At 57.4% G+C, this 111,946-nt stretch carries 121 protein-coding genes, 4 tRNA genes, 2 rRNA genes and 2 pseudogenes (1 of these 129 only partly in view); 49 read left to right on the top strand and 80 right to left on the bottom strand.

Annotation, left to right across the window (positions count from 1 at the left end; all coding sequences use genetic code 11):
- The 3 genes from I9H07_RS03135 to I9H07_RS03125 all read left to right on the top strand — a co-directional run bounded on the left by I9H07_RS03135 (window position 1) and on the right by I9H07_RS03125 (window position 2,991).
- On the top strand, window positions 1–456 hold the full coding sequence (locus I9H07_RS03135; protein ID WP_236425119.1) for a MaoC family dehydratase: 456 nt from the start codon (window positions 1–3) through the stop codon (window positions 454–456).
- Window positions 457–595: 139 nt separating this feature from the next.
- Window positions 596–2,323, top strand: coding sequence for a C13 family peptidase (locus tag I9H07_RS03130; protein ID WP_024673463.1), 1,728 nt, complete (start codon window positions 596–598; stop codon window positions 2,321–2,323).
- Window positions 2,324–2,349: 26 nt separating this feature from the next.
- Window positions 2,350–2,991 (top strand): NAD(P)H-binding protein, encoded by a 642-nt coding sequence (locus tag I9H07_RS03125; RefSeq protein ID WP_024673462.1) that lies wholly within the window; start codon window positions 2,350–2,352, stop codon window positions 2,989–2,991.
- 237 nt (window positions 2,992–3,228) lie between these two features.
- Here the strand turns inward: I9H07_RS03125 and I9H07_RS03120 are convergent, their stop codons facing one another.
- The 4 genes and pseudogenes from I9H07_RS03120 to I9H07_RS24920 form a co-directional block, all read right to left on the bottom strand.
- Entirely contained in the window at window positions 3,229–3,513 is a 285-nt protein-coding gene (locus I9H07_RS03120) for a YceK/YidQ family lipoprotein (RefSeq protein ID WP_236459630.1), read from the bottom strand.
- Window positions 3,506–4,135, bottom strand: a complete 630-nt coding sequence (gene ubiX / locus I9H07_RS03115) for a flavin prenyltransferase UbiX (protein ID WP_024646195.1) — start codon at window positions 4,133–4,135, stop codon at window positions 3,506–3,508. The genes I9H07_RS03120 and ubiX overlap by 8 nt, the downstream gene beginning before the upstream one ends.
- Window positions 4,132–5,481: a UDP-N-acetylmuramate:L-alanyl-gamma-D-glutamyl-meso-diaminopimelate ligase gene (gene mpl, locus I9H07_RS03110; RefSeq protein ID WP_024673550.1), complete on the bottom strand. Its 1,350-nt coding sequence runs from the start codon at window positions 5,479–5,481 to the stop codon at window positions 4,132–4,134. The genes ubiX and mpl overlap by 4 nt, the downstream gene beginning before the upstream one ends.
- A gap of 28 nt (window positions 5,482–5,509) precedes the next feature.
- A pseudogene (locus I9H07_RS24920) lies at window positions 5,510–5,708 on the bottom strand (hypothetical protein).
- Between I9H07_RS24920 and exaC the strand changes: the two are divergent.
- From exaC to I9H07_RS03060, 10 genes are all read left to right on the top strand, one after another.
- Window positions 5,707–7,227, top strand: a complete 1,521-nt coding sequence (gene exaC / locus I9H07_RS03105; RefSeq protein ID WP_236425640.1) for an acetaldehyde dehydrogenase ExaC — start codon at window positions 5,707–5,709, stop codon at window positions 7,225–7,227. The pseudogene I9H07_RS24920 and the gene exaC sit on opposite strands and share 2 nt — an antisense overlap.
- 445 nt (window positions 7,228–7,672) lie before the next feature.
- Complete coding sequence (locus tag I9H07_RS03100) at window positions 7,673–9,067, top strand: ethanolamine ammonia-lyase subunit EutB (RefSeq protein WP_024675294.1); 1,395 nt, start codon at window positions 7,673–7,675, stop codon at window positions 9,065–9,067.
- A gap of 20 nt (window positions 9,068–9,087) precedes the next feature.
- Window positions 9,088–9,927, top strand: coding sequence for an ethanolamine ammonia-lyase subunit EutC (gene eutC, locus I9H07_RS03095; RefSeq protein ID WP_419178534.1), 840 nt, complete (start codon window positions 9,088–9,090; stop codon window positions 9,925–9,927).
- An 80-nt stretch (window positions 9,928–10,007) separates the two neighbouring features.
- A complete protein-coding gene (locus I9H07_RS03090; protein WP_236425641.1) occupies window positions 10,008–10,466 on the top strand; it encodes a GNAT family N-acetyltransferase in 459 nt (152 codons plus the stop codon).
- Window positions 10,467–10,649: 183 nt separating this feature from the next.
- Window positions 10,650–11,297 carry a DedA family protein gene (locus I9H07_RS03085; protein ID WP_024675297.1) on the top strand — a complete coding sequence of 216 codons (648 nt, stop codon included), beginning with the start codon at window positions 10,650–10,652 and terminating at the stop codon, window positions 11,295–11,297.
- A gap of 3 nt (window positions 11,298–11,300) precedes the next feature.
- Window positions 11,301–12,110 carry a zinc-dependent peptidase gene (locus I9H07_RS03080; protein WP_236425642.1) on the top strand — a complete coding sequence of 270 codons (810 nt, stop codon included), beginning with the start codon at window positions 11,301–11,303 and terminating at the stop codon, window positions 12,108–12,110.
- Between the two features lie 110 nt (window positions 12,111–12,220).
- Complete coding sequence (ppa, locus tag I9H07_RS03075) at window positions 12,221–12,748, top strand: inorganic diphosphatase (protein WP_003379107.1); 528 nt, start codon at window positions 12,221–12,223, stop codon at window positions 12,746–12,748.
- Between the two features lie 362 nt (window positions 12,749–13,110).
- Entirely contained in the window at window positions 13,111–13,842 is a 732-nt protein-coding gene (locus tag I9H07_RS03070) for a LexA family transcriptional regulator (RefSeq protein ID WP_024646187.1), read from the top strand.
- 327 nt (window positions 13,843–14,169) lie between these two features.
- Window positions 14,170–14,841 carry an integrase arm-type DNA-binding domain-containing protein gene (locus I9H07_RS03065; protein WP_235591737.1) on the top strand — a complete coding sequence of 224 codons (672 nt, stop codon included), beginning with the start codon at window positions 14,170–14,172 and terminating at the stop codon, window positions 14,839–14,841.
- Window positions 14,726–15,007, top strand: coding sequence for a M48 metallopeptidase family protein (locus I9H07_RS03060; RefSeq protein ID WP_327194205.1), 282 nt, complete (start codon window positions 14,726–14,728; stop codon window positions 15,005–15,007). Before I9H07_RS03065 ends, I9H07_RS03060 begins: the two co-directional genes overlap by 116 nt.
- Before the next feature lie 95 nt (window positions 15,008–15,102).
- On the opposite strand, the gene I9H07_RS03055 is transcribed toward I9H07_RS03060, so the two are convergent.
- On the bottom strand, window positions 15,103–16,215 hold the full coding sequence (locus tag I9H07_RS03055; RefSeq protein ID WP_058824044.1) for an endonuclease NucS domain-containing protein: 1,113 nt from the start codon (window positions 16,213–16,215) through the stop codon (window positions 15,103–15,105).
- Window positions 16,216–16,496: 281 nt separating this feature from the next.
- Entirely contained in the window at window positions 16,497–16,868 is a 372-nt protein-coding gene (locus tag I9H07_RS03050; RefSeq protein ID WP_058824041.1) for a hypothetical protein, read from the bottom strand.
- Window positions 16,869–16,989: 121 nt separating this feature from the next.
- On the opposite strand from I9H07_RS03050, the gene I9H07_RS03045 reads away from it, so the two are divergent.
- Both I9H07_RS03045 and I9H07_RS03040 read left to right on the top strand, forming a co-directional pair.
- Window positions 16,990–17,235 (top strand): helix-turn-helix domain-containing protein, encoded by a 246-nt coding sequence (locus I9H07_RS03045; protein WP_024675300.1) that lies wholly within the window; start codon window positions 16,990–16,992, stop codon window positions 17,233–17,235.
- Between the two features lie 16 nt (window positions 17,236–17,251).
- Entirely contained in the window at window positions 17,252–17,524 is a 273-nt protein-coding gene (locus I9H07_RS03040; protein WP_024675301.1) for a helix-turn-helix domain-containing protein, read from the top strand.
- Window positions 17,525–17,580: 56 nt separating this feature from the next.
- Here I9H07_RS03040 and I9H07_RS03035 read toward each other — a convergent pair whose 3' ends face one another.
- Window positions 17,581–18,285 (bottom strand): ABC transporter ATP-binding protein, encoded by a 705-nt coding sequence (locus I9H07_RS03035; protein WP_024675302.1) that lies wholly within the window; start codon window positions 18,283–18,285, stop codon window positions 17,581–17,583.
- On the bottom strand, window positions 18,282–19,058 hold the full coding sequence (locus I9H07_RS03030) for an ABC transporter permease (RefSeq protein WP_024675303.1): 777 nt from the start codon (window positions 19,056–19,058) through the stop codon (window positions 18,282–18,284). The genes I9H07_RS03035 and I9H07_RS03030 overlap by 4 nt, the downstream gene beginning before the upstream one ends.
- A 178-nt stretch (window positions 19,059–19,236) precedes the next feature.
- On the opposite strand from I9H07_RS03030, the gene yghU reads away from it, so the two are divergent.
- The 6 genes from yghU (at window position 19,237) to dxs (ending at window position 25,813) form a co-directional block, all read left to right on the top strand.
- Window positions 19,237–20,079, top strand: coding sequence for a glutathione-dependent disulfide-bond oxidoreductase (yghU, locus tag I9H07_RS03025; RefSeq protein ID WP_024675304.1), 843 nt, complete (start codon window positions 19,237–19,239; stop codon window positions 20,077–20,079).
- Window positions 20,080–20,275: 196 nt separating this feature from the next.
- Window positions 20,276–21,295 carry a PDDEXK nuclease domain-containing protein gene (locus tag I9H07_RS03020; RefSeq protein ID WP_236424503.1) on the top strand — a complete coding sequence of 340 codons (1,020 nt, stop codon included), beginning with the start codon at window positions 20,276–20,278 and terminating at the stop codon, window positions 21,293–21,295.
- A 64-nt stretch (window positions 21,296–21,359) separates the two neighbouring features.
- Window positions 21,360–22,526: a cystathionine beta-lyase gene (metC, locus tag I9H07_RS03015; RefSeq protein ID WP_058824039.1), complete on the top strand. Its 1,167-nt coding sequence runs from the start codon at window positions 21,360–21,362 to the stop codon at window positions 22,524–22,526.
- A 102-nt stretch (window positions 22,527–22,628) separates the two neighbouring features.
- The gene (locus I9H07_RS03010; protein WP_003379121.1) at window positions 22,629–22,874 is read left to right on the top strand and encodes an exodeoxyribonuclease VII small subunit; all 246 of its coding nucleotides are present in this window, start codon (window positions 22,629–22,631) and stop codon (window positions 22,872–22,874) included.
- Complete coding sequence (locus tag I9H07_RS03005; RefSeq protein ID WP_058391968.1) at window positions 22,871–23,758, top strand: polyprenyl synthetase family protein; 888 nt, start codon at window positions 22,871–22,873, stop codon at window positions 23,756–23,758. Before I9H07_RS03010 ends, I9H07_RS03005 begins: the two co-directional genes overlap by 4 nt.
- Window positions 23,759–23,917: 159 nt before the next feature.
- Window positions 23,918–25,813 carry a 1-deoxy-D-xylulose-5-phosphate synthase gene (gene dxs / locus I9H07_RS03000; protein ID WP_236424505.1) on the top strand — a complete coding sequence of 632 codons (1,896 nt, stop codon included), beginning with the start codon at window positions 23,918–23,920 and terminating at the stop codon, window positions 25,811–25,813.
- Window positions 25,814–25,935: 122 nt separating this feature from the next.
- Here dxs and I9H07_RS02995 read toward each other — a convergent pair whose 3' ends face one another.
- The 9 genes from I9H07_RS02995 to nrdR form a co-directional block, all read right to left on the bottom strand.
- Window positions 25,936–26,349 carry a hypothetical protein gene (locus tag I9H07_RS02995; RefSeq protein WP_024675309.1) on the bottom strand — a complete coding sequence of 138 codons (414 nt, stop codon included), beginning with the start codon at window positions 26,347–26,349 and terminating at the stop codon, window positions 25,936–25,938.
- Entirely contained in the window at window positions 26,346–26,963 is a 618-nt protein-coding gene (ribA, locus tag I9H07_RS02990; protein ID WP_024675310.1) for a GTP cyclohydrolase II, read from the bottom strand. The genes I9H07_RS02995 and ribA overlap by 4 nt, the downstream gene beginning before the upstream one ends.
- Before the next feature lie 122 nt (window positions 26,964–27,085).
- Window positions 27,086–28,063: a thiamine-phosphate kinase gene (gene thiL / locus I9H07_RS02985; protein WP_058391970.1), complete on the bottom strand. Its 978-nt coding sequence runs from the start codon at window positions 28,061–28,063 to the stop codon at window positions 27,086–27,088.
- Window positions 28,064–28,079: 16 nt separating this feature from the next.
- Window positions 28,080–28,577 carry a transcription antitermination factor NusB gene (nusB, locus tag I9H07_RS02980; protein WP_024646174.1) on the bottom strand — a complete coding sequence of 166 codons (498 nt, stop codon included), beginning with the start codon at window positions 28,575–28,577 and terminating at the stop codon, window positions 28,080–28,082.
- On the bottom strand, window positions 28,574–29,050 hold the full coding sequence (gene ribH, locus I9H07_RS02975; RefSeq protein WP_024646173.1) for a 6,7-dimethyl-8-ribityllumazine synthase: 477 nt from the start codon (window positions 29,048–29,050) through the stop codon (window positions 28,574–28,576). The genes nusB and ribH overlap by 4 nt, the downstream gene beginning before the upstream one ends.
- Before the next feature lie 129 nt (window positions 29,051–29,179).
- Window positions 29,180–30,271, bottom strand: a complete 1,092-nt coding sequence (ribBA, locus tag I9H07_RS02970; RefSeq protein WP_024675312.1) for a bifunctional 3,4-dihydroxy-2-butanone-4-phosphate synthase/GTP cyclohydrolase II — start codon at window positions 30,269–30,271, stop codon at window positions 29,180–29,182.
- 16 nt (window positions 30,272–30,287) lie between these two features.
- Entirely contained in the window at window positions 30,288–30,950 is a 663-nt protein-coding gene (locus I9H07_RS02965) for a riboflavin synthase (protein ID WP_007250874.1), read from the bottom strand.
- A 46-nt stretch (window positions 30,951–30,996) separates the two neighbouring features.
- Entirely contained in the window at window positions 30,997–32,142 is a 1,146-nt protein-coding gene (ribD, locus tag I9H07_RS02960) for a bifunctional diaminohydroxyphosphoribosylaminopyrimidine deaminase/5-amino-6-(5-phosphoribosylamino)uracil reductase RibD (RefSeq protein ID WP_080394514.1), read from the bottom strand.
- Window positions 32,139–32,603, bottom strand: coding sequence for a transcriptional regulator NrdR (gene nrdR / locus I9H07_RS02955; protein WP_005887199.1), 465 nt, complete (start codon window positions 32,601–32,603; stop codon window positions 32,139–32,141). Before nrdR ends, ribD begins: the two co-directional genes overlap by 4 nt.
- Window positions 32,604–32,779: 176 nt before the next feature.
- Here nrdR and I9H07_RS02950 point away from each other — a divergent pair, with 176 nt between their 5' ends.
- Together I9H07_RS02950 and trxA are read left to right on the top strand one after the other, a co-directional pair.
- Window positions 32,780–33,229: a hypothetical protein gene (locus I9H07_RS02950; protein ID WP_236424508.1), complete on the top strand. Its 450-nt coding sequence runs from the start codon at window positions 32,780–32,782 to the stop codon at window positions 33,227–33,229.
- 273 nt (window positions 33,230–33,502) lie between these two features.
- A complete protein-coding gene (gene trxA, locus I9H07_RS02945) occupies window positions 33,503–34,375 on the top strand; it encodes a thioredoxin (RefSeq protein ID WP_024673288.1) in 873 nt (290 codons plus the stop codon).
- A 48-nt stretch (window positions 34,376–34,423) separates the two neighbouring features.
- Here the strand turns inward: trxA and I9H07_RS02940 are convergent, their stop codons facing one another.
- Together I9H07_RS02940 and I9H07_RS02935 are read right to left on the bottom strand one after the other, a co-directional pair.
- On the bottom strand, window positions 34,424–34,777 hold the full coding sequence (locus tag I9H07_RS02940) for a hypothetical protein (RefSeq protein ID WP_058391972.1): 354 nt from the start codon (window positions 34,775–34,777) through the stop codon (window positions 34,424–34,426).
- A 61-nt stretch (window positions 34,778–34,838) separates the two neighbouring features.
- On the bottom strand, window positions 34,839–35,261 hold the full coding sequence (locus I9H07_RS02935) for a nuclear transport factor 2 family protein (protein ID WP_024673286.1): 423 nt from the start codon (window positions 35,259–35,261) through the stop codon (window positions 34,839–34,841).
- A 301-nt stretch (window positions 35,262–35,562) separates the two neighbouring features.
- Between I9H07_RS02935 and I9H07_RS02930 the strand changes: the two genes are divergently transcribed.
- From I9H07_RS02930 to I9H07_RS02910, 5 genes are all read left to right on the top strand, one after another.
- Window positions 35,563–36,150, top strand: a complete 588-nt coding sequence (locus I9H07_RS02930; RefSeq protein WP_058391974.1) for a DUF2796 domain-containing protein — start codon at window positions 35,563–35,565, stop codon at window positions 36,148–36,150.
- Window positions 36,151–36,218: 68 nt separating this feature from the next.
- Window positions 36,219–36,929 carry an ABC transporter ATP-binding protein gene (locus tag I9H07_RS02925; protein ID WP_024673284.1) on the top strand — a complete coding sequence of 237 codons (711 nt, stop codon included), beginning with the start codon at window positions 36,219–36,221 and terminating at the stop codon, window positions 36,927–36,929.
- Between the two features lies 1 nt (window position 36,930).
- Complete coding sequence (locus I9H07_RS02920) at window positions 36,931–38,196, top strand: ABC transporter permease (protein ID WP_236424510.1); 1,266 nt, start codon at window positions 36,931–36,933, stop codon at window positions 38,194–38,196.
- Window positions 38,197–38,204: 8 nt separating this feature from the next.
- Window positions 38,205–38,729: a DUF3299 domain-containing protein gene (locus I9H07_RS02915; protein ID WP_024673282.1), complete on the top strand. Its 525-nt coding sequence runs from the start codon at window positions 38,205–38,207 to the stop codon at window positions 38,727–38,729.
- A 103-nt stretch (window positions 38,730–38,832) separates the two neighbouring features.
- Complete coding sequence (locus I9H07_RS02910; protein WP_024673281.1) at window positions 38,833–39,519, top strand: OmpW/AlkL family protein; 687 nt, start codon at window positions 38,833–38,835, stop codon at window positions 39,517–39,519.
- Window positions 39,520–39,685: 166 nt separating this feature from the next.
- Here I9H07_RS02910 and I9H07_RS02905 read toward each other — a convergent pair whose 3' ends face one another.
- The 3 genes from I9H07_RS02905 to I9H07_RS02895 form a co-directional block, all read right to left on the bottom strand.
- On the bottom strand, window positions 39,686–40,615 hold the full coding sequence (locus I9H07_RS02905; RefSeq protein ID WP_236424512.1) for an NAD-dependent epimerase/dehydratase family protein: 930 nt from the start codon (window positions 40,613–40,615) through the stop codon (window positions 39,686–39,688).
- Window positions 40,608–41,492 (bottom strand): sugar nucleotide-binding protein, encoded by an 885-nt coding sequence (locus tag I9H07_RS02900; RefSeq protein ID WP_032606100.1) that lies wholly within the window; start codon window positions 41,490–41,492, stop codon window positions 40,608–40,610. Before I9H07_RS02900 ends, I9H07_RS02905 begins: the two co-directional genes overlap by 8 nt.
- Before the next feature lie 163 nt (window positions 41,493–41,655).
- Window positions 41,656–43,962 (bottom strand): mechanosensitive ion channel family protein, encoded by a 2,307-nt coding sequence (locus tag I9H07_RS02895; RefSeq protein WP_024672301.1) that lies wholly within the window; start codon window positions 43,960–43,962, stop codon window positions 41,656–41,658.
- Window positions 43,963–44,239: 277 nt separating this feature from the next.
- Here I9H07_RS02895 and I9H07_RS02890 point away from each other — a divergent pair, with 277 nt between their 5' ends.
- The 8 genes and pseudogenes from I9H07_RS02890 to I9H07_RS02855 all read left to right on the top strand — a co-directional run bounded on the left by I9H07_RS02890 (window position 44,240) and on the right by I9H07_RS02855 (window position 54,399).
- Window positions 44,240–45,058 (top strand): alpha/beta fold hydrolase, encoded by an 819-nt coding sequence (locus I9H07_RS02890; RefSeq protein ID WP_236424514.1) that lies wholly within the window; start codon window positions 44,240–44,242, stop codon window positions 45,056–45,058.
- Between the two features lie 166 nt (window positions 45,059–45,224).
- Window positions 45,225–46,050: pseudogene (locus I9H07_RS02885) on the top strand (energy transducer TonB).
- 10 nt (window positions 46,051–46,060) lie between these two features.
- A complete protein-coding gene (locus I9H07_RS02880; protein WP_024672298.1) occupies window positions 46,061–46,753 on the top strand; it encodes a MotA/TolQ/ExbB proton channel family protein in 693 nt (230 codons plus the stop codon).
- 1 nt (window position 46,754) lies between these two features.
- Window positions 46,755–47,159 (top strand): ExbD/TolR family protein, encoded by a 405-nt coding sequence (locus I9H07_RS02875; RefSeq protein ID WP_236424519.1) that lies wholly within the window; start codon window positions 46,755–46,757, stop codon window positions 47,157–47,159.
- A gap of 70 nt (window positions 47,160–47,229) precedes the next feature.
- Window positions 47,230–49,536 (top strand): TonB-dependent receptor, encoded by a 2,307-nt coding sequence (locus I9H07_RS02870; RefSeq protein WP_236424520.1) that lies wholly within the window; start codon window positions 47,230–47,232, stop codon window positions 49,534–49,536.
- Between the two features lie 201 nt (window positions 49,537–49,737).
- Window positions 49,738–49,977 carry a hypothetical protein gene (locus tag I9H07_RS02865; RefSeq protein ID WP_003317071.1) on the top strand — a complete coding sequence of 80 codons (240 nt, stop codon included), beginning with the start codon at window positions 49,738–49,740 and terminating at the stop codon, window positions 49,975–49,977.
- A gap of 650 nt (window positions 49,978–50,627) precedes the next feature.
- Complete coding sequence (locus I9H07_RS02860; RefSeq protein WP_058392929.1) at window positions 50,628–51,449, top strand: phosphate/phosphite/phosphonate ABC transporter substrate-binding protein; 822 nt, start codon at window positions 50,628–50,630, stop codon at window positions 51,447–51,449.
- Between the two features lie 31 nt (window positions 51,450–51,480).
- A complete protein-coding gene (locus I9H07_RS02855) occupies window positions 51,481–54,399 on the top strand; it encodes a putative bifunctional diguanylate cyclase/phosphodiesterase (RefSeq protein WP_236424522.1) in 2,919 nt (972 codons plus the stop codon).
- A gap of 483 nt (window positions 54,400–54,882) precedes the next feature.
- Here I9H07_RS02855 and I9H07_RS02850 read toward each other — a convergent pair whose 3' ends face one another.
- Window positions 54,883–55,653: an SDR family NAD(P)-dependent oxidoreductase gene (locus I9H07_RS02850; protein ID WP_236424524.1), complete on the bottom strand. Its 771-nt coding sequence runs from the start codon at window positions 55,651–55,653 to the stop codon at window positions 54,883–54,885.
- A 262-nt stretch (window positions 55,654–55,915) separates the two neighbouring features.
- Entirely contained in the window at window positions 55,916–56,365 is a 450-nt protein-coding gene (locus I9H07_RS02845) for a GNAT family N-acetyltransferase (RefSeq protein ID WP_236424526.1), read from the bottom strand.
- Window positions 56,366–56,686: 321 nt separating this feature from the next.
- On the opposite strand from I9H07_RS02845, the gene I9H07_RS02840 reads away from it, so the two are divergent.
- The 3 genes from I9H07_RS02840 (at window position 56,687) to I9H07_RS02830 (ending at window position 59,232) form a co-directional block, all read left to right on the top strand.
- Window positions 56,687–57,544 carry an SDR family oxidoreductase gene (locus I9H07_RS02840; protein ID WP_236424528.1) on the top strand — a complete coding sequence of 286 codons (858 nt, stop codon included), beginning with the start codon at window positions 56,687–56,689 and terminating at the stop codon, window positions 57,542–57,544.
- 690 nt (window positions 57,545–58,234) lie between these two features.
- Entirely contained in the window at window positions 58,235–58,546 is a 312-nt protein-coding gene (locus tag I9H07_RS02835; protein WP_024672289.1) for a cupin domain-containing protein, read from the top strand.
- A gap of 29 nt (window positions 58,547–58,575) precedes the next feature.
- Window positions 58,576–59,232: a LysR substrate-binding domain-containing protein gene (locus I9H07_RS02830; RefSeq protein ID WP_329606353.1), complete on the top strand. Its 657-nt coding sequence runs from the start codon at window positions 58,576–58,578 to the stop codon at window positions 59,230–59,232.
- A gap of 39 nt (window positions 59,233–59,271) precedes the next feature.
- On the opposite strand, the gene I9H07_RS02825 is transcribed toward I9H07_RS02830, so the two are convergent.
- Window positions 59,272–59,409, bottom strand: coding sequence for a hypothetical protein (locus I9H07_RS02825; protein WP_236424532.1), 138 nt, complete (start codon window positions 59,407–59,409; stop codon window positions 59,272–59,274).
- A gap of 141 nt (window positions 59,410–59,550) precedes the next feature.
- Here I9H07_RS02825 and I9H07_RS02820 point away from each other — a divergent pair, with 141 nt between their 5' ends.
- On the top strand, window positions 59,551–59,979 hold the full coding sequence (locus I9H07_RS02820; protein ID WP_058392933.1) for a DUF3592 domain-containing protein: 429 nt from the start codon (window positions 59,551–59,553) through the stop codon (window positions 59,977–59,979).
- Between the two features lie 19 nt (window positions 59,980–59,998).
- Window positions 59,999–60,577, top strand: coding sequence for a hypothetical protein (locus I9H07_RS02815; protein WP_032606098.1), 579 nt, complete (start codon window positions 59,999–60,001; stop codon window positions 60,575–60,577).
- A 198-nt stretch (window positions 60,578–60,775) separates the two neighbouring features.
- On the opposite strand, the gene I9H07_RS02810 is transcribed toward I9H07_RS02815, so the two are convergent.
- The 3 genes from I9H07_RS02810 to I9H07_RS02800 all read right to left on the bottom strand — a co-directional run bounded on the left by I9H07_RS02810 (window position 60,776) and on the right by I9H07_RS02800 (window position 64,244).
- Entirely contained in the window at window positions 60,776–62,017 is a 1,242-nt protein-coding gene (locus tag I9H07_RS02810; protein WP_236424533.1) for a DUF1835 domain-containing protein, read from the bottom strand.
- A 305-nt stretch (window positions 62,018–62,322) separates the two neighbouring features.
- Entirely contained in the window at window positions 62,323–62,964 is a 642-nt protein-coding gene (locus tag I9H07_RS02805; protein ID WP_235181163.1) for a 3-demethoxyubiquinol 3-hydroxylase, read from the bottom strand.
- Window positions 62,965–63,119: 155 nt separating this feature from the next.
- Window positions 63,120–64,244, bottom strand: a complete 1,125-nt coding sequence (locus I9H07_RS02800; RefSeq protein ID WP_058392153.1) for an ROK family transcriptional regulator — start codon at window positions 64,242–64,244, stop codon at window positions 63,120–63,122.
- Window positions 64,245–64,409: 165 nt separating this feature from the next.
- On the opposite strand from I9H07_RS02800, the gene I9H07_RS02795 reads away from it, so the two are divergent.
- The 7 genes from I9H07_RS02795 (at window position 64,410) to I9H07_RS02765 (ending at window position 70,539) form a co-directional block, all read left to right on the top strand.
- Window positions 64,410–65,726: an extracellular solute-binding protein gene (locus I9H07_RS02795; protein ID WP_236424535.1), complete on the top strand. Its 1,317-nt coding sequence runs from the start codon at window positions 64,410–64,412 to the stop codon at window positions 65,724–65,726.
- Window positions 65,723–66,616, top strand: coding sequence for a carbohydrate ABC transporter permease (locus I9H07_RS02790; protein ID WP_024672281.1), 894 nt, complete (start codon window positions 65,723–65,725; stop codon window positions 66,614–66,616). The genes I9H07_RS02795 and I9H07_RS02790 overlap by 4 nt, the downstream gene beginning before the upstream one ends.
- On the top strand, window positions 66,613–67,506 hold the full coding sequence (locus tag I9H07_RS02785) for an ABC transporter permease subunit (RefSeq protein WP_058392156.1): 894 nt from the start codon (window positions 66,613–66,615) through the stop codon (window positions 67,504–67,506). Before I9H07_RS02790 ends, I9H07_RS02785 begins: the two co-directional genes overlap by 4 nt.
- Window positions 67,503–68,609: an ABC transporter ATP-binding protein gene (locus I9H07_RS02780; protein WP_058392157.1), complete on the top strand. Its 1,107-nt coding sequence runs from the start codon at window positions 67,503–67,505 to the stop codon at window positions 68,607–68,609. The genes I9H07_RS02785 and I9H07_RS02780 overlap by 4 nt, the downstream gene beginning before the upstream one ends.
- 6 nt (window positions 68,610–68,615) lie before the next feature.
- Window positions 68,616–69,377 carry a glycerophosphoryl diester phosphodiesterase gene (locus I9H07_RS02775; protein ID WP_024672278.1) on the top strand — a complete coding sequence of 254 codons (762 nt, stop codon included), beginning with the start codon at window positions 68,616–68,618 and terminating at the stop codon, window positions 69,375–69,377.
- A complete protein-coding gene (locus I9H07_RS02770; protein ID WP_024646126.1) occupies window positions 69,374–70,117 on the top strand; it encodes an inositol monophosphatase family protein in 744 nt (247 codons plus the stop codon). The genes I9H07_RS02775 and I9H07_RS02770 overlap by 4 nt, the downstream gene beginning before the upstream one ends.
- Before the next feature lie 122 nt (window positions 70,118–70,239).
- Window positions 70,240–70,539: a hypothetical protein gene (locus tag I9H07_RS02765; RefSeq protein ID WP_236425057.1), complete on the top strand. Its 300-nt coding sequence runs from the start codon at window positions 70,240–70,242 to the stop codon at window positions 70,537–70,539.
- A 140-nt stretch (window positions 70,540–70,679) separates the two neighbouring features.
- Here I9H07_RS02765 and I9H07_RS02760 read toward each other — a convergent pair whose 3' ends face one another.
- Together I9H07_RS02760 and I9H07_RS02755 are read right to left on the bottom strand one after the other, a co-directional pair.
- Window positions 70,680–71,249 carry a single-stranded DNA-binding protein gene (locus I9H07_RS02760; RefSeq protein ID WP_024646123.1) on the bottom strand — a complete coding sequence of 190 codons (570 nt, stop codon included), beginning with the start codon at window positions 71,247–71,249 and terminating at the stop codon, window positions 70,680–70,682.
- 9 nt (window positions 71,250–71,258) lie between these two features.
- Window positions 71,259–72,653 carry an MFS transporter gene (locus tag I9H07_RS02755; RefSeq protein WP_236425059.1) on the bottom strand — a complete coding sequence of 465 codons (1,395 nt, stop codon included), beginning with the start codon at window positions 72,651–72,653 and terminating at the stop codon, window positions 71,259–71,261.
- A gap of 129 nt (window positions 72,654–72,782) precedes the next feature.
- On the opposite strand from I9H07_RS02755, the gene uvrA reads away from it, so the two are divergent.
- Complete coding sequence (uvrA, locus tag I9H07_RS02750) at window positions 72,783–75,617, top strand: excinuclease ABC subunit UvrA (protein WP_236425061.1); 2,835 nt, start codon at window positions 72,783–72,785, stop codon at window positions 75,615–75,617.
- A gap of 93 nt (window positions 75,618–75,710) precedes the next feature.
- Here uvrA and bfr read toward each other — a convergent pair whose 3' ends face one another.
- The 50 genes from bfr to I9H07_RS02500 all read right to left on the bottom strand — a co-directional run.
- Window positions 75,711–76,175, bottom strand: coding sequence for a bacterioferritin (gene bfr / locus I9H07_RS02745; RefSeq protein WP_002555461.1), 465 nt, complete (start codon window positions 76,173–76,175; stop codon window positions 75,711–75,713).
- Window positions 76,176–76,436: 261 nt separating this feature from the next.
- Window positions 76,437–76,823, bottom strand: a complete 387-nt coding sequence (gene rplQ / locus I9H07_RS02740; protein ID WP_024646120.1) for a 50S ribosomal protein L17 — start codon at window positions 76,821–76,823, stop codon at window positions 76,437–76,439.
- A gap of 41 nt (window positions 76,824–76,864) precedes the next feature.
- A complete protein-coding gene (locus I9H07_RS02735; protein ID WP_003176403.1) occupies window positions 76,865–77,866 on the bottom strand; it encodes a DNA-directed RNA polymerase subunit alpha in 1,002 nt (333 codons plus the stop codon).
- Between the two features lie 22 nt (window positions 77,867–77,888).
- Window positions 77,889–78,509 (bottom strand): 30S ribosomal protein S4, encoded by a 621-nt coding sequence (rpsD, locus tag I9H07_RS02730; protein ID WP_002555465.1) that lies wholly within the window; start codon window positions 78,507–78,509, stop codon window positions 77,889–77,891.
- A gap of 18 nt (window positions 78,510–78,527) precedes the next feature.
- A complete protein-coding gene (gene rpsK / locus I9H07_RS02725; RefSeq protein ID WP_002555466.1) occupies window positions 78,528–78,917 on the bottom strand; it encodes a 30S ribosomal protein S11 in 390 nt (129 codons plus the stop codon).
- Between the two features lie 30 nt (window positions 78,918–78,947).
- A complete protein-coding gene (gene rpsM / locus I9H07_RS02720) occupies window positions 78,948–79,304 on the bottom strand; it encodes a 30S ribosomal protein S13 (RefSeq protein ID WP_002555467.1) in 357 nt (118 codons plus the stop codon).
- Between the two features lie 130 nt (window positions 79,305–79,434).
- The gene (gene rpmJ / locus I9H07_RS02715; protein ID WP_002555468.1) at window positions 79,435–79,551 is read right to left on the bottom strand and encodes a 50S ribosomal protein L36; all 117 of its coding nucleotides are present in this window, start codon (window positions 79,549–79,551) and stop codon (window positions 79,435–79,437) included.
- A 28-nt stretch (window positions 79,552–79,579) separates the two neighbouring features.
- A complete protein-coding gene (secY, locus tag I9H07_RS02710) occupies window positions 79,580–80,914 on the bottom strand; it encodes a preprotein translocase subunit SecY (protein ID WP_002555469.1) in 1,335 nt (444 codons plus the stop codon).
- Window positions 80,915–81,349 carry a 50S ribosomal protein L15 gene (gene rplO, locus I9H07_RS02705; RefSeq protein WP_002555470.1) on the bottom strand — a complete coding sequence of 145 codons (435 nt, stop codon included), beginning with the start codon at window positions 81,347–81,349 and terminating at the stop codon, window positions 80,915–80,917.
- Window positions 81,350–81,352: 3 nt separating this feature from the next.
- Window positions 81,353–81,529: a 50S ribosomal protein L30 gene (gene rpmD, locus I9H07_RS02700; RefSeq protein ID WP_002555471.1), complete on the bottom strand. Its 177-nt coding sequence runs from the start codon at window positions 81,527–81,529 to the stop codon at window positions 81,353–81,355.
- Window positions 81,530–81,531: 2 nt separating this feature from the next.
- Window positions 81,532–82,032: a 30S ribosomal protein S5 gene (gene rpsE / locus I9H07_RS02695; protein WP_003317099.1), complete on the bottom strand. Its 501-nt coding sequence runs from the start codon at window positions 82,030–82,032 to the stop codon at window positions 81,532–81,534.
- Between the two features lie 3 nt (window positions 82,033–82,035).
- Window positions 82,036–82,386: a 50S ribosomal protein L18 gene (rplR, locus tag I9H07_RS02690; protein ID WP_002555473.1), complete on the bottom strand. Its 351-nt coding sequence runs from the start codon at window positions 82,384–82,386 to the stop codon at window positions 82,036–82,038.
- Between the two features lie 10 nt (window positions 82,387–82,396).
- The gene (gene rplF / locus I9H07_RS02685) at window positions 82,397–82,930 is read right to left on the bottom strand and encodes a 50S ribosomal protein L6 (protein ID WP_003369019.1); all 534 of its coding nucleotides are present in this window, start codon (window positions 82,928–82,930) and stop codon (window positions 82,397–82,399) included.
- A gap of 12 nt (window positions 82,931–82,942) precedes the next feature.
- Window positions 82,943–83,335: a 30S ribosomal protein S8 gene (rpsH, locus tag I9H07_RS02680; RefSeq protein WP_002555475.1), complete on the bottom strand. Its 393-nt coding sequence runs from the start codon at window positions 83,333–83,335 to the stop codon at window positions 82,943–82,945.
- 214 nt (window positions 83,336–83,549) lie between these two features.
- Window positions 83,550–83,855, bottom strand: coding sequence for a 30S ribosomal protein S14 (gene rpsN, locus I9H07_RS02675; RefSeq protein WP_003400428.1), 306 nt, complete (start codon window positions 83,853–83,855; stop codon window positions 83,550–83,552).
- A 13-nt stretch (window positions 83,856–83,868) separates the two neighbouring features.
- On the bottom strand, window positions 83,869–84,408 hold the full coding sequence (gene rplE / locus I9H07_RS02670; RefSeq protein ID WP_002555477.1) for a 50S ribosomal protein L5: 540 nt from the start codon (window positions 84,406–84,408) through the stop codon (window positions 83,869–83,871).
- A 20-nt stretch (window positions 84,409–84,428) separates the two neighbouring features.
- Window positions 84,429–84,743 (bottom strand): 50S ribosomal protein L24, encoded by a 315-nt coding sequence (rplX, locus tag I9H07_RS02665; protein ID WP_002555478.1) that lies wholly within the window; start codon window positions 84,741–84,743, stop codon window positions 84,429–84,431.
- Window positions 84,744–84,754: 11 nt separating this feature from the next.
- The gene (gene rplN / locus I9H07_RS02660) at window positions 84,755–85,123 is read right to left on the bottom strand and encodes a 50S ribosomal protein L14 (RefSeq protein WP_002555479.1); all 369 of its coding nucleotides are present in this window, start codon (window positions 85,121–85,123) and stop codon (window positions 84,755–84,757) included.
- Between the two features lie 23 nt (window positions 85,124–85,146).
- Window positions 85,147–85,413 carry a 30S ribosomal protein S17 gene (gene rpsQ / locus I9H07_RS02655; protein ID WP_002555480.1) on the bottom strand — a complete coding sequence of 89 codons (267 nt, stop codon included), beginning with the start codon at window positions 85,411–85,413 and terminating at the stop codon, window positions 85,147–85,149.
- Window positions 85,414–85,415: 2 nt separating this feature from the next.
- Window positions 85,416–85,607: a 50S ribosomal protein L29 gene (rpmC, locus tag I9H07_RS02650; protein WP_002555481.1), complete on the bottom strand. Its 192-nt coding sequence runs from the start codon at window positions 85,605–85,607 to the stop codon at window positions 85,416–85,418.
- On the bottom strand, window positions 85,607–86,020 hold the full coding sequence (gene rplP / locus I9H07_RS02645) for a 50S ribosomal protein L16 (RefSeq protein WP_002555482.1): 414 nt from the start codon (window positions 86,018–86,020) through the stop codon (window positions 85,607–85,609). The genes rpmC and rplP overlap by 1 nt, the downstream gene beginning before the upstream one ends.
- A 12-nt stretch (window positions 86,021–86,032) precedes the next feature.
- Entirely contained in the window at window positions 86,033–86,719 is a 687-nt protein-coding gene (gene rpsC, locus I9H07_RS02640) for a 30S ribosomal protein S3 (RefSeq protein WP_003176422.1), read from the bottom strand.
- 13 nt (window positions 86,720–86,732) lie between these two features.
- Window positions 86,733–87,065, bottom strand: coding sequence for a 50S ribosomal protein L22 (gene rplV, locus I9H07_RS02635; protein WP_002555485.1), 333 nt, complete (start codon window positions 87,063–87,065; stop codon window positions 86,733–86,735).
- 13 nt (window positions 87,066–87,078) lie between these two features.
- Window positions 87,079–87,354 carry a 30S ribosomal protein S19 gene (rpsS, locus tag I9H07_RS02630; protein WP_002555486.1) on the bottom strand — a complete coding sequence of 92 codons (276 nt, stop codon included), beginning with the start codon at window positions 87,352–87,354 and terminating at the stop codon, window positions 87,079–87,081.
- Between the two features lie 16 nt (window positions 87,355–87,370).
- Window positions 87,371–88,195: a 50S ribosomal protein L2 gene (gene rplB / locus I9H07_RS02625; protein WP_024646118.1), complete on the bottom strand. Its 825-nt coding sequence runs from the start codon at window positions 88,193–88,195 to the stop codon at window positions 87,371–87,373.
- A 14-nt stretch (window positions 88,196–88,209) separates the two neighbouring features.
- Complete coding sequence (rplW, locus tag I9H07_RS02620) at window positions 88,210–88,509, bottom strand: 50S ribosomal protein L23 (RefSeq protein WP_002555488.1); 300 nt, start codon at window positions 88,507–88,509, stop codon at window positions 88,210–88,212.
- A complete protein-coding gene (rplD, locus tag I9H07_RS02615) occupies window positions 88,506–89,108 on the bottom strand; it encodes a 50S ribosomal protein L4 (protein WP_002555489.1) in 603 nt (200 codons plus the stop codon). Before rplD ends, rplW begins: the two co-directional genes overlap by 4 nt.
- Window positions 89,109–89,120: 12 nt before the next feature.
- A complete protein-coding gene (gene rplC / locus I9H07_RS02610; protein WP_002555490.1) occupies window positions 89,121–89,756 on the bottom strand; it encodes a 50S ribosomal protein L3 in 636 nt (211 codons plus the stop codon).
- An 81-nt stretch (window positions 89,757–89,837) separates the two neighbouring features.
- Complete coding sequence (rpsJ, locus tag I9H07_RS02605) at window positions 89,838–90,149, bottom strand: 30S ribosomal protein S10 (RefSeq protein WP_003186070.1); 312 nt, start codon at window positions 90,147–90,149, stop codon at window positions 89,838–89,840.
- Window positions 90,150–90,290: 141 nt separating this feature from the next.
- Complete coding sequence (gene tuf / locus I9H07_RS02600) at window positions 90,291–91,484, bottom strand: elongation factor Tu (RefSeq protein WP_024672272.1); 1,194 nt, start codon at window positions 91,482–91,484, stop codon at window positions 90,291–90,293.
- A 31-nt stretch (window positions 91,485–91,515) separates the two neighbouring features.
- A complete protein-coding gene (gene fusA / locus I9H07_RS02595; protein WP_024672271.1) occupies window positions 91,516–93,621 on the bottom strand; it encodes an elongation factor G in 2,106 nt (701 codons plus the stop codon).
- Between the two features lie 30 nt (window positions 93,622–93,651).
- Window positions 93,652–94,122 (bottom strand): 30S ribosomal protein S7, encoded by a 471-nt coding sequence (gene rpsG / locus I9H07_RS02590; RefSeq protein WP_003400433.1) that lies wholly within the window; start codon window positions 94,120–94,122, stop codon window positions 93,652–93,654.
- Between the two features lie 122 nt (window positions 94,123–94,244).
- A complete protein-coding gene (rpsL, locus tag I9H07_RS02585) occupies window positions 94,245–94,616 on the bottom strand; it encodes a 30S ribosomal protein S12 (protein ID WP_002555494.1) in 372 nt (123 codons plus the stop codon).
- A 197-nt stretch (window positions 94,617–94,813) separates the two neighbouring features.
- A complete protein-coding gene (gene rpoC / locus I9H07_RS02580) occupies window positions 94,814–99,013 on the bottom strand; it encodes a DNA-directed RNA polymerase subunit beta' (RefSeq protein ID WP_004397078.1) in 4,200 nt (1,399 codons plus the stop codon).
- A gap of 64 nt (window positions 99,014–99,077) precedes the next feature.
- The gene (rpoB, locus tag I9H07_RS02575; protein WP_024672270.1) at window positions 99,078–103,151 is read right to left on the bottom strand and encodes a DNA-directed RNA polymerase subunit beta; all 4,074 of its coding nucleotides are present in this window, start codon (window positions 103,149–103,151) and stop codon (window positions 99,078–99,080) included.
- Window positions 103,152–103,372: 221 nt separating this feature from the next.
- On the bottom strand, window positions 103,373–103,738 hold the full coding sequence (rplL, locus tag I9H07_RS02570; RefSeq protein ID WP_024646113.1) for a 50S ribosomal protein L7/L12: 366 nt from the start codon (window positions 103,736–103,738) through the stop codon (window positions 103,373–103,375).
- Between the two features lie 79 nt (window positions 103,739–103,817).
- Window positions 103,818–104,318 (bottom strand): 50S ribosomal protein L10, encoded by a 501-nt coding sequence (gene rplJ / locus I9H07_RS02565; protein ID WP_002555498.1) that lies wholly within the window; start codon window positions 104,316–104,318, stop codon window positions 103,818–103,820.
- 196 nt (window positions 104,319–104,514) lie between these two features.
- Entirely contained in the window at window positions 104,515–105,210 is a 696-nt protein-coding gene (rplA, locus tag I9H07_RS02560) for a 50S ribosomal protein L1 (RefSeq protein ID WP_007253317.1), read from the bottom strand.
- Entirely contained in the window at window positions 105,210–105,641 is a 432-nt protein-coding gene (rplK, locus tag I9H07_RS02555) for a 50S ribosomal protein L11 (RefSeq protein WP_002555500.1), read from the bottom strand. The genes rplA and rplK overlap by 1 nt, the downstream gene beginning before the upstream one ends.
- 118 nt (window positions 105,642–105,759) lie before the next feature.
- Window positions 105,760–106,293 carry a transcription termination/antitermination protein NusG gene (nusG, locus tag I9H07_RS02550; RefSeq protein WP_003317113.1) on the bottom strand — a complete coding sequence of 178 codons (534 nt, stop codon included), beginning with the start codon at window positions 106,291–106,293 and terminating at the stop codon, window positions 105,760–105,762.
- Between the two features lie 9 nt (window positions 106,294–106,302).
- A complete protein-coding gene (gene secE, locus I9H07_RS02545; protein WP_024646112.1) occupies window positions 106,303–106,671 on the bottom strand; it encodes a preprotein translocase subunit SecE in 369 nt (122 codons plus the stop codon).
- Window positions 106,672–106,717: 46 nt separating this feature from the next.
- Window positions 106,718–106,793: transfer RNA gene (locus tag I9H07_RS02540), tRNA-Trp, on the bottom strand.
- 167 nt (window positions 106,794–106,960) lie between these two features.
- A tRNA-Thr gene (locus I9H07_RS02535) sits at window positions 106,961–107,036 on the bottom strand.
- Between the two features lie 26 nt (window positions 107,037–107,062).
- Window positions 107,063–107,136, bottom strand: a tRNA-Gly gene (locus I9H07_RS02530).
- Between the two features lie 24 nt (window positions 107,137–107,160).
- Window positions 107,161–107,245, bottom strand: a tRNA-Tyr gene (locus tag I9H07_RS02525).
- A 141-nt stretch (window positions 107,246–107,386) separates the two neighbouring features.
- Window positions 107,387–107,815, bottom strand: coding sequence for a hypothetical protein (locus tag I9H07_RS02520; RefSeq protein WP_024672269.1), 429 nt, complete (start codon window positions 107,813–107,815; stop codon window positions 107,387–107,389).
- Window positions 107,816–107,822: 7 nt separating this feature from the next.
- Window positions 107,823–108,572 (bottom strand): pantothenate kinase, encoded by a 750-nt coding sequence (locus tag I9H07_RS02515; RefSeq protein WP_058392163.1) that lies wholly within the window; start codon window positions 108,570–108,572, stop codon window positions 107,823–107,825.
- Window positions 108,562–109,521, bottom strand: a complete 960-nt coding sequence (gene birA / locus I9H07_RS02510) for a bifunctional biotin--[acetyl-CoA-carboxylase] ligase/biotin operon repressor BirA (RefSeq protein ID WP_024672267.1) — start codon at window positions 109,519–109,521, stop codon at window positions 108,562–108,564. The genes I9H07_RS02515 and birA overlap by 11 nt, the downstream gene beginning before the upstream one ends.
- A 132-nt stretch (window positions 109,522–109,653) precedes the next feature.
- Window positions 109,654–109,769: ribosomal RNA gene (gene rrf, locus I9H07_RS02505) — 5S ribosomal RNA — on the bottom strand.
- A gap of 157 nt (window positions 109,770–109,926) precedes the next feature.
- Window positions 109,927–111,946: ribosomal RNA gene (locus I9H07_RS02500) — 23S ribosomal RNA — on the bottom strand (it continues 874 nt past the right edge of the window).

Here is a 111,946-nt window from a genome sequence, read left to right as displayed (position 1 = left end):
ATGCCTTTTGTTCCTGTTACAGAACTCAAGCAGCAGATCGGCAAGGAACCGGGATGTTCAGACTGGCTGACCATTGACCAGGAACGCATCAACCTGTTCGCAGAAGCTACCGGGGATTTTCAGTTCATCCACGTTGACCCCGTCAAAGCGGCGCAGAGCCCGTTTGGCGCGACCATTGCTCATGGTTTTCTCTCGCTGTCGCTGATCCCCAAACTCATGGAGGGCATCATGGTGTTGCCCGAAGGCCTCAAGATGGCCGTCAACTATGGCATGGACAGCGTGCGTTTCGTGCAGCCGGTGCGGGTCAATTCACGTGTGCGCCTGAAGGTCCAACTGACGGAGGTGACCGAGAAGAAGCCAGGCCAGTGGCTGCTCAAGGCAACGGCCACACTGGAAATCGAGGGTCAGGACAAGCCGGCTTTTGTCGCCGAACCCTTGACCTTGTGTTTCGTGTAACACGTTTAAAAGATGAAACAGTCGTAACAGACTGTTTCATCCCGTTGACTCGCTGCGGCATACTCCCACGCGGTCGTGACCGGTGACATCTGCTCAGCAGGATCGGGCTCGCCACTGAATCAATCTTCCGGGATCTCACATGCGCGCGCTTGCTCCACTGGCTTTGACACTCTTGATCGCAGGCTGCGGTGATGGCGAATCACTGCTGCCCCCAGACGGCCGTCTGCCCGACGGCGGACGTTATCGCGGCGATCTGGTCAATGGCGTGTTGCAAGGCGAAGGCCGGATCGACTATCCCAACGGCAGCTGGTACGCCGGGCATTTCGAAAACGGTCTGTGGCAAGGCCCGGGTGAATGGCACGCGGCCAATGGCGATGTGTACAAAGGCGGCTTCGAGCAAGGCCTGTTTCATGGCCAGGGGCGACTGACCAGCCACAACGGCGCAAGCTACGTGGGCCATTTCAAACTCGGACTGCGCGACGGCGAAGGCACACAGAAAGACAAGGGCGTGCTCTATCGTGGCCAGTTCAAGGCAGGCCAGTACGACGGGCCAGGTCGTCTGGAACTGGAAGACGGCAGCCAGCATCAGGGCATGTTCGCCAAAGGCAAGGCCAACGGCGAAGGCTCGCGCAGCGACGCCAGCGGTAATCAATACAGCGGCAATTTCGTCAATGGTCAGTTGCAGGGCATCGGCAGCTTCACCAGCGCGGATGGCGATCAGTATGTCGGCCATTTCCGTAACAGTCAGATTGACGGCAAAGGCCGCTACGAAAACAGCGACGGCGACGTCTGGAGTGGTGAATTCAAGGAAGGCGCACTGACCGGCAAGGGCGAGCTGATCGGCTCCGACGGCAGCCGCTATCAGGGCGACTTTGATAACTGGAGGTTCATGGGCCAGGGTCAGTTGCAACTGGCCGACGGCACCCGCTATGTGGGTCAGTTTGCCGATGACACCTACCAGGGCAACGGCGTGCTGATGTCCCCGGATGGCAGTGAGCAGCGTGGTATCTGGGCCAACGGCCAGCGCGTGCGTGACGCCAAGGGTAAATTGTTGCCTGACACGCTTGAAACAGGGCTGCTGGCGCAGGGGTCGCTGCTGGACAAGGCGCTCGCCGCTGTACCTGCCTCGACGCCCGCCACCGAGCTGTACACCCTGGTCGTGGGTGGCGACGGCAAGCAGAGCGTATTCATGCGCGAAGCGGACTACGTCAGCAACCTGCTGAAATCACGATTCGGCGCCGTCGGGCAAGTCAGCCTGGTCAACCATCGCGATCACATGGATGACCGGCCCATGGCCACCCGCGAGAGCATCGCCCGCGCGGTTCAGACACTCGCGCAACGCACCGGCCCGGAAGATCTGGTATTCATTTACCTGACCAGCCACGGCACCCAGGATCACGAACTGGTGCTCGATCAACCGCGCCTGTCGCTGGCCGATCTGCCCGCCGACGCTCTGGCTGCGACCCTCGCCCCGCTGAAAAACCGCGATAAGGTTGTGGTGATTTCGGCTTGTTATTCCGGCGGTTTCATTCCGGACCTCAAAGACGAGCGCACGCTGATCATCACCGCTTCACGCGCTGACCGGGTGTCATTCGGCTGCTCGGAAGAGGCCGACTTCACGTATTTCGGCGACGCTCTGTTTGCCAGGGCACTGGTCGCAACCGATGACCTGCAACAAGCGTTCAATGATGCAAAAAACTATGTGGCCCGACGCGAGAGCGAAGATAACTTCGAAGCCTCGGAACCACAGATATGGGCCCCGAAAGGAGTCCTGGCGCGCTGGCAGCAATTGCGCAAAAGCCAGGCCGAACGCGCTTTGAACACGGCGTTGACGCGCACGGAAGCGAAGACCTCGACTAGCCGCTAGGCTGAGTAGTATCAAGGAGAACGATTATGTACTTGACGCCGCAACACATCCTGCTTGCAGGAGCCACAGGCCTCACCGGCGAACATTTGCTTGACCGCCTGCTCAACGAGCCGACCGTCAGCCGCGTGCTGGCTCCGACCCGCAGGCCACTGGCAGAACACCCGCACCTTGAAAACCCGATCGGCGACTTGCTCACCCTGCTGCCAACACTCGATGGCCGCGTGGACATCGCGTTCTGCTGCCTGGGCACGACGATCAAGCAAGCCGGTTCGCAGGACGCGTTCAAGGCCGTCGATCTGGACATGGTCATCGCGTTCGCACACCGTGCCCGCGAACTGGGCGCTCGCCATTTGCTGGTGATCAGCGCGATTGGCGCAGACCCCAAGTCCAGCACCTTCTACAACCGCATCAAAGGCGAAATGGAACAGGCGCTACGGGCGCAAGGCTGGCCACAACTGACCATCGCCCGCCCCTCCCTGCTGGTCGGCAGCCGCAGCGAAACCCGTTGGGTCGAACAGCTTGCCGCGCCTATCGCCAAGCTGATCCCCGGCAAATACGGCGCCATCGAAGCCTGCCAGCTGGCCCGCGCCATGTGGCGTCTGGCACTGGAAGAGCAGAACGGCGAACGGATTGTCGAGTCGGATGAGCTGCGTAAGCTGGGCAAATAGGCCAGCGGCAAGCGACCGATGATCGTTCCAACGCTCCGCGCAGGAATGCATTTCGTGACGCTCCGCGTCGCATATGGGAGCCTTGACGCCTGTTTCAGACCTTATGAGATACAGGCACCATGAAGTCTAATCTTCGTTCACCTTGCTATCTCACCAGACTGAAGATTTGTGACGCAAAGCGTCACCGAATGCGTGCCTACGCGGAGTGAAGTGACACGATAGTCGTCTCTGATTCCCCTAAAGCCCGCCCGTAGCCCGAACCCCCACCCCCGCTGCCGTCAGCAACGACAGTGGCAGCAACAGCGTGTCGAGCAGCGCGCTGCCCGGCAGGTCCAGGCCCGGACAGCCTGGCGCTTCGGCACCGAAACGGTCTATCGCACAGCAACCGCCCTGCAACGCATACATATTCAGCCGCGTACCGGCATACACCACTGGCGCACCGGGTTTGGCCGCATTAAGCGTGCGAGCGGTCGCGCAGCCGGTGATGACCAGCGCCAGCGCTATCAGAATCAGCTTATTCATCGCCGCCAATGTGGTGCTCGCCCCAACGCGGCAGCATGTCCTGAGGGATGTTCAACAGATTGAGAATCCGCGCGACCACAAAATCCACCAGATCATCGATGGTCTGCGGTTGATGATAAAAGCCGGGAGACGCCGGCAGAATCACTGCGCCCATGTTCGATAGCTTGAGCATGTTCTCCAGATGGATGCTGGAAAACGGCGCCTCGCGAGGCACCAGAATCAACTGGCGACGCTCCTTCAGCGTCACGTCGGCAGCGCGTTCGATCAGGTTGTTGCAGGCCCCTGTGGCAATCGCCGACAGCGAACCGGTGGAACACGGCACCACCACCATCGCACTGGGCGAGCCCGAGCCCGAGGCCACCGGCGACATCCAGTCATCGCGGCCATAGACGCGAATCTGCCCGGCCGACGCACCGGTGTATTCGGTCAGGAACGCCTGCATCATCATCGCCTTGGGCGGCAAGCGCACGTCGGTTTCGGTGGCCATCACCAATTGCGCAGCCTTGGAAATCAGGAAGTGTACTTCGCGCTCTTCACGCACCAGACAATCCAGCAAGCGCAGACCATATTGCGCGCCTGAGGCACCGGTCATGGCGACTGTAACGCGATCCGGACCACTCATTTCAGCGCCTCAGCCAGTTTGCCGTGCAGGCCGCCGAAGCCGCCGTTGCTCATGATGACAATGTGGGTGCCGGGCTGCGCCAGGTGCTGAACATGGGCGATGATCGCCTCAAGCGAGTCGCACACCTTTGACGGCACTGAACCTCCGGCCACGGTTGCGGCAAGGTCCCAGCCCAGATTGGGCGGCGCGTACCAGACCACCTGATCGGCGTGGTTCACGCTCTCCGGCAAGCCGTCGCGGTGCGCGCCGAGCTTCATCGAATTGGAACGCGGCTCGATCACGGCAATGATCGGCGCATCTCCGACCTTCTTGCGCAGGCCTTCAAGCGTGGTGGCGATCGCCGTCGGGTGGTGAGCAAAATCATCATAAATGGTGATGCCGCGCACATCAGCGACCTTTTCCATACGCCGCTTGACGCTCTTGAAAGCACTCAAAGCCTGTACGCCCAGCAACGGCACGACGCCAACATGGCGCGCCGCAGCAAGGGTGGCCAGTGCGTTGGCGACGTTGTGCTGGCCGGTCATGTCCCATTCGACCGCACCTTGCAGCTCGCCCTCGAACAGCACTTCAAAGTGCGAACCGTCTTCGCTCAACAGCCGCGCCTGCCACTGGCCGCCCTGGCCGGTGGTCTGCACCGGCGTCCAGCAGCCCATTTCGATCACACGGGTCAGCGCAGGCTCGGTGGTCGGGTGGATCACCAGACCTTCACTCGGGATGGTGCGCACCAAATGGTGAAACTGGCGCTCGATGGCTGGCAGATCGGGAAAGATATCGGCGTGATCGAACTCAAGGTTATTGAGGATCGCAGTGCGGGGGCGGTAATGGACGAACTTCGAGCGTTTGTCGAAGAAGGCGCTGTCATATTCGTCGGCTTCCACCACGAAAAACGGGGTTTCGCCCAGACGCGCCGACACCGCGAAGTTCTGCGGAATACCGCCGATCAGAAAACCGGGGCTCATGCCCGCGTGTTCGAGCACCCAGGCCAGCATGCTGCTGGTGGTGGTCTTGCCATGCGTACCGGCCACCGCCAATACCCAGCGACCTTGCAGCACGTGATCTGCCAGCCATTGCGGGCCAGACACATACGGCAAACCATTATTCAGGACGTATTCAACTGCCGGGTTACCACGCGACAACGCGTTGCCGACCACGACCAGGTCCGGAGCGGGGATCAGCTGCACAGGGTCGTAGCCTTGGGTCAGCTCGATGCCCTGGGCTTCAAGCTGGGTGCTCATCGGTGGATAGACATTGGCGTCAGACCCGGTAACCCGGTGCCCCAACTCTTTGGCCAGCACCGCCAGCGAACCCATGAACGTGCCGCAGATACCAAGGATATGAATATGCATGACCAACCTCTCAGAACGTCCACGCAGGTTAACGTAGGGACGCTGAAATGGCACCCTGAGTTTGTCCGCCACATTGCCTGCGCCAGGCATTTCAATAGCGCGCGGATAAGCCTAAAGTCCTGATCACGGCGGGTTGCAATTAGCCTATTCTTGAGTGCTCCCTGCCAGATACCCGACTGCAGAATCGACACAGACTCCCTCACAACAAGAACCAGGAGACATACCATGCGTTACGCTCATCCCGGTACCGAAGGCGCTATCGTCAACTTCAAGGAACGCTACGGTAATTATATTGGCGGCGAGTTTGTCGCCCCGGTAAAAGGTCAGTACTTCACCAACACCTCGCCGGTCACCGGCAAGGCGATTGCCGAATTTCCCCGCTCCACGGCCGAAGACATCGACAAGGCGCTCGACGCCGCCCACGCAGCCGCTGCTGCCTGGGGCTCGACCTCGGTACAGGCGCGCTCGCTGGTCCTGCTGAAAATCGCCGACCGCATCGAAGCCAACCTTGAAGTCCTGGCCATCACCGAAACCTGGGACAACGGTAAAGCGATTCGCGAAACCCTCAACGCCGACATCCCGCTGGCCGCTGACCACTTCCGCTACTTCGCTGGCGTGTTGCGCGCCCAGGAAGGCAGCGCCGCCGAGATCGACGGCAATACCGTGGCCTATCACATCCATGAGCCGCTGGGCGTAGTCGGGCAGATCATCCCGTGGAACTTCCCGATCCTGATGGCCGCCTGGAAACTCGCACCGGCGCTGGCTGCCGGTAACTGCATCGTGCTCAAACCCGCCGAGCAGACCCCGCTGGGCATCAGCGTGCTGATCGAACTGATCGGCGACCTGTTGCCTCCTGGCGTGCTGAACATTGTGCAAGGTTACGGCCGTGAAGCAGGCGAAGCCCTGGCCAGCAGCAAACGCATTGCCAAGATCGCCTTTACCGGCTCGACCCCGGTGGGCTCGCACATCATGAAACTGGCGGCAGACAACATCATCCCGTCCACCGTGGAGCTGGGCGGCAAGTCGCCGAACATCTTCTTCGAGGACATCATGAGCGCGGAGCCTGAGTTCATCGACAAGGCCGCCGAAGGCCTGGTGCTGGCCTTCTTCAATCAGGGCGAAGTCTGCACCTGCCCGTCCCGTGCGCTGGTGCAGGAGTCGATCTACCCGCAGTTCATGGAAGCGGTGCTGCGCAAAGTCGAGAAGATCAAACGCGGCGACCCGCTGGACACCGACACCATGGTCGGCGCTCAGGCGTCCGAGCAACAATTCGACAAGATTCTTTCGTACCTGGAAATTGCCAAGGGCGAAGGCGCCGAGCTGCTGACCGGCGGCAAGGTCGAGAAGCTGGAGGGCGACCTGTCCACCGGTTACTACATCCAGCCGACGTTGCTCAAAGGCAACAACAAGATGCGCGTGTTCCAGGAAGAAATCTTCGGCCCGGTGGTCAGCGTCACGACCTTCAAGGACGAAGCCGAAGCCGTGGCCATTGCCAACGATACCGAGTTCGGCCTGGGCGCCGGCCTGTGGACCCGCGACATCAACCGCGCCTACCGCGTGGGCCGGGCGATCAAGGCCGGGCGAGTCTGGACCAACTGCTACCACCTGTACCCGGCGCATGCTGCCTTCGGTGGCTACAAGAAATCCGGCGTCGGCCGCGAAACCCACAAAATCGCGCTGGAGCATTATCAGCAGACCAAAAACCTGCTGGTGAGCTACGACACCAATCCGCTGGGGTTTTTCTAGGCTGACGAGCTCGAAAAACAGGGCTCAGACCACGGTAGATTATCGTTACCACGCTCCAGCGTGGTAACGCCGTTCCGGACGCTTTGCGTCCGATCCTGAATGCGCGGTGCAACGCAGACTTGTGACGCAGAGCGTCACCCACTGCATGCCAACGCGGAGCATTGGCACGATAGTCATTTCAACGTGTGTGTAGCACCGCCGTTCTGAACACTCTGCGCGGTGCAACGCATCGCGCACCAACTCTGTGCATCACGCCCCGGTTCAGCACTCTGGCGTGATGCATCCTCTCCATACGCATCTGCTTACCCCTGCAAACTCGCACTCCCGGCCGGGATGGAGTATTAATTGCTTATATCGCTTCCCACAGTCGTTTGAACCGGGACGTCACCGGTTCGGCCGAAAGACTACGTCCGACGCGAACAGCGCGACGTCATGGAGAACCTGAATGGCGAGCTTTTCCCATTCTGTCGGTGCGCAGACGTATCGCTTCGACAGCCTTAAAGAAGTCATGGCCAAGGCCAGCCCTGCACGCTCCGGTGATTATCTGGCCGAAGTCGCGGCGCAAAACGATGGCGAGCGTGTCGCCGCACAAATGGCGCTGGCGAATATTCCACTCAAACATTTTCTCGAAGAAGCGCTGATCCCTTACGAACAGGACGAAGTCACCCGCCTGATCATCGACACCCACGACACACTCGCCTTCGCTCCGGTCAGCCATCTGACCGTCGGCGGTTTTCGGGACTGGCTGCTCAGCGACCATGCCGACGAAACCAGCCTGCGAGCGCTGGCGCCCGGCTTGACGCCAGAGATGGCCGCCGCAGTGTCCAAGATCATGCGCGTGCAGGATCTGGTGCTGGTGGCGCAGAAGATCCGCGTCGTCACGCGATTTCGTAACACCATGGGGCTGCGTGGTCGACTGTCGACCCGCCTGCAACCCAATCACCCGACTGATGACCCGTCCGGCATCGCGGCCAGCGTTCTGGATGGCCTGCTGTACGGTAACGGCGATGCCATGATCGGCATCAACCCGGCCACCGACAGCACCTCATCGATCGTCGCCCTGCTGGAAATGCTCGACGCCATCGTCCAGCGTTACGAGATCCCGACCCAGTCCTGCGTGTTGACCCACGTCACTACCTCCATAGAAGTGATCAATCGCGGTGTGCCGGTCGATCTGGTATTTCAGTCGATCACCGGGACAGAAGCCGCCAACGCCAGCTTCGGGATCAGCCTCAAATTGCTGCAGGAAGGCTACGAAGCCGGCCTGAGCCTGAACCGTGGCACGCTGGGGAACAACCTGATGTATTTCGAGACCGGGCAAGGCAGCGCGCTGTCGGCCAACGCGCATCACGGCGTCGACCAGCAGACCTGCGAAACCCGTGCTTACGCCGTGGCCCGGCATTTCAATCCGTTTCTGGTCAACACTGTGGTCGGCTTTATCGGTCCGGAGTACCTGTACAACGGCAAGCAGATCATCCGCGCCGGCCTGGAGGATCACTTCTGCGGCAAGTTGCTGGGCGTACCGATGGGCTGTGACATCTGCTACACCAACCACGCCGAAGCCGATCAGGACGACATGGACACCCTGCTGACGCTGCTGGGCGTGGCCGGGATCAACTTCATCATGGGCATCCCCGGTTCCGACGACATCATGCTCAACTACCAGACCACCTCGTTCCACGACGCGCTGTACGCCCGGCAGAGCCTGGGCCTGCGCCCGGCACCGGAATACGAGGCCTGGCTGGAAAAAATGGGCATCTTCACTCAGGCCGATGGCCGCGTTCGCTTCGGCGACAGCCTGCCGCCCGCCTTTCGTCAGGCACTGGCGCATTTAGCATGAGTGACAAGCCCATGAATGAAATCCAGGACAGCACCCTGCCACCCAACCCGTGGCTGGAACTGCGCCGTCTGACCTCAGCGCGCATCGCGCTGGGCCGCACCGGCACCAGCCTGCCGACCTCCGCGCAGCTCGACTTTCAGGCCGCGCATGCCCAGGCGCGCGACGCCGTGCATCTTGCTTTTGATCACGCTGCGATCAGCGCACAACTGGCCGAAAAAGGCCGCGACACCTTGCTCCTGCACAGCGCTGCCGCCGACCGGCACAGCTACCTGCAACGCCCGGACCTGGGTCGGCGTCTGAATGACGAGTCGGCGCAGGCATTACGCGAGTATGCCGCCGCTCATCCGGGCGGGCTCGATCTGGCGGTGGTGGTGGCCGATGGGCTGTCGGCCCTCGCGGTGCATCGGCATGCTGTGCCTTTTCTCACTCGGCTGGAGGAACAGGCCAGTGCCGATGGCTGGACGCTGTCGCCGGTGATCATGGTTGAACAGGGCCGTGTGGCGGTGGCGGACGAAGTCGGCGAATTGCTCGGCGCCAAAATGGTGGTGATCCTGATCGGCGAACGCCCAGGCCTCAGCTCTCCGGACAGCCTCGGCCTGTACTTCACCTACGCCCCCAAAGTCGGCCTGAATGATGCGCACCGCAATTGTATTTCCAACGTGCGTCTTGAAGGACTGAGCTATGGCATGGCTGCGCATCGCCTGCTTTATCTGATGCGCGAAGCCTGTCGACGGCAGATTTCCGGGGTCAGCCTGAAAGACGAGGCTGAACTGAACACCCTGGAATCCGATAGCCCCGCTGGCAATTCAGACAAGCAAATCGGCAATTTCCTGCTCGACGGGCCGGTTGACGCGCATTAGATTGAGCTTTCTAAAGCCGCCGGGCAGGATCAAACATCCCGGCGCACTGCATTAGCCTATAAGGGAGTTGAGGCCAAACCATGCGGATCATCAAAGCGACGCTTGAACATCTGGACCTGCTCTGCCCGCTGTTCATCAAATACCGGGAGTTTTACAACGAGTCGCCCCTCCCGGACTCCTCGCGAGAATTCCTCGAAAAACGCCTACGCCGCGAAGAGTCGGTCATCTACCTGGCGCTGGCCAAGGATGACGACAACAAGCTGCTGGGGTTCTGCCAGCTTTATCCGAGTTATTCGTCGCTGTCGCTGAAACGGGTGTGGATTCTCAACGACATCTACGTTGCCGAAGACGCCCGCCGCCAACTGGTTGCCGATCACCTGATGAAGCAGGCCAAAAAAATGGCCAAGGAAACCCATGCCGTGCGGCTGCGCGTGTCCACCAGCAGCAACAACGACGTGGCGCAAAAAGTCTATGAGTCCATCGGATTCAGGGAAGATACGCAGTTCAAAAACTACGTGCTGCCCATCAGCTCGGACTGACCACTCAACACGCCCGCACGCGGCGCCCCTGCCGCGTCTGGCCGCGAGAAAACACTTCAAGCGTCACGCCAACACGCCGCCAAATTATTACGGAACCTCTTCCGGGCATTCTGCTTCTATAATGCCGCGCAGTCGTTTCTTCCGCACGCGACCCCGTACAGGGTGCTCGCCTCAGGTACTTCAATGGACTTCAACCCGCTCGACCTTATTCTGCATCTCGACGTCTACCTCGATCTGCTGGTAACCAACTACGGCCCATGGGTCTACGCGATCCTGTTTCTGGTGATTTTCTGCGAGACCGGGCTGGTGGTCATGCCCTTTCTGCCGGGCGATTCGCTGCTGTTCATTGCGGGTGCCGTGGCTGCCGGTGGCGGCATGGACCCGGTATTACTGGCCGGGCTGCTGATGCTCGCGGCGATTCTGGGTGACAGCACCAATTACGTCATCGGCCGCACGGTTGGCGAAAAGCTGTTCAGCAATTCCAGGTCGCGCATCTTCCGCCGTGACCACTTGCTGCGCACCCAGGACTTCTACGCCCGCCATGGCGGCAAGACCGTGACGCTGGCGCGCTTTCTGCCGATCATTCGTACCTTCGCGCCCTTCGTGGCAGGCGTCGGCAGAATGTCCTATCCGCGCTTTGTGGGCTTCAGCGTGCTGGGCTCGGTGCTGTGGGTCGGCAGTCTGGTCACGTTGGGCTTCTTCTTCGGCAACGTGCCGTTCATCAAGCACAACCTGACCTTGCTGGTGCTGGCGATCATCGTGCTGTCGCTGGTGCCGATGATCATTGGTGTGGTGCGCAGCCGCAGCGCGCCACCGGTCGACGCTCGCTGAGCCATGTGGTCACTCAGCAATTGGCGCAGGCGACGAACCCTCGCCAGGCATCCGGTTGCTGCCGAACTGTGGCAGAACGTACGCAAGCGCTTGCCCATCCTCGACGGGCTGAGCGCCGGGCAGGACGCCCGACTGCGTGATGCCTGTGTGCTGTTTCTGAACGATAAATACCTCAGCGCGCTGCCGGGCGTCGAGCTGGATGACGAGCAGCGCCTGTTTCTTGCGGCCCAGGCACAACTGCCGTTACTGAGCCTGGGCGACCTGAACTGGTATCAGGGCTTTCATGAAATCGTGCTGTACCCGGACGATTTCGTCAGCCCGCAACGCCATCGCGACGCCAGCGGCGTCGAACACGAGTGGGACGGCGAACACAGTGGCGAGGCCTGGCTGCAAGGGCCGGTGATTCTGGCCTGGCCCGGTGTGTTGAGCAGCGGCGACTGGGACGGCTACAACCTGGTGATCCACGAGCTGGCGCACAAACTCGACATGCTCAACGGCGACGCCAACGGCCTGCCGCCGCTGCACAGCGATATGCGGGTGACTGAATGGGCCAATGTCATGCAGAGCGCATTCGATGACCTCAATCGGCAACTGGATCAAGACCCGGAGTCCGAAACCGCTATCGACCCCTACGCCGCACAGGACCCTGCCGAGTTCTTCGCCGTCACCAGCGAGTATTTCTTTAGCGCGCCCGACCTGCTGTACGACAACTACCCGGCAGTCTACAAACAGCTCAAAGGATTCTACCGTCAGGACACCCTGGCGCGGCTGAATGCATTACGGCAACACGCCCCGGCTTACCGGGACACCTGACCGCTGCCGAGGCCATGCGTAGCAACCAAAACAGAATATGCCTATAATCCGGACCACTTTACGGCGGTTCGCGCCACAATCTGTCTGTTCAACCAGGGGGGCAATGCCCAATGAGCTACAGCAAGATTCCGGCAGGTAAAGACCTGCCGAACGACATCTACGTCGCGATCGAAATCCCGGCCAACCACGCGCCGATCAAATACGAAATCGACAAAGACACCGATTGCCTGTTCGTTGACCGTTTCATGGCCACCCCGATGTTCTACCCGGCCAACTACGGTTTCATCCCCAACACCCTGGCTGACGACGGCGACCCGCTGGATGTGCTGGTAGTGACCCCTTACCCGGTTACCCCAGGCTCGGTCATCCGCGCACGCCCGGTCGGCATCCTGCACATGACTGACGATGGCGGCGGCGATGCCAAAGTCATCGCAGTACCGCACGACAAGCTGTCCCAGCTGTACGTCGACGTGAAAGAGTACACCGACCTGCCACCGCTGCTGCTTGAGCAGATCAAGCACTTCTTCGAGAACTACAAGGATCTCGAAAAAGGCAAATGGGTGAAGATCGAAGGTTGGGGCAATGCTGACGCTGCCCGCGCCGAGATCATGAAATCGGTTGAAGCGTTCAAAGGCTGATCACCGATCCAGTGTTTCAGGGTGCTTGCAGGCAAGCCCCCTGAAACACGCTCCCTCCCCGCTATCAGCTCCCTCTCCCCCCGCTCGAAGCCGATTCTGAAATATTCCCGTAACATTTATTTACCAATCGCTTGTTTAAAAACGCACTCGACTTTTAACCATTCAATAAACAGTCCGTTAATGCCCGTATAGCCGGGGTAAACGCCTGATGCCGCGTTTAATCAAAAAATCGCTATTACGGAACTGACCTACACGACATTCATTCCGTCCGTAGTCCGGGTAGCCGTCACCCCCTTGGGATAACGTCGACCTCAACACCTCGTTCATTTAAACGCCCAGGCGACGCCCGTAGACTTCGCCCCATGAATACATCAGGCGATCGACTCCGCATCCTCCTTCGGGAGTGCCACCTCACCGCGACTGATTTTGCCGCCAACCGCAAAATCACGCCGCAACACGTCAACAACTGGTTCAAACGCGGCGTGCCCATGGCCCGCATTGACGAGGTGGCTGAATTATTAACCGTTAACGCCCGCTGGCTGCGCACCGGCGAGGGCCCCAAACACCCCAATGAACCCGCCAATGAAAACACCGGCGGCGATACCCGAATGGTTATCCAGCAAAGCAGAAACGTCCTGCGCGGAGACGTGGAAGTTCAGATCTTCACAGAGGTCGAATCGCCCCACGGCGTCGGCAAAACCGTCTTGGCCGAAGCCCCCGGACAGAAAATCCGCTTGCCTCTGCAAGTCCTGCAAACCATGGGCATCGACCCGAAAAACTGCATGTGCGTCGCCATGGTCGGCAACAGCATGGCCGACAAGATCCAGGACGGCTCCATCCTCGGCGTCGACCGTGAACTGACGCAAATCATCGACGGCGAAATCTACGCCCTCGAACACGGCGGCATCCTGCGCGTCCGCTACCTCTACCGCCTCCCCAACGGCGGCCTGCGCCTGCGCAGCCACAACGACGCCGAGTACCCGGACGAAGTATTCAGTGCAGAAGATATCGACCGAGAGAAAATCCGGGTGCTCGGCTGGATATTTTGGTGGTCGACACTGAACAGCCGGCGTAATGCGATGTTGCTGTTGTGAGGGGCTTTGTGTGCAGGGGATTTAGGCTGGGCATTGGCGAAGAGGTTTAGTATCCTGTGCGGCATCCGAAGCGCCCGGCGCCGTTGAGCGGCGGGGGCTGGAATGGGGCATTTGATCCGATTGCTCTGTTATCTATTCGCGCTTCTTTAGGGGCGCATCTGTTGAAGGCGATTGCGGTTTATCAAAAATAGATAGGAATCGCCTACGAGAAGCCGGCCACAAGCCGGCTTTTTAATGTCTTTTTGAAAGCTATTCTCATCTACCAAAATCCGCGAGAGCCTTGCTAGATCAGGGGTTTCAGCCTATTTTTTTCCTGTGACTTCCGTTTTGATCCATCGTCTTCCACAGTCAAGTGGGGGATCAGAGGGCCGAAAAGATGGGCAGCTGACCGCAAAGCATGTCGAAAATGTAAACGAGCCAAGCACCTACGAAGACGGTAATGGGCTGCGCCTTATCGTCAAAGCTACGGGGCGAAATAACTGGGTGCTGCGGTTTAAGCTACACGGCAAACAACGAGAGATGGGATTGGGTGGCTACCCGCATCTCGATCTAAAAAAGGCCCGCGCTGCCGCCTATGAAAACAAAGCCCAGATTCTCAAAGGCATTGACCCACTCGCAAAACGACAAGCTGAACAAGCCGCTCAACGGGAAGCTGAGCGCCGAGAACTGACGCAAGGGGCGGCCGAGGAGGAACGCCTGCTGCGTGCCGTGCCTACCAAGGAATATGTGGATGGTGAAGGCTTCCTTTACCTCGGCCGCAGTTGCAGGCTCAAGCTGGTCGACGAGCAGGACGCGCCCTTGAAACTGACGGGGGAACGCTTTTTGCTGCCACGCAGCCAGTTGCCAGAGGCAAGGGAGCACTTTATTCGCTGGTACAGCCTGCATGCCGGTAACTGGCTTGCCATGGGCAGAGGAGTACCAAAGACGTATGGACGTTTCCCCCAACAGGGGACGGGTGGAGGATCTTGGCTATCGCTGGGGCTCATGCTTCAAAGGTAAAATTCTGTATCTGCGCTGGAAAAGCATCCTGTTGCCCAAGCGCATCGCCGAATACGTCGTGGTCCACGAAATGATCCATCTGCACGAACCGCACCACATCCCAGAGTTCTGGCTACGGCTCGAGCGCCATGCCCGATTATGCATAGCGCACGGAATGGCCGGCTGAGCATGGGATTGAGGTAGAGGGAATTTAAAGCGGGCTGGCTGGGCCATTCACGACTACATTGCCCGCAAAACGAGTTACCGGGCCACTAATTACAACTACCCAACTGTCGCTTTTTCCGAGTCAATATCATCATAACGAGGGAAGCGATGCTTCAGCCGTTCGATCGTCCACCGCCATTTTGGTGTGGTGGGACGGCAAATTGTGTTCTGGTTTCCGAACATTCCAACCTCCCGTACCGCTTGAGTTATCGACACCGTTTGAAGCCATTCGATTGATACAAAGTGATCACAGCGTTCAGGATCGTCGACAAACTCGGCGTGATAGTTTGCGCGGGTAGCGACTTCAAGCACCGGTACCTCAACTCCGTTATGCATGACAGTGAAGTCCGCCGCAGGTGCGGACGATCCAAGAACGCGACCGACACCGACGTAGCCTTGCTGGGGAATATTTACCCAAACTCGATCCCCTGGTGAAAGCAATTGAAGGGTTCGACTGTACCAGGCACCTCCGCCGCCGGAGATGAAGCCAAACTCAACAGCATCCTCCCAAGAGCGGGAAGTGGAATCTCCGAACGAACAATAGAATTCGCCATTCCAAGGTTCATTGTGCCCCCCACCCGCCGACACCGCATTGACCTGAGTCTGGACAGGGTCGAGCAACCAAGAACGGCTCAGTAGTTGCTGACCACCTGATTGAAAAACCTGAAAACACAGAACATTGATTGGGATATCCCGCTCACTGAGGTATGCAACGATGCGCTCACTGCTGGCATCCAATTCAGTCGCAACAATTATGAGCTGATGGCTTTTGTTCAACTCCTCATCGTCCAAAGCGCGGCCGAAGCGCTCACGAAAGTCGTCGTCCAAGGTACAACCAGGTCGAAATCGCTTGTAAATAGCGCCAATCTCATCACCGCGAAGGCTTTCAACCCAAACTGCGTAGTCAAGTGCTTGGGCAACCACTTCCCGGGCGGTGCGGTCACGCTTGAGTTCAATCAGCACTAGCGCACCGTCAGGTGCTATGGCTAGCAAATCGATTCGCCCGCCCATGCCAGTGCTTTCTTGTCTCCCTATAAGCATCCATTCATCCGATAGGATGCTAGGTGCATTTACGATCATGTCTTCTAGCAACTGCTCGGTTGCGAGCTTGCTTTGCAACAATCTGGTCGGCATGATGCCGACAGTCCAAACGTCCGTCTTGATCGGCACGCCGCGTGTCCTCGCCTGGATTATGTGTAAGCTACGATGAACTGATAAAAAGCTAACCACAACCCGGTTTTTTAATGGGCGGTCGCAACGCAGTTGCTGATCCTGATCCTGATCAGGGTGCACTGACACAACCAATGCTCCCAGCTTAATCCAAAGCGCTTCATGGATCTGGCTGGCCATGCGCGGCAAGGTCTGCGTACTAAATCCAGTAAGTCCTTCTGAGACTGCTTCATTTCATTGTCCATGACTGGTCTCCTCTTTTAACTGATTCAGAAAAATCATCAGGCTGTCGATCCCACCGGCCCCAACCTCCTCCGCCGCGCTTCCAGCGCCCTGCGCAACGAAACATCTGCATACTCCATAAAAAGTCCCGCCAATCGATTCAGCGCGGCCTCCTCCTCTTCGCCGCCCACGACTGAATCAAAACCAAGCGCACGCTTGTTCTGTTCAGGCAATTCTTCCCAACTGGTCATGAGGTAGGCGTACATCGCGCTGACGACTTGGAGTTTGGTCGGGGCTTCGGTTTGCGGAATAGACGAGCCGACATTTTGTCGACGCTGCAAGGCCAAACATTGCCTGCATGGGCTTCGCTCATACGAAAGGCCCAGATAGAGATTTCTACGGCGGAGCAACTGCGACTTTCTGGTTTTCATGTGACCTCCGTGAGCCTGTGCGTACATCCTTGAGGCAAGCATCTTAAACGAGAAACCTATTTTGGGATAATCCCAAATCAGGTTTATTTAAGTAGCCGGATCTCTCAGACGGCGCACCTCCTTGAAAACCATTCATAACGATCGCTACCAGGCGCTGCTTGATCTTCTGCTGGAGGCACGCAATGCGGCCGGCATGACGCAAAAAGAGTTGGCCGCAAAGCTCGGGCGACCGCAGTCCTTTGTTTCGAAAACCGAGAACGCCGAGCGCAGGCTCGATGTGATTGAGTTCATGGATGTCTGTCGGGGGCTCGGGGCTGATGCGTATGCGTTGCTGAACAAGCTTGAAGCTATGCCCAGTCATGATTAACCCCCGTGGTGGCGCAATGGATCTGAGCAAAGCAGTCGGAGCAGCGTTAAAGGAGGCGCGCGAAGCAAAGGGCCTCACGCAGGAGGATTTTGTCGGCGTCAGTGGCCGGACATACCTGTCTGAAATCGAGCGCGGGTTGAAGAGCCCGACGCTTGAGAAACTTGATCAGCTTGCAACCAGAATCGGAATTCACCCGCTGGAACTGCTGATGTCCTGTTATGTGAAGCAAGCCTCGATGAGCCAGGAGCGCTTGCTTAATCTGCTGAACGAACGCTCGAGGGAAGCATGAATTAGAAACCGGCGCCTGGCGTAAAAATCAGCCTTCACGCTATACACCCGACGCGACTAATAACTACCATGTTCAATCATCTGACCTCGCTCAAGCGTCAGGTATCGCTGGCAAAACTCCATGCCCTCTTTGACTTCGTGAGTCACGAGAATCAAAGCCATTCCGTCCTCTTGCATACACCGAATGCGCTCGTGGCACTTGCGCTTGAACTCTTCATCACCCACGGCAAGGACCTCATCAGCCAGTAACGTCTGTGGCTCTACATGGACGGCCACGGAAAACCCAAGCCTCATGTACATGCCCGATGAATAGTTTTTTACCGGCGTATCAATGAAGTTTCCCAACCCCGAGAAATCAACGATCTCGTTAAAGCGAGAACGTATTTCCTTGTTATTCAATCCGAACAGGCTGGCATTCAGGTAAATATTTTCTTCACCCGTCAGTTCAGGATGAAAACCCACACCGATTTCGATAAGAGGTGCTACGCGACCGACCGTTGTCAAACGCCCGCTGGTAGGAATAAGAATTCGCGAAACCAGTTGCAATAACGTGCTTTTACCTGAACCATTGTGCCCCACGAGCGCCAGTGATTCCCCTTTGCACAAGGTGAACGAAACATCACTTACAGCGGTAAAATTCTCGATGCGCTCACGGTGCCGGGCCTCAAACAGACTCAGAAACTTTTGCTTCAAGCCCCCTCTGTTGTGGCGAAGAACGAACTGTTTGGTGAGATGTTCTGCCTTGATCACGACATTGCTCATAAGTACTCCACCACGCGATCCACTTTTCTGAACATGGCGAGCCCTATCAGAAGCGATGCGGCCCCCAGCAGCACGCACAGCACAAGATCACGGGTATCCGGAACGACGCCGGCATGCAGAATGCTGCTGAAGCTGTTGAAGTACAGGGCGACGGGGTTATAAGCCGCGATGCTGGCGATGCCGTCAGGCAGCGAAGAGCTGACCCATACAATTGGTGTCAACCAGAACAACAGCGGTAAAAATACGTCGATAAAGTGTCTGGCATCCCGCACGGTTATCTGAATGACACTAAGCGTCAGACCCACGCCCATGATCAGGGACATGAACGCCAGCAGCACAATCGGATAAAAAAGCATGGCACGTGTAAAAACACCGCCCAGCAGGGTAAACAGTGACATATACACTACCATGCAGCCCAACCAGAATACGCCTATCGCCAGCGCCCCGGATATTGGCAACAGTATCCGCGGAAAACGTAGTTTCCGAATGAGATTTCCATTATTGATGAGCCATTCACCACTTTGTGAAACTATTTGCGTCAAGAGCATCCAGTGAACGATGCCTGTCACCAGATGAAGCGCGAAACGATCCTGACTGCTTGGCAGGAGATAAGTAAAAACAGTGTAGTAGGTGAGTGTAACGACCAGCGGATTACCCAGCGACCACACAAAACCCAGTGTAGCGCCCATGTAGCGTATCTTTATTTCCTTGGAAACCAGATTAATGACCAGATCACGCCACTTGGTGATGCCTGTACTGCAAAATGACGACATACTTTTGTCCAGCCTTTAAGAGAAAGCTTTGTAACTTTACGCAGCTCCCACATATTCCCTCTTTTTGGTGAGAGACAGCTATAGGACAACGCCTTGATTATTGTAGGAATATTCCACAAACTCCTGATCCAGCAAAATACCTCTGCCAGCGATCATCCTTGAACAAGCGAGGCTCCCCATGACTGATACCCCTTACACCCCGCCAAAGGTCTGGCAGCATGAAGCGCCATCGGGCGGCAAGTTCGCCAGTACCAACCGACCCGTGGCCGGCCCTACGCATGAAAAGCAATTGCCCGTCGGCAAGCACCCGCTGCAGCTTTACTCGCTGGCCACGCCGAACGGTGTGAAGGTCACGATCATGCTGGAGGAACTGCTGGCGCTTGGGCACAGCGGTGCTGAGTACGATGCCTGGCTGATCCGCATCTCCGAGGGCGATCAGTTTTCCAGCGGGTTTGTCGAGATCAATCCCAATTCCAAGATCCCGGCATTGCTGGACCGCAGCCATGAGAAGCCGGTGCGGGTGTTCGAGTCCGGTTCGATCTTGCTGTACCTGGCAGAAAAGTTTTCCAGTTTTCTGCCAGCCGATCCGGCGGGGCGTACAGAGACGCTGAACTGGCTGTTCTGGCAGATGGGCGCTGCGCCGTATCTGGGCGGCGGGTTCGGGCATTTTTATGCTTACGCGCCCGAGAAGCTCGAATACCCCATCAATCGCTTTGCCATGGAGGCCAAGCGTCAACTGGATGTGCTGGACCGTCGCCTTGCCGAACACCGCTATCTGGCCGGCGACACCTACACAATCGCCGACATCGCGGTCTGGCCCTGGTACGGCGCATTGGTGCAGAACAAGGTTTATTCGGCGGCCGAGTTTCTGTCGGTACACGAATATCCGAACGTGATCCGCTGGACGGAAGAAATCGCAGCACGCCCGGCAGTAGTAAAAGGCCAGAAGGTCAATCGCACCTGGGGCGAGGAAGCGGATCAGGTCCCAGAGCGGCATGACGCGTCTGATCTGGATAAGTGAGGCGTAAGTCAAGGTCTCCGCAAACAGAAACCTGATGTCACAAACCCAGCTGAAAATCTGGATCTACCAGGAGTAATCCGCACGTAAAGTAGCCGCCCTCATTGACTGTTCAAGGACGCGCTCACGTGAATCCAGGAATTATCCACCTGACCCTTACTCTGCCTGCCGGGTTGCCACGCAATGGAGTACTTGCAGTATGAGTACTCCTGACGCACCGCCAGCTCCGGTCAACGATCGCTTTGATGAAGTGCTCGCAATGATTCAGGGCGCTCGGCAGCAAGCTGCACAAGCCGTCAACACCCGTCTGATCGAACTCTACTGGCAAGTCGGCGCTTATATCAGCCGCAAGATTGAAAACGCCGAGTGGGGTGACGCGGTGGTCAGCCAGCTTGCCGAGCATCTGGCCAAGACCCAGCCGGGGCTGCGCGGTTTTACGCGTAGTAATCTGTTTCGTATGCGTCAGTTCTATGAAATTTACCGCGCTGAAGAGAAAGTCGCGCCACTGGTGCGACAATTATCCTGGTCCCACAATCTGATCATTTTCAGCCAGAGCAAACGCCCTGAAGAGCGTGAGTTCTACTTAAAAATGGCGAGCCAGGAAAAGTGGTCAAAGCGCGAACTGGAACGCCAGTTCAAGACTGCCTTGTTCGAGCGCACTGTCACCCAGCCCGCCAAAGCCTCGGCCATACTCAGGGAAACCCGACCGGCCGCACTGGATGTGTTCCGCGACGCCTACATGGTGGAATTTCTGGAGCTGCCTGTGGGCCATGCCGAAGCGGACCTGCATCGCGGGTTGCTGCAGCGCCTGAGGGACTTTCTGATCGAGCTGGGCCGTGACTTCTGTTTTGTCGGCTCCGAGTACCCGGTACAGGTGGGTGGCCAGGATTTCGCGCTGGACCTGCTGTTTTTCCATCGTGGCCTCAACTGCCTTGTGGCCATCGAACTCAAGGTAGGACGCTTTGAGCCAGAATACCTGGGCAAGCTGAACTTCTATCTGGAAGCACTGGACCAGACTGAGCGCAAACCCCATGAAAACCCGGCCATTGGCGTGCTGCTGTGCGCCAGCAAAAACGATGAGGTGGTCGAATACGCGCTGAACCGTTCGTTATCGCCTGCGCTGATAGCCGAATACCAGACCCGATTGCCGGACCGACAATTGTTGCAAGCCAAGCTGCATGAGTTCTATGCCCTGGACATCGCGAAGGACGATCAGTAATACCTGACAACCGCACGGATGCATTACGCTTGCCAGATAACGCCGTCACTTTCCGGAGCCCTACATGCCGCACAGCAAAGACCCTCGCGCCCACACTGCCCTGTCGCAACGCGGCCGTAGCGCAAGTAGCGGGCCGGGGCTGGCGGTCAATCCGCCGGTGGTGCGCATCAGCACCGTGCTGTTCGACAGCCTGGACAGCTTGCGCGAAGCCGAGATGCGCACCAAAGGGCCGGAGCGTTCGCTGACTTACGGTGCGAATGGCAACCCGACGGCGTTTGCCTTGCAGGATCTGGTCTCCGAACTTGAAGGCGCTCACGGCACCTGCCTTTACCCGACAGGGCTTGCCGCCGTCGCGCAGATGTTTCAATCTTTTTTGCGCCCCGGCGATCATGTACTGCTCACCGAATCGGTCTATGGCCCGGTGCGACGACTGGCGAACACCCTGCTGAAGGCGTTCGACATTCAATTCGACTTCTATGCCGCCGATGGCAGTGACGTGGAATCCATGATCAAAGCCAACACACGGATGATCTACGCTGAAGTACCGGGCTCGCTGACCTTTGATATGTGCGACCTGCCCGCCCTGTCGCAACTGTGCAAAGCGAAAAATCTGCTGCTGGCTGTGGATAACTCCTGGGGCTCCGGGGTGTTGTACAAGCCTCTTGAGCTGGGTGCGGACATTTCGCTGATGGCGCTGACCAAGTACGTGGCCGGGCATTCGGATGTGATGATGGGCAGCGTCAGCACCACCGAAAACCACTGGCAAACCCTCAAGACCATGAATACCGCCGTAGGCAATACCGTCAGCCCCGATGATGCCTATCTGGTGCTGCGCGGCGCACGCAGTCTGGCCGCGCGCATGGCCATGCACGAACGGCATGCGATGCAGGTGGCACAATGGCTACAGGGCCAGCCTCAGGTCGCTCGCGTGCTTTATCCCGCGTTGCCGGATGATCCGGGCCACGCGATCTGGAAGCGCGACTTTCATGGTTGCAACGGCCTGCTCAGCTTCGAATTCAAAACGGCTGATCGGCAGGTGCTGGATCGCTTTGTCAGTGCATTGAAGTTGTTCGGGATCGGCTATTCCTGGGGCGGTTTTGAAAGCCTGGTCACCGAGATCGAACAGCACGGCCCCGACCGGGGCGCAGGCCCGATGCTGCGCTTGCAGATTGGCCTCGAAAGCCCGGAAGATCTGATCGCCGACCTGCAGAACGGGTTTGCCGCGGGTTGATCCTGCCAGCCACTGCAATGACACAGATCCATCGCCTTGATTTGCCCCAGGGCCGCCGCTCTGCTAGTGTCGCGCGGTTTAACCTCTACCGGAAATGCCCCCATGGCCCGCAAGAAAGCTGCACTGGATTTCGAACAGTCCCTCGCTGATCTGCAAGCGCTGGTAGAGCGCCTGGAGAATGGCGAATTGTCTCTGGAAGACTCTCTGACCGCCTTCGAGCAAGGTGTACGCCTGACCCGCGATTGCCAGAGTGCCCTCACCCAGGCCGAGCAGAAGGTTCAGGTACTGCTGGAACGCGACGGTGAGCTGACCGAAGAGCCGTTCGACGATGCGGAACTCCCCGAATGATCGCGAGCTATCAGGCGCAAAGCCAGGTTCGCGTAAACGCTGCGCTTGAGGGTCTGTTTCAGGCACCGAGCCCTGAGCTGACGCGCCTCTATAAAGCCATGCGCTACAGCGTGATGAACGGCGGCAAGCGCGTGCGTCCATTGCTCGCCTATGCGGCCTGCGAAGCGTTGGGTGGTGTGGCCGAAGACGCCAACGGTGCGGCCTGCGCGGTTGAGCTGATCCATGCCTATTCGCTGGTACACGACGATTTGCCAGCAATGGACGATGACGATCTGCGTCGCGGCCAGCCCACCACACACAAGGCATTCGATGAAGCCTGCGCGATCCTCGCCGGCGACGGCCTGCAAAGCCTGGCGTTCACCGCCCTGCTCGCCCCGCACCTCACTTCACGCGATGCCGAGACCCGTTTGCAGATGGTCAGCACATTGGCTACCGCCGCTGGCCCTGCGGGAATGGTGGGCGGGCAGGCGATTGATCTGGGCTCGGTAGGGCTGAAGCTGGATCAGGCCGCGCTGGAATACATGCATCGCCACAAGACCGGTGCGCTGATCGAAGCCAGCGTCAGGCTTGGCGCGCTGGCCAGCGGGCAGTCGGATCAGACCCGGCTGGATGCCTTGCAGGTTTATGCGCGCGCAATCGGTCTGGCCTTTCAGGTCCAGGACGACATTCTCGACGTCGAAAGCGATACCGCAACGCTTGGCAAACGCCAAGGCGCGGATATAGCGCGTGACAAGCCGACCTACCCCGCGCTGATCGGGCTGGAAGCGGCCAAGGGCTATGCCCTGGAATTGCGCGATCAGGCACTGGACGCTCTGGCTGACTTCGGCACCACGGCCGAGCCATTACGCGAGCTGGCGCGCTACATCGTGGAACGCCGCCACTGAAGCCCTGAACGGAACCGGAATTACGGTGAATCAACCCGGGTTCATCAGGTCTCAGTCACCAAGCGTGTGAGCAGACGGACTATCCGCCGACTCACTTCATGGGCAGCGTGCGATGCATAAGGTAAACTGCCGCCTCTTTTACTTATAACGATTCGCCTGATGCCCACGACGTTCAAAGACATCCCCCGCGAGCGCCCGGTTACTCCGCTGCTCGACCGTGCTGACACACCGGAAGGCCTGCGCCGTCTGGGTGAAGCCGAGCTGGAAACCCTGGCCGATGAACTGCGCCTGGAATTGCTGTATTCCGTTGGCCAGACCGGCGGGCATTTCGGTGCCGGCCTTGGGGTCATCGAGCTGACCATTGCCCTGCATTACGTGTTCGATACGCCAGACGATCGTCTGGTGTGGGACGTGGGTCACCAGGCATATCCGCACAAAATCCTGACCGGCCGTCGTGCGCGCATGTCCACGCTGCGTCAGAAGGACGGTGTTGCCGCTTTCCCGCGCCGTAGCGAGAGTGAATACGACACCTTTGGCGTCGGCCATTCCAGCACGTCGATCAGTGCTGCGCTGGGCATGGCGATTGCCTCGCGCCTGCAAGGCAGCGAGCGTAAATCCATCGCGGTCATCGGCGACGGCGCGCTGACTGCCGGCATGGCGTTCGAGGCGCTGAACCACGCGCCGGAAGTGGCGGCCAACATGCTGGTCATTCTCAATGACAACGACATGTCGATCTCGCGCAACGTCGGCGGGCTGTCGAACTATCTGGCCAAGATTCTTTCCAGCCGCACATATACCAGCATGCGTGAAGGCAGCAAGAAGGTGCTCTCGCGCCTGCCGGGTGCGTGGGAAATCGCGCGGCGCACCGAAGAGTACGCCAAGGGCATGCTGGTCCCCGGTACGCTTTTCGAAGAGCTGGGCTGGAATTACATTGGCCCTATCGACGGCCACGATCTGCCGACGCTCATCGCCACGTTGCGCAACATGCGTGATTTGAAAGGCCCGCAGTTTTTGCACGTTGTGACCAAGAAAGGCAAGGGCTTCGCTCCGGCAGAAGTCGACCCGATTGGCTACCACGCAATCACCAAGCTTGAACCAGTGAATGCGCCGGTCAATGTTCAGAAGAAAGTCAGTGCGCCGAAGTATTCCGGCGTGTTCGGCCAGTGGATCTGCGACATGGCTGAAGCCGACGCTCGACTGGTGGGCATTACGCCTGCCATGAAGGAAGGCTCGGATCTGGTGGCGTTCAGCGAGCGCTTCCCCGAGCGCTACTTCGACGTCGCCATCGCCGAACAGCACGCTGTGACACTGGCGGCGGGTATGGCGTGCGAAGGCAGCAAGCCGGTTGTCGCGATCTACTCGACCTTCCTGCAACGTGGTTACGACCAATTGGTGCATGACGTCGCGGTGCAGAACCTCGACGTGCTGTTCGCCATCGACCGCGCCGGCCTGGTCGGCGAAGACGGCCCGACTCACGCGGGCAGCTTCGATCTGTCTTTCCTGCGCTGCATCCCTGGCATCGTTGTGATGACACCGAGTGATGAAAACGAGCTGCGCAAGTTGCTCAGCACCGGCTACCGGCACAACGGACCTGCGGCAGTGCGCTACCCGCGTGGCACAGGCCCGAATGCGCTGATTGATGCCGACCTCGACCCGGTCGAAATCGGCAAGGGCGTCGTGCGTCGACAAGGCCAGGGTATTGCGATACTGGTGTTCGGTGTGCAACTGACCGAGGCCATGGTGGTTGCCGAGAAGCTGGATGCGACCGTTATCGACATGCGCTTCGTCAAACCGCTGGACGAGACACTGGTGCGCGAAGCAGCCGCTAATCACGAACTGCTGGTCACCCTGGAAGAGAATGCAGTGATGGGCGGTGCCGGTGCGGCGGTCAGCGAGTTTCTGGCCCGCGCCAACATCCTCAAGTCAGTGCTGCACCTGGGCTTGCCGGACGTTTATGTCGAGCATGCCAAACCCGCACAGATGCTGGCCGAATGCGGGCTGAATGCAGAAGGGATTGAAGCAGCGATCAATGAGCGATTGGTGTTGATTGGCTGATACGCCCGCACACCTCTCGGCCCTCACCGCCCAGCCGTCATCGTTACATACAAGTTCTGGAGAGCCCGGAAGACAGGGCTTTCAGGCTTCTGCCCGACGGGCGTGCCCCCGCACCCTCAGCGTCAGGCTGTCGGAAGCCGATACAGGTACAGCAGCACCACGCTGGAAAACGCCAGCAGGCAGACGGGTAGCGGGTGCAGGCCGAACAGCACAGCGACAGCGGCGATCCAGGCGGGGAGCCCGGCAGCGAGAAAGGCAAAACGACGGACTGCGGCGAGTTTGATCCAGGCCGCAGGCTCTTCAGGCGTATCGATTGAGGCCTGAGTGGCTGCCAATGCGCGCTTGTAAGCCCCGAACGGCTTCACGCTGACGAACATCGAGCCGATACCGGCGATGAACAGCGGCATTGCCAGTACTGGAATGAGCGGTTCACTGGAGCCGAAAAACAGACAGACCACCAACAATGGCGCCAGGGTCAGCCCCAGTTGGCGCCACCATGCCATTTCCAGCTTTTGACGGACCTCACTGCGCGTCACGCCGGACCGACCTCGCTTTGATGCTCATTGCCCATCATGTGTCCCAGCTTGCCGGCCTTGGTTGCCAGGTAAAGTCGATTGTGCGGGTTCTGCCCGGTGTGCAACGGCACTCGCTCGGCGACCTTGATGCCCATGTCGGTCAGCGCTTTGACCTTGCGCGGGTTGTTGGTCATCAGGCGCAGCGACTGAACGCCCAGATGCTGAAGCATCGGCAGGCAGATCGCGTAATCACGTTGATCGGCAGCAAAGCCCAGACGCTCATTGGCCTCGACGGTATCGGCACCACCGTCCTGTAGCTCATAGGCGCGGATCTTGTTCATCAGGCCAATACCGCGCCCTTCCTGACGCAGATACAGCAATACGCCGCGCCCTTCGGTGGCGATGGCGCGCAGAGCGGCTTCAAGCTGGGAGCCGCAATCGCAACGCTGGCTGAACAGCGCGTCGCCTGTCAGGCATTCGGAATGCACACGACCAAGAACCGGTGCGCCATCGGCGACGTCACCCAGACTCAGGACAACATGTTCACGGCCGGTTGCCGACTCGATAAAGCCGTGCATGGCAAATTCTGCAAAGGGTGTAGGCAGCTTGGAAGCGGCAACAAATACGACGGGCACCGGGTGCTCCTGATCAGTATGAAGGCTGGAAATTCGCAAGATCTGCATTGTAACAGCAGGTTCTTACGGACGCTCAGCGCGAATTCTCGGGCATTTAGATCATAAAGTTCGATGCATAGACTTTAGCTGTCCTTGCACGCCGCGCTGCCGAAATGCTGATAGCCGCGCGTATCGGGCGTGATGTCGTTACCGGCACTGTCGAGCAAGACCACGCCCTGCCCCGCCTCTGCCCGTCCGATCACCTGCACGGGCCAGCCAGCAGCCTGCAAACCGGGCAGCTGTGCGGATGGCAAGGTGAACGCCAGAATGTAATCGTCACCACCACTCAGCGCTGCTTGCCGGGCGGCCTGCAGACCAAGCAGCGCCAGCAGCGGCTCCGATATCGGCAACCTGTCGCATTCGATCAACAGACGCACACCCGAAGCGCGGGCGATATGCCCGCAGTCCGCGAGCAGACCGTCGGAGATATCCAGCGCCGATGTAGCCCTGCCGCGCAAGGCCTGACCCAGCGCTAACTGCGGTTGTGGCGACCAGTAGCGGGCCAGCAACGGCTGGGCAATCGAAGCCTCGGCGCTGCGCTGATTCAATACCAGTGGCAATGCTCCAGCAGCGTCGCCGAGCGCGCCGCCGACACACAGCAGATCGCCTTCGCGAGCGCCGCTGCGGGTCAGGGCAAGCCCGGTGGGCACACTGCCAAACACTGTCATCGTCAGGCTAAGCGGACCACGCGTGGTATCACCGCCGATCAGGCGCAGCGCACAGCCTTGCGCCATCTGGTTCAGACCACGCGCGAATGCCTGCAGCCAGTCGGCATCGACGTGCGGCAGGGTCAAGGCAAGGGTAAAGGCAATCGGGCGAGCGCCCATGGCCGCCAGATCACTGGCAGACACTGCCAGGGCACGCTGGCCGAGCAGAAAAGGGTCGCAGATATCGGGAAAATGCACCCCGGCAACCAGGGTGTCGGTCGAGATCGCCAACTGCTCGCCGGGCGGTAACGCCAGCAGCGCGCAGTCGTCGCCGATCCCCAGTGCAACGTCTTCGCCCGCCTGCGCGCAGGGCGCAGTGGCGAAGTAATTGCGGATCAGCTCGAACTCTCCCATGAAGGTCAGGCGCGAATCAGCGCTTGTGGGCCTTCACTTCGACTTCACGCAGGCGCGGTGCCAGCTTGTCCAGCACACCATTGACGAACTTGTGGCCGTCAGTGGAGCCGTAGACTTTCGCCAGCTCAATGCCTTCGTTGATCACCACGCGATAAGGCACGTCGATGCGCTTGAGCAGTTCGAAGGTGGACAGGCGCAGTACCGCCAGCTCGATCGGGTCGAGTTCTTCGATGGTCAGATCAAGGCAAGGTGCCAGAGCAGCGTCGATCTCGGTCTGGTTGGTCGCCACACCGTGCAGCAGCTCACGGAAGTAGGTGCCGTCGACGTTGCTGAAATCGTTGTCGACACGAAACTGCGCTTCGATTTCGTTCAGCGCGTGGCCAGCCATGTGCCGTTGGTACAGGGCCTGAGTTGCCATCTGCCGTGCTTCGCGACGTTTGGCGCTCTTGCCTTTGGCGATTTCCGGCGCTTTGGCGTCGCGTGGGTTGAACTGGTCGGTATCGTCGGAAATCACTTGGCCTCCAACTGCGACAGCAGGCTGACCATTTCGATGGCGGACAGCGCAGCTTCAGCGCCCTTGTTACCGGCTTTGGTGCCGGAACGCTCGATGGCCTGTTCGATAGAATCGACCGTCAACACACCGAAAGCGACTGGAATGCCGAACTCCATGGACACCTGGGACAAGCCTTTGACGCACTCGCCTGCCACGTATTCGAAGTGCGGGGTACCGCCACGAATCACCGCGCCCAGCGCGACGATCGCCGAAAACTCGCTGCGCTGAGCGACTTTCTGCACAACCAGGGGAATCTCGAAAGCACCCGGCGCGCGGATGATGGTGATGTCGCTTTCGCTGACGCCGTGGCGTACCAGCGCATCAACGGCACCGCTAACCAGGCTTTCCACGACGAAGCTGTTGAAACGGCCAACCACCAGAGCGTAGCGGCCCTGGGGAGCGATGAAAGTACCTTCGATGGTCTTCAAGGTCATTCGGTGAGTCTCGTATTAAAGAGCAAGCCCGCCTTCAGGCGGACTTTGAGGGATAGTAGGCCACGAATCGCAACCGTCAGACCGAAACCTGCGAAAAACCGTCTTCCGCACGCGCCAACCTGCCGGTATTTATTCGGAGGGCACGTATTCTACAACTTCCAGATCGAAACCGGATATCGCATTGAACTTCATCGGTGAACTCATCAGGCGCATTTTGCGCACACCGAGGTCACGAAGGATCTGCGAACCGGCGCCGACCGTGCTGTAAGTGGTCGGCGTCTTGATCGGTTGTTGCCCGGCGGTTTCCCGGATGTGGGCCAGCAACACATCGCCATCCAGCGGGTGACCCAGCAACAGCACCACGCCACTGCCCGCCTCGCTGACCGCGCGCATTGCGGCGCGCAGGCTCCAGCGGCCGGGCTGCTTGACCATCAGCAGGTCGCGCAGCGGGTCCATGTTATGGACGCGAACGAGGGTGGGTTCTTCTGCGCAGATCTTGCCCAGGGTCAGTGCCAGATGCACATCGCCCTCGACCGAATCGCGATAAGTCACCAGGTTGAAACTGCCCAGTTCGCTGTCCATCGGCTGCTCGGCAATCCGCTGAACGGTACGTTCGTGGATCATCCGGTAGTGAATCAGGTCGGCGATGGTGCCGATCTTGATGTCGTGTTGCTGGGCAAATGCTTCAAGTTCGGCGCGACGCGACATGGTGCCGTCGTCGTTCATGACTTCGCAGATCAGGCCCGACGGCTCGAAACCGGCCATGCGTGCCAGATCACACGCTGCTTCGGTGTGACCGGCGCGTGCCAAGGTGCCACCCGCCTGAGCCATCAACGGGAAAATGTGCCCCGGGCTGACGATATCTTCGGCTTTGGCGTCCTTGGCGGCGGCGGCCTGCACGGTGCGTGCACGGTCGGCTGCCGAGATACCGGTGGTCACGCCTTCGGCAGCTTCGATGGAAACGGTGAACTTGGTGCCGAAACCTGAACCGTTGCGCGGCGCCATCAGGGGCAGCTTGAGGGTTTCGCAGCGCTCGCGAGTCATCGGCATGCAGATCAGACCACGGGCAAAACGCGCCATGAAGTTGATGTGCTCGGGCTTCACGCACTCGGCGGCCATGATCAGGTCGCCTTCGTTCTCGCGGTCTTCGTCATCCATGAGGATGACCATCTTGCCTTGGCGAATGTCTTCAACCAGTTCTTCGATACTGTTGAGCGCCACACGGCACCCCCTTGATTCAGGATTTCAGGTAGCCGTTCTCGGCCAGAAAGCTTTCGGTGATCGTGCCGTGGCCCGGCTCTGCAGCCTTGTCGCCCAGTAACAGACGCTCCAGATAACGCGCCAGCAGATCGACTTCCAGATTGACCTTACGGCCCGGCTGGTAGTCGGCCATGATGGTTTCGCTCCAGGTATGCGGCACGATGGTCAGCTCGAACTCTGCACCGTTGACCGAGTTGACGGTCAGGCTGGTGCCGTCGACCGTGATCGAGCCTTTGTGGGCGATGTATTTGGCCAGTTCACGGGGCGCACGCACCGTGAACTGAATGGCGCGGGCGTTCTCGGCACGGGAGACGATTTCGCCTACACCGTCGACATGCCCGCTGACCAGATGGCCACCCAGACGGGTGGTCGGCGTCAGGGCCTTTTCCAGATTGACCCGGCTGCCGCTCTTCAGATCGACAAAGGCAGTAACCGTCAGGGTTTCCCGGCTGACATCCGCCCAAAAGCCGTCGCCAGGCAGCTCGACAGCGGTCAGGCACACGCCATTCACGGCAATGCTGTCACCGAGTTTGACGTCGCTCAGGTCGAGCTTGCCGGTTTCCACGTAAACGCGGACGTCGCCACCCTTGGGAGTCAGGGCGCGGATGCTGCCGATTGATTCGATAATGCCGGTAAACATGGGTCCTCCGGGAGAACAGGGGCTGCGCGCTAGGCGAAGCCGGGAATTATACGCCGGGTGCGAAGACAGGGAGAGCAATGACTCGCCAGTCATTGCCGACGGCCCGCATTTCCACGATATTCAGCTCCAGCGCTTCACTCATCTGCGCCAGCGGCAGGTCAAGCAGCGGCCGGGCCGATGAGCCGAGAAACTTGCCGGCGATGAAAATCTGAAACTCGTCGACCAGCCCGAGACGCGCAAAGGCACCCGCCAGACGCGGACCGGCCTCGACCAGCACCTCGTTGATGCCACGGCTTGCCAGCTCGCCCATCAGTTTGCGCAGGTCAACGTGACCGGCGCTGTCGGCCAGTGCCAGCATCTCGTGACCGTCTTCCTGATAACGACCCCGCGCCGACGCAGCGGCACAGGTCACAACCAGCGCACTGCCGGCCTGAAAGAACGGCGCGTCCAGCGGCACACGCAAGCGCCCGTCAATCAATACGCGCAACGGCGGACGGCTGGCGGCCAAGGCACTCATTTCTGCGCTCAGCCCCAGCTCGTCAGGGCGCACGGTCAGGCGTGCGTTGTCTGCCAGCACCGTGTCAGCACCTGTCAGGACCACACTTGACTGTGCGCGCAGACGTTGCACCGCCGAGCGGGCTTCCGGGCCGGTGATCCATTGGCTTTCACCACTGGCCATGGCCGTTCGACCATCCAGGCTCATGGCCAGCTTGACCCTTATATAAGGCCGACCGGTTTCCATGCGCTTGAGAAAACCTTTATTCAGCGCCCGCGCTTCGCTTTCCAGCACGCCGCATTGAACACCGATGCCAGCATTCATCAGGCGCAGCAGCCCGCGACCCGAGACTTCGGGATTAGGGTCCTGCATCGCGGCAACGACTCGCGCCAGCCCGGCCTCCACCAAGGCATCGGCACAGGGCGGCGTACGCCCCTGATGACTGCATGGTTCAAGCGTGACGTAAGCCGTCGCGCCTCGGGCAAGCTCACCCGCCTGACGCAGCGCATGCACCTCGGCATGCGGCTCGCCTGCACGGGCATGCCAGCCCTCACCGACGATCTGGCCATCACGCACGATGACGCAGCCGACGCGCGGATTGGGGTGTGTGGAGTAAAGGCCCTTGCGCGCCAGTTCCAGCGCACGTGCCATGTAATGAACGTCGAGGGCGGCCTGTTCAGTCAACACTGCACTCATTCCTTACCCGGCTCGCGGGCCAGACGGTCGATTTCTTCACGAAATTCGTTGAGATCCTGAAAGCGGCGGTACACCGAGGCAAAGCGGATGTAGGCCACTTCGTCGAGCTTTTGCAGCTCGGTCATGACCAGCTCACCGACCACCAGAGATTTGACTTCACGCTCACCGGTTGCCCGCAGCTTGTGCTTGATGTGCGCCAGCGCCGCTTCAAGACGCTCGACACTCACCGGACGCTTTTCGAGGGCGCGCTGCATGCCGGCACGCAGCTTTTCTTCATCGAAAGGCTGGCGGCTGCCGTCCTGCTTGATCAGGCGCGGCAAGACCAGCTCGGCGGTTTCGAACGTGGTGAAGCGCTCGCCGCAGGCCAGGCATTCGCGTCGGCGGCGTACTTGCTCGCCTTCGGCGACGAGGCGGGAGTCGATGACTTTGGTGTCATTGGCACCGCAGAAGGGACAGTGCATGGTGGCTGGCAACGAAAGAATGAGGAGCGCCATGTTAGCGCATCCTGTCGGCAAGACAAGGCTGGGGCTTTGCGGTATATAGACGCGCATTAAAGCGATGTTAAATTGCCCGCGCTCGGTAATACTGCAGCTCTGGCGTCGCGCAGCCTTTTGATTTTTGCCTTGTGGAGCTTTTGATGACGCTACGAACCCTGTTTTTGCTAGGCCTCGTTGGCTTGCTGGCCGCCTGCAGCAGCAACGACGCTCCAAAACCCGCTGCCGCCCCGCCGGTTGCACCATCGATCAAGCTGCCAGCCGGGCCAGGTCCGCTGCAACCTTTTCAGCGTGAAATCAGCGGGCAATTGCTGGGCGTTCCGGCCGGGGCCGAAGTCGAGCTGGCGATGCTGGTGATCGACGACCGCGGTCGTCCACAAAAACTGCTGACCAATACCTTGCTCAAGGGCAACGGCCAATCGCTGCCGTTCCAGCTGCGCTTCAATCCGGAAGCGTTTCCGGTAGGTGGGCGTGTAGAACTGCGCGGCCGCGCCAGCCAGTCCGGGCAGTTGATCCTGCACCTGCCGTCGATGCGTATCGGTCAGCCGACGACTCAGGCGTTAGGGCAGTTGCAGTTCGTCAAGGCACCATGATTGCTCCGTAATATCTGCAGCGGGCACGATAGTTGACGTTATCGTTCCGCACGCTCCGGCGTCGGAATGCATTTCTCGACGCTCTGCGTCGCAAAGAGGACGCGGAGCGTCCGGAACGGCATGGCGACGCGGAGCGTCGCACGATAGTTTAGTTTCCGCACGCTCCGGCAGGTGTGGCGACACGGAGCGTTGGAGCCAGACTCAGCTACGCCGCTTTCAGCATTGCCCTGTGGGCTTTATAGTTGGCGGCATTCAGAATCTTCGAGACGTGCAATGAGCCAGGACACTGCTTACATCTTCGACGCGACCACCGCGACCTTCGATCAACTGGTGATCGACAAGTCATTCGATCAGCCGGTACTGGTCGATTTCTGGGCCGAGTGGTGTGCGCCCTGCAAGGTCTTGATGCCGCTGTTGCAGCAAATCACCGAGAGTTATCAAGGCGAGCTGCTGCTGGCCAAGGTCAATTGCGACGCCGAACCGGATGTCGTTGCACGTTTCGGTATTCGCAGCCTGCCGACCGTGGTGCTGTTCAAGGACGGCCAGCCGGTGGACGGTTTTGCCGGAGCCCAGCCGGAGTCGGAGATTCGCAAGATTCTCGACCAGCACGTCGTCATGCCGCCACCGCCAGCCGCCGACCCGCTCAAGCAGGCGCAGGCGCTGTTTGCCGAAAGCCGCTTCTCCGAGGCCGAGGCAGTGCTCAAGGCACTGCTGGGTGAAGACAACACTAACGCTGCAGCGCTCATTCTGTACGCGCGCTGCCTAGCGGAACGGGGCGAGCTGGGCGAAGCCAAAGCCGTACTGGATGCCGTCACTGGCGATGCCCACAAGGCCGACCTGGCAGGCGCCAAGGCGCAGCTGATGTTTCTTGCCGAAGCCGCCACCCTGCCGGATGCCGCCGAGCTGAAAAGCCGTCTGGCGCAAAACCCGCAAGATGATGAAGCCGCGCATCAACTGGCAATTCAGCAGTTGTCGCGCCAACAGTACGAAGCAGCGCTCGACGGTCTGCTCAAGCTGTTCATCCGCAACCGCAATTACGCCGAGGGCCTGCCGCACAAAACCTTGCTGCAGGTGTTCGACCTGCTGGGCAACGATCACCCGCTGGTCACGGCCTACCGCCGTAAGCTGTTTGCTGCGCTGTACTAAGCTATCAAGCAACAGGCACTGCTTCGGTGCCTGTTGCTGATCCTCGGATCAAACCGTCTCGATCCAGCGGTACAACGGCGCATCGCCGCCACTCTCGACTTTCACGTTGGCAGAATGACGCAAGCGCACCAGCAAATGCTTGCCTGCCGCCGTGCTGCCGGTCAGCCCTTCCAGTTGCGCCAACAGGTCCGGTCCGCTCATGTGCCCGGCCTTCTGCAGTAACTCCTGAGCAACCTGCCACAGCCTTTCATCCTGATTGACCGGTTTGCCTTCGACCTCGACTGCCGACACCTCGGGGGCGACCGCTTTAAGCTGTGCCCCCAGTTGGGCCCAGTCGCTTTCGTCCAGTTCAAGGGTCAAATCCACCGGCCACTCGCCTACGGTTCCACGAATACGCAACATGATGTTTACCTGCTGACAATCAGGCGCACATGCTCCCACAGGCTGACCGGTATTCCCATGCTCACGCGTAACGCCACTGGTTGACGGTCGGTTGCTTGCCGTTCATGAAGTCGCCCAGCGCCCGCACGTCATAGACGTTTTCCCAGTGCTCGACAATCCTGCCATCCCGAAACCGCCACAGGCCGCAGAAGGGCATGATGATTCTGCGGCCCTCGCAACTGGCGCGCATCTCCCCCAATACCGAACCGAAGTGATCGTTGGCAACGATATCGTGGATGTCCATGTACAAGGTCTGGCCTATACACCTGAGCAGATTGATCTCATGGGCCAGCACCGCGTCTTTGCCAATGGCAATGGATAAGCCGCCGCCAGCACCCTGATCCGCCTTGTGCAGCACAATGTCGGCATCAGCAAACTCGATAATGCGTGTCAGATCCTTGTACACCGCACGCAGGATTTCTCTGTTCGGATGGAGCTTGTTCATCGATATCTTCCTTGATAATGCACTCGGCTCAGGTCGAATGCCGTCCCCACTGGAGGTGAACATCATTCCGGTGCATCCGGCGCAGGTGTAGCGATTTTCATGTTACAGAGTAGGACTCGATGATGCAGAGTGTGAGACCCGTTCGGCATAAGCACTGGCGCCGGTATTCCGGATGACACCGTCGAATACTGCGCTGCAAGCAAACCTCCATCCGCACGGCGAATAAAAAACACGTCCACTCACCGATGTGATTGTTATAAGATCACATAACAGTTTTTCGAACGATGCCCCGGAGTCCGCTATGCGCCGCTTGCTACTTGCCCTGCCCTTTGCCCTGCTGCCACTGGTTGCCGCCCATGCTGCTGAAGAACACGATCATGATCACGGCGACGAACACGGCAGCCTTGGCGCGCACGAGCACGGTGTCGGGCGTCTGGACGTGGTGCTGGAAGGCAAGACCCTGGAGTTCGAATTCGACAGCCCGGCCATGAACATCGTGGGCTTCGAACACGTTGCGACGTCAGACGAAGACAAGGCCAAAGTGGCCAAGGCGCGTGAATTGCTGCTCAAGCCCAACGCACTGTTCAGCATTGCCGATGCGGCCAACTGCTCGGCCACCTCAGTGAAGCTGGAAAGCCCGCTGTTTGGCGACAAGGATGATGATCACGAAGAACACGCCGAAGCGGGCGACGCAGATCATCACGAGCACAGTGAAATCCACGGTCACTACAAGTTCGTCTGTGACGCGCCGGCTATTCTGAAGAAGCTCGACCTGTCGCAAATATTCAAAACCTTTCCCGACACCAAGAAGCTTCAGGTACAACTGATTTCGCCGGGCGGCCAGTCGGGCGCAGAAGTGATTGCAGCGAATCCGACGCTGAAATTCTGATCGCACCCTGTGGCACCACGACCGGGCCTGGCCCGGTCTTTTAATTTCCAACCGAGCGTGAGTCAGCCATGACCCAAGCACTGATCGAGTTGTCGGACCTGAGCTTCAACTGGCCTGGTCATCCTCAACTGCTGGACATCCCCAGCTTCCGCCTGCAAACCGGCGAAACGCTGTTCCTCAAAGGCCCCAGCGGCAGCGGCAAAACCACACTGCTGGGTTTGCTCGGCGGCGTGCAAAAACCCGTCAGTGGCAGCATCCGTCTGTTGAATCAGGAACTGTCGGGCCTGTCGTCAGCGGCGCGTGATCGTTTTCGTGTCGATCACACCGGCTACATCTTCCAGCAGTTCAACCTGCTGCCGTTTCTGTCGGTGCGAGAAAACATCGAGCTGCCCTGTCACTTTTCCAAGGTCCGCGCAGAGCGTGCCAGGCAACGCCATGGCAGCGTGGAAAAAGCCACCACCACCCTGCTCGCCCACCTGGGCCTGAAAGATCCGGCAATGCTCGTCCGCCGCGCCGACTCGCTGTCCATCGGCCAGCAGCAACGCGTGGCCGCCGCCCGGGCATTGATCGGTCAGCCGGAACTGGTGATTGCCGACGAGCCGACGTCCGCGCTGGATGCCGACTCGCGAGAGGCGTTCATCCGCTTGTTGTTCGCCGAATGCCGCGAGGCCGGGGCCAGCCTGCTGTTCGTCAGTCATGACCAGAGCCTGGCCCCCCTGTTTGATCGCAATCTGTCGCTGAGCGACCTGAATCGCGCCGCCGTCGCTGTGGAGAGTTGAGATGTATCTGTTTCGTCTGGCCATCGCCAGCCTGGCCAATCGCCGCTTCACCGCCTTTCTCACTGCCTTCGCCATCGCCCTGTCAGTGTGCCTGCTGCTGGCCGTGGAACGGGTGCGCACTGAGGCCCGCGCCAGTTTCGCCAGCACCATCAGCGGCACCGATCTGATCGTCGGTGCGCGCTCCGGCTCGATCAATCTGTTGTTGTATTCGGTGTTCCGCATCGGCAATGCCACCAACAACATTCGCTGGGACAGCTTCGAGCATTTTGCGCAAAGCAAGCAGGTCAAATGGGCGATCCCGATTTCGCTGGGCGACTCACACCGTGGCTATCGGGTGATGGGCACCAACGAAGCGTATTTCGAGCATTACCAGTTCGGTCGCCAGCAACACCTGGAAATGGCCGAGGGGCGCGAGTTCAAGACCGATCCGTTCGAAGTGGTGCTGGGCTCTGAAGTGGCCAAGGCGCTGCATTACAAACTGGGCGACAAGCTGGTGTTGGCGCACGGCGTGGCGGCGATCAGCCTGGTCAAGCATGACGACAAACCGTTTACCGTAGTCGGTGTTCTGAAACCGACCGGCACGCCCGTGGACCGCACATTGCATATCAGCCTGGGCGGCATGGAAGCTATTCATATCGATTGGCACAACGGCGCTCCGGCACGCGGCAACGAACGCATTTCCGCCGATCAGGCGCGCAACATGGACCTGACGCCCAGTGCGATTACCGCGTTCATGCTGGGCCTGAACAGCAAGATCTCGACGTTCAGCCTGCAACGCGAAATCAATGAGTACCGTGGCGAGCCGATGCTGGCGATCCTGCCGGGCGTGGCCTTGCAGGAGCTGTGGAGTTTGATGGGCACCGCCGAAAAAGCGCTGTTCGTGATTTCCCTGTTCGTGGTGCTGACCGGACTGATCGGCATGCTCACCGCGATTCTCACCAGCCTCAACGAGCGTCGCCGGGAAATGGCGATCCTGCGCTCGGTCGGCGCACGACCCTGGCATATCGCAAGCCTGCTCATACTTGAAGCGTTCGCGCTCGCGCTGGCCGGGGTCGTCAGTGGCCTTGCGCTGCTCTATCTCGGCATTTTCGCGGCCCGTGACTATGTGCTCGAAAACTACGGCCTGTACCTCTCGTCTATGCCACCTGGCCAATATGAATGGACATTACTGGGTGGCATTCTCGGTTGCGCGCTGTTGATGGGAACCGTGCCAGCCTGGCGAGCCTACAGGCAGTCACTGGCCGATGGACTGTCGATTCGTTTATGAGGACCTTCATGATGCGGCGCATGCTACTCACTCTGCTGCTCTCGGTTACCACTCAATTGTGGGCCGCCGAGCCGCGTGAACTGACCTGGAATGACATGATTCCACCCGACGCACCTGTGGTGAAACCGGTAACGGCGCCACTGCACGACATGTCGAAGCTGTCCGATGCACTGGCCATGGAGGCGGCGCCTGCCGCCCATCAACTGGCCCCGCATGCGCCGGTGGTCAAGGCGCTGGATGGTCAGATGGTGCGTTTGCCGGGCTACATTGTGCCGCTTGAGGTCAGCGAAGAAGGCAGAGTGACGGAGTTTTTGCTGGTGCCGTATTTCGGTGCCTGCATACATGTGCCGCCGCCGCCAGCGAACCAGATCGTGCATGTCACGAGTGAGCTGGGCGTGAAGGTCGATGAGCTGTATCAGCCGTACTGGATCGAAGGACCGATGCAGGCCAAATCGTCAAGCAGCGAGCTGGCAGAAGCGGGTTATCAGATGCAGGCAGACAAGATTCTTGTCTACGAGTTGCCGGATTCATGAGGATGACGAGGTTCCCAGCGATTTCATTGAGCTGAGTCAAAGTCGCCGCTCGACAGCGCTTTAACATTACGCCCATAAATTTTGACTGATCCCTGGAGCCTCCATGAACAAGCACCTGCTACGCGCGTCCCTTGTCGCGCTCGCCCTCACCGCCCCGGTCGCGGCACACGCCTATGAAGAAGGCGACTTCATTGTTCGCGCCGGTGTCGCGCACGTCCAGCCTAACGAAGACAGCGGCGAAGTCCGTCTCGATGGCGCCAAGGTTCCCGGCACCAAAGCCACGGTCAACGGCGAAAACCAGCTCGGCCTGACCTTCGCTTACATGCTGACCCAACACGTCGGCATCGAACTGCTGGCCGCCACGCCGTTCAGCCACACCGTATCGGTCAAAGGCCTGGGCCCTGGCCTGGACGGCAAACTGGCCGACATCAAACAACTGCCGCCCACCCTGTCGCTGCAGTACTACCCGATGGAGCCTTCGTCCAGATTCCAGCCGTATGCAGGCGTGGGCATCAACTACACCACGTTCTTCGACAATGACCTGACCAGCAACCGCAAGAATCAGGGCTTCAGCAACCTCAAGCTCAAGGACTCGGTCGGCCTGGCCGCACAGTTGGGTATGGACTACATGATTACCGAAAACGTGCTGGTCAACGCCTCGGTCTGGTATGTCGACATCGACACCGAAGCCAGCGTGGACGGCCCGTCAGCCCTGGCCGTCAGCAAGACCAGAGTCGATGTGGATATCGATCCATGGGTATACATGGTGGGTGTGGGTTACAAGTTCTGACCTACAGACCTCAAGCGCCACACACAAAGGCACCCTCATCGGGTGCCTTCGTTTTTTGTGGTTTGAGCGGCGCGTCGCGGATTCCTGGCTACCACTCTCGGACGCAGAGCGTCCAGAAATGCGTCACCACGCAGAGCGTGGGGAGGATCAGTGATTGATGCGGGGCTCACTGCCCCATCAACAACTCAAGCCCGCGCACCAGTGGCGTTGGCTCGTCGAGGGTGAAGTGTTCCAGCAAGCGCTGGTTGCTGGCGCGGGAGTGTTTGATGTCGCCCGAGCGTGGGGCCTGATAGCTGACTTCCGGCTGTTTGCCGACAACCTGCGAAAGCGCAGCCAGCAGTTCGTTGAGCGACGAGGTCTTGTTCAGGCCGACATTGACCGCGCCTTCGATGGCACTGTCCCGCGACAGAGCCTGCAGCAGCAGCTTGAGCAGGTCACCGACGTAGAAGAAGTCACGCGTCTGCTCGCCGTCGCCAAACACAGTGATCGGCAGGCCGTTCTGGACGCGTTCGGCAAAGATGCTGATCACGCCGGAGTACGGCGACGACGGGTCCTGACGCGGGCCGAAGATGTTGAAGAAGCGGAAGATGACCGGTTCCAGGCCATGCTGACGTCGGTAGAAGTCCAGGTAGTACTCGCTGGCCAGCTTGTCCGATGCATAGGGAGTCAACGGCGCTTTGGGGGTGTCTTCGGTGATCGCCTCGCCTTCGCCATTGTTGCCATAGACGGCCGCACTGGAAGCGAAGACCACGCGTTTGATACCGGCTTCACGCATCGCTTCGCAGACATTCAATGTGCCGATGAAGTTGCTCTGGTGGGTACGCACCGGGTCGTCGACCGAGGCTTGCACCGATGCAACGGCGGCGAGATGCACGACGGCCTGACAACCCTGCGCGGCGCGCTTGACCAGCGCCGCATCGGCGACGTCACCGACGATCAACTCTACCCGTGGGTTATCGAGCGGAAGATTGCTGCGCTTGCCCGCCGAGAGATTGTCGAGGATACGCACGCTGTGCCCGTTGGCGAGCAATGCGTCAGCCAGGTGCGAGCCAATGAAACCAGCGCCTCCAGTGATCAAAACAGGAGCGTCAGACATGTCGATAATACCGATCCAGAAGGCTTGGCAAGCCGGCTCGCCAGGCGCGGGGCTTGATGCCGAAGGTGTGAAGAATTTTCTTGCAGGCCAGCACCGCGTGTTGCGGTTCTTCGGCTGCGTCGGGACGCGCGGCATGTGCCTGCGCAGTGGGCGATTCGATTGCCAGCTCATGCAGCAGCCGCGCTTCGGTAAGCACCGCCTGCCCCAGCGCCAGCGGCGTGGTCGCCTCGTGCCCGGCGTAGTGGTAAGTGCCCCACAGCGGCGCTTCGCAATCGAGTTGCTTGACGACCGAGATGATCACTCGCGCCGCATCGTCGACCGGCGTCGGGTTGCCACGTCGATCATCGGCAAGCAGCAGCTCGCCGGGTTCTTTGGCACGCGACAGAAAGCGGCCCAGTACACCGTCGGCGCTGTCGTCCAGCAACCAGCCGAAACGCACCAGCACATGTTGCGGGCAGGTCGCGCGCACGCTTTGTTCGATACGCCACAGCGCCTGGCCGCGCAGACCCAACGGCACTGGCTCGTCCTTTTCGCTGTAGGCCGTCGCCCGCGAGCCATCAAAGACACGATAACTGGACGGCTGGACCAGCGTGATGTTGTGGTGCTGACACAGTTCGGCCAGGCGCTCGACAGAGCGTTCCTGGTGGGTCAGACGCGCTTCGCTCACAGTCTCCGCCTGAAACCAGTCGAAGTAGTAAGCAAGGTTGATCAAGGCATCGGGACGGGTGTCATCGAGCAGTTGCGTCAGGCTTGCCACGTCCCAGCCGTCTTGCGGTGGACGTGGTGCGAGAAAGCCAATGTCTTCCTCGGCACCCAGACGAATCAGCGCCTGCCCGAGGGCATTCCCGCCGCCCAACAGCATAAGGCGCATACGCATAGAGTCAGCAGGCTCGGTATCAGAGTAATCAAACAAACAATTGAAAAACGCCTGCAAACATAACACGTTGGCTGCCAACCCCCAACAGTTGCGCAGCCTGTCGGGTTAATGACGCCGGAACAAGGCGTTACAGCGTCTTACCCCTGACAGATCACACGGCGAACTACTGAGCGGCAGGCCCCGGCGGGCTGTTGCCCTTGGGCAGACCCAGCGGCGCGGGTGCAGGCGCAGACGGCGTGGCGGCAGCCGGGTCTGAAGGCGCGGGCGGCCCTTCAGACTCGGCGCCCGCCTGCGGATTATTGAAGCCCGGCCCCATGACCATCTGTGGATAAGTCTGCGCGAAACGCACGTTCGGATTTTTATCCACAAGCCGCTTGAGGCGTTCGTTAAAGGCGCGCCCTACCGCGTATTGCCCGCCGGAAGACGTTCGGAACTGCGCGGTCAGCACCATGCCGTTGAGGTCCATGCTGTCGACGCCGAACACTTCCAGCGGCCCTTGCAGGTTGTGCTTGAGCAGGATGTCTTCGCTGATCGACTGGCCGGTTTCGCGGATCAGCGCCAGCGCGTCATCAATGTCGGAGTCGTAGGTGAAGCGCACCGAGAAAAACGCGTAAGCGAATTGCCGTGACTGGTTGGTGACCGCCTTGATCTGGCCGAACGGCACCGAATGGACGAAGCCCTTACCATCGCGCAGGCGCACGGTTCGGATAGTCAGGCTTTCAACCGTCCCGGAATGACCGGTGCTGAGCACCACCCAGTCGCCCACCGAGAACGTGTCTTCGATGATGATGAACAGGCCGGTAATAACGTCCTGTACCAACTGCTGAGAACCGAAGCCGATAGCCAGACCGACCACCCCGGCACCGGCCAGCAGCGGCGCGACGTTGATACCCAGATTGGCCATGGTGGTGATGGCGCAGATCACCACCAGAATGATTTTCACCGCATTACGCAGCAGCGGCAGAATGGTCTTGATGCGCGTGCTTGGCTGGCGTCCGCTACGATGATTGACCGGCGGTTTGAGGGCTTCCTGAATGGCCGTGTCGAGCACCACCCACAACAGCCAGGTGACCACGAAGATCAGGCCGATGCTGCTCAGCGAATCACTGATGACCCGGCCCAGCGTATTGCGTTGGGCAAACTCGAACATCGAGAAGCCCCAGATACGCCCCAATACTTCAATGAAGGTGATCGCCAGCGCGATGCGCAGCACCGCGTACACCAGGCTCAGCAGCCGCGCCTTATACACATGCCCGCCACGCCCCAGAGATTCGGTCGGTTTGAACATGTGCTGAAATACAGTGCTCAGGAATACCGTCGCGATCAGCAAAATGGTGGTGAACAACGCGCAGCGCAGTGCTTCCTGACTGTCTTCGCCGGCACCGATCAGGTTGATCGCCGAGACCAGAATCATCAGCAGGATCGGCAGGTGCCACAGGTTCGAGAATATCTTCAGTGATTGTTGCAGCGCAGGCCTGTGCAGACGACTGCCCAACGACCGGTTACGAATCAGGTGCGCCACCGGACGTCGCACTTTAATGATCAACATGCAGAACACCACCGAGGCGAACAACCCGGCAAACACCGCGACACTGGTGGTGACGTTGCTGCCCAGTTGACGGGCGATCTGCGGGCTGGTCAGCGCGTCGCTCAACGCCGCCAGAAAGCCCACCACAAACAGTGGTTTTGGCGCGTAGCGGCGAATCATGCGCACGGCAGCGCGCTTGTGGCCGGAGTTGAACATCACGATCACGCACAGCAGCACCGACGTCGACACGATGCCGCTGCTGGTGGCGTAAGCGAAACACAGCGCCAGCGCCCGGCCGACCGACGACGGCATGAAGTGACTGACGTACAGGGTCAGTGGCAGGCAGATGATCGCGGGCAAGGTGAACGGCAATACGTATTTGAGCAGTGCCTGACTGCGTTCGCGCACCTGGATGAATGGCGTTCGGCACAAGCGCACGGCCAGAAAACGACCCAGCGTGGTCAGCACCGCGAATGCGCCTATCCACACAAACGACAGCGCAAGAAAGTCGCCAACGACGCTCCAGGGAGAACGCGTCGTGCGCTTGTTGACCAGTTTTTCCAGCTCGTCGGCGGCACGGTCGGCACGCAAACGCCAGGCATCGAACAGGTTGTCGTCCAGGTTGAGCTTTTGCTGGACGTCATCGATGCTGGTACTGATGGCGCCGAGCAAACCGCCCTGCACCAGAAGCTCTGCCGCAGGATCAGCCGCAGCCGGGTCGGCCGCAGCGTCTGACTTGGCCTCCGTCTTGTCAGGCGCTTTTTCATCCGGTTTGGCGGCTGATTTGTCAGCGGCCTTGGTATCGGCTTTTTCAGCCGCCTTGTCGTCCGCTGGCACTGCAGCGCCCATCGGTAGCGCGGGTACATCGGCGGCCTGAAGATTGAAACTGCCTGCGAAGAGCAGCAGACCCGAAAGGATCAAGATTTTCAGCTGAGACGCCACGCAGTTCTCTCCTTCAATGGGCAAGTCAAACCATGGACGGGTCAAAGCACGCTTCGGCCCCATGGAACTGATTCCCATATGCCCGGCAAGTTCGGTTATGGAAGGGAAATACAATAAGCCGATGTTTCAGAAAATTTCGTCAGGCCAGTGCGCGCAGTCTGCCCGACTGAACTATGCAAAGCGCCCACTGCCGGAATAATCGGGAGCGGCCGAAGGCGTGCATGAGCCTGTCCGCCAAGGCGCTTGCCCGATCAACCCGACATCGAGAGGAATCTGCATGAGCACGTTCACCACGCAAGACGGCACCGAGATCTATTACAAAGACTGGGGCACGGGCAAGCCGGTACTGTTCAGCCATGGCTGGCCGCTGGATGCTGATATGTGGGAATACCAGATGGAGTACCTCAGCAGTAAGGGCTACCGCACTATCGCCTTTGACCGCCGTGGCTTTGGCCGCTCAAGCCAGCCCTGGACCGGCTATGAGTACGATACCTTCGCCGACGACATCGCGGCGCTGATCGAGCACCTCGACCTGCGCGACGTGACGCTGGTCGGTTTCTCCATGGGCGGCGGCGACGTGGCACGCTACATCGCCCGTCATGGCAGCGAGCGGGTGGCCAAACTGGCCTTGCTGGGCTCGGTCACGCCGTTCTTCCTCAAGACGGACGACAACCCGGAAGGCGTCGACCAGTCGGTGTTCGACGGCATCAAGGAAGGCCTGCTCAAGGACCGCGCCCAATTCATCAGCGACTTTGCCACGCCGTTCTACGGTTTGAACAAAGGCCAGACAGTTTCCGAAGGCGTACAGACCCAGACCTTGAACATCGCACTGCTCGCCTCGCTCAAAGGCACGCTGGACTGCGTCACCGCGTTCTCAGCGACGGATTTCCGTCCGGACATGGCGAAGATAGATGTGCCGACGCTGGTCATCCATGGCGATGGCGACCAGGTTGTTCCGTTCGAGGCCTCCGGCAAGCGCGCGGCGGCGATGATCAAGGGCGCCGAGCTGAAGGTTTATCCGGGAGCACCGCACGGTTTTGCCGTGACCCATGCGCAGCAACTGAACGAAGATTTGCTGACGTTTCTCAAGGGCTGATCCGTCAGCCTCCGAAAATCCCTGCGCCAGCCCATGACAGAAAAAACAGGATCGTCTGGCATCGGTCATAATTAATACACACTATGAGTATTAATATCAGCACCAGTTGAAGCGGGCTCTTCGCCAACGCGTCGAGCTCGCATTCTTTCAATGGTGAGCTGAACTCATGTCAACGCTGATCCTGCCACGCCGACTACCACCGCATGAGCGCCGCACCCAGCCTGAGCTGCCTGCCAGCCTGCGTTTTGTTGCGCCGTCCTCGCTGTTCGTACCGCCTCAAGGCAGCGTCATTCCGAACGCATGGTCCGGCAATGCGCTGGCGATTCTGGTTGCCCTCGTGCTGCATGGCGCACTGGCGTTCTGGCTGATGGCCGATCATCCGCAAGTGCCCGAACCAACGCCGCCCATGCCGATCACGGTGCAATGGGTACCACCGGCCCCTCCGCCAGCCCGCACAACCGACGCCGCCACCGCCCGAGCCTGTGCAACAGCCAGAACCGCCTGCGCCTGCGCCACCCCAAAAGTCTGCGCCCGCCGAGCCGAAGCCTGTCGAGCAGCCCAAGCCTAAGGCACACCCCAGACCGGCACCGGCCCCTGCAAAAACGCTGGCGAAACCTGCCGAACCGGCACCTTCTTCAACGCCGACAACGTCTGCACCCACACCGACGCTTGCCCCTTCAAAGCCTGCGCCGGCAGCAGCGCAAACCACCACCGCGCCGATAGGCCGCGCGGGCTACCTGAATAACCCGCCGCCGGTGTACCCGCCTGCGGCTGCACGCCGGCATCAGGAAGGCACGACCTTGCTGCGTGTCCACGTGCTGCCCAACGGCCGCGCCGATCAGGTGCAAGTGCAGCAAACCAGCGGCGTACCGGCGCTGGATGAAGCCGCGCAGGCCGCTGTTCGGCAATGGACCTTTATTCCCGCCAAACGCGGCGATACCCCGGTTGAAGGTTGGGTCAACGTGCCCATGGCTTTCAAACTCGCACCCTGAGGCTTACGTCATGAACACCGCTTACTCCGTAATCATTACCCAGACGTCGATGATGCTGCTGGTGATCTTCTCACTGGTGACCTGGGCATTGCTGCTTGGCAAAACGCTCCAGCACTGGCGACTGGCTCGCCAGAATCGACGCTACGCCACCGATTTCTGGGCCGCACGCGACTTGCAGAACGCGCTACAGATGCCCCACGGCGAAGGCAGCCTGGCGCGCCTGACCGATGCTGGCGCACAAGCGTTGGCCGCGCCCCATGACTCGCCGGACCTGGGCCACAGCTGGAATCGTCAGGACTTGCTGGAGCGCAGTCTGCGCCAGCAGATCCACAAGGAACGACGCCATCTGGAGAGCGGCATGATTCTGCTTGCCTCGATCGGCAGCACCGCGCCGTTCATTGGTCTGTTCGGCACCGTGTTCGGAATCATCCATGCGCTCACCGCAATCAGCCAGGCCAGATCGGCCAGCATCGCGGTGGTCGCCGGGCCTATCGGTGAAGCACTGGTCGCGACCGGCGTCGGTATCGCTGTCGCGGTGCCCGCCGTGCTGGCTTACAACTTTTTCGGACGGCGCATGAAGCTGGTGATCGCGGATCTGGAAGAGTTTGCCGTGGACTTTCTCAACCTCTCGCAGCGCAACGCCTTCCGGCTGCAACCCGAGCATCGCGACAAGGCAGCCCCCAACCTGAAAGGAGTGATCTGACATGTCCTTTTCCACTTCCAATGATGACGATGCAATCAGCGACATCAACATCACGCCGCTGGTGGACGTCATGCTGGTGCTGCTGGTGACGTTCATTGTCACCGCGCCGTTGCTCAACAATTCCATCCCGCTGGACCTGCCGCAAACCGTCGCCACCACCTCACTGGATCAGGCCAGCCCGGTGGTCGTGAGTGTCGACGCCAGCGGCGGCGTGTTCATCGACAGTGAAGCGGTGCCCCTGGAGGACCTGCCGCAAGCCCTGCAAAACCTGCACGCCAAGGACTCGGACGTCGCGGTCAGCCTGCGCGCCGATCAGGCGACGGGCTATGGCCGGGTCGCTCAGGTGCTGGCCGATGTGCAGAAAGCGGGCATCAGTCGCCTGTCGGTCATCACTGAAAGCCCCTGAACCAAAACCCGTCTTGCATTCCCAATTACCCGCGCAAGCGTGGCCCCCTGACGCCCCAGGAAAACCGTTCATGAACACTCGATCGATACCGCGCGCCCCCCGATTTCCGGTAACACGCCTCGCGCTGCTGATTTCATTGAATTCACTGTGTCTGATCAGCCCGTTCATTCAGGCCGACGACAGCGTGCCCGCACCTGTAACGCCAACCGCCAGCGACGACAGCGCAGCCATGACACTGGGCACCGTCTCGGTGATCGGGCAGGGCGAAACCCGGCAGGTGCAGCGCGTCACGCAAAAGGATGTGAAGGCCTATTCCGCAGGCACCAGCCCGCTGAAAGTCTTGCAACGCCTGCCGGGGGTGAACTTCCAGTCCGGTGACCCGCTGGGCCGCGAAGAAGGCAGCCAGCGCATCAGCCTGCGCGGCTTTGACATGCACCATCTGGGCTACACGCTGGACGGCGTCACGCTGGGCAACATGAGCTTCGGCAACTTCAACGGCCTGAGCATTACCCGGGCAATCATCGCGGAAAATATCGGCGCCAGCGAGGTGGCGCCCGGTATCGGTTCGCTGGGTACGGCGTCGAACAGCGACCTGGGCGGCACCATCCAGTTCACCAGTTCCAACCCGGACAAAGAGTTCGGCACACGCCTGTCGCAAACCCTGGGCAGCTACGACACTTCGCGCACCTTCATGCGCGTCGACACCGGCGAGTACAACGGTCTGTCGGCTTATGTGTCCGGAGAAAAGTACGACGCCGATGCCTGGAAAGGCCACGATAACCCGCAGAAATCCGACGCTGTGAACGCCAAGGTCAATTACAACTTCGGCGATAACCGGGTGAGTTTCTTTCACAGCACCTCGTCTCACGATGAAGCCAACCTGCCGAACCTGTCGAAGAGCATTATCCAGCGCCTTGGCTACAACTGGAGTTACTACACGCCGAACTGGACCCGCGCAGTCAACGCCGCCAATGGCATTTATACCGGCGGCGTTACCAGCGCCGGAGATGCCACTTACAACGCCAGCAGCCTGCGTGATGACGAGCTGGATATTCTCAACGGCAACTTCTCGCTGACCGATGACCTGGTCCTGGACGCTACCGTCTATCACCATCACGACTCCGGCCGGGGTAATTCCTATTACCCGTTCATCTACACCAGCGGCTCGACGACCGTGCCCAGCAACTCGATTCGCAGCACCGTGTATGGCATTGACCGGACCGGCTTCCAGAGTTCGCTGACCTACTACCTGGGGCAGCATGAAATTCAGGGTGGCTTCTGGATTCAGTCCAACAAGAACGACATTGCCCGCTACCTGTTCGACACCAGCAACGCAACGCCGCAGAACCATATCGTCAAAACTGACGGGCTGCCGCTGGCCGCCACGGTGCTGGACCAGAGTTATAACGACCTGACCCGACAGTTCTACCTGCGCGACACCTACACCCTGCTCGATGACCGCCTCAAACTCGAGTTCGGTGCGAAAAACACGGTCACCACCTCGACCGCCGAGGGTAAGGGTGGCGGTTATGCCAGCGGTTCGCTCGAGGCGCGGGACAGGTTCTTGCCGCAAGTCGGCGCGACCTACAAGCTCGACGAAGACGATGAAGTCTTCACCTCGTATTCGGAAAACATGGCGGCGTTCCCGAGTGGTGGTTACAGCCCGTTCTTCACCACGCAGACCGCCGTCAATGCGCAGAACGGCTTCAAGGACCTCAAGCCCGAGACCTCGAAAACCGTCGAACTGGGCCTGCGCCGCAGCACCGAACTGTATTCAGCTTCGGCGGCGGTCTACAGCACGAAGTTTGATAATCGCCTGGTCGCCATCACCAACTGCACCGGGATCGTGATCTGCCAGAACGGCGTGGCCAACGTCGGTTCGGTCACCAGCCGCGGCCTGGAATTGTCGTTCGGCCTGACACCGAATGAAAACTGGCGCTGGTCCAACTCCATGTCCTATAACCACAGCACCTACGACGATGACTATGTCAGCGGCGGCAACACGGTGCATGTCAAAGACAAAACCGTGGTCGACACGCCGAAGTTGATGTATTCGAGCAACCTGGACTGGAACTGGGAACACTGGAATGCCGGTTTGCAAGGCAACTACGTCAGCAAACGCTATTACACCTACACCAACGACTCCAGTGTCAGCGGCTACTGGCTGGCGAACGCCAACCTCGGTTACGACTTCGGCAAACTCGGCGCCCTCAAGGACACCACCGTCTCGCTGAACATGGTCAACCTGTTCGACAAGCGCTATATCTCCACCCTTAACACCGACGCCAGCGCGGCGGCCGACCCTTCAGGCAACTTGCAGATTCTTCAAGTGGGCACACCGCGTAGCGCGTTCGTGACGCTGGGCGTGAAGCTCTGATTGTTTGCTGACCGTGGACGGGCGAAGGATCGCTCGACCCCACGCACGCTCTTGTGGGAGCAAGCTTGCTCGCGAAGGCAATCTGCCCGTCGCTGCATCAGTTGCGTAATAAGTGTCGGTTGCCCGCCCCACGGCGACGAACAGCGCACGGTGCTGCATACTCTGCGCCTATCTAGCGTCTGACCTTTATCTGGACATCACATGACACCCAACGCAGAACTCTACAACCCTTCCACCGAATACGCCGACAAACTGATCTCCCGCATCGGCCAGACACCCTCGTGGATCGCCAAGCGTATCGGTGTGACGGACAAGCGCATTCGCTACATTCTCGATGGCGAAAGGACTGTGAAGGGCGAAACCACGCCGATTCAGATGACCTATACCGAGCAGTTCGCACTGGAGTGCCTGGTGGCTGAGGCTATAGCGCTGAGGATGTAGGGCCCGTGTGAAGGCGGGATGTGGACCGTCGCACCGTAGCTGGCTCTCGTGCAGCGGGTACGCTTCTTTTTATACTTTTCTTACCGGCTTCTCAGGCCTACATCACTAGCAGTCGCGATGAGCAGTGACAGACGTCTGACAGTCAGAAGGAGTGTCAGTCAGCACAGCCAAAATCAGTGCTTCCGGACTCACACTGGGCGCGCAAGTCATGGTCATGGGTACTGGTGCAACTACTGACGCCCCGCCTGGCATTGCAATAGGAACGCTGGTCGTCATCATTGATGCTGGCGCAAGAACTATCTTCCTTTTCTGCACTGCACTGCACCGCGCGCACGCCTGACTGACCTGGGCCTTGAACGACCTGGAACAGGCACGGCGTTGTGGCTGCATGACAACCCCTCTTGAAAGGCTACACGTGGTGCTCCCTTGAAATTCGAGGTGGACACCATCGCCTTTGGCGGCGGAGGCAGGCAGGTGTGCTGACTGGCTGGTAGGTAACTATTTATTTATGAAAACGGTGCTTAAGATTCAAGAGTCTCGGCCGATCATGTATTAGATTGCCAAGCTAAAGTTAGCTCCAATCGCCCCTGGCAAAAGTGATAATACATTGGAGTTAACAAGTGAAGTTACGCCTACACTGCAAAGCCATAATGATTGCCCTGTCTGTTGGCTTGTCAAATGTGGCGGCTTCTGAAGAGCTTAAAGTGTACAACTTTTCGCCTGTCAATCAATACAACCTTAATCTTTCAGCCAGTTTCTGGAATCCCATTATAAGGTATGTGTCCGAAAAAAGTGGAGTGAACCTTACTCTGAAACTAGGGCGAACATCCTCTGATACAACAAGTTATGTGCTCGCACAAGAAGTTGATTTCGCTTTTACCAACCATCTCTTTAGCCCCGAACGCGATAAGATGGGCTGGAAGGTGTTTGGTCGCCGCGACGCGCCTGCCCTCGAAGGACAAATCGTAGTACCTGCCGACTCGCCCATCCAGAGTCTTTCGGAACTGGAGGGCAAGGAAGTCGTTTATCCGGGACCCGAAGCGTTCATTGCTTATAAAGTCACAAGCTCGGAATTGGTAAAGAAAGGGATCAACACGTCTACTGTGTTTGCAGGAAACATGGATGGCGCGTTCAGCCAACTCCTTAGTGGCAAGGCTCAAGCGATGGGGGCCAACTCGCAGCTTGTCAGCGGCTACACTGAGAGAGAAGGAAAGTCGTTCCGCGTACTGTGGAGTTCAGCCCCGTTCAATGATTTAGCCCTCATGGCCTCCCCTCGAGTGTCTAAAAAAGAACGTGATGCGGTCGCCAACGCATTTTTGAATATGCAACATGATGCTTACGGCAGCAAGATTCTTCATGAGGCGACCGAACTGGTCCATGCACCGACACCTATTACTTTCATTCCTGCAACGGAAGCGGATTATGCTGCTTATCGTGATTTTTACAATAGTTTGCCAGCAAACCGTAAGTAAATAATTTCACAATTAGCTGGAGAGGCTGTTAATGAATTTCTTTAAAAGCCTGCTACCCAAATCACTGACGTCGCGAATATTGGCGATGTTGTCTATTCTGATACTGACTTTTCTGACGACTGGCCTGGCTCTTTTTTATAAAAACCAACTGCTTCAGCATATTGAAGAGATACAAGACACCGCTAACATGCTGATCGAGGTTGCCGCGCAGGCTGTAGAGGAAAGTGTCGTCATCGGCGATTACGATACCATCAAAAGAACCCTCGAAAAAACCTTGGCCCGCTCACCGTTTCAGTCGGCCATGTTTATTGACCTGTCGGGCGGAGCCATTCGCCTGCAGGCAGCCAGTGCGCCTTTTGGAAGAGCCCCTGCCTGGATAGAGTCCGAAGTCGCGGCACGCTTATTCGATGTCAATCGTCCGATTACTATCGGGGGGAAAGATTATGGCGTGATGCGTCTGTCTTTCAATGCCGAAAAAATTGCTAGCGAACTCTATAACCTGGTGGTTCAAGCTACACTATTCGCTGTATTTTTTTTGCTGATAAGCTTGATTTTAATGGGGTTCATGATCAAGCGTTCACTTGCCCACCTAGGCAAGCTTCACTCTTATGAGGCAGAAATCGCATCAGGCGCAGTGGCCGCAGAAGCTATGTTGGTCGCGGATGCTCCCATGGAAATACAAGAGGCTATAAAAGCGGTAAACCGTACTGCCGCGAGTATGCGCAATCACTTTGGCCTGCGCATCGAATCGTTGATGAATACCTTGGTGCAGCATAAAAATGCCCTGGATGAGGTTTCAATCGTTTGCGAAGTTTCGGCCTCAGGACGTATCACCTACGTTAACGAACGATTCGTAACAAGCTCACAGCATTCGCGAGCTGAGCTTTTAGAGTTGACGATCGATGAAGTCTGGACCGGTATGTCTTCAGCCAATGAGCCATGGCAATGGGCACCTGAAAATGAGGTGTGGAACGGTGAGGTCCGGCTTTCAGGTCGCACCGGTAAGGAAGCATGGCATCGACGCACTATCATCCCTATTCTCGATGACATGGGCGGTGTTGAAAAATATATTTGCATCGATATCGATATTACAGATCGAAAAGAGTTTGAGGTCGCGATTCTGGATAATTCCAGGAGGCAAAACCTTATCGCCTTGTTTGGCCAGCAGGCATTGACAGAAGAAAACGTCAGTGCTCTAGGTGAACTGGCAGCACTGACGGCGGCGCAAGGATTGAAATTGAGCAAAGCAGCTTTGTTAGTCGTTGATCGAGTGAGTCATGGGATCATCCTCAAAGCGGAGGTTGGCTTGACCCACTTTGAAACCCACAGTGGCTATCATAATGATTTTTTGAACGGTACCGCTTCTTCTGCCGGGTCGGTCATTACTCCTGATGCGCCTGATAATACATACACGCTGCTTCCTGCTGAAACAGTGGATGCTTACAGCATTAGAAGCGGCGTAGAGGTTGATATCTCCTGCAGGGAAGTTTTCAAGGGCGTTCTCGGGGTTTATGCCAGCACCGACTACCCCTTTACCCGTGAAGATATTACCTACCTTCAAACACTTTCCAACCTGTTGGCAGCCGCGCTTGAACGGTATGACGCAAAGAAAAAGCTAACCTATCTGGCCGAAAATGATTCCCTCACCCATCTGCCTAATCGCTGGTTTCTCAGCAATTATCTGCGCGAGATAATCAGTCGGAAAACGTCAGCGCCGGATGCTGCAAGCGTCATATTCATAGATTTGGACAGATTCAAAGCCGTGAATGACACCATGGGGCATTCAGTAGGCGATCAATTGCTTATCCAGGCGGGTCGACGCTTGAAAGACTGCATTGATGAGAACAGCGTGGTTGCACGGCTGGGCGGCGATGAGTTTTCGATCGTCGTCACACACCAGGTTTATTCCGAGAGCCTTATCAAAACGCTTGCGACCCATGTTGTTGAGGCGTTAGGAAAACCGTTCAACCTTGGCGGCCAGGATATATTTGTTTCAGCGAGTGTAGGCATCGCCAATTATCCGTTTGACGGGCGTGACACGGGCGTTATCTTAAAGAATGCAGATACCGCCATGTACCATGCGAAAAAAAGTGGCCGTAATAACTTCAAGTTTTATAATTCCACGATGAACGAAAGTTTAACTAAACGTTTGCAAACTGAAACGCTATTGCGGGGTGCGCTTGAGCGCGATGAGTTTATTCTGCATTTTCAGCCGAAAGTCAGCCTCGTCGATGGCAGGATAAGTGGTTTAGAGGCGTTATTGCGGTGGAATCACCCAGAGCAAGGCATGGTTTCTCCGGCTGATTTCATCCCTATTCTTGAGGACACTGGCCTGATCATTCCGGTCGGCGAATGGGTTATCCGGAAAGTCTGTGAAACCCTAAAAAGCTGGGAAGAGCATAATATCAGGCTGGTACCGATCGCCATCAACCTGTCGGTCAGGCAGCTTCAGGTAAAAGGCCTGGCTGAAATCGTCAAGCATATCTTTGAAGAATACGGTATCAACCCCGCTCTTTTAGAGTTTGAACTGACCGAGTCGATGCTGATGATCGATCCCGAGTCGGCGGTTGAAATACTTCGGGACATAAAGTCGTATGGGATAAGCCTCTCTGTCGATGATTTCGGAACGGGATATTCCAGTCTGGCCTACTTGAAGCGATTTCCTCTTGATGCCCTCAAAATTGACAGGGCGTTCATAAAAGACATAACCAGCAATCATGAGGACGCCGCTATCACCAGGGCGGTAATCGTATTGGCGCACGAATTGGGTCTTAAAGTCATCGCAGAAGGCGTCGAAACAGTCGACCAGTTAGAGCTGCTTGTGACGTATGGCTGCGATCAAATGCAGGGTTATCTTTTTAGTAAGCCTGTCATCAGTGATGAGTGTGCTGCTATGGTTAAAGCGTCACGTAGTCTGGAGGTAAGGTTGTTTGAAAGTGGTGTTGCGTAACGTAGTATTGATAGCGTCTGCGAGACTGCTGTACTCAACTGCCACTTTTGACCGTATGCAGCGTTTCAGTGCCAAGCAAACGAAACCAGGAACATCACCTGACGGTGGATAACGCTATGAAGTCTCGGTGCCCCAGCTGTGGCCATATCCCCATCAGGATACCGCCTACTCATAAGTGCCCAGAATGCGGAGTCTTTTCTCACGAGTGGCTGATTTATGACTGGGAAAGCTTTGCCTCCTCCAGACGTCAGCACCTTATATGCAATATTCTGATCATCATCATGGCAGTCATTAACCTGGTCGCCTTGGTGACGTTTGAGTCCAGCAATGGCTTTCTCTGGGTGCTAAATGTTCTGTCTATTCCAGCCACGATCAGTTTGTTTGTATGCCTCAGTGATCTTCGAGGAAAAGCGGAGTACGAAGGGCATACCAGTAGCGCTGTTTTGCCTTGGTTTTCAGGATTCTCGGGATTCTGAACAGCAGTCACCAGACAATGGGTTTGTCGTTCCAGCCCCAGAAGGTCCCGCTGTCAGCCGGTCCATGTGCTCCTAACACCTCAATAATGCGATCCGCCGAGAACGCCGGTTCGAATAGTTGCCCATCAGGCACGTTCGCCTGGAATGGCTGAGACAGATCTGTGTCAGTCGTGCCTGGATGTATGGCCAGGACAGTAGAGGCAGGGTTCAAGCGTTTCAACTCGATACTGGCCGTGTGCAGCAACTGGTTGAGCGCCGCTTTGCTGGCTCTGTAGCTGTACCAGCCACCCAGTCGGTTATCGCCAATAGAGCCAACCCTCGCGGAGAGCGCCGCGAACGTTGAAGGTTGTTTGCGCAATAACGGGAGCAGGTGTTTAAGCAGCAGGATCGGAGCAAAGGTGTTGGTCACAAAGCTCGCTTGCAGGCTCGCAAGCGTCAGTTGTGCCAGGCCCTTTTCTGCTTTTGCGCCATCCTGATGAAGAATGCCCAGCGTACTGATGACGAGGTTCAGATGTTCACATCCTTCAAGCGTCTCGCTCACGAGAGCTTCGAGGGATTGCTCATCACGCGCGTCGCAGTCGACTCGTTTCAGGCGTTGGCCATAGTGCTCTGCAAGCTTTGCCAGTTCCGTGGAGGTGCTGGCTTTTCGCGCGACTGCCCATACCTGCGCCACATCATCGCGAGCAAGCAAAGCCGCGCACAGTGCCAGGCCGATACCTCGGCTGGCTCCGCATACCAGCACGTGAGCGTCGCTGTTCAGTTCGGGTATCACACTCATAAGGCACCTTTGAGGAGCATGGCTGAAGTATCTTTTATGACTTCGGAACACGGCATGACGTTCAGATAAGCGGTTGCTGACAAGTGGCCTCAGCTAATAGCAGCACTATGCTGAATCGTCACTTTGACTCTCTCGGGAATGCTCGCCCTCTGAATACAAGGTGATTGTAAAGGACCTTGCCATGACTGCTTTTGCGCCGACGTCTGGACGATGGCCCCGACGCTACAACTCGGTTGCGATTAACCAAACGTAACGCAACGCTTCATGAACCCAGATTTTTTTCAAAATAGACGCGTTTGAAGCCGTGTTCGGTACGCAGCGCTACTTGAACATACCCAAGCCTGGAGTAAATCGAGAGGTTGTCGGTCATCTTCTCGTTGGTATAAAGATGCACCGCGCTCATACCTAGCTTTCGGCCCGCGTTTTCACAGAAGCTGATCAGTGATTTCCCGACTCCGCGTCCAGCGGCGCTGGGCAGGACGGCGACATTCTCCAGAAGGACATAGTCGTCCTGATTATAGAACACCACAAAACCCTGAAAGGTTGCGTCTTCATCCGTCGCCACGTAGACGATCCCTGCTGCGATCTGCGCTGCATAGTCGGCAGTCATTGGCGCGGGTTTGCGATTGATCTCGGGAATATAGCGAGCATAGGCTTTTTCAGCGCACTGCCTGATAGCAGGCTCATCTTTTGTCTCGGCTGGCCGGATCATGAGGGGCTCTTTTACGAGGGGCAAGGCATGGGTTTGATACTCTGGCAGACCCTACTCCATAGGCATACAGCAGGCAGTTAATTCGAGCGTCATCGGAGTCGATGAGTAGGGTTTGTGCCTTTCGCATTCAGCAGGTCCAGTGCGCAACTCAGAATACCGTTTCCCGATTGCCCAATGGCTGACCCTGCCTGGCCGTCAGCTTTTGAGGTTTCGCGGCATTTGGTTATGGATTAGCCTCTTTGCCAAGCGTGAGCATGTGATAGGGCATTGGCTCATTATCATGAGTTCTGAACACGCCTCATCATGGAGATATCATCATTTATGGAAAATAAACTGGTTTCCAAGACAGCGGTCGTCACCGGCGCGGCTCAAGGCATCGGGGCCGCCATTGCAAGGCTCTTTGTGCAAGAAGGTTGCTTCGTTTACGTCACTGATATTAACGACGACCTTGGTAATGCGGTTGCAAGCTCGTTGGGTAGTCGCGCCTGCTTTCTGCGTCTGGATGTGCGGCATGAAGAGGATTGGCAACGATTGGCCGCGCAGATTTCAAATCAAGGCCGGAGTTGGAATATCCTCGTGAATAACGCGGGCATTACCGGATTCGAGAATGGCGCTGAGCGGCATGACCCGGAACATGCAAGGCTGGAAGATTGGCGGTCGGTGCATCAAACTAATCTCGACGGTGTATTCCTCGGATGCAAATACGCCATTCGCTCCATGCGCCAGTCAGGAGCCGGTTCCATCGTCAATATTTCCTCTCGCTCCGGCCTGGTTGGCATTCCAGGTGCCGCAGCGTATGCGTCGTCCAAAGCTGCCGTTCGCAATCACACTAAAACGGTGGCGCTTTACTGCGCCGAACAAGGACTGAGCGTTCGATGCAACTCGATTCATCCGGCGGCCATCCTTACCCCCATGTGGGAACCCATGTTAGGTGGCGATGCCGGTCGCGAAGAGCGAATGGCTGCGCTGGTTCGAGACACTCCGCTCAGGCGATTCGGAATGCCTGAAGAAGTGGCCGCTCTGGCCTTGTTGCTCGCGTCGGATGACGCCACGTATATCACGGGCAGTGAGTTCAACATTGACGGTGGTCTGTTGGCTGGGACGGCTGCGACTCCGGCAATCCTGAACGACAGCGAAACCCAGGACATTAAGATCGCGCCTGCGAAAGACAGTTTTTGACCGATAACTGCCTGTCGCAATCGGCAGCGTTCGGCCAGGAGCGAACAGCGCTTAACCGTCTTCAACCAACGCAAAATACCAATGCGGCACTTGGCTAAATATAATTCGGTTTTCAATGTTTTCGCATGATGGTCGGCAACCTTTGGCCAGATGCTAAAAATGGAGCTGTCGTGATTCCGGGATACCGTCTTCGCTTTTACTGTCTCGTCGGCGCGCTGTTTTGTCTGGGTTGCGCCTGGATGACAGCCCAGGCATTGAGCGACGCATTCACTTACGCGCAATTCGATGCCATGACGGGGCCTCGCGGGCATAGAATCAAGGAGCACCTGGTTTTTACAGACCACCCATGGCGCTTTGGCTGGTTTTTACTCGGTAATCTTCTGAGTTGTGTAGGGTTTGGGAGCGCAGGATCAGTGATGACATGGGTAGTACTGCGGGGACGGCGGGCGTTCAAGCGTTGGCCGGAAGGCATGTGATACTCACTGAGGGACCTCCGCTCTGGAAATTCTCCTGTAACGCTCTACGACGGCCACCCTAGCCCACCGACTGCCTTCGACCCAATGTTGCCGGCGGCAAAAGAAAGAAAACGGTCAACAGCCCCGCTCAGTCCAAGTATCCTTTTCGGCCAGCAGTCGAGGGCCAAAGGTTCTGATAGGGTAGAAATTACCACCTGTTCGAGAACCGCAGTCAATGAGAGTTATTCGTAGCAAAGATTTCACCGCCACTCGCGCTTGGGGGGCTGACGACATCGCTAATATGGATGGAACCACCGTCCGCCTCCACTGGACCGACCAGCCCTATAAGTGGCATGTCAACGATGGTGAGGAAGTTTTCGCAGTCCTCGACGGCACGGTAGACATGCATTATCGCGAATCAGGCATTGAACGAGTCGTGACATTGTTGGTTGGCGACGTGTTTTACGCTGGGGCTGGATGTGAGCATGTTGCACATCCTCGAGGAGAAGCACGGATTCTGGTTATCGAACGTGAGGGCAGCGTTTGAGTTGACCAGGCTATCGCTCGTCATTACCTATCCATGCTTATGGAAGTGTCTTCCGTAAACTGAACAGCGTTTATGGTAAATCGCGCCAGCTACAGGCTTGGCTGAGAGATGAGGATTTATATGACGACGCCCGGCGAATATATTTCACCTCCGCCTGGCCGAACGTAGTGCTGGAGCTTAAGACGGGGCCTAGCCCTGCACTGAGAGAATGGGGCCAGCGCGGCGAATTACAGGCGGCCGTGGTGGCCCAGTTAAAGGGGGGAAGTCGGACCGGACATCCAAGTGTTGATGTCAACTACGCCGGTCTGGTCGGTCCGAGGAGTACCACGGTGGCGCTCGATGATCCATTGCCTTTGGCCGTCCACACCGTGCAATGCTGTTACCGCGAGGCCATGACCGAATCGCTCAAGGTGTCAGGTCGGCGCTCGCGCATCGTGCTGGAAAGTCACTCCAGTCAGGCGGTCAAAGCGTGTGTGGAGGCAGGACTGGCTGTTAGCTTGATCGACCGTAGCAAGGTAACCAAGCGCATGCAGATCCTCGAAGGAATGCCGGTTATTCCGGATCACGACATAGTGCTCGTGCGCGGCGCTGCCTCTCGTGGAGATGAGACTGTGGAGTTGCTGGCGCGCGGCCCGAATAAAGGCGTGTGGTCATGCCCCACATCTGTCGAAAGGCAGCGCAACTGATCTGCTGCAAACGGTTAAGGTACTTTCGAGCAAATTGAATCAGCTTATGATCCGTGCGTAATAGTGGGTGTGACCTGCGGTGGTCTCCAATGTCTGCTTCTGACCGGAAGCACCGCCCAGCATCAACTGCGTTTGGCCGATCTCGGGCTGTGTCGACAGACGGCCACGAGCCAGCATCTGGCTCCTGCTTCGCGAGTCGGCTTGAGCGCAAATATAGACGCCGGACAGCGCCGAGCGCAGTCCTTTCCCATCCGATTGACAGACTCCCGCAGGTTCATTGTAATGGCCGACGTTTACGGACAACGCAAGGGACCTGCCATGACCAAGACGCCATCTTCTGGCCGGGGCGATCTGCTCCGCGCGCTGATTTTCATCCCGCTGGGTCTGTGCCTGCTCTACCTCACCGTATGGCTAGCCAACGACCGGCTTGGCTTTCTGGCCCACGCGCAAAGCGCCGATGGGCATGTCAGCGCCCTGAACGCGGGCGGCAGCCATCCACAAATTGACTTCACCGACGCCACGGGCCAGGCAATCAGTTACCCCGAGAGCGGGTTTATATTCGGCTACGCAGTAGGCGACTCCGTAACGGTGTTCTACCGCGCCGAAGCCCCCTCCCGCACCGCGATCATCAAAGATCATGGCGCGCTATGGGGCGCTAACCTGCTGACAGGCCTGTTCGCCATCGTGTTCACCGCAGGAGGCGGCTACCACATGGCCGCATGGATTCGCCGCCGCCAGATGACGTAACCCCTATAAGGAAATTCACATGCAAATCCCATTACCTGTAACTGTAAGTGACTGGCGCTACAAGACGGCCAGCAGCGGCGGATTGACCGTCGTGTTCGCCGCCGCTGCGGGTGGCGCACTGACCCTGATCGACCCCAAAGGGGTCGACCAGCAGTTTCGTTATGGTTCGGTCGGCGTGGGCCTGGGCATCGGCGCGCGCCTGCCGCGGTTCGGCAAGGTCAACTTGCACGTGCGGGGCAAGAGCGTCGGGGCAGCGGGCGCAACCGAAGACTTTCCAGCATTCGGCCAGGTGCTGGTTGCAGACTCGATCGCTGCCCGTGGCCTGCTCCGCGAGGACTTCCAGGGCGCTTGTGTATTCATTGAAGGCGGCGTTGGCCTGCTAGGTGGAGCCAGCGGCTCGGCCATGCTGTTCGGTCTGGACCCCAAGCTGCTGGCCATGACCGCCGCCACACTGACGCCGATGGGCAGCCTGCTCCTGCCTCACGACAGCACCGTCCGCCTGCTGCGCTCAGCCAAAGGCGTGATTATCGCCGCAGGCCTTAACGTCGGGCTGCAAGCGGGAGCCGGAGCGACCATTTCACTGGGCGGGTTGTTCTGATCACTGGCGCTCGCGGGCGCTGAGCCGATCAAGAACAGAGACATCCGTTCATGCTCGGCCAGCGCGGCCATGACGTTTATTCCGCTTGATGCTTCGGCTCAGAATGTGCCGATTGCGGGATACCTACCAAAGCCTCCAGCGATATCTCCGGTGAAAAGACGTCTTACGCTGGCGTTATTAACCAATCTCGGTTTTGCGTCAGCGACGCCACACCCGCCCTTCGCTGTTCACCACCCAAGGTGATTGGTCAGCAACGATCTGCACCCCGCCAACCCAACGATCTGCTGGGGCGTAATCCAGCCAGTTAATCTGCTCACACAGTGCTTGCTCACCTAATACGGTGATTCGAAGAAGGTGCTTCTGCCATACGCCCCCAGGCTGCTCGTGCACCAATGGGTGTGGCGCATTGATGAGCGGTCGCAGCAACGAATGGAACATCAGATCGCCCAGATAAGGCAGGGGCTCATAGCTCATCATCAGATGGTCGAAAGCCTTGGCGGCGGACACCTCGCCATGGTCAGCGAGGATGCGCAACGTCAAACGTTGCGTCAGACTCAAGCCATCGTTAACGCCGGGAAGCTCTTGCAGCTGCCTTGCCAAGGCAGGCCCGAGTAGCGGCAGCACGGGATGCTGTTGTGCTGCAAGGCGCGCCCATTCGCTCGGGTCTGGCGCGGTGTAGGCAGCCCACGCTTCACGCCCCAGAGCCAACGCATCCTCTCCGAGCGAACGCCGTTGCGGCCAGAGCCAGGCGAGCAGATCGGGGGCGAGTTGGCCAATGCCGATAAATCGCTGCACGCCTGGCACCCGATTGGTCTCGATCAATTCAAGCCTGCGCGGCAAGGCTGGCAAACTCGCCAGTAGCCGTATCAGAAACAGTTGGTCGTAAGCGTCGCCCTCGCACCACAGCACCAGCTCGCTGTCCGCATCCAGTTTTGCCAACGCGTCGCGCTGTATGGCTTGGCGCTGTCGACTATCACGAGGAGACAGCCCAAATGCCTGCTCCACGAAAGCCGCTCTTACTGACCAGTAGTCATCGTCAGGTAATGCGGGGACCGGGCCCATGACCATCGGATCATCAAACATATGAAACGAACCCGAGAAGCCAGCGATCCGCAGGCTGTGCTCGATGTCGTTGCCGCAACGCCAGTGCTGGACAGCCGCTTCGCTCGTTGCAGCGAAACCCGGATGTCGTGCGGCGAACGCGACACTCTCGGCATGAGCGATCAGCTTGGGCCAGCTGGCAAAACCGGCTTCTCGAGCTACCAGCCACTGCGTGTCGGCAAGGCGATAGTCGGGGCCAGACAAGCCGAGTGCGTGCAACTGCGAGCGAGCATCGTCAGCTTCGTTGTTTTGCAGTGCCTTCAAAAGACGCTTGGCGCGCTTGCGCAGCGAAGGGAGATCAAGAAGACCGTGATGACGGGAAGCATTTGTGGCGGGCATGCCAACTCCTTACAGGGCTCGGTCCGCCGACAAGCCGGGAGCTGGAATGAGAAATTGAAAACGCATGCCTTGGGTAACCCCTTCGCGCGGACCGCAGGCGCAGCAGACGCCCAGGTGCTGACTTTAGCGGGAAGGATGGGGGGAAGCAAAGCCTGTAAAGAATCCGATTTTGGATTGGCTGGGAGAAACGGCTAAAAAAATGAGGGTGAGGACGCGAATAGTGACGACAGACCGCTTTTGACCAGAAGCGGTCAGTCATTTGTCTAAAGATTGCGGCAGTGAAACGGGATAATTACACCAGCTTTCTAAGTACGCATACCCATCCAGATTACCGCCTCAGTCCATGCAGTCACCATCGGTGTCAGTACCCTGAACCAGGGATCGCGCACATCAATCTGCGCTGCCGAGTGGTCATGATGGTGCTGCTCATCCTCCACAATCGACGTAATGGCCGCCACCGCGTGGAGATCGATATCGCCCAGCACATCAAGTTGATGAGCCAGGTGCTTGAGCACCACACTCTCAACTGCGACGGTAGTAGCAACAATGGCTTTGCGGCCACAGATGCCAGTAACCAGGCCCAACGCCAGACCGCCTATGCCACACAACCAATAACTACGGCAGCGGGGATACCCGCGACGTTGCAGCTCCTCCTGAAAAACCATCCGATGGCGGCGCTCGTGGGAGAGAAACTCTTTGAGTTCATTCACCATGCCGGGAACAAAAAGCCGGGCCATAAGCAACTGTCCGCTGTAGATACAGATCGCACCATGCTCGCCAGCATGGTCGACCTTCATCATGCGGTTGCCGAGGTCTTCGCTCTTAGCCGTGTAGTCTGGTGAATTCACATTGAGATTTCTTGTTCGAGGGGCTTGGTCATCGGGCAGGTCCTTGCTCTTTAGCTGGTATCGTGCTGTAACACCAAGCAGATAAGCAAGTGAGCCCACAGCACGCCCCCTCACCATCTTCGATCTGGCCGATCTTTAAGCAACTGACAGACCGCTTTGGATCGCGGCCACTCACAAGCAACCACATTCGGCCAGAAGCGCATTAACACGATCACCAGCAACTACACAAAACCCAGGCAAACAACGCATCAAAATCAAACAAAAAACCGCTCCTTCAACGGCACCAACGCCGCCCCGATAGCCGCCGCATCTCCATTGGTCTCACTCAACAACAACTGAGGCCGTGGTGGCGGCGCGTTATAGCGATGGGTCCCCCAGAAAGTAGTCGCGGCGATCAGCCGCCTTCCCAACTCGGGTGGCAGTTGCCCGCCGAACACCACAGCCTGGGGGTCGAACAGCCCTGCCAGTGCGTTGACCAGTCGGTCCAGCGTTGGCTGGATGCGTTTCAGCCAGGCGTCCACACCGGGCCAATCCGGGTCGAAGCGCGAGCGCAGGTCTTCGATTGAATCGACCTGCACGCCATTCTGATGCAGCTCTTCCAGTAGGTAGCGCAAGGCCGGGCGATTTATCGACTCCTGGTCGTTGTACAGGGTGATCTCGCCCGCGTTGCCGTGGCTGCCGAAATACGGTTTGCCGTTGATGACCACGCCTGCGCCGAAGCCGAAGTTGAACGACAGGTAGATGAAGTTGCTGGCCCATGCACCAACGCCCACCAGGCTTTCGCCGATAGCCGCCGTGGTGGCGTTGTTTTCCAGCCAGACCGGCATGCCGAAACGCGCTTCGAGGACTGGCTGCAAGTCCATCAATGACCAGTCGCGCAGCGGTTCTGGCGCGTTGATCTGGCGGTTCTGAAGGAAAAACCCGGCGATGGCGAAGCCGATCCCTATGACCCGATCCGCTTCGATGCCGTTGCGCTGAAGCATCCGCTCGATGGTTTTTTCCAGCGCATCCAGCGTGCTGTTGCGGCTCAGCGGCGGCGTGCGCAAGGTGACCTGCTCCAACACATTGCAGCCCAGGTCGGCGACGCAGACCACGGCCGAGTCGGTGTTGATCGAAACGCCAATGGCATACACCGCTTCATTGACCAGTTCGATGCGCGGGCTGGGCTGGCCACGGCCATTCTTCACGCGCTCGCCGCTGCGCAACAGCCCGCGACTGATCAGCTCTTCGATCAGCCGGTGAACCGACTGCTGCGCCAGGTCCATTTCGGCAGACACCGTGGCGCGTGTGATCGCGCCGCGCCGCCGAAGGATGTCCAGCAATTTGCGTTCATTGAGGCTCAGTAGCGAGTGCGGCTGCGTTTGGAGGTCGAGAGGCATGGAATCAACATGTCGGAAGAGGATTAAAACAGTCGGCGTGTGGAGCAGTGTATCGCCCGTCGCCGATTACACACTTCAATCATGAACATTTGATAAAAACCTGACAGGTCACAAATACTACACACAACCTGTATTAAATGACACTCAGTTCCTGTGAGTGCCCTCATGCCTGTCATCCATAAATTTCTGTCCGTGCTGGTTCTGCTGCCACTCGCCGCCCATACCCTCGCCGCGCCAGCCGAGTTCTGGTACAGCCATAGCGGCGCGGCAGGCACTGCGATCGCCGACCTGTGCAAAAGCTTCAATGCGCCGCGTGAAGAGGGTGATCGCCTGCACTGCATTCGTCAGGGATCCTACGAGCAAACGTTGCAGAAGACGGTGGCAGCTTATCGGGCGGGCATCGGCCCCGCACTGGTTGAGATTTACGACGTCGCCACTCCGGACATGTTGCTGGGTGGCGCCACACAGCCTGTCGAAACGGTAATGGCCAATCATCAGAGGGCCTATGCGAGCGACACTTTTCTGCCCGCGTTGCGCCGCTATTACGCGGACGAACATGGCGCGCTGGCGGCCCAGCCTTTTGCCGCTTCAACAGCCGTGCTCTACACCCATCGAAACGCTCTGGCCGCAGCAGGCATCCAGCAGCCGCTCGCCACCTGGGAGGCATTTGCCACGGCCTTGCGCGCGCTGAAGAAAAACGGTCACGCCTGCCCTGTCGCTACTCAGTTCGCGCCGTGGATCTGGCTGGAACAAACCAGCGCGGCGCAGGGCTCGAATGTCGCGGTAAGCATCGACGGAGCTGATCGCTACCAGTTCGACACAGGCACACACCTGCGCCTCATGAATGACCTTGCGCAATGGACTGCCGAGGGGCTGGTTCGCTATGAGGCCTCGACCCGTAGCGGTCAGCAGGCGCTGGCGTTCGCCACCGATGATTGCGCCATGCTGCTCGACTCGACCGGGGCGTGGAATGTCATGCATGGCGAGCTTGAGTCCGATATCGACGTGACCCCGCTGCCGATTTACGCCAACACAACCCGCAAGGCCAATGTGCCCGGCGGCTCCTCGCTGTGGGTGATGCGCGGGCACTCAGTGCGGGATTATCGGCTGGTTTCGGAGTTTCTGGCGTTCGTGCTGCTGCCGGAAAACCAGAGGGTGTTTAGCGCACGGACCGGTTACCTGCCCGTCACTCAGGCTGCCGCAGCTACGTTGCGATCAACTGCACAGAAGCCTTCGGCAATAACGGTCGGCCTGGAGGCTCTCAGCGATATCGACGGCCAGCCGTCTGCGCCCTTGCGCTGCGGTTTCATCACATTGATGCGCCTGATCTGGTCGCAAGAAATGGAAAACGCGCTGGCAGGCCGACAAAGCGTTGATCACGCGCTACGCCAATCAACCTTGCGAGCCAACGAATTGCTCGGGCTGTTTCAACAGATGCATCAGCCGCCCATCAGCACCCCATCAAACGAGGCGACACCATGAAGCCCCGCGCGTACTTTCCGCAGCCGCGTCTGGCACTGCTGTTTGCCCTGCCGCAGTTGCTGGCGCTCGGGCTGTTTTTCTACTGGCCTGCGGTCCAGGCACTCTGGTGGTCGTTTCATCTGGTGCCGCCCTTTGGAGGCCATGAGGTATTTGTCGGCCTGAGCAATTACTGGCGTGTTCTGAACGACCCCGGCGTCCTCGCGTCGCTGGGCTCGACGCTGGTGTTCAGCCTGTCGAGCGTGGTGCTTTCGATCCTCATCGCGCTGGTGCTTGCTCTGTGCCTTGAGCTGAAATTGCGCGGCAACGCCGTGTTTCGCAACCTGCTGATCTGGCCCTACGCCGTATCGGGCGCCACCATCGGTATTGTCTTTCATGTGCTGGCCAATCCGGTGATGGGCATTTTTGCCTGGCTCAACGTCATCGCGCCCGGCACCTGGGCGCCCTACGCCAACCCGGTGCAAAGCATGCTATTGCTGGTTGTGGCCTATGCGTGGTGCCTGGTGCCGTTCAATTTCGTGATGCTGGTTGCGAGCCTGAAGTCGGTGCCGGACGACTACCTCGCTGCCGCAGCGCTGGACGGTGCCGGTCCGTTGCGGCGCATGCTGGATATCCAGTTGCCGCTGATCGCGCCGTATCTGCTGTTCGTGTTTGTTATCGATCTGCTGGAAAGCCTGTCCAACAGCTTCGGCCTGGTCGACACCCTGACTCACGGTGGGCCGGGCGATACCACCAATGTGCTGGCCTACAAGATTTACACCGACGGTTTCATGGGGCTGGACCTGGCGGGCTCATCCACGCTTTCAGTGCTCATGCTGCTGGCAGTCGTGGTACTGAGCGTCGTCCAGTTCAAGCTCATGCTGCACTTCAAGCGTCGCGGGGTGAAAGCATGAGCGAGCACAATCGGCTGTTCAACGCAGGCGCCTACCTGCTGCTGACACTGGGGCTGATCTTCGCGCTGGGGCCCTTGTACATGGCGGTCTGCTCGGCAACCGTCAGTAATGCGCAGCTGTTCAGCCAAGGCCTGGCGGTGATACCCGGCGACCAGTTGCTGGTGAATCTGCAACAGGTGACCCGGCGTCTCGACCTGTTGCGCTTGCTGGGCAACAGCCTGCTGGTCGCGACCCTGGTGGTAATCGGCAAGCTGACGCTCTCGGCGTTGACGGCCTTTGCCGTGGTGTATTTTCGCAGCCGTTACACCTCAGTGATTTTCTTCGCCGTGCTGGGTGCGCTGCTGCTGCCGCTGGAAGTGCGCATCATCCCGACCTACTCCGTGGCCAGCGATCTGCTCGGCCCGGTGCGCAGCGTATTGCAATGGCTGGGTGTTCAGTGGCTGCCAGTGCCGACCATCAATTTGCTCGATAGCTATCCCGGCCTTGCCCTGCCGCTGATTGCCTCGGCCACCGGCACGTTTCTGTTCCGGCAGTTTTACCAGACCCTGCCCGCCGAACTGGTTGAAGCCGCGCGCATGGACGGCGCCGGGCCCTGGCGCTTTTTCGTCGACATTCTGTTGCCGCTGTCGAAGACCAATTTCGCGGCGCTCGGCACGCTGGTGTTTATCGGCGCTTGGAAAGACTACCTGTGGCCGCTGGTCGCGACTAACCGTGAGGACATGCGCACGCTGGTACTGGGCGTCGCCAGCTTCCTGCCGACCGATACAACCCAGGTCCCCGAATGGAACCTGCTGATGGCCGCCGCCGTGGTCAGCATGCTGCCCCCTATCCTCGTCATTGCGTTTATGCAGCGATGGTTCGTCAAAGGCCTGATTGGAGTCGGTAAATGACCGCGCTCACCCCCATTGCATGCGCTCCGGATATTGTCCTCAAAGGCCTGCAAAAACGTTACGGTGCCGGAAATATCCTTGACGGGCTCGACCTGACGTTCAAGGCCGGTGAACTGAGCGTCATTCTCGGCCCGTCCGGCTGTGGCAAGTCGACCTTGCTGCGCCTGGTGGCGGGTCTGGAAGACGTCAGCCAGGGGCACGTGCTCATGGGCGGCCGGGATGTCACCCGCTTGCCACCCAAGGAACGCGGCTGCGCCATGGTGTTCCAGAACTACGCGCTCTACCCGCACATGAGCGTGGCCGAGAACATTGGTTATGCGCTCAAGCTGGCGGGTATTTCCCGCAAGGATCGGGAACAGCGCATTCGGGCATGTGCCGCCTCATTGGGGCTGGAGGACCTGCTGCAACGCAAACCCGGAGAGCTTTCGGGTGGTCAGCGCCAGCGAGTTGCCATCGGCCGGGCGCTGATCCGCAAGCCGCCGGTACTGTTGTTTGATGAGCCACTGTGCAATCTGGACAGCGCGCTGCGTCACGACATGCGCTTGCTGATCCGCAACCTGCATCAGCAGACCGGCGCGACGATTCTCTACGTCACCCACGATCAGACCGAAGCCATGACGCTCGCCGACCGGGTGATGATCCTCAACAAAGGGCACGTCGAGCAGGTGGGTACGCCCGCCGATATCTACGCTCAACCGGCCAGCACCTTTGTCGCCGGCTTCATCGGCACACCACCGATGAACCTGCTGCCGGTGAACTGCCTGGACGACAACGTCCTGATGCTCGCAGATGGACAACGCCTGCCCATCAAGTTCGGGGTTGCCTCCAACCGGGTGGGCAAATGGTTGATCGGGCTGCGACCTGAAACCTTCACGCTGAACCAGGAGGGCGTTACGGCAACCGTGGAATCCACGGAAAACCTGGGCAGCCATAGCTTGCTGTATTGCCAACTGGCCGGCACCCGCTGTGTGGTCAGCCTCGCCGGACGCCAGTGCCTGACGCCCGGCACTCAGATTCGCCTGGCAATCAGCGACACACCTTCGTTATTCGATATCGAGAGTGGCCAGCGCCAACTCGCGTCCTTTTCTCAACCCGCCAAGTGACCGTCCATGCCTAAACAATCCCCCATCGTCCGCTCACCGCTGATCGCTCATCGCGGTGCCAAGGCCTATGTCCCGGAAAACACCCTGCTGGCCCTCGAAAAAGCGGCCGAATGCGGTGCCGAGTGGGTCGAGATCGACGTGAAACTGACGCGCGATGGTCAGCCCGTTGTCATTCATGACGACCTGCTGGACCGAACCAGCAACGGCCGCGGCGCGGTGGTGCTGCATGATCTGGATGCCATTCGCACACTGGACGCGGGCAGTTGGTTCGCACCTGAATTCGCCGGCCTGCAAATCCCCACGTTCGAAGAAATCGTGGCCTGCGCCCTGCGCTTGAACCTCGGGCTGCAGGTCGAACTCAAGCCGACCATCGGCGACGACATCGAGACCGCAGAAGTGGTCATGCCGATCCTCAAGCGACTGTGGCCAGCCGACAATGACAGGTTATTTGTTTCCAGTTTTTCAGTGCGCTCACTCACCGCCGCACGCCGGTTATGGGCCGATGTACCGCTGGCAATAGCCTCGATCGTTACACCTGCTGACCCAGCCGCCCTGCTTGCCGAATATGACTGCCGGATACTTCATGTACTTGACGACATGCTCGATGACCATCACCTTGTTCGCCTGAAAAGCAGCGGCGTCGAATTCGCCGTGGCTACCATCAACAGCCCGAAACGCGCGCGCTACCTGCTTGAAAACGGCGCGCAATCGATTCTCAGCGATTACCCGGACCTGTTGACCCTGCCAAACGGAGGCTGCCTACAATGAACAACCGACTCAGCGTCGCCATGCAAGCCGTAGAAAACGCCACAGGCCTGGCCATGGCGTATTTCAACGACCGTCACACCCTCGACATCACCACCAAAAGCGCGCAAGACCTCGTCTCCCGCGCTGACTTTGAAGTTGAACAACTGCTGCGTGCAGAACTGAGCAAACACTTCCCCGACGACGCCATCCTTGGCGAAGAAATGGGCGGCGAATTCATTACCGACGGCTGGGTCATCGACCCTATCGATGGCACCGGCAACTACCTGCGCGGCACCCCACTGTGGGGCATCGCCGTCGCTTACATGTCGGCAGGCGTGCCCGAAATCGGCGTCGTCGCCTACCCGGCACTGGGTTACACCCTCGCAGCCCGCACGGGCGATGGCTTGCTACGCAACGGCGTCCCCTTCGTACGCCCACAACCGCCAGAACACCTGCGCATCGCCGGCATCGGTGAAAACACCCGCTGGGACGCCGAAGAGCTGGGCAAACTGCAACTGAGCCTGCGCCAACAAGGCTGGGGCCTCGCCGGCTACCGCTGCGCCACCATCGGCCTGGCCTTCGCCGCGCTGGGTCAGACGGACGGCTACATGGAGAAATTCACCAGCCTGTGGGACATCGCTGCAGGTGCCGTGATTTGTCGCGAGGCCGGGTTGTTGTGTGAGATTGAGGGTGAGCAGAAGCAAGGTTCGATGACAGTGATGGTTGGAGGTGAGGAATTGATGGGGATTTTTGCGGGGTGATATCGGTCTGGACCTAAGCCCGCGGCTTGCCACCGTTGGCGCGGTTGAACAGCCGATGCCGGGAACGACCCGCTGCGCCTGTACGTCAGACCTGTATCGACTCACTGAAAAGGTACAGCGCAATGGACAAGACAATCACCGTGGACCAACTGGCAACCACTGACCTTGGACCGATCAACGAGATATGGCTCGGCGGGACCCACACCCAGCTATGCCTGTGGCGTGGCGAACAAGTCTTCACCCACGACATGCTCAGCGAGGGCACCCATGATCAGAATGTCCGGCGCCTGTGCTTGCAGCTGGTCAACCCCGACGATCAGGCAGCGGTGGCAAGCGTTGAGGTCATCGTGCGCGAGCGGCTGGAACAGCTTGAGAGAGAGGGAGAGTTTTATCCGGCTGAGAATGTGGACACGCATCAGTAATCAGTAATCAGTCTGGTTGTACATCTCCCACGTGATCGGCGCGGTGCATATTCTGCTTTTCCCAGAATACAAAAAGCCCCAAGCGTTTCTGCATTGGGGCCTTCAGGAGGAAACTTTACGCGTTGACTCCGGGCTATATCCTAGAACGGAATATCATCATCAAAGCTATCAAAATCAGCAGCTGGCTGCGGCGCTTGTTGTTGCGGCGCTGGGCGCGAGTCGCGTTGTTGTGGCGGCTGCTGGTTGTAGTTCTGCTGAGGGGCGGACTGCTGCGGCGCCGATTGCTGTGGGCGCGACTGCTGTGGACGAGGTGCGGACTGGTTGTAGTTGCCACCACCGCCCTGACCTTGTTGAGCGTCGCCCTGTGGACGGCCGCCCAGCAGTTGCATGGTGCCTTGCATGTCGACGACGATTTCAGTGGTGTAGCGCTTGATGCCGTCTTTTTCCCACTCGCGGGTCTGCAGCTTGCCTTCGATGTAGACCTGCGAACCCTTGCGCAGGTATTCGCCGGCGATTTCGGCAACCTTGCCGAACATCGAAACACGGTGCCATTCGGTCTTTTCGACTTTCTGGCCGGTCTGCTTGTCAGTCCATTGTTCGCTGGTTGCCAGACTCAGGTTGGTCACGGCGTTACCGTTAGGCAAGTAGCGAACTTCGGGATCCTGGCCGCATGTACCGACCAATATGACTTTGTTAACCCCACGGGCCATAACGTTCTCCTAGGCTTCGCACGCTTCTGATGCTGGATTGACCAGCTTCTCGAGAGAGGCGCGATCCAATAATTTTGTGTCGAGTTTTATGTAGATGGCCGCCTCTTCGGCAACCACCACTGCATCTGTCACGCCGGCTACGGACATCAAACGCGCTGCCAGGCCTGCTTCACGCTGCGCCTGCGGCGACAACGGCAGACGTAGGCTGGTCACGTAAGGCGGTTCTCGCATGGTCACTGCAAAGGCGAGCCAGACCGCGGCCATGGCTGCACCACCAAGGAACACCACATCGAGCCCGCCATGCTGGAACAACCAGCCGCCCAGTATCCCACCTGCGGCCGATCCAAGAAACTGGCTGGTGGAATATACCCCCATCGCCGTGCCTTTTCCGCCAGCCGGTGAAACCTTGCTGATCAGCGACGGCAAGGACGCTTCCAGCAAATTAAATGCCGTGAAGAATACCACTGTTCCGATGACCAGTGCCCGTAACGTATCGCCGAATGCCCAGAAGAATAGCTCAGCCAGCATTAAAACGGTGATGGCGCCGAGCAGAACGCGCTTCATTTGACGTTTCTTCTCGCCGTAAATGATGAACGGGATCATCGCGAAGAAGGAAATCAGCAAAGCGGTCAGGTAGACCCACCAGTGTTCTTCCTTGGGCAGACCGGCTTTTTCGACCAGCGCCAGTGGCAAGGCCACGAAGCTCGACATGAGCATCGCGTGCAACACGAAGATACCCAAATCCAGACGCAGCAGGTCTGGATGACGCAAGGTCGCGCCCAGTGCCTGTTTGGCAACGCCGGATTCTCGGTGCAGCAACGCGCCGTTGGCCTTGGGCACCACGAAGGCGACGATGAGTATCCCGAAAAGCGCCATACCCCCGGTTGCCAGGAACAGGCCTGACAATCCGAACGCGCCGGTGATCACCGGGCCGACAACCATGGCGACAGCGAACGACAGACCGATGGTCATGCCGATCGTGGCCATGGCCTTGGTGCGGTGCTGTTCGCGGGTCAGGTCGGAGAGCAAGGCCATGACCGCAGCGGAAATGGCCCCGGCGCCTTGCAGGACGCGTCCGGCGATAATCCCCCAGATCGAATCGGCGTTGGCTGCCACCACGCTGCCGATCGCAAAGATAATCAGCCCGAAATAAATGATCGGTCGCCGGCCGATCCGGTCGGACAGTATGCCGAACGGGATCTGCAGCACCGCCTGTGTCAGGCCGTACGCGCCGATTGCCAGACCGATCAGTGCAGGACTCGCGCCCGCCAGGTCCATGCCATAGGTTGCCAGAACCGGCAAAACCATGAACATGCCAAGCATGCGGAACGCGAACACCAGGGCCAGTCCGCCTGCTGCGCGGGTCTCGCCGCTACTCATACGTTCGCTGTGGGTGTCGTGCATGGAATAACCTCGTGTGAACCGGCGGCGATTCTACCAGTCCCATCGTTGTACAGCACATACGCGACGCTTTGCCGCGTGATGGCTCGGAGCCGTATACTCCGTCGTTTATGCCCGCCAAGCGAGGCCGCAGTGGACAAGATCCTGATACGTGGGGCACGAACCCACAACCTGAAAAATATTGACCTGACACTTCCCCGCGACAAACTGATCGTTATCACCGGGCTCTCCGGCTCAGGCAAGTCTTCGCTGGCTTTCGATACGCTGTACGCCGAAGGGCAACGCCGCTACGTCGAGTCGCTGTCGGCCTATGCCCGGCAGTTTCTGTCGATGATGGAAAAACCGGACGTCGACACCATTGAAGGTTTGTCGCCTGCGATTTCCATCGAGCAGAAGTCCACGTCGCATAACCCACGCTCGACCGTGGGGACTATTACCGAGATTTACGACTACCTGCGTCTTCTTTACGCGCGGGTTGGACAGCCTCGCTGCCCGGATCATGATATCCCGCTGGAAGCCCAGACGGTCAGCCAGATGGTCGACCTGGTGCTGACTCAGCCTGAAGGCAGCAAGTTGATGCTGCTGGCCCCGGTCATTCGTGAGCGCAAAGGTGAACACCTTTCGGTCTTCGAAGAGCTCCGTGCCCAGGGTTTTGTCCGGGCGCGAGTCAACGGCAAGCTGTGTGAGCTGGATGAGCTGCCGAAACTGGACAAGCAGAAGAAGCATTCCATCGATGTGGTGGTGGACCGCTTCAAGGTTCGCGCAGACCTGCAACAGCGTCTGGCTGAATCGTTTGAAACGGCGCTGAAACTGGCAGACGGCATCGCTCTGGTCGCGCCGATGGACGACGAGCCGGGCGAGGAAGTGATTTTCTCCGCACGCTTCGCCTGCCCGATCTGTGGCCATGCGATCAGCGAGCTGGAACCGAAGCTGTTCTCCTTCAACAACCCGGCTGGCGCATGCCCGACCTGCGATGGCCTGGGCGTCAAGCAGTTCTTCGACATCAAGCGCCTGGTGAATGCCGAGCTGACCCTGGCCGAGGGCGCGATACGTGGCTGGGACAGGCGTAACGTCTATTACTTCCAGATGCTGGGTTCGTTGTCCAAGCACTACGGCTTTAGCCTTGAGGTGCCGTTCAAAGAAATTCCGGCCGATATGCAGAAAGTCCTGCTCAACGGCAGTGGCTCGCAGAGTGTCGACTTCCGCTATCTGAATGATCGCGGCGATATCGTCAAACGTGCGCACCCGTTCGAAGGCATCGTGCCGAATCTGGAGCGTCGCTATCGGGAAACCGAATCAGCGACCGTGCGCGAAGAGCTGGCCAAATTTCTAGGCACACAGCCCTGCCCTGACTGCCGCGGTACTCGCCTGCGTCGCGAGGCGCGTCATGTGTGGGTGGGTGAAAAGACCTTGCCTGCGGTGACCAGTCTGCCGATTGGCGATGCCACGCAGTATTTCGACACACTGAAGCTGACCGGGCGACGCGGCGAGATTGCCGACAAGATCCTCAAGGAAATTCGTGAGCGTCTGCAATTTCTGGTCAACGTCGGTCTGGATTACCTGACCCTAGATCGCAGTGCCGACACCCTTTCAGGCGGTGAAGCCCAGCGTATCCGTCTGGCCAGCCAGATCGGTGCGGGCCTGGTCGGGGTGATGTACATCCTCGACGAGCCCTCGATTGGCTTGCACCAGCGCGATAACGATCGTTTGCTGGGCACGCTCAAGCACCTGCGCGATATCGGCAACACGGTGATTGTGGTCGAGCATGACGAAGACGCTATTCGTCTGGCCGACTACGTGGTCGATATCGGCCCGGGTGCCGGTGTGCATGGTGGCCATATCGTTGCAGAAGGTACGCCGGACGAAGTGATGGCGCACCCAGACTCGCTGACCGGCAAATACTTGTCAGGCCGCGTGAAAATCGCGGTACCAGCCAAGCGTACGCCTCGTAACAAGAAGCTGTCGCTGACCCTCAAGGGCGCGCGTGGCAACAACCTGCAGAACGTGAACCTTGAGATCCCGATTGGTTTGCTGACCTGTGTGACCGGTGTTTCCGGCTCCGGCAAATCGACGCTGATCAACAACACGCTGTTCCCGCTCAGCGCCACTGCGTTGAACGGCGCGACGACGCTCGAGGCTGCGACTCACGACAGCATCAACGGCCTGCAGCATCTGGACAAGGTCGTGGATATCGACCAGAGCCCTATCGGTCGTACGCCACGCTCCAACCCGGCGACCTATACCGGGCTGTTCACGCCGATTCGCGAACTGTTTGCCGGTGTGCCGGAGTCTCGCTCGCGGGGCTACGGGCCGGGCCGGTTCTCGTTCAACGTCAAGGGCGGCCGCTGCGAGGCATGTCAGGGCGACGGTCTGATCAAGGTCGAGATGCACTTTCTGCCGGACATCTACGTGCCGTGCGATGTGTGCAAGAGCAAGCGTTATAACCGCGAGACGCTTGAGGTCAAGTACAAGGGCAAGAACATCCACGAAGTGCTGGAGATGACGATCGAGGAAGCACGCGAGTTCTTCGACGCCGTTCCCGCATTGGCGCGCAAACTGCAAACCCTTATGGATGTGGGGCTGTCCTACATCAAGCTGGGACAGTCAGCGACCACCTTGTCAGGTGGTGAGGCGCAGCGGGTCAAGTTGTCGCGTGAGCTGTCCAAGCGCGATACCGGCAAAACGTTGTACATCCTCGACGAGCCGACTACCGGCCTGCACTTTGCCGATATTCAGCAACTGCTGGATGTTCTGCATCGTCTGCGCGACCACGGCAACACGGTGGTGGTGATCGAGCACAACCTGGATGTGATCAAGACGGCGGACTGGCTGGTCGACCTTGGGCCCGAAGGCGGGTCGAGAGGTGGGCAAATCATCGCAACGGGTACACCTGAACAGGTCGCCGAGATGAAGCAGTCTTACACCGGGCACTACCTCAAGCCGCTGTTGATCAGAGACAAAGCGTAACTGATGCGCTGAGGACGGGCCTGGCTTCGGTCAGGCCCGGACACAAAAAAGCTCCTGTCACTCACGTGCAGGAGCTTTTTTATGGGCGCTGAATCAGAACTGCGATTGCAGGTAGTTCTGCAGACCGATGGACTTGATCAGCCCCATCTGCTGTTCCAGCCAGTAGGTGTGATCTTCTTCGGTATCGGCCAACTGAACGCGCAGGATCTCGCGAGTCACGTAGTCGCCGTGTAGCTCGCACAGCTCGATACCCTTGCACAGGGCTGCACGCACCTTGTATTCGAGACGCAAATCGCTGGCGAGCATCTCAGGCACTGTGGTGCCGACGTCCAGATCATCCGGGCGCATGCGTGGCGTGCCTTCCAGCATCAGGATACGGCGCATCAACGCATCGGCGTGTTGTGCCTCTTCTTCCATCTCGTGATTGATGCGCTCGTAGAGCTTGGAAAAGCCCCAGTCTTCGTACATGCGCGAGTGAACGAAATATTGGTCACGAGCTGCCAATTCGCCCGTGAGCAACGTGTTGAGATAATCGATTACTTCCGGGTGGCCTTGCATCGCAACGAACTCCTGCTTTAAAGGCGCTAGTTTGAACCAAGCGATGCGCGAGGTCACTGGAAAAAACGCAATAAATAGACAAAAAGCGTCGATATTACGCCGTTCAGAAGCGAAAAACCGGCTAAATGAGGGCGGTTCTGTTTCTCACTTCGACTCAGCCCGACTATTCAGGCGCTCGCTGACCAACGCCGAGGTGAGCCTTTCAAATCGCGGGCAACAAAAAACCGGGCCTGGGCCCGGTTTTCTGTTCAAACTGATGTCTTATTCAGCGGCTTCTACAGAGCCACCGATAGGACGATCAACCAACTCGACGTACGCCATTGGCGCGTTGTCGCCAGTACGGAAACCGCACTTGAGGATACGCAGGTAGCCGCCCTGACGGGTTGCATAGCGTTTGCCCAGATCGTTGAACAGTTTGCCGACGATTTCTTTCGAACGAGTACGGTCGAAAGCCAGACGACGGTTGGCAACGCTGTCTTCCTTGGCCAGGGTGATCAGCGGCTCGGCAACGCGGCGCAGTTCCTTGGCTTTCGGCAGGGTAGTTTTGATCAGCTCGTGCTCGAACAGCGACACCGCCATGTTTTGAAACATGGCTTTACGGTGAGAGCTGGTACGGCTCAGGTGACGTCCACTTTTACGATGACGCATGGTTCATTCCTTACCAAACTCGCGTTCGGTGATTACGACGATCAGGCCGTAGCCTTGTCGTCCTTCTTAAGACTTGCCGGCGGCCAGTTGTCGAGGCGCATGCCGAGGGACAGACCACGAGAAGCCAGAACGTCCTTGATCTCGGTCAAGGATTTCTTGCCCAGGTTCGGAGTCTTCAACAACTCTACTTCGGTGCGCTGAATCAGGTCGCCGATGTAGTAGATGTTCTCCGCCTTAAGGCAGTTGGCCGAACGCACGGTCAGTTCCAAATCGTCAACCGGACGAAGCAGGATCGGATCGATCTCGTCTTCCTGTTCGATTACCACTGGTTCGCTGTCGCCTTTGAGATCCACGAATGCAGCCAGCTGCTGTTGCAGGATGGTTGCAGCGCGACGGATTGCCTCTTCAGGGTCCAGAGTACCGTTGGTTTCCAGATCAATAACCAGCTTGTCCAGGTTAGTACGCTGCTCGACACGGGCGTTTTCCACCACGTATGCGATACGGCGAACCGGGCTGAACGAAGAATCGAGCTGCAAGCGACCAATGCTGCGGCTTTCATCTTCATCGCTTTGACGCGAGTCTGCCGGCTCATAACCACGACCACGAGCTACGGTGAGCTTCATGTTCAAGGCGCCGTTAGACGCCAGGTTAGCGATTACGTGATCGGGGTTAACGATCTCGACATCATGATCCAGCTGAATATCGGCAGCGGTAACCACCCCCGAACCCTTCTTCGACAAGGTCAGCGTAACTTCGTCTCGACCGTGCAGCTTGATAGCCAGACCTTTAAGGTTCAACAGGATTTCAATGACGTCTTCCTGTACACCTTCGATGGCGCTGTACTCATGGAGTACACCGTCAATCTCGGCCTCGACTACTGCACAGCCGGGCATGGAGGACAACAAAATGCGGCGAAGCGCGTTGCCCAGGGTATGGCCGAAACCACGCTCGAGAGGCTCGAGAGTGATCTTGGCGCGGGTTGGACTGACAACCTGCACATCAATATGGCGGGGTGTCAGGAACTCATTTACCGAAATCTGCATGGATGCACCTATTTTCTAGCCCTTACTTGGAGTAGAGCTCGACAATCAGGCTTTCGTTGATGTCGGCGGACAGATCACTGCGAGCTGGTACGTTCTTGAAAACGCCCGATTTCTTCTCAGTGTCTACTTCTACCCATTCTACGCGGCCACGTTGGGCACACAGATCGAGAGCCTGGACAATACGCAGCTGGTTCTTAGCTTTTTCGCGGATAGCAACAACGTCGCCAGCACGAACCTGATAAGAAGGAACGTTAACGGTTTTGCCGTTTACGCTAACCGACTTGTGCGAAACCAATTGACGGGATTCTGCACGAGTAGAGCCGAAGCCCATGCGGTATACAACGTTGTCCAGACGGCATTCGAGCAGTTGCAGCAGGTTCTCGCCTGTTGCACCTTTCTTGCCGGCGGCTTCTTTGTAGTAGCCGCTGAACTGACGCTCGAGAACGCCGTAGATACGACGGACTTTTTGCTTTTCACGCAGCTGAGTACCGTAATCGGACTGGCGACCGCGGCGTTGGCCGTGGATGCCTGGAGCTGCTTCGATGTTGCACTTGGATTCGATAGCGCGAACGCCGCTCTTCAAAAAGAGATCGGTGCCTTCACGACGAGCAAGTTTGCATTTTGGACCAATGTAACGAGCCATTTCTTACAGTCTCCTGGATTACACGCGGCGCTTCTTCGGCGGACGGCACCCGTTGTGCGGGATTGGCGTCACGTCGGTGATGCTGGCGATCTTATAGCCACAGCCGTTCAATGCACGGACAGCGGATTCACGACCTGGGCCTGGACCCTTGACATTGACGTCGAGGTTCTTCAGACCGTACTCCAGCGCAGCTTGACCAGCACGCTCAGCAGCTACTTGAGCAGCGAACGGGGTGGACTTGCGTGAACCACGGAAACCCGAACCGCCGGAGGTAGCCCACGAAAGAGCGTTACCTTGACGATCGGTGATGGTGACGATTGTGTTGTTAAACGACGCGTGGATGTGGGCGATGCCATCAACCACTGTCTTTTTAACTTTTTTACGAGGACGAGCAGCAGGTTTTGCCATGACTAAATTCCTGTCGTTGCGCTGGAGCGATTACTTGCGGATCGGCTTACGCGGACCTTTGCGAGTACGCGCGTTGGTCTTGGTACGCTGACCGCGCACTGGAAGACCACGACGATGACGCAGACCGCGGTAGCAGCCCAAGTCCATCAAGCGCTTGATTTTCATGTTGATTTCGCGACGCAGGTCACCTTCAGTGGTGAACTTCGCCACTTCGCCACGCAGCTGTTCAATCTGCTCGTCGCTCAGATCTTTGATTTTCACCGCCGGGTTAACCCCGGTGGTTGCACAAATTTTCTGTGCAGTGGTGCGACCAACACCATAGATGTAGGTCAGCGAGATAACAGTATGCTTGTTATCTGGAATGTTAACGCCTGCAATACGGGCCATTCAGTGGGACTCCAATTGACAGCTACCTACGCCCCGGAAGCCAAGAAATAGGGCGCGAGATAATATCGCTGTAGTAACAAATAATCAACCCAGCAGCGCACTAGCTGCTGGGCTTAAGCACAAATCACAATCAGCCTTGGCGCTGCTTATGACGTGGTTCCGCGCTGCAAATTACTCGAACAACACCTTCGCGGCGAATAATCTTGCAGTTACGGCACAGCTTTTTCACCGATGCACGAACTTTCATCACCAACTCCTCGAACCTTAGGGGTGCTTCAGCGCAGCATACCGCCGCTGCCACCGTAGCCCTTCAGGTTGGCTTTCTTCATCAGGGATTCATACTGGTGCGAAACGAGGTGCGATTGTACTTGCGACATAAAGTCCATCACAACCACGACCACGATCAGCAACGAGGTCCCGCCAAGGTAGAACGGTACGTTTGCCGCGACCACCAGAAACTGGGGAAGCAGACACACGGCCGTCATATATAGAGCACCGAACATGGTCAAGCGAGTCAAAACGCCATCAATGTAGCGCGCCGACTGCTCGCCTGGACGAATACCCGGAATAAAGGCACCGGACTTCTTCAGGTTTTCCGCTACGTCTTTCGGATTGAACATCAACGCCGTATAGAAGAAGCAGAAGAAAATAATCCCTGCACTAAACAGCAGAATATTCAACGGCTGACCAGGAGCGATCGACTGCGAGATGTCCTGCAACCAGCCCAAACCTTCAGACTGACCGAACCAGGAACCCAACGAAGCCGGGAACAGCAAAATGCTGCTTGCGAAAATGGCCGGAATCACACCAGCCATGTTCACTTTCAGCGGCAAGTGGCTGGTCTGCGCAGCAAAGACCTTACGGCCCTGCTGACGCTTGGCGTAGTGAACAGCAATACGACGCTGACCACGCTCAATGAACACCACAAAACCGATGATCGCTACTGCCAGCAATCCGATTGCAACCAGAGCGAAGATATTGATATCACCCTGACGTGCAGACTCGAAAGACTGCCCTATCGCTCTCGGAAGACCGGCGACGATACCTGCGAAAATCAACATCGAGATACCGTTGCCGACACCGCGCTCGGTAATCTGCTCGCCTAGCCACATCATGAACATCGCACCAGCCACGAAGGTGGTAACGGCCACAAAGTGGAAACCCAGGTCTCCAGAAAACGCGACGCCCTGACTGGCCAGGCCAACGGACATGCCGATAGCTTGAACCAATGCCAGGACAACGGTGCCGTAGCGGGTGTACTGGCTAATCTTGCGACGGCCAGCTTCACCTTCCTTCTTCAACTGCTCCAGTTGCGGGCTGACGGCGGTCATCAACTGCATGATGATCGATGCCGAAATGTACGGCATGATCCCCAGTGCAAAGATGCTCATCCGTTCCAGCGCGCCACCGGAAAACATGTTGAACAAGCTAAGAATGGTCCCCTCATTCTGTCGAAACAGTTCTGCGAGTCGGTCCGGGTTGATACCTGGAACCGGGATGTGTGCGCCTATTCGGTAGACGATAATCGCCAGGAACAGAAAACGCAGACGAGCCCAGAGTTCAGACATACCGCCTTTGCCGAGCGCAGAGAGAGCACCTTGCTTAGCCATTTATTCCTCGAACTTGCCGCCAGCTGCTTCGATAGCCGCACGCGCACCTTTGGTGGCGGCGATACCCTTGATAGTGACAGCGCGAGTAACTTCGCCCGACAGCATGATTTTCACACGCTGAACGTTCTGGTTAATCACGTTGGCATCTTTCAGGGACTGCACAGTTACGATGTCGCCTTCCACTTTAGCCAGCTCGGACAGACGCACTTCTGCGCGGTCCATGGCCTTCAGGGAAACGAAACCGAATTTTGGCAGGCGACGATGCAGCGGCTGTTGGCCGCCCTCAAAGCCCGGAGCAATAGTGCCACCGGAGCGGGAGCTTTGACCTTTGTGGCCACGGCCACCGGTCTTGCCCAAACCGCTACCGATACCACGGCCCGGACGATGCTTTTCGCGACGGGAACCCGGCGCTGGACTCAGATCATTGAGTTTCATCGATTAACCCTCGACTCGCAGCATGTAGTAAGCCTTGTTGATCATCCCGCGATTTTCGGGAGTATCCAGGACTTCTACAGTGTGACCGATGCGACGCAGACCCAAACCCTTAATGCACAATCTGTGATTAGGGATGCGGCCGGTCATGCTTTTGATCAGCGTTACTTTAACGGTAGCCATGATCAGATGATCTCCTCAACACGCTTGCCACGTTTGGCAGCGATCGACTCAGGAGACTGCATGCCCTTCAAACCCTTGAACGTAGCGTGAACCACGTTTACAGGGTTAGTCGAACCGTAGCACTTGGCCAATACGTTCTGGACACCAGCAACTTCCAGCACTGCGCGCATTGCGCCGCCAGCGATGATACCGGTACCTTCGGAAGCAGGCTGCATGTACACCTTGGAGGCGCCATGAGCAGACTTCATTGCGTACTGCAAGGTAGTGCCGTTCAGATCAACCTGAATCATGTTGCGGCGAGCAGCTTCCATCGCTTTCTGGATCGCAGCAGGCACTTCACGTGACTTGCCACGGCCGAAGCCAACGCGCCCTTTACCATCACCCACTACGGTCAACGCAGTGAAAGTGAAGATACGGCCGCCTTTTACGGTTTTGGCCACGCGGTTAACTTGAACCAGCTTCTCGATGTAGCCTTCGTCGCGTTTTTGGTCGTGATTTGACATAACTTAGAACTCCAGCCCGCCTTCACGAGCAGCATCAGCCAGCGCTTTGACACGGCCGTGGTACTTGAAGCCAGAACGGTCGAAAGCGACTTGCGATACACCCGCGGCTTTCGCGCGCTCGGCGACCAGCTTGCCAACCTTAGTGGCCGCGTCGATGTTGCCAGTGGCGCCATCACGCAGTTCTTTGTCCAAAGTCGAGGCGCTTGCCAGGACTTTGCTGCCGTCGGCCGAGATGACCTGGGCATAAATGTGCTGCGAAGAGCGGTGCACGCAGAGACGCACGACTTCTAGCTCGTGCATTTTCAGGCGTGCTTTGCGAGCGCGACGCAGTCGGGTAACTTTTTTGACGGTCATTTGCTATGCCCTACTTCTTCTTGGCTTCTTTACGGCGGACGACTTCGTCTGCGTAACGCACACCTTTGCCTTTGTAAGGCTCAGGACGGCGGAAGTCGCGGATCTCAGCGGCCACTTGACCAACCAACTGCTTATCGATACCGCGAATCAGGATATCGGTCTGGCTGGGGGTCTCAGCGGTGATGCCATTCGGCAATTCGTAGTCCACTGGGTGCGAGAAGCCAAGTGCAAGGTTCAATACCGTGCCTTTTGCTTGCGCCTTGTAACCAACACCGACCAGCTGGAGCTTGCGCTCGAAGCCTTGGCTTACGCCTTGGACCATATTGTTTACCAGTGCACGAGTGGTGCCTGCCATTGCGCGGGTTTGTTGATCGCCATTGCGAGCAGCGAAACGCAGCTCACCAGCTTCTTCAACAATCTCAACGGACGAATGGATGTTCAGTTCTAGAGTGCCCTTGGCACCCTTCACCGAAAGCTGCTGGCCGACGAGTTTGACTTCGACGCCGGATGGCAACTTAACGGGGTTCTTAGCGACGCGTGACATGCTTATCCCCCCTTAGAACACAGTGCAAAGCACTTCGCCACCGACACCGGCAGCGCGCGCAGCACGATCCGTCATCACACCTTTACTGGTGGAGACGATAGACACACCAAGACCGCCACGAACTTTCGGCAGATCATCGGAGGACTTGTACTGACGCAAGCCTGGGCGGCTGACGCGCTTAACCTCTTCGATGACCGGACGGCCTTCGAAGTACTTAAGCTCAATGGACAGCGAGGATTTAACTTCGCTGCTGATCTGATAACCCGCAATGTAGCCTTCGTCCTTCAGGACTTTTGCTACAGCAACCTTCAACGTGGAAGATGGCATGCTTACGACGGGCTTTTCAGCCATCTGGGCATTACGGATACGAGTTAGCATGTCCGCTAACGGGTCCTGCATACTCATGGGCTAGACGCTCCTAAAACAAAATAATTAGCCTTGCGGCTACAGCTTGATCGCCGAGAACTTCCGGGCACGTAAAAACACGGGCTCAGGCGAGCCGGCAATTCTAGTCCTACCCCGGAAATGAATCAAGCCCCAAAAGGGGCTTGATCCAAATTCAGGCTTCATCCCGACCAGTGACTTGCGTGACCGGCCGGAAGGAAACGAGAGGTGCGCCTTACCAGCTGGCCTTAACCAGACCTGGAACGTCGCCACGCATAGCTGCTTCACGCAGCTTGTTACGGCCGAGGCCGAACTTGCGATAGACGCCGTGTGGACGACCAGTGATGCGGCAACGGTTACGCATGCGCGCAGCGCTTGCGTCACGTGGTTGCTTCTGCAGGGCTACGGTAGCTTCCCAACGCGCTTCTGGACTTGCGTTCAGATCGACGATGATAGCTTTCAGCTCTGCACGCTTCTTGGCGTACTTGGCAACAGTGAGCTGACGCTTCAGCTCACGGTTTTTCATGCTCATCTTGGCCATTGTCCTACTCCAATCAGTTGCGGAACGGGAATTTGAAAGCACGCAACAATGCGCGACCTTCATCATCGTTCTTGGCAGTGGTGGTCAGGGTGATGTCCAGACCGCGAAGAGCATCGATCTTGTCGTAGTCAATTTCCGGGAAAATGATCTGCTCTTTGACGCCCATGCTGTAGTTACCACGACCATCGAAGGACTTGGCATTCAGGCCGCGGAAGTCGCGAACCCGAGGCAGGGAGATCGACAGCAGACGATCCAGGAACTCGTACATACGATCGCGGCGCAGAGTCACTTTGACGCCGATCGGCCAACCTTCACGGACTTTAAAGCCAGCGATGGATTTCCGAGCGTAAGTCACAACGACCTTTTGACCGGTGATCTTTTCCAGGTCAGCAACAGCGTGCTCGATGACTTTTTTGTCGCCGATCGCTTCGCCCAGACCCATGTTCAGGGTGATTTTGGTAACGCGCGGAACTTCCATCACGTTCGAAAGCTTAAGTTCTTCCTTAAGTTTCGGAGCGATTTCCTTCCGGTAAATCTCTTTTAGTCGTGCCATGGTCTTCTACCTAGCAGTGTTCAAGCATCAACCGCTTTTTGGGTCGACTTGAAGACACGAATTTTCTTGCCGTCTTCAACTTTGAAACCAACGCGGTCAGCCTTGTTGGTTGCGCCGTTGAAAATGGCGACGTTGGAAGCGTGCAGTGGCGCTTCTTTCTCGACGATACCGCCCTGTACGCCCGACATCGGGTTTGGCTTGGTATGACGCTTCACCAGGTTGATCCCACCAACGACCAGACGGTCGTCAGCGAGAACCTTGAGCACCTTACCGCGCTTACCTTTGTCTTTGCCGGCGATCACGATGATCTCGTCGTCACGACGAATCTTTTGCATGTCGGATCTCCTTAAAGCACTTCAGGGGCGAGCGAGACGATCTTCATGAACTTCTCAGTACGAAGTTCACGGGTCACTGGCCCAAAGATACGGGTACCGATCGGCTCTTGCTTGTTGTTCAACAGAACAGCAGCGTTGCCGTCAAAGCGGATGATGGAGCCGTCTGCACGACGAACACCGTGGCGAGTGCGGACTACAACTGCAGTCATCACTTGGCCTTTTTTCACCTTGCCGCGCGGAATTGCTTCCTTGACGGTCACTTTGATGATGTCACCAATACCAGCGTAACGACGATGGGAGCCACCCAGCACCTTGATGCACATAACGCGGCGAGCGCCGCTGTTATCGGCCACATCGAGCATGGATTGAGTCTGAATCATATAATTTCTCCGACCCCTAGTCCTTAGACTTCCACAGCGCGTTCGAGGATATCAACCAACGCCCAAGATTTAGTCTTGGCTACCGGACGAGTTTCACGAATCGTGACCTTGTCGCCGATGTGGCATTGATTGGTTTCGTCGTGCGCGTGCAGCTTAGTCGAACGCTTAACGTATTTACCGTAGATCGGGTGCTTTACGCGACGCTCGATCAGAACGGTGATGGTCTTGTCCATCTTGTCGCTGACAACACGGCCAGTCAGCGTACGGACAGTTTTTTCGGCTTCAGCCATGATTACTTACCTGCCTGCTGGTTGAGCACAGTTTTCACGCGAGCGATGTCACGCTTAACTTGCGAGAGCAGATGAGACTGCCCCAACTGGCCAGTTGCTTTCTGCATACGCAGATTGAACTGGTCGCGCAGCAGGCCGAGCAGTTGCTCGTTCAGCTGCTGTGCTGATTTTTCACGAAGTTCATTCGCTTTCATCACATCACCGTCCGCTTAACAAAGGAGGTGGCGAGCGGCAGCTTTGCAGCAGCCAGGGCGAAAGCCTCACGCGCCAGCTCTTCAGTAACACCCTCGATTTCATACAGGACTTTGCCTGGCTGAATCTGGGCAACCCAGTACTCCACGTTACCCTTACCTTTACCCATCCGAACTTCGAGTGGCTTCTTGGTGACAGGCTTGTCCGGGAATACACGGATCCAGATCTTGCCGCCACGTTTAACGTGACGGGTCAGAGCACGACGCGCTGACTCGATCTGACGAGCGGTGAGACGACCACGAGCTACAGACTTCAGCGCGAACTCGCCGAAGCTGACTTTGCTACCGCGCAGTGCCAGACCACGGTTGTGGCCGGTCATCTGCTTGCGGAACTTCGTACGCTTTGGTTGCAACATTTGGCGTACCCCTTACTTAGCAGCTTTTTTACGAGGCGCTGGTGCTTGTGGTTTCAGTTCTTCTTGGCGACCACCAATTACTTCGCCTTTGAAGATCCAAACCTTTACACCGATCACACCGTAAGTGGTGTGAGCTTCGTAGTTGGCATAGTCGATGTCGGCACGCAGGGTGTGCAGTGGCACACGACCTTCGCGATACCATTCAGTACGTGCGATTTCAGCACCGCCGAGACGACCGCTCACTTGGATTTTGATGCCTTTGGCACCAATGCGCATGGCGTTCTGAACAGCGCGCTTCATAGCGCGACGGAACATTACGCGACGCTCCAGCTGCTGAGCTACGCTCTGCGCAACCAGCATACCGTCAAGCTCCGGCTTGCGGATCTCTTCGATATTGATGTGCACAGGCACACCCATTTGCTTGGTCAGGTCCTGACGCAGTTTCTCAACATCTTCACCTTTCTTCCCGATAACGATACCAGGACGAGCAGTGTGGATGGTGATACGTGCTGTCTGAGCCGGACGATGGATATCGATACGGCTGACGGACGCGCTTTTTAATTTGTCTTGGAGGTACTCACGCACTTTCAGATCAGCGAACAAATAGTCCGCATAAGTCCGACCGTCTGCGTACCAGACGGAGGTGTGCTCCTTGACGATTCCCAGGCGAATGCCAATGGGATGTACTTTCTGACCCATCTCTTCGACTCCGTTACTTGTCAGCAACCTTGACAGTGATATGGCAAGACCGCTTGACGATGCGATCAGCACGGCCTTTAGCACGTGGCATGATGCGCTTCAGCGAACGCCCTTCGTTGACGAAAACGGTGGAGACCTTGAGGTCATCAACGTCTGCGCCTTCGTTATGCTCGGCGTTGGCTACAGCCGACTCCAGCACTTTCTTCAGGATCTCGGCGGCTTTCTTACTGCTGAAAGCCAACAGGTTGAGCGCTTCGCCCACCTTCTTCCCGCGGATCTGGTCGGCGACCAAGCGGGCTTTCTGGGCGGAGATTCGAGCGCCCGACAACTTAGCGGCTACTTCCATCGTTCCTTACCCCTTAACGCTTGGCTTTCTTGTCTGCCACGTGCCCACGATATGTGCGGGTACCGGCAAACTCGCCTAGTTTATGGCCGACCATGTCTTCGTTCACGAGAACTGGAACATGTTGACGACCGTTATGCACTGCAATGGTCAGACCGACCATTTGTGGCAGGATCATCGAACGACGCGACCAGGTTTTCACCGGTTTGCGATCGTTCTTTTCCGCCGCCACTTCGATCTTCTTCAGTAGGTGAAGATCAATAAAAGGACCTTTTTTCAGAGAACGTGGCACTGTCGTATCCCTCTATTTACTTGCGACGACGGACGATCATTTTGTCGGTACGCTTATTACCACGAGTCTTCGCGCCCTTAGTCGGGAAGCCCCACGGCGATACCGGATGACGACCACCAGAGGTACGACCTTCACCACCACCATGTGGGTGGTCAACCGGGTTCATGGCAACACCACGAACGGTTGGGCGAACGCCACGCCAGCGTTTGGCACCAGCTTTACCCAGCGAACGAAGGCTGTGCTCGGAGTTCGAGACTTCGCCCAGCGTTGCACGGCATTCAGACAGTACTTTACGCATTTCACCGGAGCGAAGACGCAGGGTTACGTACACACCTTCACGAGCGATCAGCTGTGCAGAAGCACCAGCGGAACGTGCGATCTGTGCGCCTTTACCTGGCTTCAATTCGATGCCGTGTACGGTGCTACCAACTGGAATGTTGCGCAGTTGAAGAGCGTTGCCCGGCTTGATTGGTGCCAAAGCACCTGCAATCAGCTGGTCGCCAGCACTCACGCCTTTAGGGGCGATGATGTAGCGGCGCTCGCCGTCTGCGTAAAGCAGCAGAGCAATGTGAGCAGTACGGTTTGGATCGTATTCAATACGCTCGACGGTGGCAGCGATGCCATCCTTGTCGTTGCGACGGAAGTCGACCAGACGATAATGCTGCTTATGGCCACCACCGATATGACGGGTAGTAATACGACCATTGTTGTTACGACCACCAGTCTTCGATTTTTTCTCGAGCAGCGGTGCGTGAGGAGCGCCTTTATGCAGCTCCTGATTGACCACCTTGACCACAAAACGGCGGCCAGGGGAAGTCGGTTTGCATTTAACGATTGCCATGATGCACCCCTTCCTTACTCAGCACTGCTGCTGAAATCGAGATCTTGGCCTGGCTGAAGGGAGATAACTGCCTTCTTCCAGTCATTACGCTTGCCCAGACCGCGAGCAGTGCGCTTGCTCTTACCCAGAACATTCAGGGTAGTAACACGCTCTACTTTCACGCTGAACAGGCTTTCGACGGCCTTCTTGATTTCCAGCTTGGTTGCGTCAGTAGCAACCTTGAAAACGAACTGACCTTTTTTGTCTGCAAGAACCGTAGCCTTTTCGGAAACGTGCGGGCCAAGCAGAACTTTAAATACGCGTTCCTGGTTCATCCCAGCAGCTCCTCGAATTTCTTCACGGCCGACACAGTGATCAACACTTTGTCGTATGCGATCAGACTAACTGGATCGGAACCTTGAACATCACGTACATCGACGTGTGGCAGGTTACGAGCAGCCAGGTACAGATTCTGGTCAACAGCGTCAGACACGATCAGGACGTCAGTCAGGCCCATGCCAGTCAGCTTGTTCAGCAGATCTTTGGTTTTCGGTGCTTCAACAGCGAAGTCTTGAACCACGACCAGACGATCAGTACGAACCAGTTCAGCAAGGATGGAGCGCAGTGCTGCGCGATACATCTTCTTGTTGAGCTTCTGAGTGTGATCCTGAGGACGAGCCGCGAAAGTGGTACCGCCGCCACGCCAGATTGGGCTACGGATAGTACCGGCACGAGCACGGCCAGTACCTTTCTGACGCCAAGGGCGCTTACCGCCACCACGAACGTCGGAACGGGTCTTCTGCTGCTTGCTACCCTGACGACCGCCAGCCATGTAGGCCACGACTGCCTGGTGAACCAGCGTCTCGTTGAATTCGCCGCCAAATGTCAGTTCGGAAACTTCGATTGCCTGAGCGTCATTTACATTTAATTGCATGTCAGCTTCCCCTTAACCGCGAGCCTTGGCTGCTGGACGTACAACCAGGTTGCCGCCAGTAGCGCCAGGAACAGCACCCTTGACCAACAACAGATTGCGTTCAGCGTCCACGCGCACTACTTCGAGGGACTGCACGGTCACGCGCTCAGCGCCCATATGACCGGACATTTTTTTGCCCTTGAATACACGACCAGGAGTCTGGCACTGGCCGATAGAGCCCGGGACGCGGTGAGAGACGGAGTTACCGTGGGTATTGTCTTGACCACGGAAATTCCAACGCTTGATCGTACCCTGGAAGCCTTTACCTTTGGACTGACCGGTTACATCAACCAGTTGACCAGCAGCGAAGATTTCAGCATTGATCTGATCGCCAGCCTGGTAGTCGCCCTCTTCAAGACGGAACTCCATGACGGTACGACCGGCGGCTACGTTCGCTTTAGCGAAATGGCCAGCCTGAGCGGCTGTGACACGCGAAGCGCGACGCTCGCCGACAGTGACTTGCACTGCACGATAGCCATCGGTTTCTTCGGTTTTGAACTGAGTGACGCGATTCGGCTCGATCTCAATGACCGTAACCGGAATGGAGACACCTTCTTCGGTGAAAATACGGGTCATACCGCATTTACGACCGACTACACCAATAGTCATGTTGTAAACCTCATGAGTGTACGGGGCTTTCACCCGCTATGGCCGCCCATTTCAGAGCGTTACACGACTAAGACCCAAGTCTTAGCCGAGGCTGATCTGAACTTCCACACCGGCCGCAAGATCAAGCTTCATAAGCGCGTCAACGGTTTTATCCGTTGGCTGGACGATGTCCAGAACACGCTTGTGAGTACGGATCTCATACTGGTCGCGCGCGTCTTTGTTGACGTGCGGAGAAACCAGAACGGTGAACCGCTCTTTACGAGTCGGCAGTGGAATCGGACCACGCACCTGTGCACCAGTACGTTTCGCGGTTTCCACGATTTCCTGGGTTGATTGGTCGATCAGGCGATGGTCAAAAGCCTTCAACCTGATACGGATTTGCTGGTTTTGCATTGGATTCAGACTCCAGATTGCTGTTCCCACCGAGCGCAATACGCCCGTTAAAAGGAGGCGCAATTCTATAGACGTGCTAGCAGGGTGTCAACCCAATAAAAAAGCCCCCGCAGTGCGGGGGCTCTTTTTGGAAATCAACGCTTAAGCGATGATTTTGGCTACGACGCCAGCGCCGACGGTACGACCGCCTTCACGGATTGCGAAACGCAGACCATCTTCCATTGCGATTGGCTTGATCAGGGTAACGGAAACTTTAACGTTATCACCTGGCATAACCATTTCTACGCCTTCCGGCAGTTCGCAGCTACCAGTTACGTCGGTAGTACGGAAGTAGAACTGTGGACGGTAGCCTTTGAAGAACGGAGTATGACGGCCGCCTTCTTCTTTGCTCAGCACGTAGATTTCAGCTTCGAACTGAGTGTGCGGCTTGACGGTGCCTGGCTTGACCAGAACCTGGCCACGCTCAACGTCGTCACGCTTGGTACCACGCAGCAGAACGCCGCAGTTCTCGCCAGCACGACCTTCGTCGAGCAGCTTGCGGAACATTTCAACACCGGTGCAGGTGGTGACAGTAGTGTCACGCAGACCAACGATTTCCAGTGGATCCTGAACCTTGACGATACCGCGCTCAACACGACCAGTCACAACAGTACCGCGACCGGAGATCGAGAACACGTCTTCGATTGGCATCAGGAACGGCTTGTCGACAGCACGCTCTGGCTGAGGAATGTAGCTGTCCAGAGTCTCAACCAGCTTACGAACGGCAGTGGTGCCCATTTCGTTGTCGTCTTTGCCTTCCAGAGCCATACGAGCAGAACCGATGATGATCGGAGTGTCGTCACCTGGGAAGTCGTAAGTGCTCAGCAGATCGCGCACTTCCATCTCAACCAGTTCCAGCAGCTCAGCGTCGTCTACCAGGTCAGCCTTGTTCAGGAAGACCACGATGTACGGAACGCCAACCTGACGGGACAGCAGGATGTGCTCACGGGTTTGTGGCATCGGACCATCAGCGGCCGAACAAACCAGGATAGCGCCGTCCATCTGGGCAGCACCGGTGATCATGTTCTTCACATAGTCAGCGTGACCTGGGCAGTCAACGTGAGCGTAGTGACGCGTCAGCGAGTTGTACTCAACGTGAGCGGTGTTGATGGTGATACCGCGAGCCTTCTCTTCTGGTGCGCTGTCGATCTTGTCGAAGTCAACACGAGCCGAACCGAAAACTTCGGAGCAGACGCGAGTCAGAGCAGCGGTCAGCGTGGTTTTACCATGGTCAACGTGACCAATGGTGCCAACGTTGACGTGCGGAAGGGTACGATCAAATTTTTCTTTAGCCACGACAAATAACTCCTAGCCTAAAGGCGCTGAATCAGCCTTGTTTTTTGGTTACAGTTTCGACGATGTGCGACGGAGCTGTATTGTATTTTTTGAATTCCATAGAGTAGCTTGCGCGACCCTGGGACATGGAGCGAACGTCGGTCGCATAACCGAACATCTCACCCAACGGAACCTCGGCACGAATTACTTTGCCGGAGACCGTATCTTCCATACCCAAGATCATGCCGCGACGACGGTTAAGGTCGCCCATCACGTCACCCATATAGTCTTCAGGCGTAACAACCTCTACCGCCATGATCGGCTCGAGCAACTCACCACCGCCCTTCTGGGCCAGTTGCTTGGTCGCCATGGAAGCAGCCACCTTAAACGCCATCTCGTTCGAGTCGACGTCATGGTAGGAACCATCAAACACGGTAGCCTTCAGGCCGATCAGCGGATAACCGGCAACAACGCCGTTCTTCATCTGCTCTTCGATGCCCTTCTGGATAGCCGGGATGTATTCCTTGGGAACAACACCACCTACCACTTCGTTTACGAATTGCAGACCTTCCTGACCTTCGTCAGCAGGTGCAAAACGGATCCAGCAATGACCAAACTGGCCACGACCGCCGGATTGACGAACGAACTTGCCTTCGATTTCACAGTTCTTCGTGATGCGCTCACGATAGGAAACCTGAGGCTTGCCGATGTTGGCTTCGACGTTGAACTCACGGCGCATCCGGTCAACCAGGATGTCCAGGTGGAGCTCGCCCATGCCAGAGATGATCGTTTGACCAGTCTCTTCATCAGTTTTGACGCGGAAAGACGGGTCTTCCTGAGCAAGTTTGCCCAGTGCGATACCCATTTTTTCCTGGTCATCCTTGGTCTTTGGCTCAACGGCAACCGAAATAACCGGCTCCGGGAAGTCCATGCGAACCAGGATGATTGGCTTGTCAGCGTTGCACAAGGTTTCACCAGTGGTGACGTCCTTCATGCCGATCAGGGCCGCGATGTCACCAGCGCGTACTTCCTTGATCTCTTCGCGAGCGTTTGCGTGCATTTGCACCATACGGCCCACGCGCTCTTTCTTGCCCTTGACCGAGTTGATCACGCCGTCGCCGGATGCCAACACGCCCGAGTACACACGGACGAACGTCAAGGTACCCACGAATGGGTCGGTAGCGATCTTGAACGCCAAAGCCGAGAACGGCTCGTTGTCGTCTGCATGACGCTCCATTTGAATTTCCTCGTTATCAGGGTCGGAACCCTTGATAGCAGGAATGTCGATTGGAGCCGGCAGGTAGTCGATCACGGCGTCGAGAACCAGGGGAACACCCTTGTTCTTGAAGGAAGAACCGCAAACAGCAAGAACGATCTCACCAGCGATAGTACGCTGACGCAGAGCGGCCTTGATTTCCTCGTTGGTGAGCTCTTCACCTTCAAGGTATTTGTTCATCAGTTCTTCGTTGGCTTCAGCCGCAGCCTCAACCATGTTGCTGCGCCATTCGTCAGCCAGCTCCTGCAATTCAGCAGGGATAGGCTTACGAACCGGAACCATACCTTTGTCGGCATCATTCCAGTAGACAGCTTCCATGGACATCAGGTCGATCTGACCCTGGAAGTTGTCTTCAGCACCGATAGCCAGCTGGATAGGCACCGGAGTGTGACCCAGACGCTGCTTGATCTGAGCAATTACGCGCAGAAAGTTAGCACCGGCACGGTCCATCTTGTTCACGTAAACGATACGTGGAACACCGTACTTGTTGGCTTGACGCCATACGGTTTCGGACTGCGGCTCTACGCCGGAAGTACCACAGAACACAACGACCGCGCCGTCGAGCACACGCAGGGAACGCTCAACTTCAATGGTGAAGTCTACGTGGCCCGGGGTGTCAATGACGTTGAAGCGGTATTGGTCTTTGTGCTGCTTCTCGGAACCCTGCCAGAAGGCAGTAATAGCAGCAGAAGTAATGGTAATACCACGCTCCTGCTCCTGAACCATCCAGTCCGTGGTCGCGGCGCCATCATGCACCTCGCCCATTTTGTGGCTTTTGCCGGTGTAAAAAAGGACGCGCTCGGTGGTGGTGGTTTTACCAGCATCCACGTGAGCGACGATACCAATGTTACGGTAGCGGCCAATCGGAGTAGTACGAGCCATAAAGCCCTCGCAAAATTAGTGACGCTGAAATTAGAAGCGGTAGTGCGAGAAAGCCTTGTTGGCTTCAGCCATACGGTGCACGTCTTCACGCTTCTTGACTGCAGCACCTTTACCTTCGGCGGCGTCCATCAGTTCGCCAGCCAAACGCAGAGCCATAGACTTCTCACCGCGCTTGCGCGCGAAGTCTACCAGCCAGCGCATTGCCAGAGCATTACGACGGGACGGACGAACTTCAACAGGAACCTGGTAAGTAGCACCGCCTACACGGCGCGACTTCACTTCGACCAGCGGAGCGATGGCGTCGAGAGCTTTCTCGAAGATTTCCAGGGGATCGCTGTTCTTGCGTTCTTTAACCTTTTCCAGCGCGCCATAAACGATACGCTCGGCAACGGCTTTCTTGCCGCTTTCCATCACGTGGTTCATGAACTTGGCCAAAATCTGGCTGCCGTATTTTGGATCGTCAAGCACATCGCGCTTGGCTGCTACGCGTCTTCTTGGCATGGATAAGCCCTCAAACGGTCTTCAGGTTAGCTCGGGACCACCATCCAGCGAAGGATGCGCCCGACCTTACTCTTATCGACTCAGAAAAATAGAAATCTGCAATTTCAAACAGAAGCCAAAGACTACTTAGGCTTCTTGGTACCGTATTTCGAGCGACCCTGGTTACGGCCTTTAACGCCGGAAGTATCCAGAGAACCACGAACGGTGTGATAACGAACACCTGGCAAGTCTTTTACACGACCGCCACGGATCAGTACCACGCTGTGCTCTTGCAGGTTGTGACCTTCACCACCGATGTACGAGGAAACCTCGAAACCGTTGGTCAGGCGCACACGGCAGACTTTACGCAATGCCGAGTTAGGTTTTTTCGGCGTGGTGGTATACACACGAGTGCACACACCGCGACGTTGCGGGCAGTTCTGCAGCGCAGGCACGTCGGATTTCTCGACGATACGCTTACGCGGCTGACGTACCAGCTGGTTGATAGTTGCCATCTACTAGCTCCACTGTTGTCTTGCGACGCTATTGTCTTACAAGAAAAGCAAATGACAGGGCATAGGCCCCGCCAAATTTAGGGGTACAAGAGTCTAAAGAGGATCCCGCCCCCAGTCAAGACAAAGCCCCGGCCGCTTCGTCTGGCAAACAGCACGAAATGTGCTGCCTGCCGAATGAAAATGCCGAGGCTTTGGTCTTAGTTACCGCTGGAGTTCAACGCCTCGGTCAGAGCAGCTTCTACTTCGCTTGCGCTGACACGGGTCGGTTTGTCCATTTCACGGCGACGCTTGCGCTCGCTGTGATAAGCCAGACCGGTACCGGCCGGGATCAGACGACCCACAACCACGTTTTCCTTCAGGCCGCGCAGGTAATCGCGCTTGCCTGTCACAGCCGCTTCGGTCAGTACGCGGGTTGTCTCCTGGAAGGAGGCCGCGGAGATGAACGACTCGGTGGACAGCGATGCCTTGGTGATACCCAGCAACACGCGAGTGAATTTGGAGACAAACTTGTCGTCCGCACCCAAACGCTCGTTTTCTACCAGTACGTGAGTCAGTTCCATCTGGTCGCCCTTGATGAAACTGGAATCGCCAGACTCGGCAATCTCAACTTTACGCAGCATCTGACGCAGAATGGTCTCGATGTGCTTGTCGTTGATCTTCACGCCTTGCAGACGGTATACGTCCTGAATCTCGTTGACGATGTACTTGGCCAGCGCACTCACACCCAGCAGACGCAGGATGTCGTGTGGGTCGCTAGGACCGTCGGAGATAACTTCGCCGCGATTCACTTGTTCGCCTTCGAAGACGTTCAGGTGACGCCACTTCGGAATCAGCTCCTCGTACGGATCGCTACCGTCATTCGGGGTAATGACCAGACGGCGCTTGCCCTTGGTCTCTTTGCCGAATGCGATGGTACCGCTGACTTCTGCAAGGATCGACGCCTCTTTCGGACGACGCGCTTCGAACAGGTCGGCAACACGCGGCAGACCACCGGTGATGTCACGAGTCTTCGACGTTTCCTGCGGGATACGAGCGATAACATCACCGATCGCAATCTGCGCACCGTCAGCCACACCAACAAGGGCGTTAGCCGGCAGGAAGTACTGGGCCGGTACGTCAGTACCTGGCAACAGCAGATCCTTGCCATCCAGACCGACCATCTTCACGGCAGGACGAATGTCCTTGCCAGCAGCCGGGCGGTCTTTGGCGTCGAGCACTTCAATGTTGGTCATACCGGTCAATTCGTCTGTCTGACGCTTGATCGTGATGCCTTCTTCCATGCCTACGTAGGTAACAGTACCTTTCATCTCGGTGACGATTGGGTGAGTGTGCGGATCCCACTTGGCTACGATAGAGCCAGCGTCGACCTTGTCGCCTTCCTTCACCGAAATCACTGCACCGTATGGCAGCTTGTAACGCTCACGCTCGCGACCGAAGTCATCAGCGATTGCCAGCTCACCGGAACGGGATACCGCAACCAGGTGACCGTCAACACGCTCTACGTGCTTCAGGTTATGCAGACGGACAGTACCGCCATTCTTCACCTGAACGCTGTCGGCTGCCGAGGTCCGGCTTGCCGCACCACCGATGTGGAACGTACGCATGGTCAGCTGGGTACCCGGCTCACCGATCGACTGTGCAGCGATTACGCCGACAGCTTCACCGATGTTGACCTGGTGACCGCGTGCCAGGTCGCGACCGTAGCACTTGGCGCAGATGCCGTAGCGGGTTTCACAGCTGATTGGCGAACGAACGATCACTTCGTCGATGCTGTTCAGCTCGATGAACTCGACCCACTTCTCGTCAACCAGGGTGCCAGCAGGCACGATGATTTCTTCCGTACCTGGCTTGAACACGTCACGGGCGATGACTCGACCCAATACGCGCTCACCCAGCGGCTCTACAACGTCACCGCCTTCAATGTGCGGTGTCATCAGCAGGCCGTGTTCGGTACCGCAATCCACCTCGGTAACGACCAGATCCTGAGCCACGTCTACCAGACGGCGAGTCAGATAACCGGAGTTAGCGGTTTTCAACGCGGTATCCGCAAGACCCTTACGAGCACCGTGAGTGGAGATGAAGTACTGAAGTACGCTCAAACCTTCACGGAAGTTCGCAGTGATCGGCGTTTCGATGATGGAGCCGTCAGGCTTGGCCATCAGACCACGCATACCGGCCAACTGACGGATCTGGGCAGCAGAACCACGCGCCCCGGAGTCAGCCATCATGTACATCGAGTTGAAGGATTCCTGATCAACTTCGACGCCGTGACGATCGATAACGCGTTCTTTGGACAGGTTCGACATCATCGCTTTCGAGACTTCGTCGTTCGCCTTGGACCAAAGGTCGATTACCTTGTTGTACTTCTCGCCCTGAGTAACCAGGCCCGAAGCGTACTGGCTTTCGATCTCTTTAACTTCTTCGGTGGCCGCGTCGATGATGCGGGCTTTTTCATCCGGGATAACGAAGTCGTTAACGCCGATGGAAACACCCGAAATGGTCGAGTAGGCAAAACCGGTGTACATCAACTGGTCAGCGAAGATCACGGTCTCTTTCAAACCAACCACGCGATAGCACTGGTTGATCAGCTTGGAGATCGCCTTCTTCTTCATCGGCTGGTTGACGACGTCGTAGGACAGGCCGGCCGGAACCACCTGGAACAGCAGCGCACGACCGACAGTGGTGTCGACGATACGGGTGTTCTTGACGCTGCCACCGTCACGGTCATTGACCGTTTCGTGGATGCGAACCTTGACCTTGGCGTGCAGAGCCGCTTCGCCGGCGCGGAATACGCGGTCGACTTCCTGCAGATCCGCAAACACACGACCTTCGCCCTTGGCGTTGATCGCTTCACGAGTCATGTAGTACAGACCCAGTACAACGTCCTGCGAAGGAACGATGATTGGCTCACCGTTGGCTGGCGACAGGATGTTGTTGGTCGACATCATCAGTGCGCGCGCTTCAAGCTGGGCTTCCAGCGTCAAAGGCACGTGAACAGCCATCTGGTCACCGTCGAAGTCGGCGTTGTACGCAGCGCAGACCAGCGGGTGCAGCTGGATAGCCTTACCTTCGATCAGAACCGGTTCAAATGCCTGGATGCCAAGACGGTGAAGCGTTGGCGCACGGTTCAGGAGCACTGGGTGTTCGCGAATGACTTCGGCAAGAACGTCCCAGACTTCTGGCAGCTCGCGCTCGACCATTTTCTTGGCAGCTTTGATGGTCGTGGCCAGGCCACGCATTTCCAGCTTGCCGAAAATGAACGGCTTGAACAGCTCGAGAGCCATTTTCTTCGGCAGACCGCACTGGTGCAGACGCAGGGTCGGACCTACGGTAATTACCGAACGACCCGAGTAGTCAACACGCTTACCGAGCAAGTTCTGACGGAAACGACCCTGCTTACCCTTGATCATGTCAGCCAGGGATTTCAGAGGACGCTTGTTCGAACCGGTGATGGCGCGACCACGACGACCGTTGTCGAGCAGAGCATCGACTGCTTCCTGCAGCATGCGCTTTTCGTTGCGCACGATGATATCGGGAGCAGACAGGTCCAGCAGACGTTTCAGACGGTTGTTACGGTTGATCACTCGACGATACAGATCGTTGAGGTCGGACGTCGCGAAACGGCCACCGTCAAGCGGAACCAGAGGACGCAGATCTGGCGGCAGAACCGGCAGAACGGTCAGCACCATCCACTCAGGGAGGTTGCCGGAACCCTGGAAGGCTTCCATCAGTTTCAGACGCTTGGACAGCTTCTTGATCTTGGTTTCGGAATTGGTTTGCGGAATTTCTTCACGCAGACGGCCGATTTCGTGTTCCAGATCGATAGCGTGCAGCAGCTCGCGGACCGCTTCAGCACCCATGCGGGCGTCGAAGTCGTCACCGAACTCTTCGAGAGCTTCGAAGTACTGCTCGTCGTTCAGCAGCTGACCTTTTTCAAGGGTGGTCATGCCTGGATCGATAACGACATAGCTCTCGAAGTAGAGAACGCGTTCGATATCACGCAGGGTCATGTCCATCAGCAAGCCGATACGGGACGGCAGCGATTTCAGGAACCAGATGTGGGCAACCGGCGAAGCCAGTTCGATGTGAGCCATACGCTCGCGACGAACCTTGGCCAGTGCCACTTCAACACCGCATTTTTCGCAGATGACGCCGCGATGCTTCAGGCGCTTGTACTTACCGCACAGGCACTCGTAATCTTTTACCGGGCCAAAGATCTTGGCGCAGAACAGACCGTCGCGCTCAGGCTTGAACGTACGGTAGTTGATGGTTTCCGGCTTTTTAACTTCACCGAACGACCAGGAACGGATCATCTCAGGCGATGCAAGTCCGATACGGATTGCGTCGAACTCTTCGACCTGACCCTGGTTTTTCAGCAAATTCAGTAAGTCTTTCAAGGCTTTTCCTCCTGGCGGAGCAGGGAGCAGGCATGACCGCCCTGCCCCCGATTCGCGTCACGTGTTATTCGGTTTCCAGATCGATATCGATACCGAGCGAACGGATTTCTTTGATCAACACGTTGAAAGACTCGGGCATGCCCGGCTCCATACGGTGATCGCCGTCCACGATGTTTTTGTACATCTTGGTACGACCGTTCACATCGTCCGACTTCACTGTGAGCATTTCTTGCAGAGTGTACGCCGCGCCGTATGCTTCCAGCGCCCACACTTCCATCTCCCCGAAACGCTGACCACCGAACTGTGCCTTACCACCCAGCGGCTGCTGGGTAACCAGGCTGTACGAACCAGTGGAACGCGCGTGCATCTTGTCGTCCACCAAGTGGTTCAGCTTCAGCATGTACATGTAGCCGACCGTTACCGGGCGCTCAAACTTGTTGCCAGTACGACCGTCAAACAGCTGCATCTGGCCGCTTTCCGGCATATCTGCCAGTTTGAGCATTGCCTTGATTTCGCTTTCTTTAGCACCGTCGAACACCGGAGTAGCCATCGGCACGCCGTTGCGAAGGTTCTTCGCGAGATCGAGGATCTCCTTGTCGGAGAGGTCTTCCAGACTTTCCTGGCGACCACCGATCTCGTTGTAGATCTCGTTCAGGAACTTGCGCAGCTCAACTACTTTACGCTGCTCTTCGAGCATGCGGTTGATCTTCTCGCCCAGACCTTTGGCTGCGAGGCCAAGGTGAGTTTCGAGAATCTGACCCACGTTCATACGCGAAGGTACACCGAGCGGGTTGAGGACGATGTCCACCGGCGTGCCATTGGCATCGTGCGGCATGTCTTCAACCGGCATGATCACGGAGACCACACCTTTGTTACCGTGACGACCGGCCATCTTGTCGCCCGGCTGGATGCGACGACGGATTGCCAGGTAAACCTTGACGATTTTCAGCACGCCTGGAGCCAGGTCATCGCCCTGCTGCAGTTTGCGCTTCTTGTCTTCGAACTTGTCATCCAGAAGACGACGACGATCAACGATGTAAGCCTGCGCTTTCTCAAGCTGCTCGTTCAGAGCGTCTTCAGCCATGCGCAGCTTGAACCACTGACCATGCTCAAGACCGTCGAGCACTTCGTTGGTGATTTCCTGACCTTTCTTGAGGCCGGCACCGCCTTCTGCTACACGACCCACCAGCGCAGAGCGCAGACGTTCGAAAGTAGCGCCTTCGACAATACGGAACTCTTCGTTCAGATCCTTGCGGATCTCGTCGAGTTGCGACTTCTCGATGGACAGGGCACGTGCATCACGCTCAACACCATCACGGGTGAAGACCTGAACGTCAATGACAGTTCCTTTGGTGCCGGTCGGCACACGCAAGGAGGTGTCTTTAACGTCGCTGGCCTTCTCGCCGAAGATCGCGCGCAACAGTTTTTCTTCCGGCGTCAGCTGGGTCTCGCCTTTCGGAGTGACCTTGCCTACCAGGATGTCGCCAGCGCCGACTTCGGCACCTACATAAACGATACCGGCTTCGTCCAGCTTGTTCAGAGCAGCTTCACCCACGTTCGGGATGTCAGCTGTGATTTCTTCAGGCCCAAGCTTGGTGTCACGCGCCACACAGGTCAGTTCCTGAATGTGGATCGTGGTGAAGCGATCTTCCTGAACGACACGCTCGGAAAGACAGATGGAGTCTTCGAAGTTGAAACCGTTCCAGGCCATGAACGCGATGCGCATGTTCTGACCCAGTGCCAGCTCACCCATGTCGGTGGACGGGCCGTCGGCCATGATGTCGCTACGCTGAACACGGTCACCCTTGCTGACCAGCGGACGCTGGTTGATGCAGGTGTTCTGGTTCGAACGGGTGTACTTGGTCAGGTTGTAGATATCTACACCTGCCTCACCTGTTTCAACTTCGTCATCAGCAACGCGAACCACGATACGGCTGGCGTCAACCGAGTCGATCACACCACCACGACGAGCCACGACACAAACGCCGGAGTCACGGGCAACGTTGCGCTCCATGCCGGTACCTACCAGCGGCTTGTCGGCACGCAGCGTAGGTACAGCCTGACGCTGCATGTTCGAACCCATCAACGCACGGTTGGCGTCGTCGTGCTCGAGGAACGGGATCAACGAGGCCGCTACCGAGACAACCTGCTTGGGCGAAACGTCCATCAGGGTGACGTCGGCTGGCGCCTTGACGGTGAATTCGTTCAAGTGACGCACAGCAACCAGCTCGTCGATCAGCTCTTGCTTGTCGTTCATTGCGGCCGAGGCCTGGGCAATGACGTGGTCAGCTTCTTCGATCGCCGAAAGGAATACGATTTCGTCGGTTACCAGACCTTCCTTCACAACACGGTACGGGCTCTCGAGGAAACCATACTGGTTGGTGCGGGCATAGGCCGCCAGGGAGTTGATCAGGCCGATGTTCGGACCTTCCGGCGTTTCGATCGGGCACACGCGACCGTAGTGAGTCGGGTGAACGTCTCGAACTTCAAAGCCGGCGCGCTCACGGGTCAGACCGCCAGGGCCGAGTGCCGAAACACGACGCTTGTGAGTAATCTCGGAAAGCGGGTTGTTCTGGTCCATGAACTGGGAAAGCTGGCTGGAACCGAAGAACTCTTTGACCGCTGCCGCAACAGGCTTGGCATTGATCAGGTCCTGAGGCATCAGGCCTTCGCTTTCTGCCATGGACAGACGTTCTTTAACAGCGCGCTCGACGCGGACCAGACCTACACGGAACTGGTTCTCGGCCATCTCGCCTACGCAGCGAACACGACGGTTACCGAGGTGGTCGATGTCATCGACGATGCCTTTGCCGTTACGGATATCCACGAGGGTCTTGAGAACCGCGACGATATCTTCCTTGCACAACACGCCCGAACCTTCGATTTCGGTACGACCGATACGACGGTTGAACTTCATCCGACCGACAGCAGACAGGTCATAACGCTCAGGACTGAAGAACAGGTTGTTGAACAGGGTTTCAGCAGCATCCTTGGTCGGTGGCTCACCAGGACGCATCATGCGATAGATCTCGACCAGCGCTTCCAGTTGGTTGCTGGTGGAGTCGATCTTCAACGTATCGGAAACGAATGGACCGCAATCGATATCGTTGGTGTACAGCGTTTCGATGCGAACAACCTGAGCCTTGGCGATCTTGCCAAGGATTTCGGTGTTCAGCTCGGTGTTGCACTCGGCAATGATCTCACCTGTTGCCGGATGCACGATGACCTTGGCAGTCGTACGACCCAGGACGTAGTCCAGGGGTACTTCCAGCTCTTTGATCCCGGCTTTTTCCAGCTGATTGATGTGACGAGCAGTGATACGACGACCCTGCTCGACAATGACCTTGCCCTTGTCGTCCAGAATATCCAGAACGGCAATTTCACCACGCAGGCGCTGAGGCACCAGTTCCAGGTTCAGGTTTTCGCCGCGAACATGGAATACGTTGGTGGTATAGAAAGCATCGAGTACTTGCTCGGTGGTGTAACCCAGCGCGCGCAGAAGTACGGACGCAGGCAGCTTGCGACGACGGTCGATACGGACGAATACGCAGTCTTTCGGATCGAACTCGAAGTCCAGCCACGAACCGCGGTAAGGAATGATACGAGCGGAGTAAAGCAGCTTGCCGGAGCTGTGCGTCTTGCCACGGTCGTGGTCGAAGAATACGCCTGGCGAACGGTGAAGCTGAGACACGATAACGCGCTCGGTGCCATTGATTACAAAGGTACCGTTTTCAGTCATCAGGGGGATTTCACCCATGTAGACTTCTTGCTCTTTGATGTCCTTGATCGCTTTGTTCGACGATTCTTTGTCGAAAATGATCAGACGGACCTTGACCCGCAGAGGTACTGCGTAAGTCACACCGCGCAGCACGCATTCCTTGACATCAAATGCCGGTTCGCCCAAGCGATAACCTACATACTCCAGCGCAGCATTGCCGGAGTAGCTGATGATCGGGAAAACGGATTTGAAGGCTGCATGCAGACCGACGTCGCGGAACTGATCTTTGGTCGCTCCCGCCTGCAGGAATTCGCGATACGAATCCAGCTGGATGGCCAAGAGATACGGCACATCCATTACGTCCGGCAACTTGCTAAAGTCCTTGCGGATACGTTTTTTCTCAGTATATGAGTAAGCCATCAGCGTTCCCCAGCTTGGTCACCTGCTTGTTTGGCTCCCTCCCGACGGAAGCAGCCAGAAAATCTTGCAAACCCCTTGGTTTGCGCCACCGCCATCGGTGGATACCGCACGTTACAGACGTTGACAGCGCCAATCATCTATAACGGAAAAAGGCCGGTGGCAAAAGCCACCAGCCATCAGCCTTTCGCTAAACGCGTGGGCTGGACACTCAAAGTCGATGCTTATTTCAGCTCGACTTTAGCGCCTGCTTCTTCCAGGGTAGCTTTTGCTTTGTCAGCTGCGTCTTTGGCAACAGCTTCCAGAACGATGCCTGGCGCGCCGTCAACGACTGCCTTGGCTTCTTTCAGGCCCAGACCGGTCAGCTCACGTACAGCCTTGATCACGTTAACTTTCTTCTCGCCAGCTTCCAGCAGCATGACGTTGAATTCAGTTTGTTCTTCAACAACAGCTGCAGCAACAGCTGGGCCAGCAGAGCCAGCAGCAGCAGTAACGCCGAACTTCTCTTCGAAAGCCTTGATCAGCTCTACAACTTGCAGAACGGACATTTCAGCTACGGCGTTAAGGATATCGTCTTGAGAGATGGACATGACTCAATTTCCTGAATTGGGGGACGGCCTACGCGACCATCAAAATAAACAAAAATACGCGAAAAGATTTGCCTCAGCCTTAAGCTGCAGCTGCTTCTTTTTGGTCGCGAACAGCCGCCAGAGTACGAGCCAACTTGCTGGTAGCGCCTTGAATCACGCTCATCAGCTGAGAAATTGCTTCGTTACGGGTCGGCAGGCTTGCCAGTACATCGATCTGATTAGCTGCGAGGAACTTGCCCTCGAACGCAGCTGCCTTGATCTCGAACTTGTCCTGACCTTTAGCGAATTCCTTGAACAGACGGGCAGCAGCGCCAGGATGTTCGTTGGAGAACGCGATCAAGGTCGGGCCGGTGAACACGTCATTGAGGACACTGAATTCAGTGTCAGCAACAGCGCGCTTGAGCAGGGTGTTACGTACAACACGTACGTAAACGCCAGCTTCACGAGCCTCTTTACGGAGTCCGGTCATTGCGCCAACCGTCACACCACGGGCATCAGCCACGACAGCGGACAGACCAGCTTTGGCAGCCTCGTTGACTTCAGCGACGATGGCCTTCTTGTCTTCGAGTTTAATTGCCACGGGTTTAACTCCTGCTTGTTACCGTTTCATCCGACCGAAGCCAGATGTCGTTTTGGTGTCTGATTCGGTAAGGAACCGGGAGCACCATCTGCGTAGGCTTGAGGTTTAAGACTTGCGTCGCCTACGGTCTTGGATAGCCCCCGCCAGGCAGGGACCCCAATCTTTCAAACGGCACGGAAAACCATGCCGTTTTGTCTTACGCTTCCAGCGAACCTTGGTCGATGACCAGGCCAGGACCCATGGTGGTGCTCAGGGTAATGCGCTTGACGTAAATACCTTTCGAGGAAGCTGGCTTGATACGCTTCAGATCAGCGATCAGGGCTTCAACGTTTTCCTTCAGCTTGACGGCGTCGAAGCCGACCTTGCCAACGGAAGTGTGGATGATGCCGTTTTTGTCGGTGCGATAACGAACCTGACCAGCCTTGGCATTCTTGACAGCGTTAGCCACGTCAGGAGTAACAGTGCCGACTTTAGGGTTAGGCATCAGACCGCGGGGACCGAGAATCTGACCCAACTGACCTACAACACGCATCGCATCAGGAGAAGCGATAACGACGTCATAGTTCAGATCGCCTGCTTTCATTTCAGCAGCCAGATCGTCCATACCAACGCGATCAGCGCCAGCAGCCAGAGCAGCTTCAGCAGCAGGGCCCTGAGTGAAAACTGCAACGCGTACAGTTTTACCGGTGCCGTGCGGCAGTACGGTAGCGCTACGAACAACCTGGTCGGATTTACGAGGATCAACACCCAGATTGACAGCAACGTCTACAGACTCGCTGAACTTGACAGTCGACAGCTCAGCCAACAGAGCAGCAGCGTCTACAAAGTTGTAGGACTTGCCAGCTTCGATTTTGCTGGCGATTGCCTTTTGACGCTTGGTCAGCTTAGCCATTACACACCCTCCACGTTAAGGCCCATGCTACGAGCGGAACCGGCGATGGTACGCACGGCCGCTTCCATGTCAGCAGCAGTCAGATCCGCATTTTTCGCTTTAGCGATATCTTCCAGCTGAGCACGAGTCACGGTGCCAACTTTAACGGTGTTCGGGCGAGCCGAGCCGCTGGTCAAGCCTGCAGCTTTCTTCAGCAGAACCGAAGCAGGGGTACTTTTTGTTTCGAAAGTGAAGCTACGGTCGCTGTATACAGTGATGATCACTGGAGTCGGCAAGCCTGGCTCAATACCCTGAGTACGGGCGTTGAACGCTTTGCAGAATTCCATGATGTTCACACCGTGCTGACCCAGAGCAGGACCAACTGGCGGGCTAGGGTTAGCCTGAGCGGCTTTCACTTGCAGCTTGATGTATGCGGTTATCTTCTTGGCCATGAGGCACTCCAATTACGGGTTCAAGCGCCAATAAAGGCTCCCCGGTTACTTACGCGTATATCCCAGTGACGAAAAAACCCCACAGCCTTGGGCTGCGGGGTATGGGATTGCAGCTCAACTATGCCTTTTCGACCTGGCTGAACTCTAGCTCTACCGGAGTAGAGCGTCCGAAAATGAGCACCGCCACTTGGATACGGCTCTTTTCGTAGTTAACTTCTTCGACCGTGCCGTTAAAATCAGCGAACGGACCATCAGTGACACGAACAACCTCACCCGGCTCGAACAATGTTTTTGGCTTCGGCTTATCGCTACCGTCAGCAACACGACGCAGAATAGCTTCTGCTTCCTTGTCAGTGATCGGAGCTGGCTTATCGGCAGTACCGCCGATGAAGCCCATGACACGTGGAGTATCCTTGACCAAGTGCCAAGTACCCTCATTCATGTCCATCTGAACAAGCACATAACCAGGGAAGAATTTACGTTCGCTTTTGCGTTTCTGGCCATTACGCATTTCAACCACTTCTTCAGTGGGAACCAGAATTTCGCCGAAGCCATCTTCCATGCCTGCCAGCTTCACACGCTCGACCAACGAGCGCATGACATGCTTCTCGTAACCCGAGTAAGCATGCACTACGTACCAACGCTTAGCCACGGGACACCCTTAGCCAACTATCAAGGAAACAAGCCAGCCGAGCAGGGAATCTAGCCCCCACAACAGCAACGCCATAACCAACACAACCGCCACAACAATCAGAGTGGTTTGAGTGGTTTCTTGGCGAGTAGGCCAAACGACTTTACGAATCTCAGCGCGCGCTTCTTTCGCCAAAACGAAAAAAGCCTTACCTTTGCCAGTCTGCAGCGCTACGAAAGCGGCGACAGCAGCAATAACAAGGAGAGCGAGAACACGGTACAGGATCGGCTCAGCAGAATAATACTGATTACCGACAACACCCACGACAACCAAAACGACTACCAGGAGCCACTTCAGCAAATCAAAGCGAGAGTCTGATGCTTCAGCCTTGGGATTCATCTACGGAGATCCTGTGAAAAGAAAGCCAGATTACATCTAGGAAATCTGGCAGGTCAGGAGGGAATCGAACCCCCAACCTACGGTTTTGGAGACCGTCGCTCTGCCAATTGAGCTACTGACCTAAAAGCAAAATCAGGCCGACCATTATGCGGACCTGACGAGAGTTTTTCAACACCTTATTCAGAATACCCCTGCCCCAAAAGCAGAATCCAAACAAGGCATCAGGCGGATCAAGCACAGCCAACCCACCTAAAACAAAGGCAGATATTTTCATATCTGCCTTTAGCAATGGAGCTCTTGAGCGGATTTGAACCGCTGACCTCACCCTTACCAAGGGTGTGCTCTACCAACTGAGCTACAAGAGCAAAACACAATGCATAAGCTGCAAGCTTGGAGCGGGTAGCGGGAATCGAACCCGCATCATCAGCTTGGAAGGCTGAGGTTCTACCACTAAACTATACCCGCGCAATTTGCAGCTTGCGCTAAATCTGGTGGAGGGGGAAGGATTCGAACCTTCGAAGTCGTAGACGTCAGATTTACAGTCTGATCCCTTTGGCCGCTCGGGAACCCCTCCTAAGCGAGGCAGCATTCTCAACTCATGCTACCCTTCTGTCAACCTTTTTCTCATTAAAAACCTGAGGTTACATGCGTTGACAACTTTCGCTACGTTGCGAGATTTTCAGCTCGCTGCGAAGCGGGCGCCATTCTATGCAAACTACTGACCCGTTGCAATGCCTTCGCACGACATTATTTGATTTTTTAATTGCGGAAAATCCTGGCTCATTTGAGCGATCAGACCAGGCTCCACAAGGCGGCGGCTTTCAGGCGCTATTTTCAGCCAGTAAGCCGTTACGCCATTTGCCTGCAGGGTCTGAAATTTCGACTGAATATCAAGACTGTTCAATCTCTGCTCGACCAGCCGAACATCTTCCTGTCGTGCAAAACCGCCGACATACAGGCAATTGGCATCGACTTCTTGTGACACACGCCCGGCACCGGACTCGCTCAGCAGACGGATATCCTGTTGCGGAGCTCGAGCAAGCGATAGGGGCATGATCTGCTTGGCCCTGAGCGGCGCCTCTTGCTGGTGCCAGATGTAATAGAAGCCGTTCAGCATCAACAGCAGTAGAAATAACCAACGCATAAAGACCTCAACGCAAAGGGCAAGCGAGAGCCAAGCCAACGAATATCAGATCAGGCACAACGCGGGCCCCAGGCAATACATCTGAAACCAGAGGAGCATCCCCTCCGGTCACGAAGAGAGTAAAGTCATCCCCCCAATACCCACGCGCTATTTCGATCTGGGTCAGAACAAAACCGCGAAGCATCAGCGAACATCCTCGTTCTACTGCTTCAGCCGTAGCGCGACCCGGTACCAGCTGCACGAGGGCCTTTTCAGCCTCTGTGTCGTTATACCTGATTCGCCGGGTATGGGTTCGCAGCTCGCTGCGCATCAACGGCATGCCAGGGCAAATGAATCCACCCAGGTGCTGGCCTTGCGCATCCACGAAATCCGACGTCACAGCGGTGCCAAGATCGATCACCAGGCATGCGTTACCAGCGATGGCATAAGCCCCTACAAAGGCGAGCCAGCGGTCCAGCCCAAGGCGCATATAATCATCATAGCCATTGGTGACCCCGGCAAGCTCGCGTGCAGGCAAAGCGCGCTCAGGAGAAATGGCCAGGGCATCAGTCAACGCAAAGACCAGCTCGTCCGTTTCTTCAGTACTGCGGACACTCACTAGCCGACAGCCAGTCAACACCACGCCGGTCAAATTACCCAACTGCTCCAGCAGCGCCTCGTCAGAGTCCACAACACCACCACTCACCACTGAAGTGTCGCGATTACTCATGACGCGCCATTTGATGAAGCTGTTGCCACAATCGAGTTCAAGAATCATCGCGCAACCTCAGACTCAGCTCACCACCGCTAAAGCTCTTTTCCACACCATCGATCTCTAACCGCAGCGCACCAAGCACGTCGACACCCAGAACGACACCCTCGACCGTCTGAACGCCGGAAAGCAAGGTGACAGCGGCACCCTGCCATAGATGGCCACGCTCCCAATCCTCACGAAAGACGGCGAAGCCTTTCTCACGATGTACGGTCAGGAGGGAGTCAAGACGGGCACTTATACGGGCTGCAACATCGTTGCGATCAGCAAGACGGCCAGTCTCAAGGCGAATGGATGTCCATGACTGATCCACCTCAGTGGAGGTCTGCATGTTCACGTTCACGCCTATGCCGATAATCACATGGCATACGTCTGCCGGATCACCGATAAGCTCCAGAAGAATACCGGCAATCTTCTGCTTGCCGACGAGCACATCGTTAGGCCATTTGAGGCCTGCACCCGATACTCCGAGATCGCGCAGCACATTCATCACCGCAAGGCCCACCAGCAAGCTGAGACCTTCCAGCTGACGCATTCCGCCATCAATGCGCAACACCAGGCTGTAATACAGATTTTCCGCGAAGGGGCTGACCCATTTTCTACCACGCCGCCCCCTGCCTGAGGTTTGCTGCTCGGCAAGTACCAGCAGCGGCATTGGCACACCGTCACCAATCAGCCTTGCAGCCTCTGCATTGGTGGAATCGATAGAATCATAAGTGCGCACGGACCAGCCAGCAGGAAGCCCGGACTGAGTGATGGCATCAGGATTTAAAAGAGAGACAGGTGTTGCTAGCCGATAACCACGGCCGCGCACCTTATGGAACTCAATCCCCAGTTCAGCTTCAAGCTGTTGAAGCTGCTTCCACACAGCGCTACGACTTACTCCGAGTACCTCACCCAGGACCTGTCCTGAATGAAACGCACCATCGGCAAGAAGCTTTAACAAGGTCAGCATTTAGAGTCGCCCGGCAATGAGGCACGCATCATAGCTATGCCGAAGCATGATGCATAGAAACGAAAATATGTTTTCCACGACCCAAAAACAAAAACCCTCAACGCGTGAGCGATGAGGGTTTTCGGAATTTAATCTTGACGATGACCTACTCTCACATGGGGAAACCCCACACTACCATCGGCGATACATCGTTTCACTGCTGAGTTCGGGATGGGATCAGGTGGTTCCAATGTTCTATGGTCGTCAAGAAATTCGGGTACCGAGTCGTGCCTTGCGGCGCGCTTCAGCAAATCGGGTATGTGACAGTCAGTCGTTCAGGTGTTGTTCGTGACCGCAAACCTTCGGTTCGTGTCATCTCCACAGTCACCGCAATCTGGCCTTTCGATCAAATTGCTTGGGTGTTATATGGTCAAGCCTCACGGGCAATTAGTATTGGTTAGCTCAACGCCTCACAGCGCTTACACACCCAACCTATCAACGTCGTAGTCTTCGACGGCCCTTCAGGGAACTCAAGGTTCCAGTGAGATCTCATCTTGAGGCAAGTTTCCCGCTTAGATGCTTTCAGCGGTTATCTTTTCCGAACATAGCTACCCGGCAATGCCACTGGCGTGACAACCGGAACACCAGAGGTTCGTCCACTCCGGTCCTCTCGTACTAGGAGCAGCCCCTCTCAAATCTCAAACGTCCACGGCAGATAGGGACCGAACTGTCTCACGACGTTCTAAACCCAGCTCGCGTACCACTTTAAATGGCGAACAGCCATACCCTTGGGACCGGCTTCAGCCCCAGGATGTGATGAGCCGACATCGAGGTGCCAAACACCGCCGTCGATATGAACTCTTGGGCGGTATCAGCCTGTTATCCCCGGAGTACCTTTTATCCGTTGAGCGATGGCCCTTCCATACAGAACCACCGGATCACTAAGACCTACTTTCGTACCTGCTCGACGTGTCTGTCTCGCAGTCAAGCGCGCTTTTGCCTTTATACTCTACGACCGATTTCCGACCGGTCTGAGCGCACCTTCGTACTCCTCCGTTACTCTTTAGGAGGAGACCGCCCCAGTCAAACTACCCACCATACACTGTCCTCGATCCGGATAACGGACCTGAGTTAGAACCTCAAAGTTGCCAGGGTGGTATTTCAAGGTTGGCTCCACGCAGACTGGCGTCCACGCTTCAAAGCCTCCCACCTATCCTACACAAGCAAATTCAAAGTCCAGTGCAAAGCTATAGTAAAGGTTCACGGGGTCTTTCCGTCTAGCCGCGGATACACTGCATCTTCACAGCGATTTCAATTTCACTGAGTCTCGGGTGGAGACAGCGCCGCCATCGTTACGCCATTCGTGCAGGTCGGAACTTACCCGACAAGGAATTTCGCTACCTTAGGACCGTTATAGTTACGGCCGCCGTTTACCGGGGCTTCGATCAAGAGCTTCGCTTGCGCTAACCCCATCAATTAACCTTCCGGCACCGGGCAGGCGTCACACCCTATACGTCCACTTTCGTGTTTGCAGAGTGCTGTGTTTTTAATAAACAGTCGCAGCGGCCTGGTATCTTCGACCGGCGTGGGCTTACGCAGTAAATGCTTCACCCTCACCGGCGCACCTTCTCCCGAAGTTACGGTGCCATTTTGCCTAGTTCCTTCACCCGAGTTCTCTCAAGCGCCTTGGTATTCTCTACCCAACCACCTGTGTCGGTTTGGGGTACGGTTCCTGGTTACCTGAAGCTTAGAAGCTTTTCTTGGAAGCATGGCATCAACCACTTCATGTTCTAAAAGAACACTCGTCATCAGCTCTCGGCCTTAAGATCCCGGATTTACCTAAGATCTCAGCCTACCACCTTAAACCTGGACTACCAACGCCAGGCTGGCCTAGCCTTCTCCGTCCCTCCATCGCAATAACCAGAAGTACAGGAATATTAACCTGTTTTCCATCGACTACGCTTTTCAGCCTCGCCTTAGGGACCGACTAACCCTGCGTCGATTAACGTTGCGCAGGAAACCTTGGTCTTTCGGCGTGGGTGTTTTTCACACCCATTGTCGTTACTCATGTCAGCATTCGCACTTCTGATACCTCCAGCAAGCTTCTCAACTCACCTTCACAGGCTTACAGAACGCTCCTCTACCGCATCATCATAAGATGATACCCGTAGCTTCGGTGCATGGTTTGAGCCCCGTTACATCTTCCGCGCAGGCCGACTCGACTAGTGAGCTATTACGCTTTCTTTAAAGGGTGGCTGCTTCTAAGCCAACCTCCTAGCTGTCTAAGCCTTCCCACATCGTTTCCCACTTAACCATGACTTTGGGACCTTAGCTGACGGTCTGGGTTGTTTCCCTTTTCACGACGGACGTTAGCACCCGCCGTGTGTCTCCCATGCTCGGCACTTGTAGGTATTCGGAGTTTGCATCGGTTTGGTAAGTCGGGATG

The organism is Pseudomonas syringae, from assembly GCF_023278085.1.
Classification (GTDB): Bacteria; Pseudomonadota; Gammaproteobacteria; order Pseudomonadales; family Pseudomonadaceae; genus Aquipseudomonas; species Aquipseudomonas syringae_Q.
The sequence above is the reverse complement of the archived record's forward strand: the minus strand, read 5'-3'. Positions and strand labels throughout refer to the sequence as shown.

Coding starts and splice junctions, on each gene's coding strand:
- I9H07_RS03020 (WP_236424503.1), top strand. CDS start 20,276: ATGAGTACTCCTGACGCACCGCCAGCTCCGGTCAACGATCGCTTTGAT.
- rplA (WP_007253317.1), bottom strand. CDS start 105,210: ATGGCTAAGCTGACCAAGCGTCAAAAGGCAATCGCCAGCAAAATCGAA.
- ubiX (WP_024646195.1), bottom strand. CDS start 4,135: ATGAGTGGTCCGGATCGCGTTACAGTCGCCATGACCGGTGCCTCAGGC.
- rplF (WP_003369019.1), bottom strand. CDS start 82,930: ATGTCACGCGTCGCTAAGAACCCCGTTAAGTTGCCATCCGGCGTCGAA.
- I9H07_RS03005 (WP_058391968.1), top strand. CDS start 22,871: ATGATCGCGAGCTATCAGGCGCAAAGCCAGGTTCGCGTAAACGCTGCG.
- I9H07_RS03120 (WP_236459630.1), bottom strand. CDS start 3,513: ATGAATAAGCTGATTCTGATAGCGCTGGCGCTGGTCATCACCGGCTGC.
- rpmJ (WP_002555468.1), bottom strand. CDS start 79,551: ATGAAAGTTCGTGCATCGGTGAAAAAGCTGTGCCGTAACTGCAAGATT.
- I9H07_RS02765 (WP_236425057.1), top strand. CDS start 70,240: ATGGACAAGACAATCACCGTGGACCAACTGGCAACCACTGACCTTGGA.
- I9H07_RS02845 (WP_236424526.1), bottom strand. CDS start 56,365: ATGATCCGGCCAGCCGAGACAAAAGATGAGCCTGCTATCAGGCAGTGC.
- rpsN (WP_003400428.1), bottom strand. CDS start 83,855: ATGGCCAAGATGAGCATGAAAAACCGTGAGCTGAAGCGTCAGCTCACT.
- I9H07_RS03030 (WP_024675303.1), bottom strand. CDS start 19,058: ATGTCGTCATTTTGCAGTACAGGCATCACCAAGTGGCGTGATCTGGTC.
- rpmD (WP_002555471.1), bottom strand. CDS start 81,529: ATGGCTACCGTTAAAGTAACGCTGATCAAAAGCATGACCGGCCGCATC.
- I9H07_RS03070 (WP_024646187.1), top strand. CDS start 13,111: ATGAATACATCAGGCGATCGACTCCGCATCCTCCTTCGGGAGTGCCAC.
- I9H07_RS03080 (WP_236425642.1), top strand. CDS start 11,301: ATGTGGTCACTCAGCAATTGGCGCAGGCGACGAACCCTCGCCAGGCAT.
- dxs (WP_236424505.1), top strand. CDS start 23,918: ATGCCCACGACGTTCAAAGACATCCCCCGCGAGCGCCCGGTTACTCCG.
- I9H07_RS02880 (WP_024672298.1), top strand. CDS start 46,061: ATGAACACCGCTTACTCCGTAATCATTACCCAGACGTCGATGATGCTG.
- I9H07_RS02860 (WP_058392929.1), top strand. CDS start 50,628: ATGATTGCCCTGTCTGTTGGCTTGTCAAATGTGGCGGCTTCTGAAGAG.
- I9H07_RS02940 (WP_058391972.1), bottom strand. CDS start 34,777: ATGTTGCGTATTCGTGGAACCGTAGGCGAGTGGCCGGTGGATTTGACC.
- I9H07_RS02520 (WP_024672269.1), bottom strand. CDS start 107,815: ATGCGTTGGTTATTTCTACTGCTGTTGATGCTGAACGGCTTCTATTAC.
- I9H07_RS02770 (WP_024646126.1), top strand. CDS start 69,374: ATGAACAACCGACTCAGCGTCGCCATGCAAGCCGTAGAAAACGCCACA.
- I9H07_RS02915 (WP_024673282.1), top strand. CDS start 38,205: ATGATGCGGCGCATGCTACTCACTCTGCTGCTCTCGGTTACCACTCAA.
- rplK (WP_002555500.1), bottom strand. CDS start 105,641: ATGGCCAAGAAGATAACCGCATACATCAAGCTGCAAGTGAAAGCCGCT.
- I9H07_RS02855 (WP_236424522.1), top strand. CDS start 51,481: ATGAATTTCTTTAAAAGCCTGCTACCCAAATCACTGACGTCGCGAATA.
- rpsQ (WP_002555480.1), bottom strand. CDS start 85,413: ATGGCTGAAGCCGAAAAAACTGTCCGTACGCTGACTGGCCGTGTTGTC.
- I9H07_RS02825 (WP_236424532.1), bottom strand. CDS start 59,409: ATGCTGGCTCGTGGCCGTCTGTCGACACAGCCCGAGATCGGCCAAACG.
- I9H07_RS02795 (WP_236424535.1), top strand. CDS start 64,410: ATGCCTGTCATCCATAAATTTCTGTCCGTGCTGGTTCTGCTGCCACTC.
- rpsC (WP_003176422.1), bottom strand. CDS start 86,719: ATGGGTCAGAAAGTACATCCCATTGGCATTCGCCTGGGAATCGTCAAG.
- exaC (WP_236425640.1), top strand. CDS start 5,707: ATGCGTTACGCTCATCCCGGTACCGAAGGCGCTATCGTCAACTTCAAG.
- I9H07_RS02890 (WP_236424514.1), top strand. CDS start 44,240: ATGAGCACGTTCACCACGCAAGACGGCACCGAGATCTATTACAAAGAC.
- rpsM (WP_002555467.1), bottom strand. CDS start 79,304: ATGGCCCGTATTGCAGGCGTTAACATTCCAGATAACAAGCATACTGTT.
- rplB (WP_024646118.1), bottom strand. CDS start 88,195: ATGGCAATCGTTAAATGCAAACCGACTTCCCCTGGCCGCCGTTTTGTG.
- ppa (WP_003379107.1), top strand. CDS start 12,221: ATGAGCTACAGCAAGATTCCGGCAGGTAAAGACCTGCCGAACGACATC.
- rplL (WP_024646113.1), bottom strand. CDS start 103,738: ATGTCCATCTCTCAAGACGATATCCTTAACGCCGTAGCTGAAATGTCC.
- fusA (WP_024672271.1), bottom strand. CDS start 93,621: ATGGCTCGTACTACTCCGATTGGCCGCTACCGTAACATTGGTATCGTC.
- rpsE (WP_003317099.1), bottom strand. CDS start 82,032: ATGTCAAATCACGACCAAAAACGCGACGAAGGCTACATCGAGAAGCTG.
- I9H07_RS03090 (WP_236425641.1), top strand. CDS start 10,008: ATGCGGATCATCAAAGCGACGCTTGAACATCTGGACCTGCTCTGCCCG.
- rpsL (WP_002555494.1), bottom strand. CDS start 94,616: ATGGCAACTATCAACCAGCTGGTACGTCAGCCGCGTAAGCGTATCGTC.
- rplQ (WP_024646120.1), bottom strand. CDS start 76,823: ATGCGTCATCGTAAAAGTGGACGTCACCTGAGCCGTACCAGCTCTCAC.
- I9H07_RS02920 (WP_236424510.1), top strand. CDS start 36,931: ATGTATCTGTTTCGTCTGGCCATCGCCAGCCTGGCCAATCGCCGCTTC.
- I9H07_RS02905 (WP_236424512.1), bottom strand. CDS start 40,615: ATGTCTGACGCTCCTGTTTTGATCACTGGAGGCGCTGGTTTCATTGGC.
- secE (WP_024646112.1), bottom strand. CDS start 106,671: ATGAATCCCAAGGCTGAAGCATCAGACTCTCGCTTTGATTTGCTGAAG.
- secY (WP_002555469.1), bottom strand. CDS start 80,914: ATGGCTAAGCAAGGTGCTCTCTCTGCGCTCGGCAAAGGCGGTATGTCT.
- I9H07_RS02800 (WP_058392153.1), bottom strand. CDS start 64,244: ATGCCTCTCGACCTCCAAACGCAGCCGCACTCGCTACTGAGCCTCAAT.
- I9H07_RS02865 (WP_003317071.1), top strand. CDS start 49,738: ATGACACCCAACGCAGAACTCTACAACCCTTCCACCGAATACGCCGAC.
- I9H07_RS02910 (WP_024673281.1), top strand. CDS start 38,833: ATGAACAAGCACCTGCTACGCGCGTCCCTTGTCGCGCTCGCCCTCACC.
- I9H07_RS02785 (WP_058392156.1), top strand. CDS start 66,613: ATGAGCGAGCACAATCGGCTGTTCAACGCAGGCGCCTACCTGCTGCTG.
- rplD (WP_002555489.1), bottom strand. CDS start 89,108: ATGCAATTAAATGTAAATGACGCTCAGGCAATCGAAGTTTCCGAACTG.
- I9H07_RS02515 (WP_058392163.1), bottom strand. CDS start 108,572: ATGATTCTTGAACTCGATTGTGGCAACAGCTTCATCAAATGGCGCGTC.
- rplW (WP_002555488.1), bottom strand. CDS start 88,509: ATGAACCAGGAACGCGTATTTAAAGTTCTGCTTGGCCCGCACGTTTCC.
- I9H07_RS02950 (WP_236424508.1), top strand. CDS start 32,780: ATGACGCTACGAACCCTGTTTTTGCTAGGCCTCGTTGGCTTGCTGGCC.
- I9H07_RS03100 (WP_024675294.1), top strand. CDS start 7,673: ATGGCGAGCTTTTCCCATTCTGTCGGTGCGCAGACGTATCGCTTCGAC.
- I9H07_RS02935 (WP_024673286.1), bottom strand. CDS start 35,261: ATGAACAAGCTCCATCCGAACAGAGAAATCCTGCGTGCGGTGTACAAG.
- I9H07_RS02900 (WP_032606100.1), bottom strand. CDS start 41,492: ATGCGTATGCGCCTTATGCTGTTGGGCGGCGGGAATGCCCTCGGGCAG.
- nrdR (WP_005887199.1), bottom strand. CDS start 32,603: ATGCACTGTCCCTTCTGCGGTGCCAATGACACCAAAGTCATCGACTCC.
- I9H07_RS03135 (WP_236425119.1), top strand. CDS start 1: ATGCCTTTTGTTCCTGTTACAGAACTCAAGCAGCAGATCGGCAAGGAA.
- rplN (WP_002555479.1), bottom strand. CDS start 85,123: ATGATTCAGACTCAATCCATGCTCGATGTGGCCGATAACAGCGGCGCT.
- I9H07_RS02835 (WP_024672289.1), top strand. CDS start 58,235: ATGAGAGTTATTCGTAGCAAAGATTTCACCGCCACTCGCGCTTGGGGG.
- I9H07_RS02810 (WP_236424533.1), bottom strand. CDS start 62,017: ATGCCCGCCACAAATGCTTCCCGTCATCACGGTCTTCTTGATCTCCCT.
- I9H07_RS02735 (WP_003176403.1), bottom strand. CDS start 77,866: ATGCAGATTTCGGTAAATGAGTTCCTGACACCCCGCCATATTGATGTG.
- rplE (WP_002555477.1), bottom strand. CDS start 84,408: ATGGCACGACTAAAAGAGATTTACCGGAAGGAAATCGCTCCGAAACTT.
- I9H07_RS02790 (WP_024672281.1), top strand. CDS start 65,723: ATGAAGCCCCGCGCGTACTTTCCGCAGCCGCGTCTGGCACTGCTGTTT.
- I9H07_RS02780 (WP_058392157.1), top strand. CDS start 67,503: ATGACCGCGCTCACCCCCATTGCATGCGCTCCGGATATTGTCCTCAAA.
- rplV (WP_002555485.1), bottom strand. CDS start 87,065: ATGGAAGTAGCCGCTAAGTTGTCGGGCGCTCGAATCTCCGCCCAGAAA.
- I9H07_RS03050 (WP_058824041.1), bottom strand. CDS start 16,868: ATGAAAACCAGAAAGTCGCAGTTGCTCCGCCGTAGAAATCTCTATCTG.
- I9H07_RS03060 (WP_327194205.1), top strand. CDS start 14,726: ATGCCGGTAACTGGCTTGCCATGGGCAGAGGAGTACCAAAGACGTATG.
- rplO (WP_002555470.1), bottom strand. CDS start 81,349: ATGAAACTCAATGATCTGAGTCCAGCGCCGGGTTCCCGTCGCGAAAAG.
- I9H07_RS02930 (WP_058391974.1), top strand. CDS start 35,563: ATGCGCCGCTTGCTACTTGCCCTGCCCTTTGCCCTGCTGCCACTGGTT.
- rplR (WP_002555473.1), bottom strand. CDS start 82,386: ATGACCGTCAAAAAAGTTACCCGACTGCGTCGCGCTCGCAAAGCACGC.
- I9H07_RS02925 (WP_024673284.1), top strand. CDS start 36,219: ATGACCCAAGCACTGATCGAGTTGTCGGACCTGAGCTTCAACTGGCCT.
- I9H07_RS02815 (WP_032606098.1), top strand. CDS start 59,999: ATGCAAATCCCATTACCTGTAACTGTAAGTGACTGGCGCTACAAGACG.
- I9H07_RS03085 (WP_024675297.1), top strand. CDS start 10,650: ATGGACTTCAACCCGCTCGACCTTATTCTGCATCTCGACGTCTACCTC.
- rpsD (WP_002555465.1), bottom strand. CDS start 78,509: ATGGCTCGTTACATTGGTCCAAAATGCAAACTTGCTCGTCGTGAAGGC.
- I9H07_RS03035 (WP_024675302.1), bottom strand. CDS start 18,285: ATGAGCAATGTCGTGATCAAGGCAGAACATCTCACCAAACAGTTCGTT.
- I9H07_RS02840 (WP_236424528.1), top strand. CDS start 56,687: ATGGAAAATAAACTGGTTTCCAAGACAGCGGTCGTCACCGGCGCGGCT.
- ribD (WP_080394514.1), bottom strand. CDS start 32,142: ATGAGTGCAGTGTTGACTGAACAGGCCGCCCTCGACGTTCATTACATG.
- I9H07_RS02850 (WP_236424524.1), bottom strand. CDS start 55,653: ATGAGTGTGATACCCGAACTGAACAGCGACGCTCACGTGCTGGTATGC.
- rpsH (WP_002555475.1), bottom strand. CDS start 83,335: ATGAGTATGCAGGACCCGTTAGCGGACATGCTAACTCGTATCCGTAAT.
- I9H07_RS03040 (WP_024675301.1), top strand. CDS start 17,252: ATGGATCTGAGCAAAGCAGTCGGAGCAGCGTTAAAGGAGGCGCGCGAA.
- ribH (WP_024646173.1), bottom strand. CDS start 29,050: ATGACCTTGAAGACCATCGAAGGTACTTTCATCGCTCCCCAGGGCCGC.
- thiL (WP_058391970.1), bottom strand. CDS start 28,063: ATGGGAGAGTTCGAGCTGATCCGCAATTACTTCGCCACTGCGCCCTGC.
- I9H07_RS03130 (WP_024673463.1), top strand. CDS start 596: ATGCGCGCGCTTGCTCCACTGGCTTTGACACTCTTGATCGCAGGCTGC.
- rpsJ (WP_003186070.1), bottom strand. CDS start 90,149: ATGCAAAACCAGCAAATCCGTATCAGGTTGAAGGCTTTTGACCATCGC.
- rplC (WP_002555490.1), bottom strand. CDS start 89,756: ATGACTATTGGTGTAGTCGGTCGTAAATGCGGTATGACCCGTATTTTC.
- trxA (WP_024673288.1), top strand. CDS start 33,503: ATGAGCCAGGACACTGCTTACATCTTCGACGCGACCACCGCGACCTTC.
- rpoB (WP_024672270.1), bottom strand. CDS start 103,151: ATGGCTTACTCATATACTGAGAAAAAACGTATCCGCAAGGACTTTAGC.
- I9H07_RS02775 (WP_024672278.1), top strand. CDS start 68,616: ATGCCTAAACAATCCCCCATCGTCCGCTCACCGCTGATCGCTCATCGC.
- I9H07_RS03125 (WP_024673462.1), top strand. CDS start 2,350: ATGTACTTGACGCCGCAACACATCCTGCTTGCAGGAGCCACAGGCCTC.
- I9H07_RS03010 (WP_003379121.1), top strand. CDS start 22,629: ATGGCCCGCAAGAAAGCTGCACTGGATTTCGAACAGTCCCTCGCTGAT.
- rplP (WP_002555482.1), bottom strand. CDS start 86,020: ATGTTGCAACCAAAGCGTACGAAGTTCCGCAAGCAGATGACCGGCCAC.
- I9H07_RS02755 (WP_236425059.1), bottom strand. CDS start 72,653: ATGCACGACACCCACAGCGAACGTATGAGTAGCGGCGAGACCCGCGCA.
- mpl (WP_024673550.1), bottom strand. CDS start 5,481: ATGCATATTCATATCCTTGGTATCTGCGGCACGTTCATGGGTTCGCTG.
- yghU (WP_024675304.1), top strand. CDS start 19,237: ATGACTGATACCCCTTACACCCCGCCAAAGGTCTGGCAGCATGAAGCG.
- I9H07_RS02965 (WP_007250874.1), bottom strand. CDS start 30,950: ATGTTTACCGGCATTATCGAATCAATCGGCAGCATCCGCGCCCTGACT.
- metC (WP_058824039.1), top strand. CDS start 21,360: ATGCCGCACAGCAAAGACCCTCGCGCCCACACTGCCCTGTCGCAACGC.
- rpsG (WP_003400433.1), bottom strand. CDS start 94,122: ATGCCAAGAAGACGCGTAGCAGCCAAGCGCGATGTGCTTGACGATCCA.
- rpsK (WP_002555466.1), bottom strand. CDS start 78,917: ATGGCAAAACCTGCTGCTCGTCCTCGTAAAAAAGTTAAAAAGACAGTG.
- birA (WP_024672267.1), bottom strand. CDS start 109,521: ATGCTGACCTTGTTAAAGCTTCTTGCCGATGGTGCGTTTCATTCAGGA.
- I9H07_RS02870 (WP_236424520.1), top strand. CDS start 47,230: ATGAACACTCGATCGATACCGCGCGCCCCCCGATTTCCGGTAACACGC.
- I9H07_RS02875 (WP_236424519.1), top strand. CDS start 46,755: ATGTCCTTTTCCACTTCCAATGATGACGATGCAATCAGCGACATCAAC.
- rplX (WP_002555478.1), bottom strand. CDS start 84,743: ATGCAAAAGATTCGTCGTGACGACGAGATCATCGTGATCGCCGGCAAA.
- I9H07_RS02820 (WP_058392933.1), top strand. CDS start 59,551: ATGACCAAGACGCCATCTTCTGGCCGGGGCGATCTGCTCCGCGCGCTG.
- rpmC (WP_002555481.1), bottom strand. CDS start 85,607: ATGAAAGCGAATGAACTTCGTGAAAAATCAGCACAGCAGCTGAACGAG.
- bfr (WP_002555461.1), bottom strand. CDS start 76,175: ATGCAAGGCCACCCGGAAGTAATCGATTATCTCAACACGTTGCTCACG.
- I9H07_RS02760 (WP_024646123.1), bottom strand. CDS start 71,249: ATGGCCCGTGGGGTTAACAAAGTCATATTGGTCGGTACATGCGGCCAG.